At 46.2% G+C, this 115,343-nt stretch carries 104 protein-coding genes, 1 tRNA gene, 2 pseudogenes, 1 riboswitch and 1 other annotated feature (1 of these 109 running past the window's edge); of the genes and pseudogenes, 26 read left to right on the plus strand and 81 right to left on the minus strand.

Features of this window, described 5'->3' with window-relative positions; all coding sequences use genetic code 11:
• Positions 1-1,855: 1,855 nt before the first annotated feature.
• Entirely contained in the window at positions 1,856-2,476 is a 621-nt protein-coding gene (locus tag M3N64_RS05780) for a TetR/AcrR family transcriptional regulator (protein WP_249099484.1), read from the minus strand.
• 147 nt (positions 2,477-2,623) lie between these two features.
• Here M3N64_RS05780 and M3N64_RS05785 point away from each other — a divergent pair, with 147 nt between their 5' ends.
• Positions 2,624-4,609, plus strand: coding sequence for an ABC transporter ATP-binding protein/permease (locus M3N64_RS05785; protein ID WP_249099488.1), 1,986 nt, complete (start codon positions 2,624-2,626; stop codon positions 4,607-4,609).
• A gap of 130 nt (positions 4,610-4,739) precedes the next feature.
• Positions 4,740-6,851, plus strand: a complete 2,112-nt coding sequence (locus M3N64_RS05790; RefSeq protein ID WP_249099491.1) for a family 78 glycoside hydrolase catalytic domain — start codon at positions 4,740-4,742, stop codon at positions 6,849-6,851.
• Between the two features lie 521 nt (positions 6,852-7,372).
• On the opposite strand, the gene lacG is transcribed toward M3N64_RS05790, so the two are convergent.
• The 11 genes and pseudogenes from lacG to pfkB all read right to left on the minus strand — a co-directional run bounded on the left by lacG (position 7,373) and on the right by pfkB (position 20,997).
• A complete protein-coding gene (lacG, locus tag M3N64_RS05795; protein ID WP_249099494.1) occupies positions 7,373-8,782 on the minus strand; it encodes a 6-phospho-beta-galactosidase in 1,410 nt (469 codons plus the stop codon).
• 36 nt (positions 8,783-8,818) lie between these two features.
• Positions 8,819-10,510 carry a PTS lactose transporter subunit IIBC gene (locus M3N64_RS05800; RefSeq protein ID WP_249099497.1) on the minus strand — a complete coding sequence of 564 codons (1,692 nt, stop codon included), beginning with the start codon at positions 10,508-10,510 and terminating at the stop codon, positions 8,819-8,821.
• Between the two features lie 171 nt (positions 10,511-10,681).
• A complete protein-coding gene (locus M3N64_RS05805) occupies positions 10,682-11,014 on the minus strand; it encodes a PTS lactose/cellobiose transporter subunit IIA (RefSeq protein WP_249099501.1) in 333 nt (110 codons plus the stop codon).
• Positions 11,015-11,509: 495 nt separating this feature from the next.
• Positions 11,510-14,152: a sigma 54-interacting transcriptional regulator gene (locus tag M3N64_RS14180; RefSeq protein WP_368389897.1), complete on the minus strand. Its 2,643-nt coding sequence runs from the start codon at positions 14,150-14,152 to the stop codon at positions 11,510-11,512.
• 427 nt (positions 14,153-14,579) lie between these two features.
• Positions 14,580-15,566 (minus strand): mannitol-1-phosphate 5-dehydrogenase, encoded by a 987-nt coding sequence (locus M3N64_RS05815; protein WP_438271006.1) that lies wholly within the window; start codon positions 15,564-15,566, stop codon positions 14,580-14,582.
• A pseudogene (locus M3N64_RS05820) lies at positions 15,529-16,725 on the minus strand (PTS mannitol transporter subunit IIBC); the annotation flags it as partial. The pseudogene M3N64_RS05820 and the gene M3N64_RS05815, both read right to left, overlap by 38 nt.
• Before the next feature lie 320 nt (positions 16,726-17,045).
• Positions 17,046-17,216: a YvrJ family protein gene (locus M3N64_RS05825; RefSeq protein WP_249099507.1), complete on the minus strand. Its 171-nt coding sequence runs from the start codon at positions 17,214-17,216 to the stop codon at positions 17,046-17,048.
• A 62-nt stretch (positions 17,217-17,278) separates the two neighbouring features.
• Positions 17,279-17,497 (minus strand): DUF2922 domain-containing protein, encoded by a 219-nt coding sequence (locus M3N64_RS05830; protein ID WP_249099510.1) that lies wholly within the window; start codon positions 17,495-17,497, stop codon positions 17,279-17,281.
• 36 nt (positions 17,498-17,533) lie between these two features.
• The gene (locus tag M3N64_RS05835; protein WP_249099513.1) at positions 17,534-17,752 is read right to left on the minus strand and encodes a DUF1659 domain-containing protein; all 219 of its coding nucleotides are present in this window, start codon (positions 17,750-17,752) and stop codon (positions 17,534-17,536) included.
• Between the two features lie 405 nt (positions 17,753-18,157).
• Positions 18,158-20,056 (minus strand): fructose-specific PTS transporter subunit EIIC, encoded by a 1,899-nt coding sequence (locus M3N64_RS05840; RefSeq protein ID WP_249099516.1) that lies wholly within the window; start codon positions 20,054-20,056, stop codon positions 18,158-18,160.
• Positions 20,053-20,997, minus strand: a complete 945-nt coding sequence (gene pfkB / locus M3N64_RS05845; RefSeq protein WP_249099521.1) for a 1-phosphofructokinase — start codon at positions 20,995-20,997, stop codon at positions 20,053-20,055. The genes M3N64_RS05840 and pfkB overlap by 4 nt, the downstream gene beginning before the upstream one ends.
• Positions 20,998-21,122: 125 nt before the next feature.
• Here pfkB and M3N64_RS05850 point away from each other — a divergent pair, with 125 nt between their 5' ends.
• The gene (locus M3N64_RS05850) at positions 21,123-21,896 is read left to right on the plus strand and encodes a MurR/RpiR family transcriptional regulator (protein ID WP_249099524.1); all 774 of its coding nucleotides are present in this window, start codon (positions 21,123-21,125) and stop codon (positions 21,894-21,896) included.
• 133 nt (positions 21,897-22,029) lie between these two features.
• Positions 22,030-22,416: a RidA family protein gene (locus M3N64_RS05855; RefSeq protein WP_249099527.1), complete on the plus strand. Its 387-nt coding sequence runs from the start codon at positions 22,030-22,032 to the stop codon at positions 22,414-22,416.
• 179 nt (positions 22,417-22,595) lie between these two features.
• On the opposite strand, the gene M3N64_RS05860 is transcribed toward M3N64_RS05855, so the two are convergent.
• The 6 genes from M3N64_RS05860 to gabT form a co-directional block, all read right to left on the minus strand.
• Entirely contained in the window at positions 22,596-23,177 is a 582-nt protein-coding gene (locus M3N64_RS05860) for a TetR/AcrR family transcriptional regulator (protein WP_249099530.1), read from the minus strand.
• Positions 23,170-24,183, minus strand: coding sequence for an aldo/keto reductase (locus tag M3N64_RS05865; RefSeq protein WP_249099532.1), 1,014 nt, complete (start codon positions 24,181-24,183; stop codon positions 23,170-23,172). Before M3N64_RS05865 ends, M3N64_RS05860 begins: the two co-directional genes overlap by 8 nt.
• A gap of 545 nt (positions 24,184-24,728) precedes the next feature.
• A complete protein-coding gene (locus tag M3N64_RS05870) occupies positions 24,729-25,487 on the minus strand; it encodes an amino acid ABC transporter ATP-binding protein (protein ID WP_249099843.1) in 759 nt (252 codons plus the stop codon).
• 4 nt (positions 25,488-25,491) lie between these two features.
• A complete protein-coding gene (locus tag M3N64_RS05875; RefSeq protein ID WP_249099535.1) occupies positions 25,492-26,199 on the minus strand; it encodes an amino acid ABC transporter permease in 708 nt (235 codons plus the stop codon).
• A gap of 124 nt (positions 26,200-26,323) precedes the next feature.
• A complete protein-coding gene (locus M3N64_RS05880) occupies positions 26,324-27,175 on the minus strand; it encodes a substrate-binding periplasmic protein (protein ID WP_249099538.1) in 852 nt (283 codons plus the stop codon).
• A gap of 193 nt (positions 27,176-27,368) precedes the next feature.
• Complete coding sequence (gene gabT / locus M3N64_RS05885) at positions 27,369-28,676, minus strand: 4-aminobutyrate--2-oxoglutarate transaminase (protein WP_249099846.1); 1,308 nt, start codon at positions 28,674-28,676, stop codon at positions 27,369-27,371.
• 105 nt (positions 28,677-28,781) lie between these two features.
• Here gabT and gabR point away from each other — a divergent pair, with 105 nt between their 5' ends.
• Together gabR and mmuM are read left to right on the plus strand one after the other, a co-directional pair.
• The gene (gabR, locus tag M3N64_RS05890; RefSeq protein WP_249099542.1) at positions 28,782-30,194 is read left to right on the plus strand and encodes a MocR-like transcriptional regulator GabR; all 1,413 of its coding nucleotides are present in this window, start codon (positions 28,782-28,784) and stop codon (positions 30,192-30,194) included.
• Between the two features lie 99 nt (positions 30,195-30,293).
• The gene (gene mmuM, locus M3N64_RS05895; protein WP_249099547.1) at positions 30,294-31,247 is read left to right on the plus strand and encodes a homocysteine S-methyltransferase; all 954 of its coding nucleotides are present in this window, start codon (positions 30,294-30,296) and stop codon (positions 31,245-31,247) included.
• 83 nt (positions 31,248-31,330) lie between these two features.
• Here the strand turns inward: mmuM and M3N64_RS05900 are convergent, their stop codons facing one another.
• A complete protein-coding gene (locus M3N64_RS05900) occupies positions 31,331-33,982 on the minus strand; it encodes a cation-translocating P-type ATPase (protein ID WP_249099549.1) in 2,652 nt (883 codons plus the stop codon).
• Positions 33,983-34,309: 327 nt separating this feature from the next.
• Here M3N64_RS05900 and M3N64_RS05905 point away from each other — a divergent pair, with 327 nt between their 5' ends.
• Positions 34,310-34,519 (plus strand): hypothetical protein, encoded by a 210-nt coding sequence (locus tag M3N64_RS05905; protein WP_249099551.1) that lies wholly within the window; start codon positions 34,310-34,312, stop codon positions 34,517-34,519.
• 13 nt (positions 34,520-34,532) lie between these two features.
• On the opposite strand, the gene M3N64_RS05910 is transcribed toward M3N64_RS05905, so the two are convergent.
• On the minus strand, positions 34,533-35,153 hold the full coding sequence (locus tag M3N64_RS05910) for a LysE/ArgO family amino acid transporter (protein ID WP_249099554.1): 621 nt from the start codon (positions 35,151-35,153) through the stop codon (positions 34,533-34,535).
• A gap of 130 nt (positions 35,154-35,283) precedes the next feature.
• Between M3N64_RS05910 and M3N64_RS05915 the strand changes: the two genes are divergently transcribed.
• Positions 35,284-36,729 carry an aminotransferase-like domain-containing protein gene (locus tag M3N64_RS05915; RefSeq protein ID WP_249099557.1) on the plus strand — a complete coding sequence of 482 codons (1,446 nt, stop codon included), beginning with the start codon at positions 35,284-35,286 and terminating at the stop codon, positions 36,727-36,729.
• Here M3N64_RS05915 and M3N64_RS05920 read toward each other — a convergent pair.
• From M3N64_RS05920 to M3N64_RS05930, 3 genes are all read right to left on the minus strand, one after another.
• Positions 36,721-37,386, minus strand: coding sequence for a tetratricopeptide repeat protein (locus M3N64_RS05920; protein ID WP_249099849.1), 666 nt, complete (start codon positions 37,384-37,386; stop codon positions 36,721-36,723). The two genes, M3N64_RS05915 and M3N64_RS05920, sit on opposite strands and share 9 nt — an antisense overlap.
• A 187-nt stretch (positions 37,387-37,573) precedes the next feature.
• Positions 37,574-38,059, minus strand: coding sequence for a GNAT family N-acetyltransferase (locus M3N64_RS05925; RefSeq protein ID WP_249099560.1), 486 nt, complete (start codon positions 38,057-38,059; stop codon positions 37,574-37,576).
• 50 nt (positions 38,060-38,109) lie between these two features.
• Positions 38,110-38,544 (minus strand): GNAT family N-acetyltransferase, encoded by a 435-nt coding sequence (locus M3N64_RS05930; protein ID WP_249099563.1) that lies wholly within the window; start codon positions 38,542-38,544, stop codon positions 38,110-38,112.
• 389 nt (positions 38,545-38,933) lie between these two features.
• Between M3N64_RS05930 and M3N64_RS05935 the strand changes: the two genes are divergently transcribed.
• Complete coding sequence (locus tag M3N64_RS05935) at positions 38,934-39,359, plus strand: hypothetical protein (RefSeq protein WP_249099566.1); 426 nt, start codon at positions 38,934-38,936, stop codon at positions 39,357-39,359.
• A 220-nt stretch (positions 39,360-39,579) separates the two neighbouring features.
• Here M3N64_RS05935 and M3N64_RS05940 read toward each other — a convergent pair whose 3' ends face one another.
• The 7 genes and pseudogenes from M3N64_RS05940 to M3N64_RS05965 form a co-directional block, all read right to left on the minus strand.
• Positions 39,580-40,644, minus strand: coding sequence for a bifunctional transcriptional activator/DNA repair enzyme AdaA (locus tag M3N64_RS05940; RefSeq protein ID WP_249099569.1), 1,065 nt, complete (start codon positions 40,642-40,644; stop codon positions 39,580-39,582).
• Positions 40,645-41,024: 380 nt separating this feature from the next.
• On the minus strand, positions 41,025-41,165 hold the full coding sequence (locus tag M3N64_RS14185) for a putative holin-like toxin (RefSeq protein ID WP_368389895.1): 141 nt from the start codon (positions 41,163-41,165) through the stop codon (positions 41,025-41,027).
• Positions 41,166-41,242: 77 nt separating this feature from the next.
• Positions 41,243-41,446 (minus strand): annotated as a pseudogene (locus M3N64_RS05945) (VOC family protein); the annotation flags it as partial.
• A gap of 162 nt (positions 41,447-41,608) precedes the next feature.
• Positions 41,609-42,226, minus strand: coding sequence for a GNAT family N-acetyltransferase (locus M3N64_RS05950; protein ID WP_249099572.1), 618 nt, complete (start codon positions 42,224-42,226; stop codon positions 41,609-41,611).
• A 14-nt stretch (positions 42,227-42,240) separates the two neighbouring features.
• Positions 42,241-42,882 carry an alpha/beta family hydrolase gene (locus M3N64_RS05955; RefSeq protein ID WP_249099575.1) on the minus strand — a complete coding sequence of 214 codons (642 nt, stop codon included), beginning with the start codon at positions 42,880-42,882 and terminating at the stop codon, positions 42,241-42,243.
• A gap of 4 nt (positions 42,883-42,886) precedes the next feature.
• Positions 42,887-43,504 (minus strand): hypothetical protein, encoded by a 618-nt coding sequence (locus M3N64_RS05960; RefSeq protein WP_249099577.1) that lies wholly within the window; start codon positions 43,502-43,504, stop codon positions 42,887-42,889.
• Positions 43,505-43,540: 36 nt separating this feature from the next.
• Positions 43,541-44,167: a nucleotidyltransferase family protein gene (locus M3N64_RS05965; protein ID WP_249099580.1), complete on the minus strand. Its 627-nt coding sequence runs from the start codon at positions 44,165-44,167 to the stop codon at positions 43,541-43,543.
• A 208-nt stretch (positions 44,168-44,375) separates the two neighbouring features.
• Positions 44,376-44,483, plus strand: a riboswitch (THF riboswitch).
• Positions 44,484-44,546: 63 nt separating this feature from the next.
• Between M3N64_RS05965 and M3N64_RS05970 the strand changes: the two genes are divergently transcribed.
• Both M3N64_RS05970 and M3N64_RS05975 read left to right on the plus strand, forming a co-directional pair.
• The gene (locus M3N64_RS05970; protein WP_249099583.1) at positions 44,547-45,143 is read left to right on the plus strand and encodes a folate family ECF transporter S component; all 597 of its coding nucleotides are present in this window, start codon (positions 44,547-44,549) and stop codon (positions 45,141-45,143) included.
• Positions 45,144-45,696: 553 nt separating this feature from the next.
• Positions 45,697-46,497, plus strand: coding sequence for an HAD family hydrolase (locus M3N64_RS05975; RefSeq protein ID WP_249099587.1), 801 nt, complete (start codon positions 45,697-45,699; stop codon positions 46,495-46,497).
• 12 nt (positions 46,498-46,509) lie between these two features.
• Here M3N64_RS05975 and M3N64_RS05980 read toward each other — a convergent pair whose 3' ends face one another.
• The 8 genes from M3N64_RS05980 to M3N64_RS06015 all read right to left on the minus strand — a co-directional run bounded on the left by M3N64_RS05980 (position 46,510) and on the right by M3N64_RS06015 (position 55,352).
• On the minus strand, positions 46,510-46,653 hold the full coding sequence (locus M3N64_RS05980; RefSeq protein WP_249099592.1) for a hypothetical protein: 144 nt from the start codon (positions 46,651-46,653) through the stop codon (positions 46,510-46,512).
• A 360-nt stretch (positions 46,654-47,013) separates the two neighbouring features.
• Positions 47,014-48,030, minus strand: coding sequence for an ABC transporter ATP-binding protein (locus M3N64_RS05985; protein WP_249099595.1), 1,017 nt, complete (start codon positions 48,028-48,030; stop codon positions 47,014-47,016).
• Positions 48,031-48,154: 124 nt separating this feature from the next.
• Positions 48,155-49,747: a peptide ABC transporter substrate-binding protein gene (locus M3N64_RS05990; RefSeq protein WP_249099852.1), complete on the minus strand. Its 1,593-nt coding sequence runs from the start codon at positions 49,745-49,747 to the stop codon at positions 48,155-48,157.
• A gap of 44 nt (positions 49,748-49,791) precedes the next feature.
• A complete protein-coding gene (locus M3N64_RS05995; RefSeq protein WP_249099598.1) occupies positions 49,792-50,808 on the minus strand; it encodes an ABC transporter ATP-binding protein in 1,017 nt (338 codons plus the stop codon).
• A 6-nt stretch (positions 50,809-50,814) separates the two neighbouring features.
• Positions 50,815-51,771: an ABC transporter permease gene (locus M3N64_RS06000; protein WP_249099601.1), complete on the minus strand. Its 957-nt coding sequence runs from the start codon at positions 51,769-51,771 to the stop codon at positions 50,815-50,817.
• On the minus strand, positions 51,771-52,706 hold the full coding sequence (locus M3N64_RS06005) for an ABC transporter permease (RefSeq protein WP_249099603.1): 936 nt from the start codon (positions 52,704-52,706) through the stop codon (positions 51,771-51,773). Before M3N64_RS06005 ends, M3N64_RS06000 begins: the two co-directional genes overlap by 1 nt.
• A gap of 1,026 nt (positions 52,707-53,732) precedes the next feature.
• Entirely contained in the window at positions 53,733-54,512 is a 780-nt protein-coding gene (murI, locus tag M3N64_RS06010) for a glutamate racemase (RefSeq protein WP_249099606.1), read from the minus strand.
• 264 nt (positions 54,513-54,776) lie between these two features.
• Positions 54,777-55,352, minus strand: a complete 576-nt coding sequence (locus M3N64_RS06015) for a GNAT family N-acetyltransferase (RefSeq protein ID WP_249099609.1) — start codon at positions 55,350-55,352, stop codon at positions 54,777-54,779.
• A 220-nt stretch (positions 55,353-55,572) separates the two neighbouring features.
• Here M3N64_RS06015 and M3N64_RS06020 point away from each other — a divergent pair, with 220 nt between their 5' ends.
• The gene (locus M3N64_RS06020; protein WP_249099612.1) at positions 55,573-56,340 is read left to right on the plus strand and encodes a hypothetical protein; all 768 of its coding nucleotides are present in this window, start codon (positions 55,573-55,575) and stop codon (positions 56,338-56,340) included.
• Positions 56,341-56,357: 17 nt separating this feature from the next.
• On the opposite strand, the gene M3N64_RS06025 is transcribed toward M3N64_RS06020, so the two are convergent.
• Entirely contained in the window at positions 56,358-56,537 is a 180-nt protein-coding gene (locus M3N64_RS06025) for a DUF2087 domain-containing protein (protein WP_249099616.1), read from the minus strand.
• A 44-nt stretch (positions 56,538-56,581) separates the two neighbouring features.
• Here M3N64_RS06025 and M3N64_RS06030 point away from each other — a divergent pair, with 44 nt between their 5' ends.
• Positions 56,582-57,184, plus strand: a complete 603-nt coding sequence (locus M3N64_RS06030; protein ID WP_368389898.1) for an MFS transporter — start codon at positions 56,582-56,584, stop codon at positions 57,182-57,184.
• 111 nt (positions 57,185-57,295) lie between these two features.
• On the opposite strand, the gene M3N64_RS06035 is transcribed toward M3N64_RS06030, so the two are convergent.
• The gene (locus M3N64_RS06035; RefSeq protein ID WP_249099870.1) at positions 57,296-57,496 is read right to left on the minus strand and encodes a hypothetical protein; all 201 of its coding nucleotides are present in this window, start codon (positions 57,494-57,496) and stop codon (positions 57,296-57,298) included.
• Positions 57,497-57,590: 94 nt separating this feature from the next.
• Positions 57,591-57,832: a binding site (T-box leader), on the minus strand.
• A gap of 118 nt (positions 57,833-57,950) precedes the next feature.
• Between M3N64_RS06035 and M3N64_RS06040 the strand changes: the two genes are divergently transcribed.
• Entirely contained in the window at positions 57,951-58,184 is a 234-nt protein-coding gene (locus tag M3N64_RS06040) for a transcriptional regulator SplA domain-containing protein (RefSeq protein WP_249099621.1), read from the plus strand.
• A gap of 9 nt (positions 58,185-58,193) precedes the next feature.
• On the plus strand, positions 58,194-59,222 hold the full coding sequence (splB, locus tag M3N64_RS06045) for a spore photoproduct lyase (protein WP_249099624.1): 1,029 nt from the start codon (positions 58,194-58,196) through the stop codon (positions 59,220-59,222).
• Between the two features lie 331 nt (positions 59,223-59,553).
• Here splB and M3N64_RS06050 read toward each other — a convergent pair whose 3' ends face one another.
• Complete coding sequence (locus M3N64_RS06050; protein ID WP_249099627.1) at positions 59,554-59,946, minus strand: GNAT family N-acetyltransferase; 393 nt, start codon at positions 59,944-59,946, stop codon at positions 59,554-59,556.
• A gap of 81 nt (positions 59,947-60,027) precedes the next feature.
• Between M3N64_RS06050 and M3N64_RS06055 the strand changes: the two genes are divergently transcribed.
• Complete coding sequence (locus tag M3N64_RS06055) at positions 60,028-60,486, plus strand: hypothetical protein (RefSeq protein ID WP_249099630.1); 459 nt, start codon at positions 60,028-60,030, stop codon at positions 60,484-60,486.
• A 265-nt stretch (positions 60,487-60,751) separates the two neighbouring features.
• Here M3N64_RS06055 and metG read toward each other — a convergent pair whose 3' ends face one another.
• The 7 genes from metG to M3N64_RS06090 all read right to left on the minus strand — a co-directional run bounded on the left by metG (position 60,752) and on the right by M3N64_RS06090 (position 67,087).
• Entirely contained in the window at positions 60,752-62,392 is a 1,641-nt protein-coding gene (gene metG / locus M3N64_RS06060) for a methionine--tRNA ligase (RefSeq protein ID WP_249099633.1), read from the minus strand.
• 779 nt (positions 62,393-63,171) lie between these two features.
• Entirely contained in the window at positions 63,172-64,161 is a 990-nt protein-coding gene (locus tag M3N64_RS06065) for an NERD domain-containing protein (RefSeq protein WP_249099636.1), read from the minus strand.
• 99 nt (positions 64,162-64,260) lie between these two features.
• On the minus strand, positions 64,261-64,599 hold the full coding sequence (gene mazF / locus M3N64_RS06070) for an endoribonuclease MazF (protein WP_249099638.1): 339 nt from the start codon (positions 64,597-64,599) through the stop codon (positions 64,261-64,263).
• Entirely contained in the window at positions 64,599-64,880 is a 282-nt protein-coding gene (locus tag M3N64_RS06075; RefSeq protein WP_249099641.1) for an AbrB/MazE/SpoVT family DNA-binding domain-containing protein, read from the minus strand. Before M3N64_RS06075 ends, mazF begins: the two co-directional genes overlap by 1 nt.
• Positions 64,881-65,182: 302 nt before the next feature.
• Complete coding sequence (locus M3N64_RS06080; protein WP_249099644.1) at positions 65,183-66,055, minus strand: aminoglycoside phosphotransferase family protein; 873 nt, start codon at positions 66,053-66,055, stop codon at positions 65,183-65,185.
• 6 nt (positions 66,056-66,061) lie between these two features.
• Positions 66,062-66,460 carry an NUDIX hydrolase gene (locus M3N64_RS06085; RefSeq protein ID WP_249099647.1) on the minus strand — a complete coding sequence of 133 codons (399 nt, stop codon included), beginning with the start codon at positions 66,458-66,460 and terminating at the stop codon, positions 66,062-66,064.
• 6 nt (positions 66,461-66,466) lie between these two features.
• Positions 66,467-67,087 carry a cation efflux transmembrane domain-containing protein gene (locus M3N64_RS06090; protein ID WP_249099650.1) on the minus strand — a complete coding sequence of 207 codons (621 nt, stop codon included), beginning with the start codon at positions 67,085-67,087 and terminating at the stop codon, positions 66,467-66,469.
• A 164-nt stretch (positions 67,088-67,251) separates the two neighbouring features.
• Here M3N64_RS06090 and M3N64_RS14250 point away from each other — a divergent pair, with 164 nt between their 5' ends.
• A complete protein-coding gene (locus M3N64_RS14250; protein ID WP_438271005.1) occupies positions 67,252-68,694 on the plus strand; it encodes an SAM-dependent methyltransferase in 1,443 nt (480 codons plus the stop codon).
• 91 nt (positions 68,695-68,785) lie between these two features.
• Here the strand turns inward: M3N64_RS14250 and M3N64_RS06105 are convergent, their stop codons facing one another.
• Complete coding sequence (locus M3N64_RS06105; RefSeq protein WP_249099653.1) at positions 68,786-69,256, minus strand: GNAT family N-acetyltransferase; 471 nt, start codon at positions 69,254-69,256, stop codon at positions 68,786-68,788.
• A 140-nt stretch (positions 69,257-69,396) separates the two neighbouring features.
• On the opposite strand from M3N64_RS06105, the gene M3N64_RS06110 reads away from it, so the two are divergent.
• Positions 69,397-69,469 (plus strand) — tRNA-Ala (locus M3N64_RS06110).
• A 101-nt stretch (positions 69,470-69,570) separates the two neighbouring features.
• Entirely contained in the window at positions 69,571-70,500 is a 930-nt protein-coding gene (locus M3N64_RS06115) for a hypothetical protein (RefSeq protein WP_249099656.1), read from the plus strand.
• Positions 70,501-70,881: 381 nt separating this feature from the next.
• Here M3N64_RS06115 and M3N64_RS06120 read toward each other — a convergent pair whose 3' ends face one another.
• Both M3N64_RS06120 and M3N64_RS06125 read right to left on the minus strand, forming a co-directional pair.
• Entirely contained in the window at positions 70,882-71,322 is a 441-nt protein-coding gene (locus tag M3N64_RS06120; protein ID WP_249099658.1) for a DUF2383 domain-containing protein, read from the minus strand.
• 78 nt (positions 71,323-71,400) lie between these two features.
• The gene (locus tag M3N64_RS06125) at positions 71,401-71,829 is read right to left on the minus strand and encodes a disulfide oxidoreductase (RefSeq protein WP_249099661.1); all 429 of its coding nucleotides are present in this window, start codon (positions 71,827-71,829) and stop codon (positions 71,401-71,403) included.
• Positions 71,830-71,943: 114 nt separating this feature from the next.
• On the opposite strand from M3N64_RS06125, the gene M3N64_RS06130 reads away from it, so the two are divergent.
• On the plus strand, positions 71,944-72,549 hold the full coding sequence (locus tag M3N64_RS06130) for a pentapeptide repeat-containing protein (protein WP_249099663.1): 606 nt from the start codon (positions 71,944-71,946) through the stop codon (positions 72,547-72,549).
• 63 nt (positions 72,550-72,612) lie between these two features.
• Here M3N64_RS06130 and M3N64_RS06135 read toward each other — a convergent pair whose 3' ends face one another.
• From M3N64_RS06135 to M3N64_RS06180, 10 genes are all read right to left on the minus strand, one after another.
• The gene (locus tag M3N64_RS06135) at positions 72,613-72,753 is read right to left on the minus strand and encodes an FbpB family small basic protein (RefSeq protein WP_249099668.1); all 141 of its coding nucleotides are present in this window, start codon (positions 72,751-72,753) and stop codon (positions 72,613-72,615) included.
• 109 nt (positions 72,754-72,862) lie between these two features.
• A complete protein-coding gene (locus M3N64_RS06140) occupies positions 72,863-73,960 on the minus strand; it encodes a metallophosphoesterase (protein ID WP_249099671.1) in 1,098 nt (365 codons plus the stop codon).
• A 341-nt stretch (positions 73,961-74,301) separates the two neighbouring features.
• The gene (locus M3N64_RS06145) at positions 74,302-75,720 is read right to left on the minus strand and encodes a M20 family metallopeptidase (RefSeq protein ID WP_249099674.1); all 1,419 of its coding nucleotides are present in this window, start codon (positions 75,718-75,720) and stop codon (positions 74,302-74,304) included.
• A 24-nt stretch (positions 75,721-75,744) separates the two neighbouring features.
• Positions 75,745-77,121: a M20/M25/M40 family metallo-hydrolase gene (locus M3N64_RS06150; RefSeq protein ID WP_249099677.1), complete on the minus strand. Its 1,377-nt coding sequence runs from the start codon at positions 77,119-77,121 to the stop codon at positions 75,745-75,747.
• Between the two features lie 151 nt (positions 77,122-77,272).
• Positions 77,273-78,910, minus strand: a complete 1,638-nt coding sequence (locus M3N64_RS06155; protein WP_249099680.1) for an ABC transporter substrate-binding protein — start codon at positions 78,908-78,910, stop codon at positions 77,273-77,275.
• 29 nt (positions 78,911-78,939) lie between these two features.
• The gene (opp4C, locus tag M3N64_RS06160) at positions 78,940-79,872 is read right to left on the minus strand and encodes an oligopeptide ABC transporter permease (RefSeq protein WP_249099682.1); all 933 of its coding nucleotides are present in this window, start codon (positions 79,870-79,872) and stop codon (positions 78,940-78,942) included.
• A gap of 15 nt (positions 79,873-79,887) precedes the next feature.
• Positions 79,888-80,838 (minus strand): ABC transporter permease, encoded by a 951-nt coding sequence (locus M3N64_RS06165; protein ID WP_249099685.1) that lies wholly within the window; start codon positions 80,836-80,838, stop codon positions 79,888-79,890.
• A gap of 15 nt (positions 80,839-80,853) precedes the next feature.
• Positions 80,854-81,849, minus strand: coding sequence for an ABC transporter ATP-binding protein (locus M3N64_RS06170; protein WP_249099861.1), 996 nt, complete (start codon positions 81,847-81,849; stop codon positions 80,854-80,856).
• Between the two features lie 2 nt (positions 81,850-81,851).
• Positions 81,852-82,874, minus strand: coding sequence for an ABC transporter ATP-binding protein (locus M3N64_RS06175; RefSeq protein ID WP_249099688.1), 1,023 nt, complete (start codon positions 82,872-82,874; stop codon positions 81,852-81,854).
• Positions 82,875-82,892: 18 nt separating this feature from the next.
• Positions 82,893-84,113, minus strand: a complete 1,221-nt coding sequence (locus tag M3N64_RS06180; protein ID WP_249099691.1) for a M20 family metallopeptidase — start codon at positions 84,111-84,113, stop codon at positions 82,893-82,895.
• Positions 84,114-84,466: 353 nt separating this feature from the next.
• Between M3N64_RS06180 and M3N64_RS06185 the strand changes: the two genes are divergently transcribed.
• Positions 84,467-85,696, plus strand: coding sequence for a M20/M25/M40 family metallo-hydrolase (locus tag M3N64_RS06185; protein WP_249099695.1), 1,230 nt, complete (start codon positions 84,467-84,469; stop codon positions 85,694-85,696).
• Between the two features lie 174 nt (positions 85,697-85,870).
• Positions 85,871-87,028, plus strand: a complete 1,158-nt coding sequence (locus M3N64_RS06190; RefSeq protein ID WP_249099700.1) for an amidohydrolase — start codon at positions 85,871-85,873, stop codon at positions 87,026-87,028.
• Between the two features lie 237 nt (positions 87,029-87,265).
• On the opposite strand, the gene M3N64_RS06195 is transcribed toward M3N64_RS06190, so the two are convergent.
• From M3N64_RS06195 to M3N64_RS06280, 18 genes are all read right to left on the minus strand, one after another.
• The gene (locus M3N64_RS06195) at positions 87,266-87,967 is read right to left on the minus strand and encodes a helix-turn-helix transcriptional regulator (RefSeq protein ID WP_249099703.1); all 702 of its coding nucleotides are present in this window, start codon (positions 87,965-87,967) and stop codon (positions 87,266-87,268) included.
• Positions 87,968-88,160: 193 nt separating this feature from the next.
• Positions 88,161-89,093 carry an EamA family transporter RarD gene (rarD, locus tag M3N64_RS06200; RefSeq protein WP_249099705.1) on the minus strand — a complete coding sequence of 311 codons (933 nt, stop codon included), beginning with the start codon at positions 89,091-89,093 and terminating at the stop codon, positions 88,161-88,163.
• 1 nt (position 89,094) lies between these two features.
• Entirely contained in the window at positions 89,095-90,246 is a 1,152-nt protein-coding gene (locus tag M3N64_RS06205; RefSeq protein WP_249099708.1) for an ArgE/DapE family deacylase, read from the minus strand.
• Positions 90,247-90,638: 392 nt separating this feature from the next.
• Entirely contained in the window at positions 90,639-91,775 is a 1,137-nt protein-coding gene (nspC, locus tag M3N64_RS06210; protein ID WP_249099711.1) for a carboxynorspermidine decarboxylase, read from the minus strand.
• A gap of 11 nt (positions 91,776-91,786) precedes the next feature.
• Positions 91,787-92,986, minus strand: a complete 1,200-nt coding sequence (locus tag M3N64_RS06215) for a saccharopine dehydrogenase family protein (protein WP_249099714.1) — start codon at positions 92,984-92,986, stop codon at positions 91,787-91,789.
• 74 nt (positions 92,987-93,060) lie between these two features.
• Entirely contained in the window at positions 93,061-93,912 is an 852-nt protein-coding gene (gene speE, locus M3N64_RS06220) for a polyamine aminopropyltransferase (RefSeq protein ID WP_249099717.1), read from the minus strand.
• 6 nt (positions 93,913-93,918) lie between these two features.
• Positions 93,919-95,367, minus strand: a complete 1,449-nt coding sequence (locus M3N64_RS06225; RefSeq protein ID WP_249099720.1) for an aminotransferase class I/II-fold pyridoxal phosphate-dependent enzyme — start codon at positions 95,365-95,367, stop codon at positions 93,919-93,921.
• A gap of 189 nt (positions 95,368-95,556) precedes the next feature.
• Complete coding sequence (gene speD, locus M3N64_RS06230; RefSeq protein WP_249099724.1) at positions 95,557-96,348, minus strand: adenosylmethionine decarboxylase; 792 nt, start codon at positions 96,346-96,348, stop codon at positions 95,557-95,559.
• 319 nt (positions 96,349-96,667) lie between these two features.
• Positions 96,668-97,831, minus strand: a complete 1,164-nt coding sequence (gene tuaH, locus M3N64_RS06235; protein WP_249099727.1) for a teichuronic acid biosynthesis protein TuaH — start codon at positions 97,829-97,831, stop codon at positions 96,668-96,670.
• A 23-nt stretch (positions 97,832-97,854) separates the two neighbouring features.
• Entirely contained in the window at positions 97,855-98,625 is a 771-nt protein-coding gene (tuaG, locus tag M3N64_RS06240) for a teichuronic acid biosynthesis protein TuaG (protein WP_249099729.1), read from the minus strand.
• Positions 98,626-98,646: 21 nt separating this feature from the next.
• The gene (locus tag M3N64_RS06245) at positions 98,647-99,321 is read right to left on the minus strand and encodes a GumC domain-containing protein (RefSeq protein ID WP_249099731.1); all 675 of its coding nucleotides are present in this window, start codon (positions 99,319-99,321) and stop codon (positions 98,647-98,649) included.
• Positions 99,318-100,808 (minus strand): teichuronic acid biosynthesis protein TuaE, encoded by a 1,491-nt coding sequence (tuaE, locus tag M3N64_RS06250; protein ID WP_249099864.1) that lies wholly within the window; start codon positions 100,806-100,808, stop codon positions 99,318-99,320. Before tuaE ends, M3N64_RS06245 begins: the two co-directional genes overlap by 4 nt.
• A gap of 10 nt (positions 100,809-100,818) precedes the next feature.
• Complete coding sequence (locus M3N64_RS06255; RefSeq protein WP_249099733.1) at positions 100,819-101,754, minus strand: NAD-dependent epimerase/dehydratase family protein; 936 nt, start codon at positions 101,752-101,754, stop codon at positions 100,819-100,821.
• A 35-nt stretch (positions 101,755-101,789) separates the two neighbouring features.
• Positions 101,790-102,407, minus strand: a complete 618-nt coding sequence (locus tag M3N64_RS06260) for a sugar transferase (protein WP_283163336.1) — start codon at positions 102,405-102,407, stop codon at positions 101,790-101,792.
• 265 nt (positions 102,408-102,672) lie between these two features.
• Complete coding sequence (locus M3N64_RS06265) at positions 102,673-104,103, minus strand: lipopolysaccharide biosynthesis protein (RefSeq protein WP_249099737.1); 1,431 nt, start codon at positions 104,101-104,103, stop codon at positions 102,673-102,675.
• Positions 104,104-104,105: 2 nt separating this feature from the next.
• The gene (locus tag M3N64_RS06270; protein WP_249099739.1) at positions 104,106-105,335 is read right to left on the minus strand and encodes a glycosyltransferase; all 1,230 of its coding nucleotides are present in this window, start codon (positions 105,333-105,335) and stop codon (positions 104,106-104,108) included.
• Between the two features lie 35 nt (positions 105,336-105,370).
• Positions 105,371-106,690 (minus strand): UDP-glucose dehydrogenase family protein, encoded by a 1,320-nt coding sequence (locus M3N64_RS06275; protein WP_249099742.1) that lies wholly within the window; start codon positions 106,688-106,690, stop codon positions 105,371-105,373.
• Between the two features lie 191 nt (positions 106,691-106,881).
• Complete coding sequence (locus M3N64_RS06280) at positions 106,882-107,172, minus strand: hypothetical protein (protein ID WP_249099745.1); 291 nt, start codon at positions 107,170-107,172, stop codon at positions 106,882-106,884.
• 327 nt (positions 107,173-107,499) lie between these two features.
• Here M3N64_RS06280 and M3N64_RS06285 point away from each other — a divergent pair, with 327 nt between their 5' ends.
• A complete protein-coding gene (locus M3N64_RS06285) occupies positions 107,500-108,918 on the plus strand; it encodes a lipopolysaccharide biosynthesis protein (protein ID WP_249099748.1) in 1,419 nt (472 codons plus the stop codon).
• 14 nt (positions 108,919-108,932) lie between these two features.
• Positions 108,933-110,114 (plus strand): glycosyltransferase family 4 protein, encoded by a 1,182-nt coding sequence (locus tag M3N64_RS06290; protein ID WP_249099751.1) that lies wholly within the window; start codon positions 108,933-108,935, stop codon positions 110,112-110,114.
• Positions 110,115-110,245: 131 nt separating this feature from the next.
• On the opposite strand, the gene M3N64_RS06295 is transcribed toward M3N64_RS06290, so the two are convergent.
• A complete protein-coding gene (locus M3N64_RS06295; protein ID WP_249099753.1) occupies positions 110,246-111,715 on the minus strand; it encodes an NAD-dependent succinate-semialdehyde dehydrogenase in 1,470 nt (489 codons plus the stop codon).
• Positions 111,716-111,829: 114 nt separating this feature from the next.
• Complete coding sequence (locus tag M3N64_RS06300; RefSeq protein WP_249099756.1) at positions 111,830-112,792, minus strand: phosphoglycerate dehydrogenase; 963 nt, start codon at positions 112,790-112,792, stop codon at positions 111,830-111,832.
• A gap of 237 nt (positions 112,793-113,029) precedes the next feature.
• On the opposite strand from M3N64_RS06300, the gene M3N64_RS06305 reads away from it, so the two are divergent.
• Both M3N64_RS06305 and M3N64_RS06310 read left to right on the plus strand, forming a co-directional pair.
• A complete protein-coding gene (locus M3N64_RS06305; RefSeq protein ID WP_249099759.1) occupies positions 113,030-113,896 on the plus strand; it encodes an ATP-grasp domain-containing protein in 867 nt (288 codons plus the stop codon).
• Positions 113,897-114,313: 417 nt separating this feature from the next.
• Positions 114,314-115,343, plus strand: partial view of a M20 peptidase aminoacylase family protein gene (locus tag M3N64_RS06310; RefSeq protein ID WP_249099762.1) — the 5' portion only. It continues 119 nt past the right edge of the window; only the first 1,030 of its 1,149 coding nucleotides appear in the window; it begins with the start codon at positions 114,314-114,316; its stop codon lies off the right edge, out of view.

Consider the following 115,343-nt stretch of genomic DNA (forward strand, 5'->3'; position numbering starts at 1 on the left):
TTGATAATTCAGACGACATATTATTTAAAACAGTTTTATTATAATTTTTTGAAATTATAAATAAATAGTTTTTTTGGATTTTAACATAATTGCCAAATTACCGATTTATCGCGATTTCAGTAACAAATGTCACATTAATTTTCATAAATAGGTCTAAATAACGATATTGCTATCCATCCATAAGGATGAATTTTATGGAAGTTTTTTTCTATTAATTAATACTGATTATTATTTAGAATTATATCTTAGAGTTAAACGAACACTAATTTATAATTAGTATCATTAGCTAATTGATACCTGACATAAATTATATTGATAACTTTAATTTAATGTAAACGTTTCATTTACCGAAAAATATTTTTAATTTTTTACGATTGTACCTTTATCCAAAATTATGGTAGATTTTTCTTGCTCATTGTCTGATCTCCATCAAAGATAGAATAAACGCTAAATGATAAATTTTATATGAATATTATGAATTTTCAGTTCTATTTAGGTTTTCTTCTCCACCATATAAACTCATCAATATCGATTTTTTTAACAAAATGTTCATATTATTTTGTTAGGTTCTTTTACATCCTACGTCAGGTTGCAAACCATTGGCTGAAACGCTTTAACCTAACTGATGTCGCCAACCGCAGGGTTTCTGCCTATTCGGGCGGTGTGCGCAGGAGTCTGGACATCGCTCGGAATCTGGACTGCTCGCCAACGTTCGTGGAAAATACACTCCGGGTGCAGGATAACTTCATCAATACGGTTTATTAAAAACCCTTAGGATTGCTAAGGCAGAGACAGTAATTGATGGTCAATATTTCTCGACTGTAACACTTAATGATCTAAATACACGTAATAATACTTCTGTTGTTAGGTTTGAGGTGAAGGAAGGCGCGAAACATCAAGGATCACGCGATGATTAACAGTTTAACAATGAACCTTGGAAATCAGCTTTCTTTCTGCTATCTTCAATGATCAGACGCTAGATGAAGGAATTAGAAAAACCGGGCATAGCCTGGTCCTTAATCTCCAGCCATGTGTTATGGGTTCGTGTCTTTGGGTTCTGAATCGTCACTTCGGTTGCTCGCTTGCCGCGGGCGCACCGCGAGCCTCCTCAGACAAGCAAGAACCTGCGGGTCTCGCTGGCACGCTAATCCCGCAGGCGTCTCGCACCTCCGCTTTGATTCTCTGCCAAGACACTGGTTTATTATATAGTTTAAATTCGGTGCAAAATCTTATACTTTCTTTACTTTTTAGAAAAACCGGGCAAAAAACGCCCGGTCCTTACTTCCGCAGGATGCGGTGGCTTCCGCGTTGTGCACAGGACGTACTTTCACAGGATGCCGTTTGACTGCGATTTACCGACCATTCAGCATGATTTACCGGTCATTCCTGCGCTATTTACCGGTCATTCAGTACGATTTACCGGTCACTAATCATCATTTACCGGTCATCGCGTGTTTTCACAGTTTTCTACCGGAGTCTTTGATCTGTTTGTTTTGTTGGCATCAACGCTCCAGCTGCTCGCATCAACTGTGCACGACCGCGGGCAGTCTAGGAGCATCTCCCCAGACAGGCTAAAATCTGCGGGGTCTCACGGCACGCATTAACCAGAGCGATCAGCAAGAACGTTGCACAGGCGCCAGTGCACCTCTGCCTGGATTCTCGGCCAAGTTACTGGACTATTGGTTTGAATACACGGGAACATTCTATACTTTCTTATCGTGGCACAAAAGCACGAGTCTCTTATTGGATGAAGAAGCTTGAACTCTTTCGATGTTACTGATGGATTCACCAGTTCTCAATAATGTTAGCCCTTTCATTTTCTAGCTTTCTGCTTTTTGACCAGCCAGTTTCTTCCTTATTTTGTTCCCTGTTCTATGTCACCGTTGACACCCAGAAGCCCTCGATAAAACATCATATCCAGTTCATGGTCAATTTGCTGTAGCAGTTGCGGTGTCAGTTTGAACTTATCCATATGCTGCGGGTTGCGGAAATACTGAAAAAACATGTCGATATAAATAAACACCGCTGTGTCGCTTAAATTGTCGGCAATATACCCCTCTTTTCGCCCACGTGCAACAAAATGGCGCCAGAAATTACTTTGGCTGCCAAATAACCGATTCACTTCGCTATTGTTCTGATACAGCCGGAAAACGAAATCAATCATTTTTATATGCACACGGCTGAACATGCGCTTTGACAAACGCTGCATACGTTGCGCAACCTCTGGAAATGTCAGACTTTGATCCTTTAAGTAGCTCATTACCATATCATGATACTTGGTGAGCATCCGCATCGCTATCGCCTGAGACAGTTCTTGCTTGCTTGAAAAATATTTGTAAAGCGTCGCTGATGAAATACCGATATTCCGTGCTAACTGGCGCATTTCAATTGTCTCCGGGTCTGCTTTGATATACATATCAGTAGCAACTCTTAGAATGCGCGCCCGCATCATTGCTTTTCGTTCACTTCTTTTCATTAGCTGTCCACGCCACACTTCCCGTTTCTTGTTCATTAACATTATTTTAAGAATTTCTTTGTTTTTTGTCAAAAAACTAAAACATTATTGACATTATGTTTTAGTTTTTGTATATTTGTCTTGTGTAAACAATAAAGGAGGAGACAGATGGCTTTTCTCGAATTACAAAACATTCATAAATCGTACTTTTTAGGCAAAGAAGAATTCCCGGTCCTGAAAGGCATTGATCTCCAGCTCGAACGGGGCGAATTCGTTTCGATCCTGGGAGAATCCGGCGGTGGCAAATCAACCCTGATGAACATCATCGGCGGATTGGACCGTAAATTTACGGGTCAGGTAAAGGTAGAAGGAAAACTGCTGGATCATACCAAGGAAAAGCAGTTGGACAACTACCGCCGCAGTACGATCGGCTATATCTACCAATCGTATAATCTGATCAGCCATTTGAACATTGTTGAAAATGTTCTGGTCTCTTTAGATATGACAACACTGAGCGGCAGCCAGCGAAAAGAACGGGCAATCGAGTTGCTCAAAAAAGTCGGCCTGGGTGAGCATTTAAAGAAACGTCCAAGCCAGCTTTCAGGAGGTCAGAAACAGCGGGTGGCCATTGCAAGAGCACTCGCCAGCGATCCTGACATCATCATCGCTGATGAACCGACAGGTGCGTTGGATTCAAAGAATACTGCGGAAGTGCTCAAGCTTCTGGAACAAATTGCAGTGGAAGGCAAGCTGGTTATCGCCGTCACCCATTCCAAAGAAGTGGCAGGCCATGGTACGCGAATCGTTCATCTGACCGATGGAAAGATTGATGGAGACACGCGACTGAAACCCGCTTATGAACTGCCTGAAAATGTGCAGACAGACTTCCATCAAAAACCACTTTCCGCCGGAGCAAGTTACAAAAATGCTTTTAAACACCTCTCTTTTAACTTCTGGCGCAATTCGATCATTATGCTGGGAACGGCAATCGGACTGTTTGCCGTACTGCTCTTCAGCGGCCTCGGAAACGGAATTAACGCGTTCATCCAGGATCAAATCAATTCAATGATCAATCCCAATTCGATTACAGTGATGAAGAATCCGACCGGTAAGAAAATGACCAGCACCGAGCTGCAGCAGTCGATGCAGCAATTTGCAAGCGACCCGTCTAAGCTGCTGCTTACAGACGATCAGGTTGACCGCCTGAACGACTTAAAACACGTTGATAAGGTAGAGCCTGGTTATCAGCTCAGCACGTACACCCTGTCCTATAATAAGAAGAATTCGAACAGCTCAGGCATCCAGACATGGACGAAGGCATTTGCTGAAGACACTGTCAAAACCGGGCATGCACCTGGAGACAATGAGATTGTGATCAATAAGAACGAAGCAATCGCTCTGTCCAGTGCCAAAACCTACAAAAAACTGCTGGGAAAAGAAATCAACCTGACCTTTCAATGGATCAATAAGAAAAACCAGCCCATCCAGGTGACCGGTAAGCTTAAAGTCGTCGGATTTCTGAATGGCGGACAAGCAAGCATCCCGGCGATCACCAATTACCACACGATGCGTGAACTGATCGAGAAGAAGAACGGTGAAACGAAGGCAAATTTTGTTTCTGTTAACGTTACCGAGATCGACTATGTAAAACAGGTCGCCAAGAAGATCCAGGGATTAAAAGACGACGGCAAATATGTTTATGGATCGATTACCGTCGGCGACATTTTGGATACGGTGAATCAATATGTCCAGATGGCTTCGATTGTCCTTTCAGCAATCGCCGGCATTTCACTTGTTGTCTCCGCGCTTATGATCATCGTGACCATGTATATGTCGGTCTCTGAACGAACGAAGGAAATCGGCATTCTGCGCGCACTGGGGCAACGGAAAAAAGATATTCGCCGTCTGTTTACCGCCGAATCGATTCTGATCGGACTGTTTTCTGCAGCACTCTCCATAATCCTGGCATACGGATTCAGCGCGCTGCTCAATCATCTGCTCTACAGTATCGTTAAATTCAACATTGTCCAGATTACAATTACCAACATCATCACAACGGTGATCATCGCTCTGGTGATCTCATTTATTGCCGCGCTTCTGCCGGCAAGACGCGCGTCACGGCTGAATCCAATTGATGCACTGTCTGCGGACTAATGCTCACATCCTCATTTCTTATGATTTAAGCCTGACCAGGCCACTGGCCTGCAACTCATTTTTGACAAACTCCATGCCTCGCCGCATGGAGTTTGTCGTTCATCCATCATTTTATTCAGAGACACCGAGGTTGCACGTCTTCGCACATACGGAAGCAAGTAAACAGCATGTTTATAATCTTTATCTCAACGGGAAAGCCGTCGGCATCGGTCCGGCACGCAGTAACGGCACAAGCCAGTACTATAATACTTATGATGTGACCGATCTGATCCGAAAGGGAGACAATGTGATCAGCGCGATCAATTACGCGACTGCAGGAAAATCCTTTCTGGTTCAGATGACTGTTTATTATACAGACGGCACCAAGAAAGTCGTTGTAAACTCTGGTCGGGATGCCGGCAATTGGAAAACCCTGGACGGTACGTCCGCATTCGGCGACAACGGAACGAGCGTCGGAACCGGCTATTATAAGCAGGCGGCGGAAAATATTGATGCCACGAAGTATCCGTTCGGATGGAACACGATCGGTTTCAATGACTCAGCCTGGCAGAATGCTTCTGTAACAGGGACAATCATTGATCAGAGCAAAGAAAACTTAACGCCGTATACATCGGAAAATACAACCCTTCACTCTGTCCGTGCACAAAAAGTGACGCATAAATCGGATCGGGAGGTTATTGATCTGGGCAGTGAAATCATTGGCGGATTACAGTTAAGCATCAACAGCCCGGACTCCCGGAAAATAACGGTACGTTACGGGGAACAGCTGGATCGTTCGGGAAATGTAAAATATAAATTAAATGCAGGCAATGATTACGAAGAAACATGGACACTGAAAAAAGGGCATCAGACAATTGAAACGACCGGCATGAAGAATTTCCGTTACGTTGAAATTCTAAATGCTCCTGATGAACTAAACGTCAATCAGGTTCAGGGAAGTGCCATGCGGCAGGATTTTGATGATCACGCCTCTTCATTTACCTCATCAAACCCGTTGCTGAACCGAATTTACAACTTGACCAAATACACGGTCAAAGCCACCAATCAGGATCTGTACACCGACTCACAGGCTCGGGAACGGCGCGCCTACGAGGGTGATGCGCTGATTAACGCCCTTTCCAGCTATGCGTTTGAGGCTGATTATTCTCTGGCCCGCCACTCTCATGAGTATTTGATCGACAATCCGACATGGCCGGCCGAATATAAACTTTTTTCAGTTGAAGTCGCTTGGAACGACTATCTGTATACGGGCAACAAGGCCTCTCTGGTCGCTAATTATAACAAGCTGAAAGAGAAACTGTTCCTGAATAATTATAATCCGGAACTGGGACTGGTTAAGGGAGACTGCCTGGTCGACTGGCCGACCGTTGAACGGGACGGCTATCAATTTTCCGATTACAATACTGTATTTAACTCGATTTCGGCAGGCGCTTATGAAGACATGGCCAAAATTGCTCAGGCCATTGGCAAGCACGAGGATAGTCAGTTATATAGTGACCGGGCGAAGGCGATCAAAGAAGCAATGATAAAGAAGCTTTATGATCCTGAAAAAGGTGCGTTTCATGATTCACTCAGCACTTCCGGAACACTGTCGCAGCATGCGACTGCCTTCGCATTAGCCTATGATGTTTTTGATAATCAATCAATGGCGGACAAACTGGCCGAAACAATTAAAAGTCAGGGCAAATTTAAAACAAGTATCTATGGTGCTTACTTTGTGCTGAGAGGATTATATCATGCGAATGCGGGAGAAGTCGCTGAGCAGCTGTTACTTAATACGGACTCTTCCGATAAGCGGACCTATGCACATGTGCTGAACGATTTAAATGCAACCATCACTCCGGAAGCATGGGATGAAACGCTCAAAGGAAATCTGACTTTTTCACACCCATGGGGATCGGCACCCGCAAGCCAGATTGTTGAGGGGCTGTTCGGCATTCAACCGCTGACTCCAGGCTTTGACACATTCCAGGTGAAACTGCAGCCAGGTAACATCGATCGCGCAGCCATCAAGGTACCTACCATTAAGGGCAACATTACTGCATCCTATCTTTTGAAGAGAAATCGATTGAAAGTGACTGTCCAGATTCCCGAAAACAGCAAAGCCTGGATCTATCTTCCATTGTCCAAGGCACAGAAGAAACAGCTAATTGTCGATGGACACTCAGTTAAAGGAACCCAGGACGGTTCTTATCTTAAAATCGACCTTGGGTCAGGAGGGCATGTCCTTTATCTCAATTAATGTTGATTGGACTTTCCCGGCCGTGATAAATGGTCATATTACTAACAAGCAACAGCGGGTGAATGTTTCACTCGCTGTTTTGTATTTTGCCAGTTAAAAGAGCAAGTGGGTGGTTCACACGTGATCCGTGCTGAATGACCGGTAAATCTTATATTTGGTCATCGCGAGAAGCATTTACCGTTCATGGTTAGAAAGCGGGAAAAAACGCCTGATCCCTTGCCAGTGATCTTGTACCTGGTGGGCTCTTCAGCTACTCGCTTGCCACGGACGAACCGCAAGTCTCCTCGGACAAGCAAGACCTTGTTTTGATGCCTGGATATGAAATTGTTATTGGGCTGGGTGTCAGGCAAAATTTTATACTTTGCCACAAATCCATTAACCATAGAATGTATAAATAATAGAATCCAGGTTCCGGCATGGCTCCTGGATTCTTAGCAGATTTTTGAAAACTGCTGATTGTGATTTTAACCACTTTGAACGGTTTCATTAAATCTCTGTTTATATCACCTGGCTGACGTAAATCAGCTGTCAATTGCGTGCGACAATTCTTTGAACCAATAGGCACTTTTCTTTGGATAGCGTTCCTGCGTTTCGAAATCAACATAGAACAGTCCGTATCGTTTGTTGTACCCATTGGTCCAAGAAAACATGTCTTGGAGTGACCAGACGAAATATCCCTGGACATTGGCGCCATCCTGAATGGCTTCTGCAATTTTTTCAAGATGCTGTTCGATATAATCAATTCTGGGCTGATCATCAATCAGCTGGTCTTTTCCCTCGAACTTATCTTTATGGCCAAGGCCGTTCTCAGTCACATAAATTTTCCTGGTCTTCGGATATTCTTTGGTGATACGCATCAGCATATCATAGATACCCTGTGGATAAATCGGCCAGTCCCAATCGGTCGTCGGAATGCCTTCCTTACGAATCACTTCCCCGATTCCCTGGAGACGGGAAACGGAAGTGCCTTTCGTTCCGGTTCCATTGTGAGTAAACTCGCTCTTTCCTTCAAAATCTTTAACGAACTTACTGAAATAGTAGTTCACACCAACAAAGTCAAGCTGGTCAGCGGCTCTGTCCAGTTCATCACGATCCGAATCGGTAATGACAAGTTCACCGCCGCCATTTTTCTCAAGGATTTCATTCACCAGCTGCAGTGTTGTATCGCTGTATTTTCCTTCCAGCGTTCCGTCGAGATAGAAACGGATTTCCAGCGCATCCTGCAAATCGGCAGCATGACGATCTTTCACATCATCCGATGCCGGATAAACCGTTTGCAGTGCGTGGACAATGCCGATCTCGCCTTCACAGCCCATCTTCTTGAACAGGTTCACCACACGGGCATGAGCAAGGTTAAAGTTATGCTCGCATTGCAGAGCCTTCAGAAACTGAAAATGTTCCTGAGGTGGGAAAGTACCGGTAATATACTGCTGTGTCGATACGGAAACCGGTTCATTAATCGTGATCCATTTTTTTACCTGGCTGCCATATTCCTTAAAACAGAATGCAGCAAAGTCAACAAAATAGTCGATGTTTTCAGGATTCAGCCAATCGCCGGTTCGATAGGTCGCATCGGGAGAATCGAAGTGATGCAGCGTGACATAAGGCTCGATGCCCAGTTCGGCACATTCATCGAATAAACGATGATAGAAAGCAACTCCGCGCGGTTCAATTCGGCCATGCCCTTCCGGAAAAATACGGGACCAGGCGATCGATACGCGAATTGCCTTAATTCCGAACTGCTTACAGAGCACAAGATCTTCAGGATAGCGATGATAAAAATCGCAGGCTGGATCAGGGCTGAAGCGTCCCTGTTCTTTAAGATAATCATCCCACAGCACTTTTCCTTTTCCATCAGCCTGAGTGGCTCCCTCACATTGATAAGCTGCCGTTGCACCGCCAAGTACAAATCCTTTTGGTAATTTCAGCAAAGCGTTCACTCCTTGTTCAAATTTCATAACAGACATTCAAATATTTTCACTGACAAAACGAAGTGCCTTGTCCGCATCCCGCGTTAGCTCAATATACTGTCGGCCACTTGTTGTTACCATTTTCGTGTCATATTTGTCGCAGATATTCTTCAGATTGTCCTTCATGCTTTCCATCTGCGGTGCAAGAATCACCAGATCCATATCCTGAATCAGGTCCATATCCGCTCCATAGGCGCGTGCCGCAGCATTCAGCGGAAGTTTCCTTTCACTTGCGGTCTTGTTCAAAGCATTGGCGAGAATTCCGCTCGTCCCTCCGCCAGCACAGATCACCAGAACATTAGTTTCTTTATCGATCGTTTTCGCTTCGCCTGACTGAGTTTCGTGATTGTCGGCAACCGCAGCATCCTTGTCAGTTGCTGCGACTCTGGATTGGCCACTCGCTGCAGGTGCGGCGTCTGCGGCGGCTTCCTCAGCAATCAGCTGAATGTCATAGGCACGCATAAATGGATAGTAAATCAGCACATCGATAAGCAGCATTACGGCAACCATCAGAAAGGAAAGTACGGCAAAGCGTGTACTCATTACGATACCGATCGGTGCCGGAAGTGTCCATGGCAGATAATAGATAAATCCGCTCATGTGCAAAGTGGAAACGAAGAACTTGAGAATGGCGACGTTAAGCATCGGTGTCAAAATAAACGGAATGAAAAATACCGGATTCATAATGATTGGCGTACCAAAAAGAATCGGCTCATTGACCGAGAAACTGACCGGCACAAAGGTTGCCTTACCGACGGCCTTAAGCTGTCTCGATTTTGCCAGAAGCAGGAACATATAGGCGAGGACAAACGTTGATCCGGTACCGCCCAGATTCATGACATAGTCCATTGTGTTATTCGCAAACACATGCCAAGGATGCTCGCCCGCCTGATAAAGTTTCATATTTGCGTCTGTATTGGCCAGCATGATCGCGATTACCGCCGGCTGAACGATGGATGGTCCCTGAATACCGATGAACCAGAAGAAAGCCATCGCACCTGCAATGATCATCAGGCCGATATACGAGTCCGTACCCGAGAAAAGCGGGGACAGAACCGTAATGATTGACTGTGCAAGATTCTGATTGTGTGAAATGGTACGGAACACAATATCAAACAACCAGAAAGCAAGTACGGAAAGTGCCATAGGAATCAAGTCTTTGAACGTCTGAGAAATATTCTGCGGGACCTGCGGCGGCATCTTAATGGTCACGTTATTCTTAATACATACATAATAAATGTTCGGCACAATTAATCCGATGATGTACGCGCAGATAAGCCCTTTTGTCCCGAGAAATGAAATATCGATGCCTGTTTTGAGTGGATCTGCAGCCACAATAAAGAAACAGATCTCCGAGGCAATAATCACCGATATCGGATTGACCGGATTGGTTTTTGGCAGCGACAGATTCTTATAATCAGTCAACGATTTAGCTGTTGTCGCTGCAATGAAAATGGCCAACAGCCCCATTGAGAAATTATAGGCTTTCAATAAATAGTTTTGTACATTGGCACTCCAGTAAAAACCCCAAATGTTCGGGATAAATGCAACAAGAAGAAACAGACTTGAAAAAAGAATAACCGGCATGACGGCAATAAATCCGTCACGGATCGCGGACAGATACGGATTCGCCGCAATTTTTTCAAAAGTCGGCTTCATTTTAATCAACTGGTTGATTAACCAATTCATAAGTAGCTCCCCTTTATGTGTATATTGGTAATAAAAACGGTTGCCTGATTCCATAGGCAAGAACTGAATTTTTAAGGTTTCATGCGATGGCTTCACTTTTGTCTGAGCTCTGTCGAAGTCATGTTTTCGGGTAATTCCTGACAAATGGACTTGCGTCATCACACAGGACGTTTATTTTTTCTCCAGTCTGTAAACCCTTTCATAAATATCGATAAAGAATTTCGTTTCTTCCATGAGCATCATTGTGGTCATTAAGCTGTCCTGTGCATGAACCATAATAAAAGTAACGCTCATGTCCTGGCCGCCAGCTTCTTCGCTCAGCAGCCTGGTTTGTGACTGATGTGCATCATTGACCGACTTCTGAGCATCCTCAACTAATTGGCGTGCTTCCTCAAAGTTACCCTGGCGTGCCTGATCCAAAGCCTTAATCAGTGCTGATTTTGCATCACCCGCATATGCGACAATTTCAAATCCGATCATTGAGATTTCTTCTTTACTTGCCATAGAAATGATTGCCCCCTTTTATTATCTGCTTCGCACCTTGTCTTGTTCATCAACTCTGGTTCTGCCAATCACCTCGCATTCACCATACAATAAGCAATATTCGTGCCAACTTTTTTTGCACACATAAGAGTTGATGACAGCCCTGGCCCTGAAATTAAGGTGGTCCGTATGTGTCCTTTGCGAGAGTGCCTGGTCCAATCCTGATTCGTTAATCTATTTCTTTAGCCTGCCGCAGGCGCACCTCCGCTTTGATGTGCCAGTAGTTAAGAACCTTTTCATCCAGTTGGCTATTTGGTCATAGTAAAACCCCCAAAAGTTGAATTCTTTTGTCCAACTTCAGAGGGCCGTTAAAAGGAGTCTGTTTTTTTAAGAGTATATAAAATTTAAGGAAAATAGTATAAGTGCCGGCGGCTTCGCCCGTGTCAAAGGCTTGGCGAAACCAGGTTTTCTAATCTGTTTTTTAAACACATGGATTCATCTTTTAAACACATAGCGCTATTCATTGTTCCTTTTGATAAACTGTCTCAGCAGCTCATAAAGAAGTGTGCGTTCATATCCGTTCACATGAATATTATACTTTGCTTCCATATCATGAAAAATTTCTTTCGTCACTGCATTGAATTCCTGTTCCTCATCTGAAGTCGGCAAGTCGAGGTGCTCCTTTGCGTGATTGCTTTTTGTTGTGATCAGACGTTCAACCATCAAGGCAATATGCATATAGAGGTTGAGTTTTCCCTTGCCATCCACTTTCATCTCATAATACTTTTCATATAATGAAATGACATACTCGACTTCATTAATAATGATGCTCGGATTCAGAAAATTAAGCCTGCTCGAAACGCCTTCAATAGTAAGATCCTTTAACAGCTGCTGGATCATGGATTCAAAATGTGCCCGGCTTAAAAATGGCTGAAGTTCCTGCCACAGGTACTCTCTTCCTTTGTTTTCCAGAATTTTGTAGATGTTGACGCTGGGTACGTCAAGCTTAGCCGGAAGTTCGGAAGTTGTAATGATTAACAGCGTCTTTATAAAATAAGTTTCATCATTCCGCAGGACAGCATCACGAAGTTCCTTATAGTCCATCGTCAGCACATCAAGACGATCCTGTGGTATAAAACGCGTCATAATCTCGCGTACACGATTTGAAATCCCTGCTCCGGACATACATGAGATGATGATGTTCTTGCCTTGCGTCAGCCCTTCAAAATAACGTGCTTCAACAGCGTATCCATCCTTTGCCTGTTCTGCAATAACTTTAAATGGAACATTTTGAACCATCTTCATCCCCACATCAAGTGCAACAGCTGTTGTCAGATTATTGATGACAAGAAGATCTCCGGCCAGCTGATTTTTAATCGATGAATAAAGGTGTGTTAAGGAGCCCATATCAACCAGCAGAATTAGCCCATCGCTCGTATCCTGCCTGTGCAGATAATCTTTGACTTTCTCAATAATTTCGTTAATTCCTGTATCAAATGGCATGTCAATAGACTCGAACACGAATGTCTGGCACAGTTGATTCACAACAGTCTGAATGCTGCTTGCCGTGTGAGATCCGTGAGCAACCATCAACCCGTGAAGCTGAATATTTTCTGCAATAAAAGGTTGAATAAAGAAGGTAAATAATTGCGTCAGCAAACCGCTGATATTCTTATCGATCAGATGCTCAAGACGTATCACCAGTTTTTCGGCGACGTAATGCGCTTTTGGAAAAATACGGATGACACAGTCATCGAGGCTGCTGATTATATCAGTCTGCCACCTGCTTCTCAGGCAAATCATATAGGCCTCAAACAACGCATCAATGATATCGGCTGAGCACATGATTCCGTAGCGTTCTTTTATCCGAAACACTTCCGTCTTAAATTCCTCGTAGATTAATGATGATTGATTGATGAACCGCGCATTGTCCTGACTTGCCTGATGCATTTGCTGCGCCAGTTTCTTAAATTGCAGAATCAGAGCTGAACGGTCGAGCGCTTTTCCGTCTTTTCTGTCACGCGAGAGATGAGTAAAGAAATCAATTATTTCGTGCGTCAGTTGATGAGGCGCAGGACTGATTACTGTCTCACCAGCGCTGTCATCCATGGAAATACGAATCGGCGGCAATTTCCTGTATCCGGATGATTCAGCACGTTTTTGCATTACCGCCGGCAAATGATTCAGATCAATTTTGATCCACTCCTGATTTTGCTGAGTTGAAAATGCATGCGCACAGCTTAATTGAATCATGTTGCGGAGCATGCCGACATTGCCTTCAAATTTATGGAAACACAGCTGACTGAACACCTCGCTGCTGATCTCTATATTCCGTTGAATTTTCTTTGATTCTTGAAGATAAAAACAATAGATTAGTTGAAAACGTTCGAAAAACGGGCGTTCACTTAATCCGCAAAGATGAACCTTCGCCGGTATTCTTCTCCGAAACGTGCCGAGAAGTACCTCATCATTTTGCTCAGTCGTTGCAAAGATCAGTCTGACTTTCGATTTTTGCCATTGTTTATTTTCACCGATTGGCCGAAATTGCCCTTTATCCATAAAAATAAATAACTTTTCCTGATTTTCAAAAGACAGGCGATGAATTTCATCAAAAAATAAGTATCCGCCATCCGCCTGCTGAAGAAGTCCCGCTTTATCCTGATCCGCTCCTGTAAACGCACCTTTCCGGTAACCAAATAACGTACTTGAAAGCAGTTCGGGATTATTTGCGTAATCCGCACAATTTAAAATGATGAACGGAGCATGCGGGGCAATCACGCCATTGTCCACCGCATAGTGATAGATCAGACTCGCAAGAAAGCTTTTTCCAACTCCGCTTTCACCATTTATAATGAGCGGCAATCCGTCTGGCGGATAATTAACCGATGCTTTGCATTGCTCAATAACCGCTTCCTGGCTTCCGTCAAAACCAATGAAGGCATGGAATGCATCCGTTTTCCGTTCTTCTGGTTCATGAATTATATTTTGCACGGCCGACCATCGAACGGGCTTTCTTCCTTTTTTCAGAACCAGTCCTTCTTTCAGCAACCCGCTTAAATAATGGCTGACCACCGAGCGGCTCAGATTCAGTTGATTCGCAAGTTCCGTGCGGTTGCATCCATATGCCCCTGATCCGCGCGTTGTGTTAATGCTGCATATATTCGGTCATGTGCTCTCATGAAAGCCCTTTCTCCTGTTTTCTTTTCATTATACCTCATTAATCGCTCATACTGAACGCCAGAAAAAAACTTTCAACGGCAAATCAGCGTACGCAGGCATATGGTGAGCAAAATATGGACAGCTAGCATTTTGTTTTCTTAAACTTCTTTTCTTTATAAATAACGGGATGCTCACGGATGAGAAAAACAGTCATTAATCTCCGTTCACGTGCCGTTGATCTATACCTTTTGTTCATCGCCGCTATGGTTGCTCGCTTATCACAGGCGTCCCGCGCCTCCGTTTTGATGCTTATGCATGTATTGTCACAGAAAAAAACCAGGCCACCCTGACGGGACAGCCTGGTTTGAATACGTACCTTTTTTCGCGCACTGGAGATTTAAAAATGTAGGTGATAACGCCCTGTCTCTCATCCTGGTTTCACCGAATTTTCTTTATAATAACGAATGGCTTCTTTTGTGATCGGGTCTTCCGGGGACAGACCGCTCACCTGGTTCAATACGGCCAGCACGCCCTTTGTTTTCAGCTGTTTCTGCAGTTCTGCTGCTTCAGCATCCTCGGTATAATCAAAACGCAGAGCTGCCGCTATGACTTGAGCAAGATGAGTAAAGGACAGACCGAGCCGCTTCGCTTCACGAGCCGGTTTCACGAGCCGGTCTTCCGGACCAAGCTTGCGAATCGGTGAACGTCCGACACGCGTGACATCATCATTCAATTTCGGATTCTGGAAACGGTGAAGAATCTTTTCAATATACCGTTCATGCGTCTCAGCGGCAAAGCCGTAACGCTTGATCAGGTAGGCACCGGTTTCTTCAATCGTTGCTTTGACATCCCGATAAATATCCGGATCAGCCAATGCTTCATGAATCTTGTTTTTCCCAGCCTGATAACCGAGATAGGCGGTTGTTGCATGACCGGTATTGACGGTAAAGAGTTTGCGTTCAATGTAAGGAGCAAGATCCGGAACGATTTGCATCCCTTTTACTTCAGGTAATTTTTCTTTAGTCGCAACAATCCATTCATGATAGTTCTCAACCAGCACATCAAGCAGTTCTTCATTATGCTGCAAGGGCACGATACGGTCGACAGCCGAATTCAGGAAAAATACCGTTCCCTCCATTTTTTTAACCGTCTCTTCATTAAGCGTTTTCAAAACTTCATTTTTTAAAAGATCCGTTGCATTGATCTGATTTTCGCATGCAATCACATAAAGTTTTTCATGTGTATGTTTTAAGCGTTCCGTCAGTCCTTCTGCAATCAATGGCGCAATGAACGGAAGCACTTTCGGACCGATTGCCGTAGTCAGGAAAGACGCCCGGCCAATCGCTGCCACAACTTGCTCTGGATGCGTTTTACTGTAGCGACGCGCCCATGGCGCTTGAGCCCATCCCCGCATCACAGGCAAAGACGATTTTTTTCACGGCCTGCGGATCGAGCGTTTTTGAATTCATGAGCACACTGGAAACGCGACTCTTCTTGCCTTTCATGCTCTCCATTTTTCGAGTTGCTTCCTCAAGATCTTCATTCCCCGACTTATCGGTTCTCAGAATCAGTGCCGCGATCAGAAAGGAAACGGTCAGCGAAACAAAGACATCGGCGATATTGGCCGCAAAACTGCCAAAAGATTTCGGTGTGACGGCCAGCATTGCAAGAAAGCCGCCTGGAGAAGCCGGTCCGACCAGCCCACCGTTCAAAGCAACAAGCGTGAAAATGCCGCTCATACCGCCGACAATGGTTGCTACAATTAAAAGCGGTTTCATTAAAATGTATGGAAAATAGATTTCGTGAATGCCGCCGAAAAAGTGAATGATCGCTGCACCGGGCGCTGATTTCTTCGCATTGCCCTTGCCAAAGAAGCAGTAAGCCAGAAGAACACCCATACCGGGACCAGGATTGGCTTCAAGGAAAAAGAGCACTGACTTGCCATACTGGCGCGCCTGATCAACGGCGATCGGCGTCAGCACACCATGATTGATTGCATTGTTCAAGAATAGAACTTTGCCTGGTTCGATAAACAAGCTGGCAAGCGGGAGCAGTCCGGCATGAACAAGCCATTCCACACCTGAGGCAAGCCCGCCACTGACCGCGTCGACAACCGGCCCGACGCCAAGAAAAGCAATAATAGCAAGAATCGCTCCAAGAATTCCTGCCGAGAAGTTATCGACAAGCATTTCAAATCCTGTCTTCACTTTTCCTTCAATCGATTGATCAAATTTTTTAATAAGGTAGCCACCGAGCGGTCCCATGATCATGGCACCGAGAAACATCGGAATATCCGTACCGATAATGATTCCTGCGGTAGCAATGGCACCGACAACCCCGCCGCGGTGATCAAAGACAAGTTTACCCCCCGTGTAGCCAATTAAAATCGGCAGCAAATAAGTGACGGTCGGCGTAACCAGTTCAGCAAGTGCCTTGTTCGGAATCCATCCGGTCGGAATGAACAGGGCCGTAATCAGTCCCCAGGCGATGAACGCTCCGATGTTGGGCAGAATCATTGAACTTAGGAAGTTGCCGAACTTCTGGACTTTTACTTTAATCGAACTTCCTGACATAACTTTCTCCTCCTTCATTGTTTATTCCATGCAGTGCCGGAATAAATCGCGGGTCAACGATGAAAACGTTCATAGGTATGATCCATTCGTTAAAACGCTTACATTTTGTGAAAACCCTCTCTCTATCTACACTTTAATTATAAAGAGCGTATGTTCACAAAAACAACACAAACTAAAACCAGTTTTGCCAACCTGCTGATGACAAAACTGGATCTGATTGTGCTCCGAATAATGGTTTACCGGTCATTCTGACGACTTTACCGGTCATGGTGCGGCATTTACCGGCCATCATGGTGATGGGCAGCAGACGGCTCTCTTTTTTATGCCTGTTTCTGAAGCTGATCTTCCGTTCGGCCGGGTTCCTGATCAATCGGAAGCAGGCGAACCGAACGAATCAGCTCATCCAGCTTGCTTTCAATCCTATGCAAGAGGAAAAAAGTGACCACTGCCGGGAATCCGACATCCTTAATCATTGAGAACCACACCTCCATGCGGAAACCTCCTTTCCAAATAAAACAGAAGCCGGGATGTGTGTTCCGGCTTCTGCTCGACATTATGCTTCCAGTTCGATTGGTGTCGTGTTGTTTTCCGAGATGCGTGCTGATTTGATCGCCGTTAAATCGCCGCCTGTGGATTGGAACACATTCTCGGTGATAATTGCGCTCATAGCATCTTTGATCGCAGCTGGATCCGCCGGTTCAACCGGATCGTTCAGCGAAAGCGTGACGCTTTTGCCTTCAGTATTCAGAAATACAAGACTCAATGTTTTCATTGATGCTCCTCCTTTCTACTCATTTTTTCTCACCGTTTAGTCGGTTATTTCCGCTGAATCGTGGCGTTCAACGGTGATCAGCTCGTGCTGCTGGAGCGGCGCCAGCTTGCGCGCGATAGACAGCAGGCTGGCTTCCGCAGCTGCCGGCTTAATATTTCTGAACGATTTTGTGAGTACGATGGTTTCGCCTTTCTCATCCTGACCGCCGTTCAGAGTCATCACAAAAGCTGATTCCGTGATTGTGCTGGTTGCCATATGAATCACCTCCTACATGAAATAGATAGGCGACGCATGCCGGATATGGTGACATGCATCGCCTTATTTTTCTATCCGCAAAAAAAACCGATCTTTACCTTTCGCAGAATGTGATGGTTTTCGCGTTGCATTTTTGCCGTGGCTGCTCGCTTGCCGCGGGCGCACTGCCAGCCTCCTCAGGTAAGCTGCAGGATCTCACTGGCACGCATCGCCGGGACAATCCCGCAGGCGCCAGCGTAGTGCCTCCGTTTTAATGCCCGGCCCAGCCATGGCTTGATTGGATACCTTAACCCCGTTAGAAAATCTGGCTTTGCCAAGCCTCTGGCTGAGGCAAAGACGCCGTCGCACTTATACGATAATTAAAAAACGACTCGCCAAAGCGGCGAATCGTTTCACTGTGCACCATTAGCGGAGCAGGGCAAAAATCTGGTCAGCATGCTCGGCATTTTTCAGCTGATGCACCGTATTCTGGTCAACCAGCTTCTGAGCGGTATCCGACAGATAATGCAGATGTGCTTCACTGCCTTTCGGTGGAATCATAAAGGCAATGATAAAGGTGACCGGGTTGTTGTCAAGCGTTGGCCAGTCAGTGATCGGATCAGCCAGTTTGATCACCAGCATGGATGCCTGGTTGATCGTCTCCGATTGAGCGTGCGGTATCGCAAAGCCGCCTTCCATACCTGTTGAGCTTTGGTTTTCTCGTTTTTGAAAAGCGCGAATCAACTGTTGCTGATCCTGAATGACGCCTTTTTCCTGCATCTTTTCCGCAATGAACCGGAACAGCTCGTCCTTTGTCCTGATGCCCTTCTCAAAGTAGATGTTTTCTTTCTTCAGCAGTCCGGACGTCTCAGACGCAGGAGCATCTTTTTCATGCGTGGATGCTGGCGACTGTGCGGCTGACTCTGCCTGAAGATTCATGTTCTTTTTATAGCGGTGCTTCTGATCCGCAGCAATCAGGTACCCGGAAACAAGTGCTCCTGCGAGTATCGCAAGCACCCAGAGCAGCGGATGAGTCACGATCGGCAGAACAATGAAGCCGCCATGCGGGGCAGGCACCTGAACTTTCAGATAATAGGTCAGAATGGCCGCGATAGAAGAACCGACCATCAGTGACGGAATCACGACCAGCGGATTCTTTGCTGCAAAAGGAATCGCGCCTTCCGTGATGTGTGTCGAACCAAGCAGAAAGTTGACATAGCCGGCATTGCGTTCTTCTTTCTCAAAATACTTTCCGGCAAACAGGACGGCAAACCCTGTGGCAATCGGCGGGGCGATGCAGGCGGCCGAAACACCGGCCATGAAGTAAAAGTTCCCCTGGCCGAGCAGAGCGACCCCTGTAACATAAGCCGCTTTATTCACCGGGCCGCCCATATCGAATGCGCACATCATGCCGACGATCAAACCGAGAACAAGCGGACTTTGATTCTGCATATTGCTCAGAAAATGCATCATTCCTTCATTGATTGCAGTCATCGGTGAGGAAAGCAGAACCATTAAGTAACCACCGATAAAGCCGCCAAGTACCGGAAGAAGGAAGATGGATTTTAAACCGTCAAATTGCCTGGGAAGCCCCTTTAAGACTTGCTCAATCAGAAGAATCAAATATCCGGACATGAAGCCGCTGACGATACCGCCAAGAAAACCTGTACCGTTTGTGTAGGCAATCATTCCGGTAATAAACCCGATGATCAGCCCCGGACGTTTGCCGATCGCCTGAGCGATATAAGCCGAGAGAATCGGAACCATCAGTCCCAGACCGACTTTACCAATTGCGTTCAGATTGGCTGCAAAGACATTGTACTCATGGCTCTTCGGATCCGCTGAATTAATGCCAAACATAAATGAGATCGCAAGTAAAACGCCACCGGCTACAACCACAGGAAGCATATGCGACACACCGTTCATCAAATACACATACAGCTTATGCGCAAAGGATTCTTTTTCCACGCTGCCGCTCGTGTTTGCGGATACCGGTGTTTTTCCGCTTTTGAACAGCGGTACGGAACCGCTTACAATTTCCTCAATTAATTTATCCGGTTCTTTAATCCCTTTGGTAACGGAAACTTTAAGCACACGTTTTCCGGCAAAACGGTCCTCATCAACATCCTTATCGGCTGCGATAATGACGCCATCCGCCTCCGCAATTTCCTGCGGTGTCAGCGCATTTTCAATACCCGCCTGCCCGTGCGTCTCCACTTTGATTTCAATTCCTTTTGCTTTTGCGGCATCTTCCAAAGCTTTTTTAGCCATAAAAGTATGGGCAATGCCTGTCGGGCAGCCTGTTGCTGCAATAATTTTCGTCATGATTTTCGTACCCCCTCTGTATCATTGATCAGTTTAACCTGTTGCATCAATTCCGGAACATCCTTTAAATCGCTTAATCCGGCAGTGAATGCCGTTGATGATCCGGCAGCCGTCGCAAATATCAGTGCATCTTCTATGCTTTTCTGCTGAAGCAGTGAGCCGACAAATGTGCCAAGCAAAGTGTCACCGGCGCATGCTGTATTGACGACTTCTCCCCTTGGCGCCGTTGTCTGCAGAACCCGGTCTCGATCCAGATACATTGTCCCTTTCTCCCCACGTGAGACAAGTACGCGTTCGGCACCTTTATTCAGAAGCTGCACTGCCGCATCAATAAGACGAACGTCATCTTCAAAAACAGTGGGATCCTCATCCAGCCATGCCGCGAGCTCCTCGTCGCTCGGTTTGATCAGAAACGGGTGATCGGACAAGCAGTCAAGCAGCGTTTTTGCGCTCACATCCAGCACCAGCCTGAACCCTTTCTTAACAGAAAGCTCGGAGATTCGTTTCAGAATCGTTCCATTGACACCCCTGGGAAGACTTCCGGAGACAAATAAGAGATCCTCGGGTTCAAGACCGCTGATTTTCGCGATCAATGCATCCTGAGCTTTTTCATCAATCACCGGCCCGCGATTCACGGCTTTGTACTCCTTCTCCCCTGCTTTTATAAAGGTATTGATTCGGGTGATACCGTCAATGTGGACAAAATCTGTATCAATGCCCGCCCGTCTCAGTTCATCTTCAATGTACTTCCCGGTAAAACCGCCAAGAAAACCGGTTGCGCAATTTTCGATGCCCATTTTTTTCAGCATAAATGAGATATTAATGGTTTTCCCGTTTGCCTGATAATCCTCAAAAACACTCCGATTCACCACATGGGGTTCAAAATGTTCAAATTCAGTAAACAGGTCGATTGCAGGATTCATGGTGCATGTATAGATCACAAGCTTTCCCTCACTTTCCTTGCTCCTTTGCTACATCTTCATTGTGCCATACTGGGTCGTGAAAAAGTTTACGAAAAAAGCTATAATCAGTGTAAATATTTTCAATATGAGAGGCGGGCATGGCTTTGAATTTCTTTGAACGTGTCAACAAGTATTTTGACCTGCTGAGCGACAGTGAAAAATTTTTGCTTCGCTATATTCAGGAACATATTAACGAAATGCCGCAGATTTCAATCGTCCGTCTCAGCGAAAAGGCGAATGTCTCAACGGCTACAATTGTCAGGACCATGAAGAAGCTGGGCTATGATGGCTTTACTTCATTCAAGATTCGACTTAAGGATGAACATCGGCGCACTCCTGAGTTCTCCGTTGTGGAAAAAGTGGACAATAAAATCAAAGAAGCGATCCTGAAAAATGAGCGAGAAGTCACAAAAACCATTCAAATGCTTGATCGCGGAACCATTGAGGATGTGCTGCAGAAAATCATTTACGCGCGGAAAATTTTTCTGTTCGCCCGCGGCTTTTCTGAGCTGATCGCAAAAGAAATGTGCATCAAATTCCAGCTTGTCAACAAGTATTGCGAAATGCATGATGATCCGAATATCATTCGTACCATCAGCAGCCGTATTGAAAAACAGGATCTGGTGATTTTCATCTCTTTAAATGGCTCCACCGCCGAGCTCGTCGAAGCTGCGAAGAACTGCAAAGCAAATGGCATCAGTACCGTAACTCTGACCGCCAACCGTGACAGCCCGCTTTATGCCCTGTCAGAGCTTGCACTCGTTGGTTACAAATCGAAAGAATCGTATTTTCCGGATTATGAAGTGCGCTCGCGGCTGCCTTTGCAGATCATGGGCCGCATCATTCTTGATGCTTATGCCATTCGAACACGTGCCTGAAGTTTGAAAAAATAACAGCACGGAATTTTTTCACGCTCCATGCACTGCTGTGATAAACTTAAAAAAAGCGGCTTCAGCATTCAGAACGAAGTAGCCGCTCTCCAATAATTACACAATCGGGAGGTTGATTTCAATGAAGAAACAAGTGGTAACATCTGCTGCGCCAAAAGCAGTCGGTCCTTATTCTCAAGGTGTTCTGGCCGGTGATTTTTTATTCGCGTCAGGACAGATCCCGCTGGATCCGGAGACCGGGGAACTGGTGAAAGGCAGTATTGAAGCGCAGGCTCAGCGCATCTTTCTGAACCTGAAGGCCGTGTTAAACGAAGCGGATCTTGACTTCTCACATGTTGTCAGCGCGACCGTTTATTTAACGGACATCAGCGATTTCGCCACCGTCAATGAAATTTACGCACATTTTTTTAATGGCGAAGTCCTGCCCGCCCGCTGCGCAGTTCAGGTCGCAGCTCTGCCCAAGGGCGCCAGGCTGGAAGTATCCTGCGTAGCTTACAGGGGATATTAGAAAACCTGGCTTTGCCAAGCCTCTGGCGAAGGCAAAGACGTGCTGCACTTATCCTATAATCCGCTGAATTTTAAATTCAAGAGTAGAAAAAGCAAAACGCGCATCAGGATAGACTTCAGAGGGCGCATCAGAGCCTTTCTTATTCAGGCGCTGGCGCTTGCAACTTTCGCCTGATTTGCCTATCTGCCTGCGGAATCTGCTCTTGCCATGCTCAGCACCGCATCGATCAGCGTGTCAATCTCTTCCGGGCGGATTTGCTGCGCGGCTTTCCGTACATACAGTTTGGCAAGCGACGACACCGCGCCAAAACAGAGCGCAATCAGTGATTCCGCAGGCAGTTCCTTGATTTTATGTTCCTGCATGCCCTGCTTAAATGTTTGGACAATCCGCTGCACATGCGGCTGCAGATCCTGCTGTGTCTGCGGACGGATGAGCGGCGAATTTTCGTATTGCTCGATGAAATTAAGCGCCTGGCGATGTTCAAGATAGTAATAGAAGATTTGCGTCAGCATATCTTTTAATTGCTTTTCAATCGGATCATGAGCATGCAAATGTTCAAAAACATGGTTCGCAAAATCGATTTTAATTTTTTTATACAGTTCATTCAGCAGAACTTCTTTATTTTCAAACTGATTATAAATACTGCCAATGCTGATTCCGGTGCACTTCGCAATTTGTGACATCGGTGTTCCATAAAAACCCTGTTCTGAAATGAGCCGAAGCGTTTCCGTGAACAACCGTTCAAGACGTGCATCATTCATTAGCCAATTGTTCCTCCATTTTTGACAATGCGTCATATTCTTTTTGTGTCAACCCAATTGTCGGCAGGCCTGCATTGCTCACTGCCTGTTTTCGGTTCTTCACACCAGGGATCGGAATGATCTGATCACTCGCCTGCATCAGCCAGCTCAGTGCGATTTGCGCAACAGAAGTCTCGCGGGCGGCAGCGGTCTCGCGCAACAATTGAAACAGCGGATCATACTTTTTGATCTTTGCTGCCTCAGGCATTCTCATCAAGCGGCGCCAGAGCGGAAGGCCTTGCGTTCCCTCGTGAAAAAGATCAAGCTGCTGAATCCATAAGTAGACTTTTTGCTGCAACGATAATTTTTTATCCCCGGACTGATACTTGCCGGTGAGCACGCCCTGGGCCATCGGTGACAGGGGAATGATCGAGATCCGTTCCTGCTCACAATAATCAATCAGTCCGCTGCGTTCGATACGTCGTTCTAATAAATGATAATATACTTGATTGGCGCTTAAGAAAAGTCCCCGCTTTTGTAAAAACTGATGAAAGGCTGCCGTACGCTCCAGATTAAAATTGCTGACGCCGATGGCGCGAATCAGCCCATGGGCGTATGCATCGGCCAGCAGTTCCGCGTACTGTTCCAGATCCTGATCCTTGGGCGGATAATGCAGCTGGTAAAGATCAATCGCCTCTGTCTTCAATCGTTCTAAGCTGGCTTCGATCGCTTTTATTATATCCTCGGGGCGTTTGTCAGCCTTAGGATTGTGCTTGGTGGCAATCACGGCCATGCGTCCGTCCTTTTCGCGAAATTCTCCTAACAGCCGCTCCGAATCTCCTCTCGCGTAGCTGTCGGCTGTATCGAAAAAATTGACACCATGATCAAGACTGGCTACATAAGCTTCCCATAAATCCTGTTTCTGATAGAACTTCCCATAGCCCATCAATTTGAATCCCCAGGCAGCTGTGCCCACACCAATTTTCGATACATGTACTTCACTTTTTCCTAAAGCTTTCATTTTCATGACCAGAATTTCCTTCTCTCGATTAGAATGAACGTTCATTCTAATTTTAGATAATTGATCTTCCTTTGTCAAACAAGGTATTCGATTGACGATGCACAGGACGAGACCCGGCAGCAGAACTCATACTGAAATCTGCGGCGCTGGCACGCATCAATTGAAACAATTCCACAGGCGCCAGTGCACCTCCGCTTTGATGCCTAAACATTGTCTTATTTTGCCGGTTGCCTGCGGGTAAAAACATATGCTCTCTTCTAGCACCAGATTAGAAAACTTGACTTCGCCAAGCCTCCGGCGAAGGCGAAGTCCTAGTTGCACTTATACTATTTTCCTTGAATTTTATATACTTTCTTATAGTATTAGAAAACTTGGCTTCGCCATGCCTCCGGCGAAGGCGAAGTTGCCGTCGCACTTATACTATGCTCCTTAAAATTTATATACTTTCTTATAGTATGAAACAAGGATGTCCCACAAAAAGAAGTGGAACATCCTCCATTGAATAAATTATTTGTTTGCAGAATAATGCTTCTCGGCAAATGCCAGCACGATTACACTTTCTCGGATTCAGGATGCAGCACCTGATTAATAAATCGCTTGGTTCTTTCGTGTTTCGGCGCATTGAACATGTCGTCCGGTTTTCCTTCCTCAACAATCACCCCCTGGTCCATGAAAATGATCCGATCGCCGATCTCTTCTGCAAAGCGCATCTCATGCGTAACAAGAATCATAGTCATTCCTTCATCAGCAAGTTTGCGAATCACTTTCAGGACTTCACCGACAAGCTCCGGGTCAAGAGCCGAAGTCGCTTCATCGAACAGCATGATATGTGGCTCCATAGCAAGTGCACGGGCAATAGCGACGCGCTGTTTCTGCCCACCGGAAAGCTGATTCGGATAATGGTGCATACGTTCCGCAAGCCCTACTTTTTTCAAGTATTCTTCAGCAGTGACTTTTGCTTCTTCCGGCGACTTTTTCCTTATTTTTATTTGTGCCGCCATGACATTCTGAATCGCGGTCATCATCGGAAAAAGGTTAAAGCTTTGGAAAACCATCCCAATCTCTGTTCTTAGTTTGGCGACACGCTTCTCATGATAACGTCCGGAAGGATCGGCAAAATTTTGCCCTTCGACTTTGACCGTACCTGACGTTGGCACTTCCAGACAGTTCAGACAGCGGAGCAATGTTGACTTACCCGATCCTGAAGGACCGATAATCACGACGATTTCACCTTGATGTACGGTGAGATCAATGCCCTTCAGAATTTCGTGGATACCGAACGACTTATGCAGTTGATCAACTTTGATCATGGGTTTAGACATGTTTTGACAACCTCTTTTCAAGCAGTCTGACTGCCTGCGACAGCGGCAGACTGAGAATCAGGTAAGCAACCGCCAAAATCGTATAGGACTCAATTGTCAGGAAAGTCTGTGAAGCATATGCCTGCGTGCGCAAAAGCAGCTCATTGACGGTAATAAAAGCGAGCAGCGATGTATCCTTAATCATCATAATCAAATAGTTCCCAAACACCGGAACAGCCTGTCTTGTGGCCTGGGGAATCACTATGGACCAAAGGGCCTGCCGGTGCGTATACCCCAGTGCAAGTGCCGCTTCGGTCTGCCCTTTATCAATAGACAGAATCGCAGCTCGAACAACTTCGGACAAATAACAGCCATAATTGATTCCCAGGCCTAAAATCCCGGCGACAAGTGGATTAAGCTGAAACTGATAGCCTGGAATGAAAAATTGAACGACCAGAGATATAAGCAGCGGAACGACATAGAACATATATACAAGCTGAACAAGCAGCGGAGTCCCGCGAATCACTTCCAGAAAAACCAGCAGAAGGCCTCTGAGTATCTTATAATGCGACAGCCTGCCCACCGCGATCAGAATGCTCAGAATAACCGCCAGAAGGAACCCGCCAAGCGTCGCCTCCAGAGCAATCATCAGCCCCTGCCATAACTCGGGAGCCAGTGCTTTCAGGGCCGTGGCAAAGTCTAAATGATTCAGAATTTCCATTTCTAACACCTCATTTGTCTGTCAATTGTCTTGTTGGCCGGCCCATATTCTCCGTGCGGACAATGACAGAAATCAGAGCTAGTCTATTTTGAACAGAATAACTCCGAATCCATCAAATCTTTATTCATTGCTGAACAGGTACATAATAATTGTCGGGCATACCATATTTCTTTAATACTTTTTTGATAAAGCCATTTTCTTTCAGAATATTGATCTGTTTATTAATTGCGCGAACAAGTTTTGTGTCACTTTTTCGCGCGGCAGCACCGATCATGCCTGATGCCTGAGGAGTATACGGATCAAGAATTTTCAGTTTCAGGGACGGATCCTGTTTCAGGCTGTATGCCGCAACCGCACCGTCCGTGACCAGTGCATCGATTTTCCCGGTATTCGCTGCGAGCAGGAGATCAGATTGGGAACCGAATACGTTTATTTGTTTAATCTTCCCTTCCTTTTTCAGTTTGTTCGCAAAATCAAAGAACGCCGTTCCTTTCTGGGCACCGATCACCTTGTCCTTCAAATCGTCGACACTCTTAATCGACGAATTCTTTGGAATAATAAACGCTTCCCCTTCCGTATACCAGATGGTCGTGAATTTTGCGATCTTCTGACGCTGCGGGTTAATATACATCGCATCAGTGACCAGATCAATGTTCTTATTATTCAGTTCCAGCAGCAGGTTCTCGAACTTGGTCTGCTTCATTTCAACTTTAGGAATACCGAGCCGTCTGGCAACCTCTTTGATAATTTCAGCGTCAATACCGGTGAATTTTTTCGTTTTCTGATCGATAAATGCAAACGGTGCATCATTGGACGAACCGACAACAAGTACACCTTTTTTCTTGGCTGCCGCTAATGTATCGACTGTTTTGCCAGATGAAGATGATCCTCCTGAACCGGAACTGTTTGATCCACAGGCCGAGAGAATACCAACAAGAAGAATAAGTATAAGTGCCGACATAAACCAACGTTTCATTTAAAAATTCCCCCTTTTAATTATAATGGTAAAATTGGTGAAATCATATGACTAAATGAAATTTTCAGTTATTAAAAGCCGAATGTTACTCATCCTGCCATAGTTATGATAAGCAGGCCGGATTTTACAGTGGGCATCCGCCCTGCATTGTGCATGAGGCGCACGCAGCATTGGCGATACGTGCATTTCTGAATCATTTAACCTGTTCAAGCGCTTCTTCAATAATAGCCAATCCGCGATTTAATTGTTCCTCCGTGATCGTAAGCGGAGACAGGAACCGAATACAATTGCCTTTCAGACCCGCATCAAGAAGAAGCAGACCATGCTGATTGCAATAGGCAACCAGTTGCCCGGCTCGATCTTTATCCGGCTCTTTCGTCTCTCTGTTCTTCACAAATTCAACCGCCGCCATTGCACCAAGTCTGCGTATATCACCAACAAATGGATAGACTTTTGCCCACTCTTCAGCGCGCGCCTCAATAACGGCACCGATTTTTTCCGCTCGTGCGGCAAGATGTTCCTCCTTAATGATGTCGAGTACAGCAAGAGCAGCAGCACAGGCAATGGGGTTGCCGCAATACGTTCCGCCAAGTGACCCCTTTAAAGTGCAGGCATCAATGATTTCCGCTTTGCCGACCACACCGCTGAGTGGGAATCCGGCAGCAATGGATTTAGATACGGTCATTAAATCAGGAATCACATCAAAATTTTCGATGGCGAACATCTTGCCGGTACGGGCGAATCCGGCCTGTATCTCATCGGATACGAAAACAATGCCATGCTCCGTGCAGAAATCGCGCACATAAGAGACAAAGCGTTTGGATGGAACGATGAATCCGCCTTCACCCTGAACAGGCTCCATGACGATACAGGCAACCTGTTCCGGAGAAACATGATTCAGGAAGAACTCATTAAATTGGGCAATAATTGCTTCATCATAGGATTGATCGGACATTCCGTCCGGTTTTCGATAAGCGTACGGATATGGCGCCTTATAAGTCTCCGGAGCAAACGGGCCGAAACCGAATTTATACGGTTTTACTTTGCTTGTCATGCCCATCGTCAAATTCGTTCGACCGTGAAATGCACGTTCAAAAGTCACGACTGCCTGTCTGCCTGTATAGGCGCGGGCAATTTTCACCGCATTTTCCACCGCTTCGGCGCCGGAATTAAGCAGAATCGCCTTTTTCGCAAAACTGCCCGGTGCAAGCGCACAGAGGCGCTGACAAAGTTCAATGTACCCGGGATACATGATGACATTAAAACCAGGATGAATAAAATGGTCAAGTGCTTCTTTAACTGCCTGAACGACCTTTGGATGGCAGTGTCCGACATTTTGCACGCCAATGGCCCCGGCAAAATCAATAAACACGTTACCTTCAATATCGGTGATCAGCGCACCTTCTGCCTTCGCAGCAATATGACGGTTCCCGTTTCCCACAGCAGAAGCAACATATCGATCACGTTTATCCTGCCAAATTTTTGTCATATTTCCTTCCATAATTTCATTGGTCACAATGTTCACTCCCTTTATTAGATATTTTGATAATTTTTTGGTATTATGTATAGTATCAAAATTCAAATAATTATGGTGCCAGAGGGAGCTATGATTTCATTAAATATCAGTTCTGATACCAAAAAAGAGTATATATACCGCCAGATCTATAAGCAATTGAAAAAAGAAATTCTACTTCATCATTTTCTTCCGCACGAAAAGCTTCCGTCAAAACGAGAATTAGCCAAAACCTTACATATCAGCGTCAACTCAGTTAACGGAGCTTATCAGCAACTGCTGGAAGAAGGATATATCTATGCGGTCGAACGCAGCGGTTTCTATGTTGAAAAGCTGGACATACTTCCGCCTTCGCAGATTACTTCCCGCGGGCTTGATCCGGTTCTGGCGGAAGAAAAAGAATCGAAGAAAGACTGGATTTCATTTTCACATATGTCGGCAGACCGTTCGATTTTTCCGTTCGAAAGCTGGCTCTCTTGCGAACATAAAGCATTGAAATTAAGCCGTCTTGAATTGAATGATGATTCATCCCGATTTCCCCAGGGACTTTACTCTGTCCGCCAGACGATCGCACGTTTTCTCTCCGTTGCGCGTGGTGTCAACTGCTTTCCGGAGCAGATCGTTCTCGGCGGCAGCACACAGTTCCTTTTTTACATACTCCGCCATTTATTCGGTGAAAACACGAGGTATGCTATGGAGAATCCGGGCTATCGGCGTATGTATGAATCGTTGCGTATGGAACGTGTCCGCTTAGATACTATTCCGCTTGACCGTAAAGGCATTTCAATTGATGTGCTTAAAAGGATCAATCCCAACGTGGTTTACGTCACTCCGTCACACCAGTTTCCAACAGGAGTGGTTATGCCCATTTCACGCCGCATCCAGCTGCTGAACTGGGCTGCTGAAACTAAGGATCGCTATATTATTGAAGATGACTATGACAGTGAGTTCAAATATGAGACGGACACGATTCCTTCGCTTCAGGGCCTGGACAGTTACGGACGCGTCATTTATTTTGGTACTTTTTCAAAATCACTCCTCCCCGGATTGCGGCTGAGTTACATGATTCTGCCACAACCACTGCTGAAAATATATCGAAAACGGTGCGGTTTCATCATGTCCACATGCAATGCAATGGGGCAATTAACTTTGCAGCAGTTTATCGATTCGGGGGAGTACAGAAAGCATATCAGGCATATGAAGCAAGTCTATATTAATCGTCAAAAAAAGCTGATTTACGCACTGACCAGACGCTTCGGTTCTGCCATGACCATGCACGGGGCGAACGCAGGGCTCCATTTCAACGCTGAGTTTGATACAACACGTTCGGTTCAGGAAATCGCAATGCGCGCAAAAGCGGCCAGGCTGGAACTCTATAACCTGCAGCCCTACTGTCTTGATGGCACTGATCTTTTTTCCAGACCAGCGTTCATTCTCGGATTTGCCAATCTGCCCATTGAAAAGATTGAAGAAGGCGTCGAGCGCCTTTATCGTTCCATTTTTTAATCGCCCCCAAAACCTGTATAATAAGGAGAAAATCTGATGCCAGGCCGCAGCTCGGGGCGTGCATGCAGAGAGTTATATTACATAGAAAGAAGCAGGAATATGGAGAAAAGAAAAATAAGTGATCTGCTCGCCCAATGCTCACCGATCATTCTTGACGGCGCAATGGCAACCGAAATTGAAAAGCAAGGTATCTCGATTGACAGCGAATTATGGTCAGCCGCCATAATCAATGAAAAGCCGGAAACCATTAAAAAAGTGCATCTGGATTATTTCAGAGCTGGCGCGGATGTCGCCACAACGAATACCTATCAGGCGACGGTGCAAGGCTTTCAGCAGAGTGGTTATACAGAGCAGGAAGCAGAGCGGTTTATAACGGAAGCCGTTCGGATTGCCATTGATGCTCGTACAGTGTTCTGGTCCGATCTGCCACCTGAGGGGCGATCAGCTCGCCCGTATCCGCTTATTGCCGGGAGCGTCGGTCCTTACGGTGCTTATCTTGCCGACGGCTCCGAATACACAGGCGGCTATGCGCTTAATGCTGCGGGCTACCGTCAATTTCATGTTCCACGGATGCAGCTGCTGAAAAACGCCGGCATCGATCTTTTCGCATTTGAGACGATGCCGAATTTTGACGAGGCAAAAGCACTTACCAATCTTTTGCATGATGCATTTCCCGATGATGAAGCCTGGCTCTCTTTCAGTCTTGCCGATGAAGCGCGTCTTTGCGACGGTACACCGCTTACTGAAGCGGCCGCCTATTTCAACGCCTGCGAACAGATTGCCGCAATCGGTGTCAACTGCATCAAGCCGAAATGGATCGAGCCAGCCATCCGCGAGCTGCGTCAGGTCACCGATAAACCGATCATTGTCTACCCAAATTCGGGTGAACGATACAATCCGATCCGCAAGCAATGGATGATGCCGTCCAAACATCAGCTTGCTTTTAGTACCGCGTCAAAAACATGGTATCAGGCAGGCGCTTCACTGATTGGCGGCTGTTGCCGGACGTCGCCGGATGACATTCGGCAAATTGCCGAATGGGCACGTGGTTAAATCCCTGAAATCGCCTGACTGGTAAACTGAAACAACTAAAAAAACACAGGCAAGTTCCTTATGCCTGCGGCTTTTAATCTCATTTATTTTTGGCCTGACCGTGATTTGATCCATTCATTCACGAGCAGCGGAATTAAAGCGAACACGAGCACGATAAACCAGTCACGCAGCGTGAGCATTTGTACGTGGAATGCCGATGCAAGAAACGGAACTGATATGACGGTGAACTGCAGCACAAGGCCAAGCAGAATGGCACCGATGAGATACTTATTCGAAAAAAGGCCAACACGGAGAATCGAATGAGTGGCGCTGCGCATCGACAGTGAATAAAACAGTTGTGAGACAGCGAGCACGACAAAGGCCATCGTCTCGGCATAAGTGAGCACGTCTTCCGGAATAGACCCGGACCACATCTGATAGCCATGCTCATTAAGCCCGAAATAGAATGCGGCCAGTGTCAGGAGACCGATCAGCAGTCCTCCTGTTAAAGCGCGCCAGGCGGCGCCACCTGCGAAAAAACTTTCTTTAGGATCGCGTGGCTTTTTCTTCATGACGTCTTTATCCCCTAGATCAACGCCGAGCGCAATCGCCGGGAAAGTGTCAGTGATCAGATTGATCCATAAAATCTGCGTTGGCAGCAGCGGAACCGGCCAGAAAAAGAGCACGGAAGTCAAAATGGCAACGATCTCGCCGAGGTTGCAGGAGAGCAGGAAAACTACGGACTTTTTAATATTATTGTAAATATTCCGCCCTTCCCGGATCGCTGAGACGATGGTCGAGAAATTGTCATCAGTCAGGATCATATCGCTCGCGCCCTTGGATACGTCGGTACCAGTAATGCCCATTGCAACACCGATATCTGCGCTTTTCAGCGAAGGAGCATCATTGACACCGTCACCGGTCATCGAAACGATATTGCCATGCGATTGAAAAGCCTTAACAATTTTCACCTTGTGTTCTGGCGATACACGGGAAAAGACGCGATATTGGGTAATCCCGTGATTCAATTCTTCATCGCTGAGTGCGTCAAGGTCGCTGCCGGAGATTGTCTGCGCCAGTGAATCGGCCATGCCAAGCTGCATCGCGATCGCAGCCGCCGTATGCTGATGGTCACCGGTAATCATCACGGGTGTAATCCCGGCTTCCTTAGCCTGACGGATGGAGTCTTTGACTTCAAGTCTCGGTGGATCAATCATCCCGACTAAACCGAGCACCGTGAGGCCCTTTTCCATCTCATCCGGATCGATCAGCTCATCCGAATCTTTGTAGGCAGCACCAAGTACGCGCAGCGCCTGATCGGACATTTCTTCAGCTGCTCTTAAATAATCGGCCTTCAGTTCGTCAGTGAGCGGTACTTTTTCCCCATTTACCAGTGCATGCGTTGCTACTTTTAAAATGCTGTCAAACGCGCCTTTCGTATGCACGCGGTATCGACTGCCTTCTTTGTTCAAAGTTGTCATCAGTTTCCGATCCGAGTCAAATGGCTTTTCCGCGACCCGTTCATGTCCCGCTTCCTGTTCACTCTTTGGCATATGATACTTTTCGCCGAGCACAAGCAAAGCGATTTCTGTCGGATCCCCGGTGCCTTCACCGTCTGCATAAGTTGCGTCCGTACAGAGCACCATCGTCTGGATCAGTTTTTGTTCAGCCGTTTCCTGGGCTGTTGCCGTTCCCTCATCCGGCACGTCAAGAAACTTGCGATGTGTATACACATGCAGTACTGTCATTTTATTTTGTGTCAGCGTTCCGGTTTTATCTGAACAGATAATGTTCACTGAACCCAGTGTTTCAACTGCAGGGAGCCGCTTGACGATAGCGTTGATCCGCGACATCCGTGTCACGCCGAGTGCCAGCACGATCGCGACAATCGCGGGCAACCCTTCCGGAATGGCAGCAACAGCCAGGCTGATTGCAGTCAGGAACATCTCAAACAGATCCCGTCTCTGAATCAGTGCAATGACAAAAATCAGTACGCAAATCCCAATCGCAACGTAGCCCAGTGTCTTGCCGAGCTCGGCCAGACGTCTCTGAAGCGGCGTCAGGTCCGTTTCCGTTTCATCAAGACCTTTGGCAATCTTACCAATCTCCGTATTCATGCCCGTTCCGACGACCACACCTTCCGCGCGACCGTACGTAACGAGAGTCGACATAAATGCCATGTTCGACAGATCACCAAGCGGCGTTTTCGGGTCCTCAAAACGATGCCCGGCATCTTTTTCCGAAGGTACGGATTCCCCGGTCAGCGCTGATTCTTCGATCTGCAGATTGACACTTTCAATTAAACGCAGATCCGCGGGAATATAGCGGCCCGCATCCAGCACGACAAGATCGCCGGGCACAAGATCTTTAGAATCAATTTCGATGACGTCGCCATCCCGGCGAACCAGTGCACGCGGCGTCGTCATTTTTTGAAGTGCTTCAATTGCTTTTCCTGCCTTGAATTCCTGAAAAACGCCAATGATCGCGTTCAAGATAACGACAAGCAGAATAATGATCGAATCTGTATATTCGCCGATCAGCACAGTGATGACTGCCGCACCAAGCAGAACGTAGATCAGCATGTCTTTTAACTGTGCAAAAAATAAAGCAACCAGACTTTTCTTAGGCTTTCCTTTAAGTTTATTTTCTCCGTATTTCTCAAGCCTGGACGCCGCCTCCTGATGAGACAGTCCCTGCTTTCGATCCGTTTGAAGTTCGCGCAATACTTCTTCAGCATCCACAGAGAACCAATTCACGTGCACTTCACCCCTTATCTCGCAACAAAAAACAATCTATTCATTTATCTTTACCCCAATTTCCGATCTCACAACCAGATCATCGAATTTTTTTTAGTGATTTTAACCAGTTGACTGATTACCCTTTTTTAATGCGAATCAAAAATAAGGATTAAAGCCATGTTCAAGCTGCATGAACACAGCTTCCTGTTTCTCATCCAGTAAGGCGGCTCTTTTATGCCGGATAATTCAGAAATCACCAGAAAACACTTGTTAGGTCTTAATTTTCAATGTTACATTTGTATTAGAATGCCTCAGTAAACAACAAACGTTCAGGAGGTGAAAAGTATGACCAGCGCACCGGCATGGATCATTGCCTTACACTATTTTTTTGTCATCGTCACTTTACCAGGCGTATGCACAGCCATTTTTCGAAAACAACGGCTGATCAATCGAACCGGGCACGGATCGCTTCCTGCGCTCTATTCCGTAGCCGGATTCCTGTATTTACTTTTCTGGTGGATACTGATCCTTCCCAAAAAAACAAGAGCAAACTGATGAAACCCATTCTCTACATAACGCCGTGCAGAAATTGAATCAATAAATATCCCCCAATCATCCACACGAGCACTGCAGATAGTTTATTTATGTAGATCATCCATTGTTTCAGCCGTTCTGTTTTACCGAGCAGCTGTCCGGTGATGGCCAGTCCGAAAAACCAGATCCACGAGACACAGATGCAGGCTATGGCGAACGCCCATTTTTCATTACCGTCATAATTCAGTGCGTTCGTGCCGATCACACCGACTGTATCAAGTACCGCGTGCGGGTTCAGCAAGGATACGGATGCAGCAAAAAGCATTTGTCTTTTGGCAGACAGCATGTTACTGGTACCCTCTTCAGTTTCAGACGGGCTGTGCCAGATCGACCAGCCAATGATCAACAGCAGAATACTACCGACAAGTAACAGCATTTCCTTTAAAAAAGGATGGCTTAAAAGAATCAGCGATGCGCCTTCGACTGCCAGAAGAATCAGGAACGTATCGGACACTGCGGCTGTCAATACAGCCGGCAGACACTGCATGGCGCGTTTTGCCTGCGTACCTTGTGTAAAAATAAAAATATTTTGTGCCCCAAGCGGGAGAATCAGGCCAAGAGCAAGGACAAAACCATGAATGAGCGCGAGAAACATAGGACAAAACCCCCTTTTTGCTCCATTTTCATTGATCGCACGCCGCATGTCACCAGCCAAATTTTAAAAAGCCACCCAGCCAAACAATGCTATAATAAAAACCTGAATGACAATTATTAGGAGACTCACCATGTGCTTAAATCGGCAGTCCAGCATCCCGCTCTATGAACAAGTGGTTAACTACGTTAAAGAAAAAATTCGCACGGGTCAATGGCCGGTCGGTAGTCGGCTGCCGGCTCAGCGTAAGCTTGCAGAATGGCTCAAGGTTAACCGAAGTACCATTTCCACTGCCTTTGATGAACTGGCGGCCCAGGGTCTGGTGAAAAGCGCTCACGGAAAAGGAACGGTGGTGATTAACAATACATGGGGGCTGCTGACCGATCGGAAACCAGCGAACTGGCAGCAGTTGATTGAGGCCGGGCACTATAAACCGAATCTGGCAATCATTCAAAAAATCAATGCAGCCGAGTTTTACCCAGGAATTATCCGAATGGGAACAGGCGAGCTTTCTCCCGATCTGCTGCCAAACAGAAAAACTTCGGAGCTGCTCAAAAATCTCAATCTTCGCTCATTCTCGCTTGGCTATTGTGAGCCTAAAGGCAACCGGCAACTGAGAGAAGAAATCGCCCGCTATGTCGCCGGTTTCGGCATCCAAACCGCACCTTCATCGATTCTCATTGTGTCCGGCGCGCTTCAGGCGCTGCAGCTGATTTCCATCGGTTTGCTTGAGCGCGGCACAACTCTGCTGTTGGAGAAGCCCTCCTATCTTTATTCCGTGAACGTTTTCCAATCTTCAGGTATGCGCTTTGCCGGCATGCCAATGGATTCGGAAGGGATGTGCGTCGACAAAATCGAAGCTTATAAGAAAAACACGCCACATTCAATGCTGTATACGATTCCAAATTTCCATAATCCGACCGGTCGTTTAATGAGTGCGGCACGCAGAAAACAGCTGCTCGCTGTATCGGCACGTGCCCGGCTGCCGATTATTGAAGATGATGTCTACCGTGAACTTTGGCTGGGCAGCCCGCCTCCTCTGCCACTGAAGGCCGATGATCATGCAGGCAACGTTCTTTACCTCGGCAGCCTGTCCAAAGCACTGAGCCCCGGTCTGCGTATCGGCTGGGTGATTGGACCTGAGCCGGTCATTGATCGCCTTGCCGATCTGAAAATGCAAAATGACTATGGATCAAGCAATCTTTCACAGGAAATCGCCAGAGCATTTCTACATACCGGCGCATACGCTACGCACACTGCACACACCAGGGCGCAGCTGAAAATCCGAAGAGACTATTTACTTGAACGACTGGACAGCCTGTTTGCCGATCTCGCCGAGTGGCAGGTGCCCACAGGCGGCTTTTACATTTGGCTGAAAGTGATTCCGGATATCCACGCCGCTGCTCTTTTTCAAGAAGCACTGAAACAGAATGTCCTGCTGAACCCAGGCATCCTGTATGACCGCGATGCCGGACAATATTTACGCCTGTCCTACAGCTATGCCTCATTCGATCAAATGGACGAGGCACTGCGGACATTGAGAAGAATCATTTTAGAGCAGAGTCAAAGATCATTCTGAGGGTAGGCGATGAATCTTAAAATCGTCAAACTTATTATGAAGCGCCTGCTCAAATCCGGTAAATTTCTGTGGTGCAGCTTCTTGAAGCAGCAAATGCCCCAACATCCCGACCGCCCGTGCAGACTGGCCGTTGTCCAAAAGGATAAGACTGTAAAAGCATTGAACCACCGCATCGTTTTTGTACTTTTCCACCGCCCGCTCAATCGTCTCTAAAGCCGCATCATGACGCCCCACATTTCGGTACGATGAGGCTAAGCAAATCAGCGCCACACGCACATCTTCTGTGCGCATTCCGAGCTGGAGCGCTTTTTGATAATGGGGGATCGCTTCAACCTCCATACCTTGCTGGTCGAGTGCCAGGGCATAGTGCAGTTGAACCCGGCTGTCTTGGGGGAAACTGGCCATCAACGTATTGAATTTGCGCAGCCCCTGACCAATGCTACCTTGTTCAATTAAAGTACGTGCTTCTTTAATGCGAGATTCCGCGGCAAAATCCATCATCAAATCACCAACCTTCGCAGGATTAATTCTGAAGCTGCTCAGTTTCTCACGTTTGGAAAAGGAGTAATCCAAATAAAAGTATAAGACCAGAAAATAAATGACAAAAATTGATTGTGCAAATGACTCATAGCAGAACTCGTTCGTTTTCTGCCCCACTTTTTCCAAAAATAGACCGTTGCTACAATGATAAACAGAGTCGGTGCTAATTCGGGGATAGTAAGAAAAAGTGACAGGTCGCCCATAAAAAACAATAATTCGGCAATACATACGATCAAAAGCATATAGAGATGACGGCATTTATAGAGACAAATCCTCAGAAAATGAATAAACTTATTCATAATCCTCATCCCTCTTTCTGATTTATCCAGAGTTCAAAGACATGCTGCTTTCCTTTTTTTCCTATAAAAGTTCGTCCGGTGTCACTGTAGCCCATGTGCCGATACAGACCGATGGCTGTCTGGTTCGCGGTGTTCACGGTCAAAACAATAGTCGTTCGATCAGGAAAACGCGTTTGAGCAAAAGAAACGAGTGCGTCCATAATCCGTTTGGCCAGTCCCTGTCCTCTGAATCGTATATCCAGCGAAAAAGCCCGAAACAGGAGCGCATGCTCATAGATTCCATAAATAGACTGTCGCGGAAGCTCTTCAAGAATAAAAAAACCGACAACTTTTTCTTCGTTCAAAACCATGATCGGATGCGCGTATCCATGAGCATTAAGCGACTTAATGGCATGTAACGGTGGTATGGAAAATGGAGAGGTGCCAAATTGATAATCCTGCAGCTGGTGCATAAAAGATTCATTATATAATACTAAATCAATCGGACGCATGGAATTGCCCCCATCTCAGGTTTTCTTTACATCAAAGCTTTCAATCGCTTTTAATAGGCGCCGTATGCATCTTCGCCTTCAAACAGAATGCGTGTAAATCCTTTTTTCGTGTACAGATGCTGAGCAATCGTATTGTCCAGATCCACACCGACACTTAACTCCTGGTATCCGGACCGGCGCGCATAATCAATCAGGAAATCCACCAGTGCGCTACCGATTCCCTGATGCCGTTCCGATTTCTTAACCATTAACCGTGACAGATAAACCCGCCTTCCCTTAATCGTATAATCAGGATCCTGCATGTCAAAAACAAGCGATATTTCCCCGCAGAACGCTCCATCCCTGATGTAAACAAATGTGCGGCGATTTCCGTTTACTAATTGAGCATAAAATCGATCGGCTAACGATTGAGGTATTTTTTGGTCCCAAATGGCAATGCACTGACTGAATTGCTCCGGTCTGATTTGAATTATTGCAGGATTCAATTCTGTAAAATCCACCATTCAAAACAGATTCGGCAATAAAGTTTTCCATCTGTATCCTTTACAAAGCGATGAAGGATGGTTGCCGCTGCGTCCACCCAACGCTTTTCCGGCTGATAAAAAAAATAAATGCCGCCCTCAAAATAATCATTTTGGATCCATGACAATTAATGCTTTTTCATGATGCGTTTTATAATGGTTACTAATAGGATAAAGATTAATGAGCTGAAAAAGAAGCCTTTTTATGAAAAAGATTTTAGACAGCAATTTTCATGGTGAAGGATGCGCTTGGATGGGATCGATCATAAAATCAGCGATAACTGAAAAGGATCGTTGCATTGCATTGAAAAATCCTGGCAACGAGATACATTTGACCGGATGAGGTGACCGATATGACGAAAAAAATCTGCTTTCTCATTACCTGTCTGATCACTTTAGCAGGATGCACCTCCGACTATCCGCAAAAAAATAATATTCATAAGTACAAAGAAGTTAAGGTCATGATTGAAATCAGCGATCCGGCCCACCGTTACCATTACTATGGAATCAGCGTGAATCAGACGCCGCCCGACAAAAACACGATCATGATCGGTCACGTAAAATGGATTAAAAAGAAAACCGAAACGGTTCTGCTCAGGCAAGGTGCGCGATACCGAATTGATGTGATACCCGCAACAATCAGCCCGATAAAAGCACAGGCAAATAAACTGAAACAGGCAAATCATCCTTCAGTAAAAAGCGGTAAAACCGAGCAGCCACTAAGAAAATATATAACCGTTAAAAAAGAGAACCAAAAGGTCCGGTTTGTCGTTCACTGATAGGCCTCGATCGTGTATTCTGAAGAATCGATTGGATCAAACGTTTCGTATCGACCATCCCTGCGTTTTTACCGATCATTACTTTCACAGATTTATCGACCATTCTGCAGATGGGCATCCCCATATCATGCTTCCAAATCAATTTGCTGCCATTTTGTAGGATATCGGCATCGTTTTGCGCAACTTAAATTTTCATTGCAGACTTTGCGTTTACCCTGAACTATTTAAGCAAACGTTGCACTGCGGATTGTTCATGTGCCAGCAACCATCTCTTCCTTTCAACTCCACCGCCGTATCCGCCGAGCGCACCACCCGATTGAATGACCCGATGGCACGTGACAATGATTGCGAGTTGATTGGCACCATTCGCATTCCCGATGGCACGAACCGCTTTCGGATTTCCGATCAGTCCGGCCAGCTCTTTATATGTTGCCGTCTTACCCATCTCTATTGTGATTAATTGTTCCCAAACACTTCTTTGAAAATCGGAACCTAAAAGCATAATGGGCGTTTTAAACGTGCCGAGACCCTTATTAAAATAATCATTAAGCTCGTTTTCTATTTGCTTTGATCGATCAGTCACCCCTGGAATTATTGAGGCATTCAAACGATTCCTCAGTCGTTCAATTTCCCGTTCCAGACCTCGCCTGTCGGCAAATTCGAGCAAATAGAGAAAGTCCTCATCCACAATGCTCACCATGGGACCGAGTGGTGTATCGATCCAATTTGCGTAGAGCATTTTTATCTTCTGAGACCGATTCGGTGTTCTGCCCATAATTTTGGAAAACGCATCATGGAAACCGCTTGAAGACGTATAACCCAAATCAATTTGTGCATTAATAATTTTTTCTCCCGTACGTATTGATTTCATCGCAATCCCCATTCTTCTTGCTCTGGCGTACTGCACAAACGTCATGTTGTAGTTCTTCTTGAATTGTCTTCGTGCGGTTGCAGCATGGATGCCCAGTTCACGGAAATCGGAATCCTTCCATCTCTTTTCGGGATTTTCTTCAACGAGAGCAACCATTCTTTGAACGAGCGGTGATTGCCCCTGGGGAAATGATAAAGGCCTGCATCGTTTACATGGGCGAAAACCTGCAAGAAGTGCTTCCTCCGCCGTCTTGTAAAACAGACAATTTTCATAGTTCGGCTTTCTCGCCGGACACGTCGCATGGCAGAACACACCGGTTGTTTTAATACCCACGAAGAAAATTCCATCATATGCAGAATCCCGCTCGACCAGAGCCTGGTAGTATTCTCTTTTCATCGACTCATCGCTAATCATTGCCAAGCACCCCATTTCGCTTAAGAAAAGTTCTGCTGTTATCATCGTTAGTTAAATTATAGCGACATTCTCTTTATAAAACATACGAAAAATGAACATCTATTTAACGCTCTTTGCATTGGGAAATCGCACGTTCCTTTTGTCATTCGCTAGATCTGCCTTGACTCATTTAGAACTTTGGAATAACCAGGCGAACGTTCCCCTTCCTTCTTGAATGGAATTTGTATATAATGAGTTATAGAAGTCATATAATGAGAAATGACCGCCGGTGCTGTTACACCAAACGGTCAATGGCAACAGTATGATTCCCGCAAGGGGTCAGCGCATATGTTCAGGTGAAAAATAACCTCCCCATTAATGAGCTGTGAACTCAAGGGTGGTTATTTTTTTGGATTTCTATCTGACATAATTGCAACGATTAACGCACCAAATGAGATCATCAGCATTAATGCATCCGCAACTGTCATGGGCAGCACCTCCCTCCATGAGGGACTGTGCGCCGACCACCCCTGAGCAATCATTCTATTGTTCTTCTATTATAGCAATCGAACATTCATTCGTATATATGATAATGGTCTTATTGTCGCCAAGAAAGGGGTTATTCCGGTGCAACAAACTCAACCTTGATTCGGTCAGGATCTTCAAAGTATACGGCATAATGATTTTCGCCGCCCGCATACGGATGCCGATCCTGATAGAGGATCTTTATACCTCTTTTACATAATGCCTCAGTCATTTTATCAACTTCTTCACGTGACTTCGCATGAAAAGCTAAATGGTTTAAACCGGTGCGGCGTCGATGCTACGGATGTGCCAGTAGGTTACGCCTTTCCATGACGTTGCTACCACTTTTGAAGAGTGTGATACGACTTCGTGAATGAGTTACAAGCTTGACTCTCTTGGGTCTTAATCCTTTTCAGATGCACTGTTTTCACCGTTTCCGTTACCATTTTAAACCGTTTCGTTACGATTTTCCTATTTTTCCGTTGCTAACCAAATCTTTCGCGAATCCATCCAGATGCCAGGCTTCCCATTCTTCGCGCAGTACACCGTAACCGATTGAGTCATAGTATTTTCCATTCACGATCCGTGCTTTGCGGAAGCAGGCTTCTTTTATGTAACCGAGCTTTTCCGCCAGTTTCATCATGCCCATGTTGCCTGACCATGTGCGCAGATCAACACGTACAATTTTCGGCATTGCCTGAAACAGATAATCGGTCCACAGGCCAAAGGCTTCGTATCCAAGGCCGCGCCCCCAGAAATCCGAATTGAAAATGGCAATTCCGGCGCACAGCCAATTTGTTTCCTGGCTCTCCCAGTACCATCCAACCTGTCCGATCAGCTTGCCCGTTTGCCGATCGGCAATAGCCAGACTTGTTCTCGGAACTGGCAACATACCGGCGTTCAACTTTTTGTAATAGCCGTTCACGCGGGCTACGATTTCTTCCGCTGTGCTTCGCGGATAATAGGGACCATCGAATTTTTGCCAGTCCTTCCCGGGAGAGGTCCAGAAAATCCAGTCTTCTCTGTCGGCAGGCAACCAATCACGAATAATGATCTGTTTTCCTTCGTTTTTAATCATCATGTTCCCTCACTTCATCCTTGATTGATGACATGTTCTATTGATTTCATCACGTTTGCCAGAGCAGATAGCGAAGCATCTGTATCAAATCCGATATTCAGCGAATGATCCGCCCCCGGAATCACGCATACATTCCATTGTGTCTCCTTGAGCCGGCTGACACGTTCCACATCGTAAAAGCGGTCATGATCACCGATAACCAGCAGTCCCGGATGCTCAGCGTTCAGCAGATGCGTAAACAACCGATCATGCGTGAGTAACGGCGTCAGCAATAGAAAAGTGGCATTCAACCAGGCTTTTCTTCTGATGAGTTCACCGGCAATCGGTATCGTGCCAATGGATTTTCCCAGAAAAACGAAGCGCGTATAGGGATGATCCGCCAGCACAGCATCAATGACCGGCTGAATATCATCCATCATGATTTTCACGCGCGCGTCGAATGGCTGCTTCAGCATTTTCCTGCCGTAATGATAGTGCACCTGAACCACATCGATTTCATGTTGCAGCATCATCATGGTGGCATAATACAAGAGCGGCCTGTCATATGTATAGCCGATACCGGCGAACATGAAGCACACAGCATTTGATTCCGTTTCTACATGTGTATAGGCAATGGCATGCTCCTTGCCCTTCACCTTTTCTTCAATGGTCTTCATTTTCTCACCTCACCAGTGGATTCATCAGCATGAACAGTAAAACAACGAATAGATAAAGAAACAGCCCCAGATTAAGTACAACTGAATTGGGTTTAATCCGCTGAAGCAGTTTGGGCGGATGATTCAGACAGGTACGAAAAAGCAGCACCCCGCAGTACGGCAACTGCAGACTAAGCACGAAAACTGCCGCCGCGAACGCCGAATGATGTGCATTCAGTAGTGAGACACCGACAAACAGCGCACTCAACCAGAAAAAAATACCGGCGAACAGTTCGATGGGATCTGAAAGCATCTGCATCATCCAATCATCTCGGGACGCCCACAAATCCTCGTTCTCCTCCTCATGTTGATTGACATAAGCAATGTGCCCGGTTTGCAGCGCCATCGCCACAATAAAAATGATGAGTGCGACCGTACCAAACAGCGAACCGATTTTTGCGGCCCAATCCCCCAGGAAGAAGGCACATGAAAAAACGACCGGCAGCCATGAAGCAAAGATGAAGATCAGGAAAACATGAATCAGCGCGTACTCATTGTTTCTTGATAAAATCGGGAGAAGAAAGGCGAGCAACAAGAAAAGCAAAATACCCAGTCCGCCAAATAATATTGTTGAAAGAAACATAACAGTCGCTCCAGTCTGTGCGTTACGTTGATCGATTTAATCCAGAACTATGTTCACATCCGGCCAGTACTTTTTCCACTCCTTTTTTAAAATTCGATTTCTGTAGATGTCCATCCTTTTTTTATTTACTCTAGTAAAAGGTGTAGGCCGCACAGTGAGTGTTAATAAATCGCTTACGCCATGAGGAGCTGCCAGTTCGATCCGGTTTGCGGCATTCAGCCGTGCGCCAATGGACGTTACCGTTTCCGGAAACTTGGCAATTGCATCGGTCGATGAAAGGTAAGGCGAGGTATTCGGATTGTGGACATGCATCCGTGCCTCATTTTTCACCTCCCAGTTATAATCAGGTGCCTGATTCCGCAATCGTGCCTGTACCGTTTGCTCAAAAGTGTAATCGATGGTCCGATCATCAAAGTAAACAAGATCAACATCATGAACTGGCGTGGAATGAACAACACCTGTCTGTACATCCCAGATTCGTGTACGCAGGAAGCCTGCACAAATCCAGCAATCCGGAAGATTCTGAGCACGTGCAATATGCAAAAGCGTCATGATCTCCTGGTTTCCAGCAATAAAAGTAACCAGATCCTTTTTACTTTTTAACCAGGCATGCTTCATTACTGATTCACGCCTTCTTTCTGGTAAATTGAGATACACTTTCATCTATTGTACCTCTTTTTTTCAGGTGGCCTGCTAGTCTTGTAAGGCGGCCACAAAATCAAGTCAATGAATCTTTGAAAGTGCGGCAAAGTCATTCATTCGAATGATTCATAGCTGTGTGCCCATGCCTGTTATCTCGGGTCAGGCAGGAGCAAATCTTCCAAACTGGTTGCATCAGTCCCCGCGAGTGACTAAAATAGAATTGATTCATGGCAGAGTAGGTTGTTGCGGGTTACGTGCCCGGGGGACGGGGAGTTGTCCCTGGGACGAAAAACGGTGTTCTGCGCCGTTTGCCGTGCAATGACCGCATCCCGCTGCCACATATCGGAGCGTATTCCTCCCTTATGTGGCAACATCGCCAAAATAAGAGGAGGAATTTCAAATGAATAAGGTGTACTCTGTATTTAACGCGGCCTATTGGAAGGCGGCCGCTGCGGAGCTTCGCAAACTGAATCGTCTGACACTTGCTGCGATTATCGTTTCCCTCAGTGTAGTCATCGGTTACTTCTCCATCCCTGTTGCGCAAAACCTGCATATTTCCTTTGCGTTTCTCGTCGTCGCTTTCGGAGCGACAGTCTACGGTCCGCTGCTTGGCGTCCTTACCGGAGCAATACTGGATATTGCCGGCTATATCACTCATCCATTCGGCGCCTTCTTTCCCGGTTATACTCTCTCGTCCATGCTCGGATGCTTTATCTACGGATTGTTTCTCTACCGCAAGCGCCTTACCGTGCTGCGTATTTTTACTGCCAAGCTGGTCGTTAATCTGGGCGTCAATGTCGGTCTCGGCTGCCTCTGGAGCCAGATGCTTATAGGCAAAGGCTACTGGTTTTTCTTTGTGAACAGTCTGATTAAAAATCTAGTCATGCTGCCGATTGAGACGATCATGCTGACCGTGCTGCTGCAATTATTGCTGCCGATACTGACGCGGGCACATCTGATCCCGATTCAAAACGGCCGACATATTTCACTGATCTGACGATGAATGAAAACAACTCCCTAAAAAATTGATCGCAACACGGCGTCGTTTGCGTGTGATTTACCGGTCATTAATCATAATTTACCGATCATCGCACGCTGTCACAGTCTTTGATCTATTTATTTTGTTGGCATCGGCGCTGCGTGCCCGCCGCGAGCCTCCATGGACAAGCTGAAATCTGCGGGAATCCCGCTGGCGTCTCGTTCCTTCACTTTAGTGCTCAGCTGAGCCGTTGTTTGATTGGCTGAACATGCAGCAATGTCCACATATGTTAGAAAACCTGTCTTTGCCAGGTCTCTGACGAAGGCAAAGATGCCGTCACGCTTATATAATCCGCTGAATTTTAAACTTTCTTATAGTAAAAAATCCCCCTTCGATTCAACAAAAATCATCTGTTGATCCGGAGGGGTTTTGATGTCTGGAGGTTTCACATGGACAGACGGCATACCGCTTCCAAACGATCACCTGTTGACACGTGTCCCGCAGTTTTGTACACTTCATGCAAGCAAGCGCTCCGCAGAGATAAGAAAAATCCGACAGAGGTGAACCGTCAATGAACAGTCTGCAATTGATCCGTGCGCTCGTTTTCGATCTGGACGGCACGCTCCTGAATACGCAGAAAAGGGTATCCGAACGCACACAGCAGACATTGATGCGCTGTTTTCAAAAGGGGTTACACCTGTTCATTGCAACGGCGCGCCCGCCTCGCTCGGTGAAGCACGTAATCCCCTCCCAGATCCTGCAGCATGTCTCCGCCGTTTATTATAACGGTGCCTATTGCCATGATCATCGCAGTGGCGGCACCTTGAATTTCACAATTCCAACGTCAATCGCGACAAAAATAATTGACTACATTTGCCGCAGAAATGAAACGAACACGCTCTCAATCGAGTCCGAAGATATTCTTTATGCGCTTTCGAACGCCATTTATGAACAGAATCGCAAGCATATGTTTGTTCCACCGACACTTGTTTCACAAAATACACTGTCAGCGATACCAGCCAATAAAATCCTTCTGATACGCTGTTCCTCAGAATCCAGACATTATATCATGAGTTTCAAGGATCAATTGAACATCGTCGAAACGGATGCAGGTGAACTGATCCAGGTCATGGCAAAAAATGTCTCCAAAGCCAGTGCAGTCTCAGCCTTATGTAAACGGCAGAACATCTCAATGAATCAGGTCATGGCATTCGGCGATGACTGGAATGACCTAGATCTGTTCAAGGCATGCGGTATTTCGGTCGCAATGGGCAACGCGGTACCAGGATTAGAAAAATACGCCACAACGCGTGCAGGAACAAATGATGAAGAGGGCGTAGCCGCCTTTCTTGAACGCTGGCTGTCTCATTAACGGTAATCCGAATTATTCCTGAGTATTTTTCAGTTCTCTTTTTATTTCCTGGATAGTAAATCGAATTAATCGCTTAATTAACATATAAATGACAGCAATCAAGGCAAACCAGAAAAGAATCATTGTGAAGAACGGTACATACATTGACCAGTTCATAGATTATTTCCCTTCATTCTTTTTTCGACCATATCATTTCAGCACTCCATTGGTATTTTAAAGAGCCTTTTTTCACAAATCTGGCATTCAAATCCAAGACCGCCCCGCGGGATCTCATCTGGCTCGCGATCAACAGAAACGCTCCACGAAAGTCCGGCTACCCGCACGTTTAATATCATTTTAAAGGGTGTCTCATCGTCAATAGACTTTTGAGACACCCTCTTTGTGATTAAAAAATTAGAAAACTTGGCTTCGCCAAGCCTTTGGCAGGGGCGAAGTATTAGTTGCACTTATACTATTTTCCTTAAAATTTCTATACTTTCTTATAGTACAATAATAGACACACGATACAGCCTGTGTTTATCCCGGCTCGTGCGACGGCGCCTTCGCCAGGGGCCTGGCGAGACCAGGTTTGTCAGAGTGAAGGTGGCAGGCTGCAAAATGACCATCCTCCACCTCAACAAAATTCGGACGTTCCTTCGCACAAATTGCCATGACGAAGGGACAACGTGTGCGAAAAACACAGCCGGTCGGTGGATTAATTGGACTTGGCAGCTCTCCTTTTAAAATAATCCGCTCTCTTTTTTCTTCGATATCCGGATCAGGTATTGGAATGGCGGAAAGCAGCGCCTGTGTGTAAGGATGCAGCGGTTTTTCATACAGATTACGGCTCGTCGTCAATTCGACAAGATGGCCAAGATACATGACACCGATTCGACTGCTGATATATTTCACCATTGAAAGATCGTGTGCAATGAACATCATTGTCAGACCTTTTTCTTTTTGAAGGCGTTTCAAAAGATCAACCACCTGCGCCTGAACCGATACATCCAAAGCAGAAATTGGTTCGTCCGCAATGATGAAGTCAGGATCAAGCGCCAGTGCGCGGGCAATGCCAATACGCTGTCTCTGGCCTCCGCTGAATTCATGCGGATATCGATTGAGAAAACCGCGGTTTAACCCGACTTCCTCCAGCAGCCGTTCTACACGAGCCCTGCGTTCTTTATTGTTTTTACAGGTTTTATGAACATCCATCGGCTCAGCAATCAGCTCCAGAACCGTTGATCGCGGGTTCAGGGAAGCATAGGGATCCTGAAAAATCATTTGCATACGGCGGTGCATCTGAAAACGTTCGGAAGTATTCATCTTGTCAATGTCGACTCCATTAAAAGCAATACTCCCTTCCGTCTTCTGATAAAGGCCCATGATCGTGCGGCCAAGTGTTGATTTGCCGCAGCCTGATTCACCGACAATGCCAAGCGTCTCGCCAGAACTTATTGACAGATTAATATCATCAACTGCTTTAAGGATCTGCGTGCGTTCTATCTCAAAATATTTTTTCAGGTGACTTATTTTAAGGAGCGGGGGACTTTCCATCAAATATCATTCCTTCCCTTCCTGCCTGGCTGCTCAACGCCTGCTTTTCTTTTCATCGAAAAGCCGCCCCTCATATCTGGAAAAACGGCCTGATGAACCATGGGCAAACTGCGTCCTTCAATCGTCAGTTGGACTTGGTCGCCCATTTCAGTTCCATGTAACCTACCGGATGCCGGACGATTCCCTTAACCTTACTGCTTTGCAGCACACTTTGATTATAGAAGTAAACTGGGAAAAGCGGCATTTCCTTCATTAACAGTTTTTCCGCCTGATACATCAGTGCATAGCGCTTTGTATCGTTTTTCTCGTTCTTGGCTTCTTTGATCAGCTGATCATATTGCTTGTTGCTCCACTGCATACTGTTCATCGGCATGCCGGTAATGAAGTTTTCAAGGAAGTTGATCGGATCACCGTAATCAGCCAGGAAAGAGCCACGTGAGAATTGAAATTTCCCTTTCTTCTGATCGACACCGTACACATTCCATTCCATATTCGCCAGTTTGACCGACACGCCAAGATTTTTCTTATACATTTCCTGTACAGCTTCGGCAACGGCCTTGTTAATATCGGTTGTATTGTAGGTCAGTGTGATTGGCGGAAGTGTCTTGTAGCCCTCTTCTTTCATTCCTTCAGCAAGCAGCTTCTTGGCCTCCGCGGGGTCATACTGATAAAGATTGCCGTTATGGCTGCGGAAATCTTCTCCGCTCGGATCTTTAAATCCCGGAGAAACAAAGCCATATGCCGGATCATTTTTTTGCTTAACCACATAATTGACAATTTTTTTGTTGTCGACGGCAAGCGCAAAGGCTTTTCTGATTTTGGCATTATTAAAAGGTTTCATTTTCACATTCATGCTGAAGAAATAGGTTCCGGCTTGCGGGCCTACAGTCACCTTTTTATCTTTAAACAGCTGATCAGCAAGATCCGGCGGTACACTGGCCGAATCGAGTTCACCGGTTTTAAACATCTGATATTCCGTATTGGTGTCATTAACCATCGCCCAGTCTACTTCGTCAAGCTTGACGCTTTTTTTATCCCAGTACGTATTGCTCTTCTTAAATACCATATTTGAATCGTGTTTCCATGAAGCCAGCTTAAACGGACCATTGCCTACAAACGTCTTCGCGTTCGCATACCATTTCGGATTCTTTTCAGCGACCTTTTTATTAACCGGGAAAAAAGCCGGATTGGAAATCATGTTCAGAAAATAGGACTGCGGAGCCGTCAGGGTAACTTTTAACGTCTTCGTATCCACCGCCTTTACCTGTACATCGTCAGCAGAACCATTTTTCGTGTTATAGGCCTCTCCGCCTTCAATCAGGTAGCCCAGAAAAGCGGCTGGAGATCCGGTTTTCGGATTTAAGAGCTGTTTCCAGGCATATTCAAAGTCTGCGGCTGTTAAATCATCACCGTTATCCCATTTGGCATCCTTGCGAATATGGAAAGTATAGGTCTTTCCATCTTGAGAAACGTCCCATTTCTCTGCAGATGCCGGATGCGGTTCATTATCTTTCCCGAGGCGCGTTAACCCTTCCAGCAGATTGTTCAGTGCGTTCCAGGACTGAGCGTCGAATCCAATAGGGGGATTAAACGATGTCGGCTCCGCTCCATTATTCAGTTTCAGAACCTGCCTGCCATCTGATTTTTCATTTGATGAGTTCGGCTTTGCCGTACACGCGCTGATCACAAAGATGAGCAAAAGGGCCATAACAAGCATAAATCCGTTTTTTAACAACTTTCTCAATTGAATTCCTCCCACTTTTAATAGTTTTCAACCTTTTGCCGAATCCCATCGGCTCTTTTATCTAAAAGCCAGCAAGCAGCAGTGTGGTGTCCGTCAACTGTTGTCGCAGGCGGTTGAACATGACGGCAGACTTCCATGGCAAAAGGGCATCGTTCACAAAAAGAGCAGCCCTCCGGCGGTGCAAATAAATCAGGTGGCGCCCCTTCAATCGGTTTCAATGTATCTGAAGGAAGGTCGAGACGCACAATGGCATTCAGCAATGCCTGTGTATAAGGGTGGCTGGCATGATAAAAAATATCGCGCTTGCTGCCCATCTCAACAATTTTTCCCGCATACATGACCGCAACACGGTCCGCCGTTTTGGCGACAACCCCCAAGTCATGAGTGATCATAATCATTGAGACACCGGTCTCCTTCTGGATCTGATCAAATAACTCTAATATCTGTGCCTGAATCGTCACATCGAGCGCTGTGGTCGGTTCATCGGCAATGATAAGACTTGGCCTGCAAATTAATGCCATGGCAATGACAATTCTCTGCCTCATCCCGCCGCTGAACTGATGCGGATATTGTTTCATTCGTTGCGCGCCATTGGACAGTCCGACCATCTCAAGCATGTCAATGGCTCGCTGATAAGCCGCCGCCCTTGATATCTTCTTCTGATAGACAATACCTTCAGTAAGCTGGGAGCCGATCGTTAACGTTGGATTAAGCGCAGTCATCGGATCCTGAAAAATCATGGAAAGATCCGTTCCCTGTATACGACGCATCTTCTTAGCTGAAAGAGCGGTGAGCTCAGTTCCCTTGAACCGGATAGAGCCTGCAACTATTTTGCCGTGCGGCCGGGGAATCAGTCCCATCACCGCCAGAGAAGTGACACTCTTTCCGCATCCTGACTCACCGACGATAGCAAGTGTTTCCCCCTGTGCAACATCAAAAGCAACACCGCGAACGGCGTGGACCTCTCCGCCCTGCGCGCGAAAAGAAACATGTAAATTTTCCACTTCCAGCAGCTTGTCCGGTGATCTGCTCAAAGGTGATCATCTCCTTAACTTCGGATCAAGCGCATCCTGCAGGCCGTCACCAAGAATATTAAATGCGAACATGGTCAAAGAAATAAACAGAGCCGGGAAAAATAAACGCCACCAATAGCCAGCCAGTAAAGCAGCCAAGCCGTCATTCGCCATAACGCCCCAGCTCGCAAAGGGCGCCTGTACGCCTAATCCGAGAAAACTTAAAAACGCTTCGGAAAAGATGGCAGACGGAACGGTTAAGGTCATCTGAACAATAATCGGCCCCATTGTATTGGGCACCAGATCTTTCAGAACAATGCGCCATGGCCTGCTCCCAAATGATTTAGATGCCGTAACAAACTCATAATTTTTTAACTGGAGCACCTGCCCTCTGACAATTCTTGCCATACCCGTCCATCCTGTGACCGTCAGGGCAATAATAATGGTAAGCAAGCTCGGTCCCATCACAACCATAAGCAGAATGACTACGAGCAGATAAGGCAGCCCGTATAGAATCTCAATGATTCTCATCATGACCAGATCTGTTTTTCCACCGATATAACCTGAAATGCCGCCGTATGCCACACCGATCAGAAGATCAACGAGTGCGGCGACCACTCCGACAAATAACGAAATGCGCGCCCCATACCAGGTGCGGGTAAAGACATCTCTGCCAAGTTCATCTGTACCGAACCAGTGGCTGGCTGAAGGGGCCAGATTCTGTAAGGTGAGATGCTGCGCCGTAACCGAATATGGCGATACAATCGGACCAACCAGAGCAGCCACACCCAACAGGATTAAAAAGATCATGCCGAGCATTGCCAGCTTATTGCTCTTAAGCTGAATCCATGCGCCCCTCCAATAAGAAATACTGGGCCGGACCAGTGACTGCTGTATAGCTGATTCGCGATTAAGCAGGTGGAACCATTCTTCCGGCACATTCTGAGCAGTCCGTTTCTCCTGTACTCCATTTGAACCGGCCATCATTTTCCCTCCTTATTCAGCTTGATGCGCGGATCAAGCCAGCCATACGCCAGATCAACAAGAAAAAGCATAAAAATCAATAAGGCGCTGTAAAACATAGTCGTTCCCATAATGACCGGATAATCTCTTGAATTAATACTGTCGACAAAATATTTACCCATGCCGGGAATAGCGAAAATTTTCTCGATAACAAAGGTCCCGGTCAAAATACTGGCTGCCAGAGTGCCAAGTACAGTCACGACAGGCAGGAGCGCATTTTTCAATGCGTGCTTCATCACGATTATAAAAGGCGACAGCCCCTTTGCCTGAGCAGTCCGAATGTAATCCTGAGTCAAAACTTCCAGCATACTGGAGCGGATCAGCCGGGCGATAATGGCCATCGGACCGGTAGCAAGCGCAATAATCGGCATGATCATATATGAAACCCCTTGCCATGTACCTGCCGGAAGCACATGCAGGTTGACTGCAAACTCCTGAATCAGCAGTGTCGCCAGAACAAAGTTTGGTATCGATATCCCGAAAACAGCCAGCGTCATGGCCACATAATCAATCAGACCGTTATGTTTTAACGCAGCAAACAGGCCAAGAATAATGCCTGAGAGCACCGCGACGATGAGCGACCATAGGCCAAGTTCAAATGAAACCGGAAAACCTCTTCCAAGCAAGTCGTTCACTGTCTGAGAAGGCTGCTTGATCGATGGGCCGTATGTAAAGGTTGCAATTGACTTAAGATAGATTAAATACTGAATCGGCAGTGGCTGATCTATATGGTAATGCGATTCCAGGTTTTTCACGGCGGCATCACTCAGCACTTTGCCATTTAAATTGTTGAACGGAGACCCTGGAATTGCATGCATAAGCAGAAAAGTCAATGTCGCAATGACCCATAATGTCAGGATCATAGCAAGAAATCTTCTAAGAACAAAGCGCAGCATGAAAAACCCTTCCTTTTGAAAAGTAATTATCCTTTTTAGATTTTATAGAATTTTATAAAAATTATGTTTGAAATTATTTGCTCCCAAACGCATAAAATCCAGCTCTAAAAAAACAGGAGCTGGATTTTGTCTAGGGATCTTAGACAAAGCGGCTTATTTTACAATTCATTGTCTCTTATTCTTTTTTTGTCAACTTAATATAGAAACGATCTGTGCTGACCGCAGAACTCCAAATATCACTTCTATGTGATGACATTCTGATCATCTTTCAGCAAGAACCATGTAAATACACAATCAGCCAGTCATTGCACGTAGAAGTGCAGTAATCACCGCTCAATTCATAAGAGTCTGAGAACAGTGATCATCCAAATCATTCACGGCAACTGGCCATTCTCGTTCTGTATCTTATTCCATCCTCCTATATCTTTCAGATGATTTCAGGGATTTGCCGCCGGTCAGCGGAAGAACCTGATATCGCGAATATATAAAAGGATAAAAATATTATATAAAATATTAATTCATGTGTCAATAAAAAATATTTTTAATTATCAGATTAATAGGCGTTGTCATTGATTTATAATCGCAGACAAACTGGCTATCTTTCCAACCTTTCTTGTTTAGAAAAGCTGAGCCTGGTTCTTACTTCCGCAGGATGCGGTGGCTTCCGCGTTGCATACAGGACGTACTTTCACAGGATGTGATGGCTTTCGCGTTGCATACAGGACGTATGCGCACTTAGCGAAAGTTCCATATAGTTATTAAAAAGCTCCTTACATTAGCGAAAGTTCCTTTTACTCTGTAATCGAACTGGGTTCGTGTCTTTACGGTACTTAATCGGCATTCCAGCTGCTCGCTTGCCGGAGCCTGCTCGGACAAGCTGGAATCTGCGGGCTTTCGTATCTGGCTTACACTTTGACACTAGGCTAAATTCTTATACTTCAAGCTTATTAAAAAAACACAGTTAATCAGAAACAATTAACTGTGCTTACGATATGGTTTTTATCTTCGAGCATTCTTCAAACCGCTTTAAAGCATATGACTCAATCTGTTCATCAGCGTTTCATAATGGGTGAGCGTTTCCCGATCACTGACTTCCACACCAGATTTATAATACGTTACTTTGCCGCTGCCACCGCCGACTTGATGCAAATTCTCCAAAATCCGTTTTAGATTCATCGCCGTGCCCATGCTCCCGTCAATTACATGGGTCTCTTTCGGGAATAGCTGTCTGATCATGTCTTTAAAAATCGGAAAATGAGTACAGCCAAGCACAACTGTCCCATATTGTGCCAGATCAAACGGCTTCAATTGTTCTTTTATATAGGACACTACGTCATCCGGATTGAAATTAAAAGCTTCAGCAAACGTCACGAGACCCGGCATGGGCAGCCCGTCTACAATATCATGCTTGTCAATCCGTTCGACCAGGCGATGATATTTCTCTTCTTTCAGCGTCAGCCGCGTTGCCATCACGAGCACTTTCTTCATCTCAGATTCACTCTCGATAACCGCAGGCTTGACAGCGGGCTCAATGCCGATAATCGGCAACGTATAGGTTTTGCGCAGATCCTCAATTGCTGCGCTGGTCGCTGTATTGCAGGCGATCACAAGCGCTTTAATGTCGCGCGCCATCAGAAATTCAGCAGCCTCGAATATGTAGCTTTTTAATTGCTCCTTTGACTTTTCCCCATATGGCAGATGCGCGGTATCCGCATAATAGAGATAATCTTCATTGGGCATTAACTTTTTAATCTGGTGCAGGACCGTCATCCCGCCGATTCCGGAATCAAATACAGCTATGTTCATCGCAATCACTTTTCTTTATAAAATTTACTTCTGACATCGCTTCATTTTATCATTTTTTTCTCAAGCTTGGAAATGGACTGCCGTACCTAAGCAGAAATCCAGGTTTCAATTTTTTTAAAAGGATTGACTGGTCATCCTTGTCAACCATCAATTAAAGTTCTCCTCATTAACAAGGTATCGTCTTATATACATCCCAATGCCGGATGAACCACTGTTAAAATCTAAACTTGATTTTAAAAGCTTATCTCCAGTCCAGCTGTCCTTTTATTTATTTCTTTTTACTGAAAATAGATAATGGGGCATATCTAGCCCATAGTAGTGCTGTATGAATCTAGTTTTGATGTTCATACCGTTTCTAATCGCTAAATTCATTGAAGGAATATTTGTATCTCTGACAATGGAAACAACTTCTTCCTTGTTTAGTTTTTCAAAGGCATAGTGTTTGCAGGCTTTTGCGGCTTCTATCCCATAACCTTTGTGCCAATGCTTCTTAACAAGATGGTAGCCAATTTCTAAATATGATTGACCTTCAACGGTTTGATTAGTAAGGCCGCATTCACCAACAACTTCGCCTGTATTACGAAGTTCAATAGCCCACAAGCCGTACCCGTTTTTCTGATACGACTTCATATTCCAATCAAGCCATCTTTGGACCTCTTCATCTGAAAAAGCATGCTCATAGGCATGCATCACTTCCATGTCTTGCAAGAACTGTTTAAGACGATTGATATCGCCCATTCTCCAAGTACGTAATCGAAGCCGCTCAGTTTCAAGAATATAATTCATGCGATGTTCACCTTCTTCATCGTTAACGGCACAGAATCTTCCGGATTCGCCCAAATGAAGCTCCGTTCACTGATCAGCAGCACAAAAACAGTCTCTGATCGCATCTACGTAACGCCTTACCGTCAACATCAACCATCACTTCCGATTATTAAAACTGTTTCGTTAATTATAGCAAATTCATGTTCTTATAAACTGAATTTCCGTCTGGAGATTGAGGCTAAAACAAAAGATATGCGCTACACTTTTACAAGATGGTAAATCGGAGGAATGGACAGTGAACATTGATGATACGATCTTTCAAAAATATCTGAACGAAGCGCCTCTAAAAGACTATGTTAACGCCTGGATTTTTCACCAGATCGAAGAGAAGCAATACTTGTTTGACGTTCCGGATAAACGGCTCATTCCAGTGGTCCAAGTCCTTTACAACTGTGTTGAAAAAGCAGTTCTTCATTTTACACCCTGCAAACAAAAGCTGTGGCGTGCGCTCTTTTCTGACTATAATTTACGTTTGCAAGACTACACGATTCACCGTGTTGTTGGCTGCCCTGCACCTTACGAAGCCATGGTTCGACAGAATACCAAACGCCAGGAGGTCATCGTCTTTGACCTGATTCGGCTGAGCCGCTATGGCATTGATCGCGCGCAGAAGATCATTCAAGCAATGATGACACATGAATGTGCCCATATTCTTCTTCATCAGGATTATGTTCCGAGTGCAGCTGAGACCTATAAAGAAAAGCTGCTTTATATGCGTTTTGATGAAGGACTTGCCCATTTTTTAGCGACAAATAAGAAATTGAGCCAAGCTGAATTGGCATGTAACAAGGAAAAGGCAAAGCAATTGTTCCAGCAAGCCTTGCATGAGCGTGAGCCTAAGAAACAAGACATATTACTGCGTCGCGCATGCTCCGGACCGTATTGGAAAAAATTTGCATGTATTACCGGCATGTTTGAGTGGGCCGATCTTTATGCCGCTTCAGGCATAAATGGAATGCTTTCAGCTTACCAAAGGGGATGGCAGCTTTTTGGCAGTCAGTAAGATCAGTATTATTTCTCTCATCCCCACAATTCCGGTGGATTCATCTCATAATTACCGTTCTTTCGATACATAAATTGATAGACAATCAGTTCTCGGCGCAGTGTTGCATAATCCTCATAAAACTTTCTCAGATAGTCGCTGATTTCTTTTTCAGAGTAGATTTTTCCATTTTCCAAACCGCGAACAAGCTGTGCCATAACCACCGGAAGCAACGTTTCACCGAAATGCTCTTTTTCATCAAATTAAGGAGGTATTGAGCCATTCTTTCCTCATTAAGTTTACTATTTTTTACATTATCCTTATTTCCTTAGTCACAGGAATCGATAATATTCTTATCAGTATTTATGCGGTGCAAATTTTTCATCTTGGCAATCTTGGCGTCGGATTTTTCTATGGTGCTTTGGGCATCGGACTTGTCAGTAGTTATTCAATCACCCGCCATTTGAAAAAGAATTTTATTGCAGGCGGCCTTTCATGTCTTATTTTAGAAGGAATAATGCTTATACTGCTCAGTTTCAGCACCCATGCAGCGGTCGCTTTTATCATTTTTGTTTTTACTGCACTTTTTTCCGGAACATGCAATGCCTGCTTCAATACCATTTTAATGCAAGCTGTCCCTCTGGAAACAAGAGGTACTTTTTTCGGAATGATTCAAGCCCTATCCAACTCTTTAATAGCTGCATCGATGCTTGCCGCAGGAGCTTGCGTTGACCTTGTCACACCGAGAATACTCGGCAGATCTGGCGGCCTTTTCTTCATCCTCATCTCAATCGTTCTGGTGATCCTGTTTGGTTTTCATAAAAAGAAAATGAAGGAAAATAAAAGTGAGGATGCGCTGCATTAATTGAGCGTCTACACCGTATGAACCAGCACTGCGCTAATACGACCAAAATGATTTGTGACAATAAAGCTGTTTTCGTTATCCCTAAAAAGGTGGGGTGCACAACAGAGGCGTCTACGCATCAAGTTTCATCATTACTTTTGTTATTGAATTTGTTCCACGAATTCCACTTTTCGCTATTTTCTTCTCGTTCATTACTTTAATGATTAAATTCAGTGCGATGAGATAAATCCAATCGCCGATGTTTGAAATGCCAATCCCAACGAGCAGCAATAGTTGATGCTTCCAGTGAATCCGTGTTTTATTTTTGTTCATAACAACTGCCTCCATTTAACCTGAATTTGATAAGGTTAAGCGGTGCAGCGAACATCGTTTCATCATTTAAAAATCTCGCCTCCAAGACTGCAGTCTTAGGGACGAGATTAGCTTCGCGGTGCCACCCCAGTTTGCAAAACAGGTCACCCTGCTTGCCTCATCAAGTAGCAAGTGCAGCTACCTGTGCCCGATAACAGGGACATCTGTCGCATGATCATCAAGGAATTCCATGCAAAGCTCGGAGGCTTGGTTCAGCATCATATCCTTAATCGTTTTCACCTAGCCGACCTCTCTATCAAGAACATTAATGCCTACTCTTCTCGTCATCGCCTTTAATTGGTTGAAAGTGACTATAGCATAGTTCTTTTTCTTTGTAAATCAATTTGTCCAAAGCATAGACGCTTATTATTTGGAGATAATGAATCGGTAAAAAGCTTGAATGGGGGGAATTTTTTTGAAAAAGAATGAAACGCAACTCGGCGACCATGTGTTTGTTATTTGCCGTAATCCGCATACAGCGACAGCTTCGCTGATCCAAGAGGCGGAAGTGGTTGAAAATCCTGAGAAAAAACAGGATAAAGCACTTTTACTGCATGATATGTATTATGAGTTCGCGGAAGAGGATGCTGTGTTCGCTACAGCTGATGAGGCGGAACGTGTGTACAAGCAAATTTACGGTGAGGACTGAGTAGAAGATATGGTCAAACCTTTTGTTCCACAACTGGTTTACATTGAGCCACGCGCATTAGCCTATCCTTTGGGACAGACACTTAAGCAAAAATTTGAACGCATGGGCATTGAAATTCGTGAGACGACCTCGCACAATCAGATTCGCAATTTTCCCGGCAATAATGACTTTCAAAAATACCGTAACGCCAAATCCACTTTAGTCGTTGGCGTTCGAAAAACACTTGATTTTCAAAGCTCCAAACCGTCCGCTGAGTACGCGCTGCCACTGGCCACCGGTTGCATGGGGCACTGTCACTATTGCTATCTGCAAACAACTATGGGCTCGAAACCGTATATTAGAACCTACGTCAACGTCGATGAAATTCTCGAACGTGCCGATCAGTACATGGCCGAGCGCGCGCCGGAGATTACACGCTTTGAAGCAGCCTGTACCTCGGATATCGTTGGCATTGATCATTTGACCCATTCACTGAAAAAGGCAATCGAATTTTTTGGCGAGCGTGATTTTGGCGAACTGCGCTTTGTGACAAAGTTCGCTCATGTGGATCATTTGCTGGACGCCAGGCATAATGGACGCACCCGGTTTCGGTTCAGCCTCAATGATGAATACGTAATCAAATTTTTCGAAGCAGGAACGTCCCGCCTCATCGAGCGCATTGAAGCGGCGAAAAAAGTATCGGATGCCGGCTATCCACTCGGATTCATCATCGCGCCGATCTATATCCACGATGGCTGGCAGGAAAGCTACCGTCAGCTTTTTGAGACACTGCATGATCAGCTTCCGGCAAAAACGGCTGTTCCGATCACCTTTGAGCTGATCCAGCATCGCTTCACCGTTCCGGCCAAGCGTGTGATTGAAAAAAATTATCCCAATTCAAAACTTGTCATGGATAAAGACGAACGCCGCTATAAGTGGGGCCGCTACGGAATCGGTAAATACATTTATAAAAAAGAGGATGAAGCCCTTCTTCAAGAGACGATTGAAGGTTACATCCATTATTATTTTCCAGATGCTGTGGTGGCATATTTTACATAAGAAACCAAGTGTCGGCAGAGGCTTAGCTACCTGTTATATAAAAAGAAGCTGAATGCTACACAGTCCTCCAAAGGCAGCATAATTATTGAAGAGTTCTAATCAATATGAAGTAAAGATGGTTCTGTTGCGCAGTAAAGACGAAGTGCGCAGTAAAAATGCATGAGTAAAAAAGACCAATTTTGCATCGTTCGGGCAAAAATATCAGCGCTCAGGCAAAAGAATCAGCGTTCAACTTTTCCTCTTTTGGGTTGAACTTTCCAGGGATTGGGTTTAACCTTTCACTCGTTAGGTTGAACTTCTATTCTTCGGTTGAACTTTCCAGTGGTTCGGTTCAACTGCAGTTGGGATTTAATCGTGCCCATTCCATTATGGCTTTCACCGCTTCGGTCATCAAGCCCCTCTTCCGAAAGTTTGGCGACATGCCATAACCAATCTCTGAGTACCCATTGCCATCCGGCTCTCCCTTGAAACCGACTAATCCAATTCCTTTCTTTGTCGCTTTATCAACAATGCTCCAATAGGTGTACCATGGATGCAGCTTTTCGTTGATCCCGTTCATCTTCTGAATCTTCTTGGTGATTGCCGACTGAAAAGAATTTGAGATTATTTCCGAATCAAACGAGATCGCCATCTGATCCCATTCGTCATTATTGATCTGTATGAGTTCGCTGATTGATAATGTTGATAAAAGCAAATGGGTTGACTGCATTTGCGGTACGGTCATTTTAATTTCTCCTCATTCTGTTCTCCGGATATAAATAAAGTCATGCAACAAGGACATACTAGTTGAAAAGGGGATGGCGCGTTGATTGGTCTGCTTCTTGCTGTCGTACTCTTTAATTGTCTTGCCTTTCTCATCAATAAACGGCTCACGAAAAATCAACTCGTACATATTTGGATGTTTACAGTCGCCCTGCAGGTACTCGTAGACGGTTATTTGTGTAAAAAGTATCATGCTTATTGGTATTTTTCAGGGCATGCCGAATGGAAGGCGCTTTTTGCGTTAACCGTATTGATTCCGCCGGTGAACATCATTTTCTTAAATAGTTATCCATTTGGAAAGTCCCTTGTCAAAAAGGCACTTACCATTTTTTGCTGGAATCTGGCAATCACCGCATACGAACTGATCACGCTTCTTCCTGAACCATGGGGTTATTTCCGCTACGGCTGGTGGAAAACGTATTATTCATTTCTCGTTAATCCGTTTTTATTATGGATCGTTGCTGCCTACTATCGATGGATTCGAAAGATTGAACGGGAATAGCGCTTAGTGTCCATGCAACCTTAAAAAGTTCCTCCTTCTCTTTATTAGATGATCCCCAGAGGATTTTCCGCCGTTTTTTTCAATGATTCTTTTTGACGGCTCATTATCTGTTCTGCGGGGCACTACTGCTTTTGTTATCCCACGCTTCTGTATTTCTGCCAGGCTAATTTATGCATTCGAATTTCGTTCATTGACCCCTGATTTTCGTACATAGAATTACTGCAAAAGATGGAACATATGATAAAGGCAAACCGCATTTACATGCTCATTCGACGTTCGCGTTTTTTGCAAGGCGTTCACGCTCCACTTGAATCTGTTCCGGATCAATCCGCGCGAATAAGGGTTCAAGATGCTCTGGAAGTTTTCCCGGGCAATGAATGGGTGTCCATATGAAAGCGCCAAGGTGCAACGCATCGCCAATCTTTCGACTGGATAACGGCAGGAACGGCGCCAGAAGCTGTGCCAGATTGGCAATGCTGAATAAACAAGTGTTCAACGTCGCATAGGCTTCTTCCGGGTCGGTACTTATCGACTGCCAAGGTTTTTGCTCATCAAAGTACTTATTCAAGCGACGAATCCACGTGAAAATCTCAGCGAGCGCAGCCTTCAAATGAGCAGCTTCGATCATTTGTCCGACCTTATGGTAAAGTTCCTGTGTCGTCTGTAAAATTTCCGGATCAACTTGGCTTGTGTCTCCGTTAAAATCAGACAGTTTTTCAATGAATTTGAGCGTTCGATTAACAAAGTTTCCATACGCACCAAGCAGTTCTCCATTATGACTTTCAATAAACGCTTTCCATGAAAAATCAGCATCATGCGTTTCCGGTGCGTTGATCACCAAAAAGTAACGGATGCTGTCCGGGTCATAGTGATCGAGAATGTACGGTGCCCAAACCGCCCAATTGCGGCTTGTCGACAGTTTTTTTCGTTCGAGTGTGACGTATTCATTGGAGACCAGGTGGGTTGGCAATACCTCTTTGCCGATGCCGAGCAAAATGGCCGGCCAAATGATGGTGTGAAAAGGTACATTGTCTTTTCCCTGGACATAGTAAGAAACGGTGTCGTCCCGCCAGAATTCGGAGATGTCTCGCCCGTGTTTTTTGGCCCAGCGCACACTTGCCGAGTAATAGCCGGACACCGCCTCGATCCAGACATACACTTTTTTATCTTCAAAACCTTTGATTGGAACGGTGACACCGATCGGCAAATCACGGGTAACCGCGCGATCCTGAAGACCTTCATCAAGGTATCGCCGCGTGAGATTAAGCGCGTTTTCCCGCCAGTCATGATTCTTTTTTGCACGTTGATATAGCTGTTCAAGCTGTGGCTGAAACCTGCTGAGCGCGAAATAGAGATGCTCGACTTCTCGCAGTTCCGGCGTATGCCCGCAAAGTTTGCAAGTCGGCTCAAGCAAATCAACCGGATCTAAAATGGATGAACACGCGTCGCATTGATCCCCACGGGCAAATGCACCACAGTGCGGACAGATTCCTTCGACGTAACGATCCGGCAAAAACTGTGCGCAGTGATTACAGTACATCTGCTTCGTCTTTTTGTGATAAATGTATCCATTGTCATATAATGTCTTGAAAATATTTTGGACGACTTCATGATGCAGCGGTGTATCCGTCCGCGTGTAGCAATCATAAGTGAACCCAAGTTTCTCAAAACATCGCTGAAATGAATCATGATAGCGGTCAGCAATCGTTTTTGGGGTTACGCCTTCCTGTTTGGCACGAATCGTGATCGGTGTGCCGTTACAATCGCTGCCCGAAACGTAGAGCACCTTTTCTCCTTTTTGCCTGAAATAGCGCGCCAAACAATCACCCGGAATCAGGCTCGATAAATGCCCAAGATGAAGATCTCCATTTGCGTAGGGCCATGCGCCCGCAATCAATACTGCCATTTTGCTCACTCCTTTTTAATTAAAAAGTCCCCGCCCTCATACATTCATCATGTATAAGGACGGGGACTTGTATCCGCATGTTACCACCTTAATTCATCAGCAATTCGCATCGCTGATCTCAGCAAGTACAGAGCGTCTGCTCGATACTCGGTTTTTGTTAACCGAGTTCCGCCCGGTTGCAGCCTGGCCGCGCGTGGTGGCGCGGATCGGTGCAAATGCTCTGAGGCCATTGTTCAGCTTAGAATTCTGCTTCTCTCACCAGTGCGAAGCTCTCTGCGGAGAATCCGGCTGCCTACTTCTTCTCATCATCGCATGTCTTATTCGTTAAGAACATTATATGCAGCTCATCAAAGAGATGCAAGGGCACGAAACAGAGGTTCGCCGCCAATCTCATGTTATTCAGTGCCGGCCATTCGGTCCCGGGATCACTCTTTTCGAGCCCACCTTGCTCTCTTTCGGTGCCAATTTTGTGCTCTTCGGTTCCATGCCGGCCATTCGGTCCCAGGATCACTCTTTTCGGTCCCACCTTGCTCTCTTTCGGTGACAATTTCGTGCTCTTCGGTTCCATGCCGGCCATTCGGTCCCGGGATCATTCTTTTCGGTCCCACCTTGCTCTCTTTCGGTGCCAATTTTGTGCTCTTCGGTTCCATGCCGGCCATTCGGTCCCGGGATCACTCTTTTCGGTCCCACCTCGCTTTCTTTCGGTGACAATTTTGTGCTCTTCGGTTCCATGCGGTTCATTTTGGTGCCATACCATTTGAAAACCAGCTCAAGATTACTTAGTATTTTTTTCTTGAATAATTTCGGACTTTAATACTTGATTTTAATGTTTGATCAAAGATTTCATGCGGAGGAGCAACATAGTATTGCCCTCTTCCCGGGCCGATTCCCTTTCGTTCTATGTTCATTTTTTTGAGTAGCCCAATGACTACTTTTTTGCTTGAAAGCTGCAAGAAATCACGGCATTGTTTATTGGTCATGGCCGCTCCGAAGAGTAAAAAATAATGTAGAATCATGGGTTCGTGAGCAGATTTAGAATCGTGACCGCACCGTGTGCACACCCATTTGGTATAAATACGCTGCATAGTAAAACTTCCACAAGATCCACAGCGAACGCCGCTCAGCAATTCAGAGGGCTTAACGTTAAATCTTTGCAGGACATCTGTAAACGGCTCATGGTGATCATGAAGCAGTTGTTGCTCAATTTTGGGTAAAAATTTAGAGTAGCTTTGACTTTTCTGATATTTTTCAATAATTTTTTGGAGTTTGATCTGTACTTGTTCAGCGTGGAATACATGTTCCTGAACACGGCGCCCTCCACTTGGATTGTCGATAACTGTACTCGGATGTGCAATGACGACATCTGCTTCAATGGGCATTTTAGGTAAACGATGTGCCAAGAACCATTTTTCTAAATGCAGTCGATGGCGGTCGGCCTGTAAGATCGGATTTGCAAATCCTTCACGTCGATCACCGCGATATCGGATCAGTTGTCCATGATCGTTCGCAAAACAAATGGTTCCCGCATAGTTTTTAACTTCCAAGATGGCTATGAACGTTGGAGCTAACAGGAGGGTGTCAATTTGGCAATCGTCAAGGTGTAATCCATAAAAAATATGGATACCATTCTGCTGAAATTCTTCGAGGAAATAGGCAAGCGTCTGTTCTCCGATCCATCCGGCTTGAAATTTGGCGGCATCGTTTTCGACCAACTTTCGTGCCGGATGATTCGCAGGCAAATGACTGAGCAAAGCGTAATCAGAAAGCAAACGCAAGGGACACAATAACTTTTTTGAAATCAGTAGGCATCATCCTCTTCAAATGAACTCACTTTAACAATTCGACACAAACAGCCGCCCATCCTTTTTCTATTCGGAAAACAGAATCGTCTTGATTAATTCGAGGCACCCATCAATAACATGAGCAGGCGCTTTATCCCTATAATGAAAGTGGCGTGCATGCCAATCTAAGCTTTTTAATTGATCCGTTAGAATCACACCCTCGATTGAAAGACTCTGAGGAAGATCTACTTCAAACGGATAGCCTTTCTTTTGTGAAGTAATAGGACATACAAGTGCAAAATGAGTGGCTCTATTAAACGTTTCTGGAGATAAAACAATGGCCGGGCGATGTCCCGCCTGTTCATGGCCGGACTGGGGATTAAAGTTAAGGAAAACAAGATCACCACGTTCAGGAACATAGATCATTACAACAATTCATTCCCCTCTTGGCCAAGATCTAGTTCTTCATGACGATTCTCAGATGTGATTTTGGAAAGCAGTTCATCAAGAGACGGAGCGGGTTTTAATGGTTTTAGAATAATGTCTTTATCCTTGATTGAAAATTCAAGTTCGGTCCCTTTTTTAATACCCGCAGATTCTGCAACTGACCGAGGCAAACGGACGGCAAGACTGTTTCCCCACATTTGAACTTTTGTTGTCACATGAATCCCTCTTTTCTTTGCTGTTTGATGCTTTCTTGTATCCATTATATCATCTCTTCTCTTTCTTTGTATATACAAAGTGTATACAAAGAACTGAAAATTGATACATCAACTTTTTAAAAAAATGCCTGGTTTATGAAATTGTAATTTTCATTGCATTATTCAGTTATGATGAGAGCAATAACTGCTAAGGGATGTGCGAAACGGATGGAATTTGAAGAAGAAAATAGAGAATAAACCGTGTCATTGACCAATGTGATCAACTGATTAAAAAGGCACCTGGTCTTAATTTATAGTCCAAACCGTCCTGCTGCGTTCCAAATATGTGCAATACACACACCTCTTTATCAGAAAATCAACCGTTTTAACTCCATAAACCGTTTAATCTGTACACGATCAATCGGTTCATCATGATTGACAGAATAGAGCAACTCGTGAAACACAGGCTGCAGTCCGTAAAAATTGCTCACTCGCTTAAATAATTCATCCGAGGATTCTTTTGAATGGTAATAGGATAAAACTTTCCTCGTATACGTCACGCCATAATTCCAGTAGATACCGGCAAAATCAAAGGCCGGATCACCCATTTGCGCATCGGTGAAATCAATAATCCCGCTGACTCGATTTTCAGCTCTGTCAAAGAGTATATTGGATGCTGAGAGATCACCATGAATGGGCATCATTTTAAAGCTGAAAGCCAGGTATCCGTTCAAAAAATGGGTGAACACCTCTTCGATTGCCTTTTGTTCTCTGGCATTCAAGAACATAAATACCTTTTTCTTGAGCAATTCAAATAAAGATTGCCAATAGCGAAACGTATGCCGGGTGGGCAGAGAGCAGCCTTGAATTTGATGCAGTCTCATCAGAAAATCACCAAGCAGTCGAGCATTTTCAGGATTCTCACTTAAATCAACAGGGTCTTCAATTAAAGGCTCTCCAATCAAAAATGGATAGGTCACTGCCTTGAGCGCCTCTCCTTCATAGATCTCTTTGTACCTCGGAGTCTGCAGCAGAGGGGGATTTAATGAGAGACGTCGCAACAGATCGCATTCGTCCTTGATCCGTTTCATGGTCTGTTTTGTTCTCGGGAAACGGAATACCTGCTGCTTGTTGATGATCAGAATGTCATTATCCCAGCCATTTGTCTTTACTTCACTCGTAGCAATTGTCAGTTCCGGCATCGTTCGCCTGACAAAATCGATCATTTCTTCCTTTCTCACCAGCACTCATCCTCTTCCCAAAGAATAAACCCGTTCCGCAATTTGCCGCGGCCGAACATCCAGATGCGTCAGCTCGGAAATCTCCGCCCACACCGGATGATAGGTACCTTTTTCAGGATCAGACTGGGTCATTTCTTCGCCTTGTCCTCTGCCAAATTGTCCATTAAGAATGTCAGCCAGAAAAAAATACTGCCTACCGCTGAAAAAGAAGTCATCGATAAAACGATCAATTTTTACGGTTACGCCAAGTTCTTCGAACGCCTCGCGAATCGCTGCCTGATCCGGAGTTTCATCGTTTTTAATCCCACCACCGGGAAAAACGAAATAGTGCTCATCGTTTTTCTGACGTTCGATTAATGCAACTTTTTCATTTTCAATAATCACAACTGATCCGCGGTCTCTCATCGATAATCACTCCTCGTCAGGATGAAGGGCTTCCCATCCTTCACTGACAATAAAATAAACAAGGATCAAGGCCGAAACGGAATCAGCCCACCACCAATTGACTAATGCAGTCAATCCCGCACCAATTAAGACAGTGAACGCCATATAGGCGCAGACTAGGTTGCACATGCCATCTTCAATTAAGGCATCGCTATCAATTGCTTGACCGATCCGCTTCTTGGCAATCATCAGAATCGGCATCAGCACGCAGGAACCGACAACGAGAGCAATCCCTAGAAAACTCGTTTCCGCACTCTGCCGCGTGATTAAACGATAGATGGATGACAGGATCACGTAGAGTGCGAGCAGCATTAAAGCCGCGCCGACCACGTAGGAAGCGATGCGTTCCGCGCGCGCAACTTTCTCCTCACCGGATCGATTCTTTTCCGTTTGCAACCGCCAGAGTAGAAATCCTCCGGAGATCATTTCAATCAAACTGTCCAGTCCCAAAGCAACCAGCAGCAATGAGTGTGCCGCTATTCCCGACCATAGAGCAATCATGAATTCGATTGCCATCCACGCAAGAGACAAAAATTCAATTTGAATTCCTTTGTTAATTAAGATCATATTGTGGTCAGTCACCGTCATTTCACCAACCTTCCAGACAAAGCTTTTATAAGTCTATTATATGGCGAGTCACTATTGTTGTAAAAAAAGTGATTTTATGCTATAATTACACTAATTTAATGTTCTGTTATAATAAGATTCTTCCGGCCGGGGGAATCTTATTTTTTTGTGGGGTGTCTTGTTCTATGAAAGATCCAAGTATCACTGCACTCGTTTCTGCATTCAGTCGTGCTTACCACAGTCGCTACGATCATCCGAAGGTGTTTGATGATTCAGTCGCCGCCCAATTAATCACAACCGAAGAATTTGAAAAGATTAAGCAAAACATGATTCAGGGCATTTCTTTTTTCAACAAAGAAGTTGCCGATCAATTCGCGAATCAACCGAATGAAATTTTAAAATGGATCACTCAAGTTCAACTTTCACCAACACCTCTGGCCCGCGCAGCCTTTTGTGAGCAAATTTTATTCCATGAAATGGACTTAGGAACGGCCCAATACGTTATCCTTGGTGCCGGACTCGATACTTTTTGTTTTCGTCATCCTGTGGTTGGAGACCTGCTTCAACTATTCGAAGTGGATCATCCCGCGACGCAGACGTTTAAAATGAAGCGACTGGCCGATGCTCATTTAGACATTCCCAATCATCTTCATTTTGTTCCGATGGATTTTACACGTGACTTTTCCAAACAAAAGCTCGTTGACAACGGATTTAAAAATAAGCGAACCTTTTTCAGTCTGCTTGGCGTTACCTATTACCCAAAACGGACGCAGTGGATCTTAATTATTTCTACAATGACAAGCTTGCTGCATACAGGCTTGAATTACTTGCTGATCTACGGCCATCTGGGTTTCCCAAAATCAGGCGTTGCGGGTGCCGCGATTTCCAGTATGATTACGATGAGCGTTGATGTACTCGCGTATTGCTGGCTTTTGAGAAAAGATCTTCAGTCAGCGCTTCATGTTCGTCCAGATAAAATTCTCCTGATCATCCGGCAAAGTATTCCTTTGATGGGTCAGGAGCTGCTTCAGGGGAGCCTGTTCGCCATTGTGCTCAACGCGATTCTGGCCCGACTGGGAGCTCTTACTCTTTCGGGATATCTGCTCATCAGGCAACTTCTGCAAATTGGATTCATTCCGGCATTCATGTACAGTTCTGCGTTGCTCACGTTAATTAGTGAAAGCAGCGGCGCGCGGCAGTTTAATGATCTTAAGGCTTATCCGAAAACTGCCTCGATACTGACAATGATCCTCTTTTCATTGACCGGAATTGTTTTTTATCTGCTTAGAACACCCATCGCCGGATTGATCACGAATGACCAGCGTTTGATCGGATTCTCTTCAGGTATCTTTTTGTTGCTGTGGCTGGCCAGACTGTTTAATCCTTTACAGGAAATCTATAAATCAGCAATGCAGTCCATTGGGAAAAGCACGCGCGTACTGCTGATCACATTCATCATTCATACAGCTGCGCTTGTCATCATCATTGCACTGACTTTTCTGCTTCATCTTGGAATCTATGGAATCGCAATCAGTCTTTTTATTGACGAACTGGTGATGTATCTGGTTCTGAAGATGACTTATGATTCAGAGATTCAACGCATGCCGCAAAAACGCACCCATCCATAATGGTTAGAATGCCTCGGAATAATTATGATCCCGGGGCATTTGCCATGCTTTGAAAAATCCTTGTCATTCATCTTCTTAGCATTTCTTCTGCTTAATCAAATGTTTTACTGAAAAGAAACATTTCACCCGCTCTGCCCATCGCCCGTCTACCGGTGTCGCGAAACCCATTTTTAAAATAGACATGCTGGGCGACTGAATTCCTGTGATTGACCGCTAAGATCAGTTCGTTTACCGACGGAAAATGGGTGCGGACGAATGGGTACAGGCGCTGTAGTGCCGCCGTGGCGATACCCCGTCCCTGATCTTTATCATTGATCGAAAAGGCGCGCAGCAATAAAGCATTTTTATTCCCGCTATATTGCTGCGTCGCGTGTAGAACAAAAAATCCGGCGACTTTTCCGTTACTCAGCACTACCACCGGATGACGTTCTTTTTCACGGGCACAATCACGCAAACTGTCAATCGGATGTGCGGTGAACGACAGTTGCTGCTCAGGTAAATGATAATCTTCGAACATATGAGCCGTATCATTGTAAAATGCCAGATCTACTTGATTTTCCACGATGCCACCTCACCTGATTATCGCATTTTCTTTGGTTCCGATTTAGATGATTGCATTTTTCACTTGGCTGATTGACCGACGTGCCAAAAGTAGTGTATCATGTTCATGTCGCTGATTCAAAAGGACGAGCAGAGCAGCACGGGGCATTAGCTCAGCTGGGAGAGCGTTGCGCTGGCAGCGCAAAGGTCAGGGGTTCGAGCCCCCTATGCTCCATAAAACACGTTAGAAAAGGATTTTCAAGCGTATTAGAGGGCAAAAGTACACAGCGGAAACACCTTGACTTACAAATAATAAGATGAGAGTGGGAAACAACTGTGAGTTTGTCAGGGGTTGATTTTTCTGTTATCAGAAATTGGATCTATCGCAATGCTCGCCCTCTGGATTTAGCTAGATGGGCGTATCATTTTGAAGGCGGCTCTCAAGAAAATGTTCTAAATGCTTTATCTGTGTATCAAAATCAAGACGGTGGATTTGGTCATGCTTTAGAGGCTGATTCATGGAATCCTAATTCAACACCAATCCAGACAGCAACAGCCATGGAAATTCTTAGAGAAATTAATTTTGATGGCGAAAATCACCCACTCATTCATGGAATACTAAAGTATTTAGAAAGCGGGGTTGATTTTAGGGGTGGTAAATGGGAAAACACGGTTTCATCGAACAATGACTATCCCCAAGCCCCGTGGTGGCATACCGACTCAGATAGTGCAAACCGCAGGGAATACAATCCAACGGCTATTATAGCAGGATTCATTTTGGAACAGGCTGACAGGAACAGTGAAATTTATTTAAAAGGATTAGCCATTGCTCAGGAACTTTCAAAAGCATTTCTGGAAAATTCACATTTGGAAATGCACCCGCTTTTATGCATGAACTGTATGCTCATGTCCATTGATAAAGCAGATTTACATGACGAGTTTGAATATGATCGTTTAAGTGAACGATTACGTCAGCAGGTAAACGATCTGATAAAAAAAGACTTAAATATCTGGAACGACTATGGGTGCAAACCATCTGCATTTATTCAATCACCCGACAGTCCATTTTATAAGGAAAACAAAGAATTTCTTATTAAAGAGCTTGATTATATCTTAGACACAAGAAATGCAGAAGGCATCTGGAATATAACATGGAGCTGGAATAACTTTATTAAAGAATTCGCAATTAGTGAAAATTGGTGGAAAGCCAACATAGTTATTAAGAACATACGACTGCTTCAATCTTTTGGTAGAATTGAAAGTTAATGATTCATTGATCGCTATTGTTCAAAGAAGTATATTTCACTGAAACAGAGGTTTTCCGCATAGGGAAGCCTTTTTTGTACTATAAGTTAAAGCTGTATAGCCCGGCTCACGGTGAAACTCTATTATGTTTTGGAGCGTGCGGAGCCATTGCGAAGTGCGCGACCTACATGAAATAAAGAAAAAAAACACGAGGTACCCTATTTGGTTGTTGGATGGTTGCACAAAGAAAGTTCAGGAGTTCGAGCCCCCTATGGCTCCACATGGAAAAAACGGAAACAGCAGGATCGGTAATCGCCGATTCTGCTGTTTTCTTTATGTGGTGAATGGGGCACCAAGTAATTTTTAAATCGTTTTCAAAATTGAATGGGTTTCCGAAAATCACTAAGATTGTACCTTTGCCGAACTTATCGATTTTAACTGTTTCACATGTTCTCGGTCTTGATCAAGCACGTGTCGAACCAATTCGAAACTTGCCGAAGATAAGTTTCCCCTCACCACTTTTTCAGCCATTTCAACACCAAGTGTCTCTCCCTTAATGGCCTTCTCCACAATTCCATCAACATCATCAGGTATTTGAAGACTTGAGATATATCCCTGAATCGCACCGATCATTCCTTCACTGTCAACAGGAATACCGTTCAAATCCTGGATTCTTTTCGCGACATCCTGAGCCTGTGATTTGATGCCCTGCTGAATTGTCTGAAACTGCTGTTTTACTGACGCATCTCTTATTTTTACAAGAAAGCGCTCATAGGCATGAATCCCCATGTACAATCCCTTTAAAAGGTCATTCAAAGCCGTTATTTCTTCGCCGTTCACCATGAAAATCCACTCCTTTTCTCGGTATTATTCGTAAAGGCATTCTATAAAATACATACATCTCATATTCTTTTTTGGGGATTAATCACTGTTTTTGTGAATCATGAGCATCCCTAAAGTAATGAGCAAAAATGCCGTTCCTGATAAAAAAGGAATGGTAATGAAGCCAAAGATTGCGAACGTTTTTTCGGAACATGAATTGTCCGGAGAACAGACAGCTATTGCACTGAACGGTGGCAGCATTTGGAGCGCATAATGATAACATGCAAGCACAAATCCTGGTACAGAAATTGAAAGTACATAAATTCGAATGAATCGGTCATTGCGCAGATAGGCAAGCCCGAGAATAATAACGAGCGGATACATCAGAATGCGCTGATACCAGCACAATGTGCAGGGTGTCCAATGCATGACTTCGCTGAAAAATAAGCTGCCGCCCGTTGCAATGATCGCGACAATCCAGGAAAAAAGCAAAAAATAGCTGTTCGGAATCTTGCCCACTTGATTCATCCCCGTACATACTCGTTGGTTATTTAATCGTTTGCATGATACACTCATTGTAATTGAAAAACTTTCTTTTGGAAATGAATGGCACCGGAGTTTTTTATGAAAGGATGGAAATCCATGGATCAAACAGCACCGATTGAAAATCAGACGCTTATGCTTGAAGATCTCGAAGAAGGTGCACTGCTTGAGCATTGCAAAATCGACAGCCGCCAGGAACGAAAGCTGGTTAGCGACATCCGTTTCAGCCATTGCATCTTTCTGTTCGATGATTTTACAAAAACAGAGCTGCTTGACTGCTCTTTTACCCACTGTGAGTTTTCAAACTTTACGTTTGAGAAGGCAATTCTTTATCGAGATACATTTTCCGCATGCAAATTACTCGGGACGAATTTCATCCAGGCAACGTTTAAAGACACCGTTTTTTCGGATTGCCTGATGACTTATGCTAACTTTTCAGAAGCAAAATTCACTGGCGTTACATTCGAGACGGACAAACTGAATGACAGCTCCTTTCAGAATGTCACGATGAAAAAAATGAAGTTCGAGCACTCGGTCATGGACAGTGCCGATTTCAGCGAATCATCACTGAAAGGCATTAATCTGTCCACGTGTGAGTTTTCGACGCTTCGTATCGATGTTGCGCGCGCACAGGGGCTTAAAATCAACCAGTTTCAGGCAGCAAGCCTGATTTCATCGTTCGGCATTCAAGTCGTTGATCCATAATACAGTGTAAAACGAAGCAGCATGGCCCCTCTATTGCCGGACCATGCTGCTTATCTATACTGATTATTTAGTACCCGATACTTTTGCGGCTGCCAGTCGCCGTTCATCCAGAATTCTGTCAATTCTGCTGAGCGCCTGTCCATTTCTTAAAATTTCTTCTTTATTACGCTTTACAAGCTGCATGAACGTCTCTTTTTTTCTCATAAAAATCATCCCTTCCTGATTGTATCTTCATCATAACGTTTGTTTTTGAATAGACGATTAAAGAATGATGTAAATTTTTTGATTTTTATATAATTTATCTGCTTTTAATTCAGTGTGCCATGCGTTTTTTTCTGGATTCCTTGTCAAGATCGAAACTGAATGAAAAGTTGTCCTTATTCTTCTTAAACACATGCGTGCGATGAACCTGCGGCGAAAAAGTGCGCACGTAGACTTTGTCATGCGTCAGGTCAAAGCCGAGCACACGAATATAGCCCTGACCGCCCTTGACAGACTGATAATCCGACAGAATCTGCATCACTTTTCGGTCCGGTTTACCGTCGAGATCATCATCAATTTTATCCACACGGCGGGCTGCGCCGTATCTGTGTCCGTTCATGACCATCCGGACGTTGGGATTTACCCGTACCACGCGCTCAAACAGCATCTGTCCTTCACTGCTTCGCTTTCCGTAACTCCCCAGATAGTCATGAAAAAACAAGATGGCAATTCGGTTACGGTATTGATGCAGAATATGATTCATCCAGGCAATTTCTTCACCGCCGATGTCCCAGCCCATCCCAAGCATGATATATTTTTGCCCGTTTGTGTTAATCAAGTCATAGTGTCCCTTATTATTATCGTAAGAACCACCGTACCACGGATTCCACATATATCGGGATTCACCGAAATAATGGTCAAAGATCCGATAGTTTTTGTGAAAACCGACATCGTGGTTGCCGGTGATAATGCCATACGGTACTCTTGATTCATCGAGAATACGCATGGCCTGGTCCGCGTTCTTCCATTGATAAGGCCGATTATAATTATCGACAATATCGCCAAGATGAAAAATATAGCGAAGCTTCAAGGCATCACGATTGGTAACAAACCAGCGATTCATTCGTTTGAATATATCTGGATGTGATCGGCTGTAATACTGCGTATCCGGCAGGACGCCAAATGTAAAATCTACGGAATCGATGCCCTTAAACAATTTATGTGCGACCTTGGGTTCATCGCGGGGTTTCGGAACCGGCTGCCTGAAAACCGTATGCCGTATATATTGCCTGGCGTTGACTTCGAGCACGGCCGGTTTGCGCTTCTCCCCAGGATAGAGACTGAGAATTCCTGAAATAACGCAGCACAGAAACATAAAAAGAATCATTACTTTGATCGCTATATTATCGGTCCAATGGTGTCGGTGCATAGACATGCTCCCTTCCGTTTCGGAAGACCAGCTCGCCGCATGCGGGCAGGCATTCAATTTCTCTCGGGTACATGCGCCTGATTACGCTCCCGCATGTACATCTTTTCTTAACCTGCTCTGTTTGTCCGGATTGCATGCAATAAAAAAGAACTTTTCTTCATAAAAGGAGAAAAGTTCTTTTTGCAGTATTCGCATTATATGAAATTTAAAAATCAGCTTTTCTAATCAGATGCTGGCAAAGCTTCTAACTTAATTGTTGTTTAACCGCTGAAAGAATCATACGGTTTTCCGCCGCCTGGCCCATTTATAAACATGACTTGCCTGTAAAACAACGATTGTCTTTAGTGTACCGGTGGTTTCACATCCGCCGGAATCAGGCATTCATAGGTTTCTCCGCCGAGCCGTTCTTTAAATTCACGAGTCGCATCGGCAAGAAGATCCGGATCTTCAATCGTTTTTATCGCTGTACATGCCATCGCCTGTCCGGCATATAAAGCAGCATTCAAAGCGTAGTCCTGAGTCCCCTGGGCAACCACCTGCCATGTATGCGGGACCGTTGCAAATGCCCAGGTCGCGGTGAAACATTGTGCAGTCGGAACATTCCAGCTGACATCGGAAACATCGGTTGAACCCGTCATGAACTGGTCTTCAGCGGGACAGGGAATCACCCAATCCGCAATTGGCTTCTCAGCAATCTGATCACGTTGATCCGGTGTCAGAAATTGCTTTGCAAAATTCTTTTCATTATCGCCGATGGAGGTGTAAATGTCTTTAAGGAACGCGAGATCTCGTTCAGATGGTTTCGGGAAACCAATCTTCTCCATAAAGTCGGCCATCACCTGATGCAGTGTTTTGTTGGGAATCAGGTTGCAGCAGCCACCTTCGATCTGATAACTCATCTCTGTCCCAGTCATCAGTGCCGCCCCTTTTGCAATATTGACCACTCTTTCAAAAAGTTTCTTCACCGCACTCGGCTGCGGCGAACGCACAAGAAAGCGTTCCTCGGCTATGGCCTGTACAACATTTGGTGAGACACCGCCAGTATTCGTGACCGCATAATGGATACGCGCGTGTTCTTCCATGTGCTCGCGCAGATAATTGACGCCGATATTCATCAGTTCAAGCGCATCCAAAGCGCTGCGTCCGAGCTCCGGCAATGCGGCAGCATGTGCACTTATGCCTTTGAATGTGAAACGTGCTTCAATAACCGCGTTGGATGAGAGATGCTGAACGGCATTTCTGGAATCCGGATGCCAGGAAAACGCAGCGTCAACATCTTTAAAACAACCTTCACGGGCCATATATGCTTTGCCATTGCCGCTTTCTTCAGCTGGACAGCCGTAATAGCGAACGGTCCCTTTTAACCCGTGCTTGATCAAATATTCTTTAACCGCAAAGGCGGCGGCAAGAGAACCGACACCAAGCAGGTTGTGTCCGCAGCCGTGTCCATTGCCATTAAGCACAATTGGGTCGTGGACGGTTCGATCCCGCTTCTGGCTTAATCCGGCAAGTGCATCAAATTCGCCAAGAAAAGCAATGACCGGCTTTCCATGTCCATAGCTGCCAACAAAACCGGTCTTCAGGCCGGCAATCCCCTGTGCAACGTGAAAGCCTTCATTTTCCAGAGCCTTGCTTAAAAGTGACGCCGATTTAACTTCACCAAAATGGAGTTCTGCAAACGTCCATACCTGCTCGCTCAATGCCTGATACGCTGTTCTCTTCTCATCAATCATCTTCTTGATGTCTTCGATTAAGCCCATGCTTCATTCTCCTCCGTCACGTTTTTATCGATTCGCAAATTCAGTGAGCAAATAAGCCATGTGCAGACTGCCGTCTATATAATCTTTAATCCGGATGGACTCGTTCGGAGCATGAGCCTTTGATTGTGCCCAGCCAACACCGGTGCTGACAATCGGAAGATGCAGATATTCATTAAATACATACATGGGACCGGTACCCGCCGATGTCGGATTCAGCACTGCTTCAGACTGATAAGCCTGCTCTGCTGTTTCTTTCACCAGCTTTAAGAACGGATCATGGATGTCGGAGAAAAAAGCCCGCTGTGACTCAATAAGTTCGATTTTAACATCGGAAAATCCGTGACGCGCCAGGTGACGCTCAAAACATTTGAGCAGATGCTCGCCGGTCTGGCCGGGAACCATTCGGCAGTCAATTTTAGCCATCGCTTCTTTTGGCAGCACGGTTTTCGCTCCTTCTCCCGTATACCCGCTGATCATACCGCAAATGGTCATCGTCGGATGAAGCATCAGCGCGTCCTGCGGTACTTCTCCGCGCGCTTCGGTAATTAACGGCCGTTTCAAACCAAACGTATCCACCAGTGCCTGCTTTTCAAACGGAATGCCGCGTACTGTCTGCAGAAGTTCGGCATCCGCTTCTTCGATTTCATCGAAAAAACCCTCGACCGTAATATCATTATTTTGATTTTTCATGCTGGATAAAGCCTGGACAAGACGCCACGCCGGATTGTCGATGACTGCTGCAAGCGATGAGTGAATATCAATATCCGCGCTTTTCGTCGACATTTCGAAATAAGCGGAGCCTTTGATACCGGCAAACAGTTCGACCCGTTCAGCAGCATCCTTATTGCCGAATTCCCAGATACATGCATCCGCCTGAAAAAGTTCGGCATACTTTTTTAAATAGGCAGGAAGGCCCGGACTGCCGATTTCCTCCTCGCCTTCGATTAAAAACTTTATATTGCAAGGAAGCCCATCCGTTTTCTCCAATGCTTTAATAGCCGCCAGACGCTGCATGAGCGTGCCCTTATTATCCGCGGTACCGCGCGCGTACAATATGCCGTCTTTTACGGTCGGCTCAAACGGATCGGAATGCCACTCATCAAGTGGTTCCGGTGGCTGGACATCATAGTGGTCATAGAAAAGCAGTGTTTTCTCTTTGTTTCCGCGTTCATCTGCCGCAAGGAACCCATAGATCACCGGATTTCCTCCCAGATCATCAAGCACCTTAACCTCTGCCCCGAGACCTTTAAGCAGTTCAGAGACAAATCGTACGGTTTCCGGTATAGTCAGATGCTGCGCGGAAACGGTCTTAAGCCGCAAGTAATCAAACAGGGTGTCCATAGACTTTTTTGCTTGTTTAACTACTTCATCATCGAGCCGTTTTTTCTTGCTCTCATCCATCAGTTCATCGCTTCTTTCATGTTTGCTGTGGGCGCCGTTAAGTGTCGATGCTGATGATCGCAGACGCCGATAAAATTTAAACAGCTGGCCCAAAGTGAGCAGCTGTTTAAATGGTGTTATTGAATGTTTTCAAAGAGGTACGCGTAGCAGCTTATTTCTTAAAAGCCCACTTCTGGAAGTCGGCTACTGTTCCCGGCCAGTATTCAGATGCACCGCCGTAAGCAAGATCTTTGCTCTTCACAACCACTTCATTGTCAGAGTAGAGCGTCACAACAGGAAGATCTTCCTCCCAGATTTTCTGCAACTGGCTGTAGATTTCTTTTCTCTTCGCACTGTCTGGTTCCGACTTGCCTTGATCAATCAGTTTCGTTGCTTTCGAATTTTCATATTTCATAAAGTTGTAGGCACCGTTCGGTCCGTACAGCGAAGAAACATCCGGATCAAGGTTAAACGTAAAGCCGATTAACAGCAGATCGAAATCACCGGCCGCGCCTTTTTGCATAATAGTTGGGAAGTCATAGGTTGTTTCTTTTACCTTAACACCGATGGCCTTGAAGTTCTGAACAATGATGTCAGCGGATTGTTCACGGACTTTGTTACCGATCGGGACGACAAAGTTCAGTGTCTTATTGAAATCCCATCCGGCATCTTTCAACATCTGTTTTGCTTTCTTCGGATCATATTTAATCACATTCGTGCTCTTATCAAGATATGGGCTTTGCGATGTATAAGGCCCGTCCACAATCTCACCGTTGCCTTTCAGAAGCTTATCAACGATTTGCTGACGGTCAATTGCGTAAGCGAGTGCCTGACGGACTTTAGCATTTGGCAATGTCTTTGTATTGTATTGCATTGTCTGGAATCCGATCTGCGGATGAATTTCCGTTGTTACATTCTTCAGTTTCTTTGCAGTCTCAACATCCTGGAATGGCAGGTTGCCGATACCGCCGGACGCATTGGCCTGAATCGTTCCCGACTGCAGTTCGCTCAGAAGGTTCGGTGCCTGCATAATCTTAATGAAGAACTTAGGTGTTTTCGGCTTGCCGAGATAATAGTCATTATTGGCTTTGTATTGAATGTACGTATTTTTGTTATACTTCACGAATTTGTACGGTCCGTTTGTTACATTCGGTGCCTGCGCGTATTTGCTGTTCGCAAAGTCTTTTGGTGCCACATCTTTCAGTACATGCTGCGGCAGTGTAATAATCTTCGTACCGATCATTTCTTTGACATAGTTCGGGTCAACCGGTTTCTTGGTTTTAAAAGATACCGTATGCTCGTCAACCTTCTTCAGGTTAGGAATCGAGGTTTTGCCACCGGTTAATTTACCGTTGGCGTCGACGCCTTCGAGTGTCGAAATATTCGTACCGACGGAAACCGTTGTTTTCGGATTAGCAATCAGGTTGAACGTGAAGATAACATCGTCAGCGGTAACCGGCTTGCCGTCCGTCCATTTTGCTTTCGGATTCAGTTTGATTGTATACGTCTGATTATCGGTGGTGTCAATCGAATTCGCGAGTTTCGGCTGGAACTTCAACGGCGATGTCATGTCCAGGAACGAATCCAGCATGACACGAATGGCAAACTGTCCGGCAATATCACCGGTGTTAATCGGGTTAAAGCCGCCCGGAGGATTGACCATTCCAAGATAGATGGTATCTTTTCCTTTGCTTCCGCCTGATGATGATCCGGAACCGCCACATGCAGCGAGCAAAACAAGCGACAAGGCCATGAAGGAGGTGATCAAATATTTAAAAATGCGTTTTGAAACTGATGTGTGTCTGTTCATACTGTTGTTTGCATCCCCTTTTTATTTGACTATTTTGCATTCTGTGACTCAATAGCGTCACGGAGGCCATCACCGATAAAATTAATCGATAGAACAGCGAGTAAAATCATCAGGCCCGGTGGGATCCACAGCCATGGCTGGGAGGAAAGCACCGTAATCGATTCAGCCTGAGTCAGCATATTCCCCCAGCTTGCCGCCGGCGGCCGGACGCCCATGCCCAGAAAACTGAGTGAGGCTTCCATAATAATTGCCGACGCAACGCCAAAAGTCGCATTCACCAGGATCGGTGCGAGCGCATTGGGAAGGATATGCTGGAATAAGATTTTCGGCGTTGAGTAGCCGAGTGCAACACCTGCCTTTACATAGTCCATTTCTTTTATAGAAAGCACACTGCCCCTGACCAAGCGGGCAATGGCCGGCCAACCAAGAAGACCAATCACAAAAGTAATGTTAAACAGGCTCGGCCCGATAATGCTGACCAACACCAAAATAACCATAAAATACGGAAAGGACATAAATACATCCGTGATACGCATGATGATCATATCCGCCCATTTGCCGAAGTAACCAGCAATCAGTCCGAGCACGATCCCGATCACTACATAGATGGCGACTGCGCCGATACCTACGGATATGGATACTTGAGCACCGTATACAAGGCGGCTCATCACATCACGTCCGACCGGATCCGTGCCTAAAAGATGCGTTGACGATGGTGCGGCTTCGAATTCACCGAAAATTTTATTCGGGTCATGCGGTGAAATCACCGGTGCCAGCGCGGCAACAAGAATGATGAGAGTAAAAACAATAAGTCCGGCAACCGCAAGCTTATGATTGAAAAAACGCCTCATCACCATGTGAAAATAACTTTCTTCATCATTAAGCTGTTTCCGAATGATTGCGGAATTTTTCAGCCCGTCTACTTCCGGAACGTTTTTATTCGGATTTAATTTCATCGCCATGTCATCCGTTCCTCCTTAGTCATACCTGATTCTTGGGTCGGCGACGGCATACAGAATATCTGTCAGCAAATTCGCAAATAGTACGGTCACAGCAGCAAGCAGATTGATCGCCATCAATGTCGAGTAGTCACGCGATGTAATCGATTGAATGGTAAGCAGCCCAAGACCGGGCCACTGAAAAACCTGCTCGGTCACAATCGCACCACCGATCAGCATCGGAATGTCAATACCAATCACGGTGATAATCGGAATCAGAGAGTTTCTCAGCGCATGCTTGTTCGTAACGATAAATTGGGACAATCCTTTTGCCTTTGCTGTGCGCAGATAATCTTTGCCCAGCACATCCAGCATACTGGAGCGCACATAGCGAACCATGTTCCCGGCGATTCCAGTGGCCAGCACTGCGACAGGAAGCACAAGGTGGCTGATCGTATCGATCAGGCCCCCGTCTCCGCCAAGCGTGTTCATGCTCCCGGTCGGAAACAGCAGAAGCTTACTTGCAAACACATAGATGACACCAAGTCCCAGGAAAAAGTGCGGTACCGAAATGCCGAAAAATGAAAAACCGGTTACCAGATAGTCAATCCATGAATTTTGCTTTCGCGCACAGATGATCCCAAGCGGAATCGCAATAAGATATCCGACGATCAATGAAACACCCATTAGCAGCAGTGTTGGACCGATATGTGCCACCAGGATCTGCGTAACAGGCTCACGCGTCGAATATGAGAATCCCAGATTTCCCTGAAAGAGCTGCGTAAGCCAGTGCCAGTACTGCGCCCAGACCGGCTGATCAAGTCCCAGTTCATGCTTCTGCATGGCCAGCTGTTCAGGTGTTGCAGACGGATTAACCATCATATCTACCGGATTCCCCGGTGCAAGATTAATAATGAAAAAGTTCAGTACCGTGACGCCAAAAAGTACCGGAATGGCAATTAATATGCGTCTTACAATATATTGAAGCAATCGATGGACCTCCTTTCAGACATTCACTGTCTCAAGCGGAAAATGACAGGCGACTAGATGATCTTTGCCGGTAAGCTGCGGCACTTTTTCCCGGCAAACATCCTTTGCAAACGGACAGCGTGTATGGAATACGCAACCTTTCGGTGGATTCGCCGGACTGGGCACATCACCTTCAACGACAATCTGCTCGCGGTCACGCTGATGCGGATTTGGAATCGGATAGGCATTAAGTAAAATCTCCGTGTACGGATGTTTCGGATGCTCAAAAATTTCTTTGGTCGTTGCAAGCTCCATCACCTTACCCAGATACATAACGGTAATCCGGTCGCTTATATACTTAACCGCCCCAAGCCCATGAGCGATAAACACATAAGTCAGATTCAGTTCTTTTTGTAAATCCTTAAGCAGATTAAGCACCTGCGCCTGAATGGACACATCAAGTGCGGAAACCGGTTCGTCACAGATGATCAGTTTCGGACGCAGCATCAGTGCGCGCGCGATACCGATTCGCTGCCTTTGCCCGCCGGAGAATTGATGCGGATAACGATTTTTATACTGCTTAGGCAATCCGACAATTTCGAGAATCTCATTAACCTTCTGATCCGCATCCTTTTTTGTCGCGAGTTTATGCGCCAGCAAAGGCTCTGCGAGCAGATCGCCAATCCGTTTTCGTGGATTAAGCGAAGAATACGGATCCTGAAAAATGATCTGCAGATCAGTCCGCAGCTTTCGCATTTCTCTTTGAGAAATATTTGCCAGATTCTTGCCCTGAAACAGAACCTGTCCCTCGGTCGGATCCTCAAGACGCACAAGCGATCGTCCGGTCGTAGATTTTCCACATCCCGACTCTCCGACAAGTCCCATTGTCTCGCCCGGATAAATATCGAAACTGACATCATCCACTGCTTTTACATAGCCAACGGTTCTTGAAATAATGCCTTTTCTAATAGGGTAGTATTTTTTAAGATTTTTCACCTGAAGTAAGGGCTGTCTTTGCTCTGTAACTGGCATGTTCAAGAACTCACTTCCTTTTCCGCATGCTTCTGTTCATAATCCTGTTCTTCCTTTTCATAAAGGAAGCAGCGAATGCTGTGTGGCTGCTTGTCCTCAATCGATTTTAATTCCGGTTTTTCGTTCTGGCACCGCTCCATGGCGAACGGACAGCGATCGTAGAAACGGCAGCCTTTCGGCATGTTGAAAACACTCGGTACTGACCCGGGAATCGAGTCCAGACGCATGTCATCCGGATTCGTGATATGAGGAATCGATTTCATAAGCCCCAGTGTGTAAGGATGCTTCGGATTGTCAAAAAGTGTATAGACATCGGTTTCTTCAACGACTTGTCCAGCGTACATAACGGCAACCTTATCCGCCATTTCCGCCACGACACCAAGATCATGCGTAATCAGTATAATTGCGGTATTCGATTCTTCACGAAGTTCCTTCATTAATTTCAAAATCTGGGCCTGAATCGTTACATCCAGCGCGGTTGTCGGTTCATCGGCAATCAGAAGCTTGGGCCGGCAGCTAAGTGCCATCGCAATCATGACACGCTGCCTCATCCCGCCGGAAAGTTTATGCGGATATTCGTCAACAATCCCTTCTGCACGCGGAATGCCGACTTTCTTCAGCATTTCAATTGCATATTTCCTTGCTTCAGATTTTGAATACTTCATATGCAGCCGAATGCCTTCAGTCAGCTGATCGCCAATGGTCAGGACAGGATTAAGCGACGTCATCGGCTCCTGAAAGATCATCGAAATATCATTGCCGCGAATCTTGCGCATGGCGGCTTCAGAAGCGTGCGCAAGATCTTTTCCTTCAAAAAGTACCGATCCATGTGTGATCGAACCGTTTCGATCCAGAAGGTGCATGATTGAAAGTGAGGTTACTGATTTCCCGCAGCCGGATTCCCCGACCAGGCAGATCGTCTCACCCTCTTTTAAATCAAAACTGACTTCATCGACGGAAGTGACCGGCCCTTTTTCTGTCTGGAATTCGGTTTTCATTCTGTCTACTTTCAAGAGTTCGCCCAATTCGTTGTCCCTCCTCGGTTATTTTGACACGGGCGCCATTTCCGTAACCTGCGGTGCTTCTTTGCTGCAAAGATACTCGCTGACCATTGCCAGAAATGCTTTGCCGGCAACCAGCATGACACGTTCATCAAAATTGAATTTCGGATGATGATGCGGATAACTTGCACCGACTTCCGGATTGCCCGCTCCGGAAAACCAGAATACCCCCGGTTTTTTCAGCAAAAAGCTTGAAAAGTCTTCACCGCCCATCTGCGGCGCGATCTCGACGGCCGTCCCTTCACCGAACGTATCATCCATAACGCTTTTGAAAACATCCGTTTCTTTTTCATGATTGTAGACAGCCGGATAACCGTCCTGATAATCCACATATCCCTGTGCATGATAGGCAGCGCAAACATTCTCAACAATCATTGCCAGTTCTTTTTTAATTTTTTCGCGAACTGCCGGATCAAAGGTCCGCACGGTTCCTTCCAAAGTAGCTGTGTCAGCAATGACATTGGCAGCCACACCTGCATTGAATTTGCCGATCGTCACAACAGCTGCCTTCTGGGGATCCACTTCGCGGCTGACAATCATCTGCAGCTGGCTGACGACTTGCGATGCAACCGCGACGGAATCAACCGACAGATGCGGCGCCGAGCCGTGCCCGCCTTTACCCTGAATGCTTATTTTTATATAATCGGCAGCCGCCATAAAATAACCTTTTCGATAGCCAATCGTGCCAAAAGGCACCGTACTCCACAAATGTGTACCGAATACCAGATCAACATTCTCAAGACATCCGTCTTTGATCATTGCCTGAGCACCGCCGGGCGGATATTCTTCCGCCGGCTGATGCAGCAGCACAACATCACCGGCCAGCTCATGGCGATGATTCTGAAGCACCCTGGCAACGCCAAGCAATGTCGACGTATGTCCGTCATGCCCGCATGCATGCATGACATTCGGTACTTTCGATTTATATGGCACATCAGTTTCCTCATTGATCGGAAGTGCATCAAAATCGGCGCGCAGGGCGACGGTCAGCCCAGGCTTTGCTCCATGAATTCTTGCCACAATCCCATAACCGCCGATATGCGTTTTAATGTCAGTGATTCCAAAGCTTTTCAGTTTTTCCAGAATAAATGCCGATGTTTCAGTCTCATGATATGAAAGTTCCGGATGCTGATGAAGAAATCTGCGCCACGCTACCATTGAATCGTACGATTTTTCCAAATCATCAGACCATGATGTGTCCATTTCTCTGACCTCCCAATCAAAATAAACACTACTGAAAAAATAGAAATAATATTATATTTTCAGAATATCCAAAAACTATAACGCCATTATAAATGAGCAAAAGTTATTAGTCAAAAAAATTATTAAAATAATAAATAGTTTTTAACGTCTCTACGTCATCTCTTCTCACATATTGTTTTTTTCTTAGCAATTTTAATTCTTTTTTTAAAATAAAAACAAATATGATTCAGGATATGATAGAATTTATTACAATAATAATAAATTATCTATGATTTGACAATAAGCAAAAATAAAAATTGTCAAAATTATTTAGCTGCTGATTTGCGAAAATCAGTGATTCAGAGGTGAAATGAATGGATATGCAGCAAAACTGCAAGCAAAGTATTCAGTCGATTCGCAAAGTTCCGAGTGTAAAAAAAGCTTTGGACTATCTATTCGAAGACAACGATTCAACAACAGCGGAACAAATTGAGCTCACCTCGATCCCGGCTCCCCCGTTTATGGAAGCCGAGAAAGCAGCGTGGATCGCCAGACGATTCCGATCGCTTGGTCTGACGAATGTACATAGCGATGAAGAAGGTAATGTGCTCGGATCTATTTCAGGCGCTTCAGACACCAAAAAAATTGTTGTCTCCGCCCATCTGGATACCGTATTTTCCGAAGGGACAAAAATCAACCCCATAGTTAAAGACGGCATTGTCTATGCTCCGGGAATTTCCGATGACGGTCGTGGATTGGCAGTCCTTCTGACGTTGATTCGCGCAATCAGGCGTTCAGGAGTGAAGCCGCAGCACAGTCTGCTCTTCGTCGCAACGGTCGGCGAAGAAGGTCTGGGTGATTTACGCGGTGTCAAAGCCCTCTTTAACACGCGGACAGACATTGGTGCCTTTATTTCGATTGAGCCAGGGAATCCCGAACGGATCACCGCAACCGCAGTTGGCAGTCACCGCTATAAAGTCGTCTTTACTGGTCCCGGCGGTCACAGTTTTGGAGATTTTGGCATTCCAAGCGCCGTTCATGCACTCGGCAGAGCGATTGCAAAAATTAGCGACCTGCACGTACCGGAAGATCCAACCACGACATTCACCGTTGGCACAGTCAGCGGCGGCACGTCGATTAACTCAATCGCGCAGCATGCGGAAATGGGACTCGATATGCGTTCTGTATCCGAGGAAGCGCTGCTGGCGCTCGAAGATCAGGCATTGGCTGCCATTCAGGAAGCTGCGAATGAAGAAAATGCACGCTGGGGCAAAGGTGAATTGATTAAACTCGTGATTCAGCGGGTCGGCAGCCGTCCTGCCGGTGCCCAAAGTGATGATTCTGTTGCCGTGCAGACGGCTTGCGCTGTCATTCGTGAATTTAATCTGGCCCCCACGCTGCTGCCAATGAGTACAGACTCAAACGTGGCGATTCACGCGGGTATTCCCGCATTGACCCTGGGAGGAGGCGGTGAATCCGGCGGCATGCACACACTGGAAGAGTATTACAACCCGGAAAAGGCGTATATCGGTGCTCAGACCGTACTCCTGATTGTGCTTGCCTTCGCAGGCATCGAGAACGTCATACCATCAGTGCTCTTTTGAAACTGTTCATCGCTGAATCCGCTCAGACGAAGTCATACATTATTTACTGAATCTTTAATAAATCAAAAGCAATATTTAGAAAACCTGACTTACCTGTGAGAAATGTGGCCTTTCACATTTTTCCACTTGCTGAAGAATGTGCTGATTTAAAGAATAAAAAGGAGATCCTAAGCCATGACAACCACCATTGAAGACACAAAACTGGAACAGAAGTTGATTGAATGCCGGCACCAGCTGCATGAACATCCCGAACTGGCCTTTGAGGAATATGAAACGACGAAAGCGCTTAGAAAATGGCTCTCTGAAGCGGAAGTGGAACTACTTGATCTTCCGCTTGAAACCGGCGTACTCGCAGTCATTCGCGGTGCGAAACCGGGACCGGTGATCTGCCTTCGTACCGACATTGACGCGCTGCCCATTCAGGAGGAGACAGGGCTGCCTTTTGCCTCTAAAATTCCGGGCAAGATGCATGCATGCGGCCATGATTTTCACACGGTCTCGATTCTCGGCGCCACGCTTCTGCTCGAAGCACGCAAAAGCGAGCTGGAAGGCACGGTTAAAATCATCTTTCAGCCGGCGGAGGAAAACGGCGGCGGCGCGCTGAAAGTTCTGGAGTCCGGCGTTCTTGACGATGTACAGGCGATTTTCGGCATGCATGATATGCCGCATCTGCCGACAGGGACAATTGGCATCAAACCCGGTGCATTGATGGCTGGCGTTGATAAATTCACCATCGATGTTGAAGGTACCGGCACTCACGCAGCGGCACCTGAGAAAGGCATTGACGCAATTCTCGTCGCTGCGCATATTATGACGGCACTGCAATCGATTGTCGCTCGTAATATCTCGCCGCTCAACAATGCCGTCATCAGTGTTACCCGTCTTGAAGCCGGTAACACATGGAATGTGCTGCCTCAGTCTGCGCAAATGGAAGGCACGGTCCGGACGTTTCAGGAACATGTACGCGATCAGATCCCGGCCAAAATGCAGCGCGTTGTTGAAGGTGTGGCCGCCGGACTCGGTGCAAAGGGAACGCTGCATTATACCAAGCTCGGTCCAGCCCTGATCAACAATGAAAAGCTTGCCAACCGGGCTGTTGATATCGCCAAGGCCTCTGGTTTGAATGTCATCACACCAGTTCCTTCATCAGCAGGTGAAGATTTCGCCGAATACATGAAAAAGATTCCCGGAGCTTTTTTCTTTATGGGCGTTTCCGGGAATTCCGGCCTGCACCACCCGGATCTGATTATTGATGAAAAAGCAATACTGCCAAGCGCGAAATTTTTCGCCAACCTGGCAGCTGCTATGCTTAAAAAAGTCAGCGATCTGTAATTGGTGACGCGTGCAGACATGGCAAGTCCTGAATGTGCTCTGAGCACATTCAGGACTTTTTTTACTATTGAAAGTTTAAAATTCAGCAGATTACGGTATAAGCGCGACGGAGACCGGCCTGGCAAAGCCAGGTCTACTAATGATCAAACTTAAAGCAAGCATCAATGTTTCAGAAAATCATTTAATGCAAAAGAACGCCACATTGCCCGGCTTCAATCCTCGAAACTCGTGCCATCGTCATACACTGCCACGGACTTTCTTTACTTTACTGAGATAACGGTAGATTGAAGCTTCTGATGTGCAGAGTTCCTCGGCAACAATGCTGACAATCCCTTTCAAAAGAAAGATACCGTTTTCATTCAACTTTTCGATGATTTCAAGGCGTTCTTCCTGAGACATACGTTCCGGCGGAATATTGACACCACCGACAATTTCTTTGATGCTCGATTTTGCAAGATCTTCAATGGACGGGCTGAGATGTTCCACCGGCTCCTCGATCTTTTTCAATTCCGGTTTCTTGACACCGACAAATTTACTTAGATAATCGATGACTTTCTCCATTTTTCTATAGTCAATATTGATACACAGCATACCAATAATCTCATTTTTATCATTGCGAATAAAGAAGGTCGATGAACGCAATACTGTTCCGTCCTTTGCAATCCCCTCATAATTCGTAATGAACGATTTGTTCCGTGATTTACCTTCTTTGAGCATTTTAAGAATCAAGTTGGTCACCGGCGAGCCAATATCGCGTCCGCTCAAATTTGTCTCGCTGATTGCAACGACCGAGTTTTCAAGATCCGTCACATCATGAAGAATGATCTCGGTATCATCACCAAGCACTTCTCCGAGAAATGCAACAAGATCTTTGTACTTTGCTAATTCCGCGTTGATAAAAATCACCACCCTAATGTTCATCAAGCACCGTTCGTCCATAGCCTCCTTCAGAAGCAATGTTCCGTCATTTGGCACAGTTCAATAGTCCCCCGGATGACATTCACGATCCTGATGCTCTTTTAAAGAAAAAACTGACTCACGAATCCTCTGGCCTGTAAGCCTATCCTTCTTTGGCCGTATTAAGAAAAATTAATTATCACAATAATAAAACAGTTATACTCATTTTCCCTTATCATCTTCTGCTTGTCAACGGATGCGCCGCATGGGTATTCCGGTTTCGCTTATTTGTCACCAGTTCGTTCCCAGTATAGACAATAATAGAAAGCCAGATAAAAAGAAAGGACAGAAGCTGAACAGACGTTACCCGTTCATGAAATACGAACCGTCCAATCAGAAATGCTGCCGTTGGCGTCATATATTGAAAAAAACCGATCATTGTCAGTGAAATACGCTTCGCACCTTCCGCAAACCAGATCAGCGGCAGCGCGGTAAGCACACCGGCCCCAATAAGCAACGGTCCGGCAGGATGCAGAAAAGTTCGAATCGATTCCGGCACTTGAAAACTATAAAATATCAGGAAAAAGACGGCAAACGGAAGCATCAGCATTGTTTCAACAGCCATGCCGACATAAGCCTCGAGAACTGCTTTCTTTTTGCATAGACTGTAAACAGCGGAAGTGACTGCCAAAGACAGCGCAAGCCATGGCACATGCCCATAATGCAGTGTCATCAGGAGCACTCCCGTTCCGGCGAGTCCCATGGAAACTGCCGCCCCCACTCCAGATCGTTCTTTTAGAAAAAGCAGTCCTGTCAGCATACTGAGCAGAGGAATAATGTAGAGTCCCAGACTTGCTTCGATGACATGCGCATGGGCGACTGCCCAGACGTAAATCAGCCAGTTGGCGCTGATGGCTATTGATCCTGCTGTGACAATAAACAGTTCACCGGGGCGATGCCACAGCAATGCCAGCTGCATTTTAAGCGCGGTGAGTTCATGGCGCATAATTAATACGATGACCATGAAAACGAATCCCCACACAATGCGGTGAGCGAGCACAACACCGGAGGGAACCGAGTCCAGCCATTTCCAGTAAAGCGTAAGGAACCCCCATATGGAAAAAGCAGAAAAGGTATAAAGAATGCCTGAGCGCCTCGAAATGGTCATATCAGCTCAGAAATTCTGCTGCGATGCGTTTATAAATTTGAATCGAATCAAAAAAAGGCGCACGCTCAATGTACTCGTTCGGCTGATGGGCGACCTGAGGAGAACCGGGACCGACAACAGTGATCGGAAAAATTCTGCCGGTTTGTGCGAAAAAAGCGCCATCCGTATAACCGGAAAAACCATATGGTTCAATTTTCTTTTTGCGCACATCTTCAATAACTCGGACCAGCTGCTGAACGAATGGATCATCTTTCGGTGTTTTGACTGGCAGCATGTCATTAATGACCTCCACCTTCACCCTCAATTCGGGAATATCCTGCTTCAGTCCATCAATCAGCGACTGAACCGATGCAAGAATTTCCTCATGGTTCTGCGATGGCAAAGTGCGCATGTCAATCTCTACCGTACATTTATCCGGAATGACATTCGTGCCGCTGCCGCCGCGAAGGACATCAATGCTTGATGTCGGTTCACTCAGTAAATCATCCGCTTCATAAACGAAGGAAAAGTCGGACTGAAATCTGGAAAGTAACGCAATCATGTGTTCATTAGCGTTAATGCCACAGTCCGGCGTTGAACCATGACCCGTTTTGCCATATGTAGTCAGGCGAACCCAAAGCGCACCTTTTTCAGCAATTGAAAGTTCATTACCCGTTGGTTCACCGATCACAACCGCATCAAAATCATTTGCATAACCGCTGCCAACCAGCTGTTCTGCCCCAATTGAAGAGGTTTCTTCGCCGACAGTTGCAATGAATTTGAGTGTTCCTTTAAGCGGGACCTTCTCCTCTTTCAGCTGGATCATCGCGGCTATCATCGCCGCCAGTCCGCTTTTCATATCCGAAGCGCCGCGTCCGTAAATTTTCCCGCCGGCTTCCTCAGCACCGAATGGGTCGTGATCCCACGGAAGCTCACCAACTGGAACGACATCCATGTGACCGGTAAACGCAAGTACCTTGCCTGGTTCTGCTCCATGCAGTGTCGCAATCAGCTGATGCCGACGCGTGCTGTAAGGCACAATTTTTGTCTCAATGCCTGTCGAATCAAAAAGGGGTTTTATCAAAGCGGCTGCCTCCGCTTCATTGCCCGGAGGGTTGGTCGTATTCGTTTTCAACAGATTTTTGAGCAATTCAATGGCTTGTTCATTCGTCATGATCATTCCTCTTTTCTCAGGATAAAGCTTGCCTTTATCTTTCAGATAGCCCATTCTTCTGATCAGAAATCGTGCAAATGTTCGGAAAAGTCTGCGTGTTGCTCCCCACGTACAGCGTTTATTCATAATTATAGCAAAATTGTGCCTGTTTCTGTACATCTTCTTCATCAATTTTCGCAAAATGATCTGGCTGCCGTATGTTGCGGCTAAGCCATCAGCTCCAGAGTCCTCGGGTTGCCTGCCGAGGCGCACCAGGAACCCCCGCGGCAGATCCCGCAACCCTGCTGGCGGTGACAAGCGCTCCGCAAATGTCTGCTGCCTGCGCACAAAACATATGTAATTTTAAAGGTGTCCCATTGTCAACAGACTTTTGAGACACCTTCATCCGTTCATTATGAAAGCCTTGTTTTAAAATTCTCATAGCCAAATTGTTTAATGATCCGTGCACCGCTCTCTTCACTGTATGCAACGATCGCGGGCAATGCAATCCCATTGAACGTATTATTCTTGACCATTGAATAGATCGCCATATCACAGAATACGACACGGTCACCGACATGAAGCGGACGATCAAAAGAATAATCACCGATTACGTCACCGGCAAGGCAGGTAGGACCACCAAGTCGATAAGTGATCGCTTTCTCCCGCGGTTTTCCCGCTCCGATGATTTCAGGACGGTAAGGCATCTCCAGTACGTCGGGCATGTGGCAGGTCGCAGATGTATCCAGTATTGCGATCGGCATCCCGTTCTCAAACACGTCAAGAACGGTTGACACGAGATAACCGGTATTCAGGGCAATCGCTTCACCCGGTTCAAGATAGACCTGAACATCATACTTATCCTGTATAGCCGTGATACACCGTTCGAGGCGTCCAAGATCATAATCCGCACGTGTAATATGATGACCACCGCCAAAGTTGATCCACTTCATCCGGTTCAGGTATTTCCCAAACTTGGATTCTACTGCCGCAAGCGTATGTTCAAGGGCATCCGAATTCTGCTCACAGAGAGTATGGAAATGGATGCCATCAAGGCCGTCCAGAGCATCGGGATCAAAATTGGCTTCGGTAACACCCATGCGTGAGTACGGCGCGCATGGATCGTACAGCCCGGTTTCAACCTCCGAGTACTCCGGGTTCACGCGTATGCCGCAGGAAACCGGATGCGGGGCGCGTTTTACTTGATCCTTGAATCGCGCCCACTGGCTGAACGAGTTGAAAACGACATGATCGCTGACTTCAAGAATTTCGGCAAAATCTTTTTCACCATAAGCCGGTGAATAAATATGCACTTCTCTGTCCATCTCTTCACGGCCAAGACGCGCCTCATAGAGCGAGCTCGAGGCTACACCACTTAAATAGCGGCCGATCAGCGGATAAAAGGCATACATAGAGAATGCTTTCTGTGCGAGCAGCACTTTGCAGCCGGTTCGCTCCTGCAGGCGTTTCAGAGTCTCCAGGTTTTTGACGAGCAAGCGTTCATCAACCAGATAACTTGGCGACGGAACAACTGAAAAATCAATAGCCATGTACATACTCCTTAATTGATCAGCGCCGGCGCAAAGCTTTCATGCCAGGGCAGACCGAACTGATTCAGCGCATCCATGAACGGGTCCGGATCGAACTCTTCAATGTTGAACACACCAGGTCCCTTCCACTTACCAGTCATCACCATTGCCGCTCCGATCATTGCCGGCACACCGGTTGTATACGAGATTGCCTGAGAACCGACTTCCCTGTAGCATTCCTGATGATCGCAGACATTGTATACATAATAGGTGCGCGCCTTGCCATCTTTGACACCTTGAAAAATACAGCCGATGTTCGTCTTGCCCTTTGTTCTTGGTCCGAGTGACGCCGGGTCCGGAAGTACTGCTTTCAGGAATTGAAGCGGCACGATCTGCTTGCCTTCAAATTCGATCGGTTCGATTGAGGTCATACCGACATTTTCCAAAACTTTAAGATGGGTCAGATAGCTTTGCCCAAAAGTCATCCAGAAACGGATCTTTTTAATGCCTTTAATATTAAGCGCAAGTGATTCCATCTCTTCATGATGGAGCAGATAAATGTCTTTCGGTCCGATCTGAGGAAAGTCGTATACCCGTTTGATCGACATCGGTTCGGTTTCAATGAATGTTCCGTTTTCAAAATAACTGCCTTTCGCCGTCACTTCACGAATATTGATTTCCGGATTGAAATTCGTCGCGAATGGATAACCGTGATCGCCGGCATTCGCATCCAATATATCGATCGAATGAATTTCATCGAAGTAATGCTTCTGGGCATACGCGGAGAAAACACCGGTAACCCCAGGGTCAAAGCCACTGCCGAGAAGCGCCGTGATCCCCGCTTCCTTGAAGCGGTCGCGGTACGCCCATTGCCACTTGTATTCGAACTTTGCGGTATCTTCCGGTTCATAATTTGCCGTATCGACATAATCGGTCTTTGTCGCGAGGCAAGCGTCCATAATCGTCAGATCCTGATACGGCAGTGCCACATTAATCACAATGTCCGGTTTCACTTTTTCAATCAGTGCAATCAGTTCCGGAACATTATTTGCATCAACCTGCGCGATGCTGACCCTGGTTTTTCCGCCGTCCAGCTTCGCTTTCAGTGCCTCGCACTTGGCGTACGTACGGCTGGCGATACAGATCTCCTCGAATACATTCGAATTCTGGCAGCACTTGTGTGCAACGACACTTGCGACGCCTCCAGCGCCGATAATCAAAGCTTTACCCATATGAAACGCCTCCTCATTAATAAACTGCCCCATCCGGACTTGATCTGATCACGTGTCCGCATTCCATAAGGCTGTTATTCCATTTCTTCCAGCAATTCCTTTACATAGTTCGGCAAAGCAAAGGCACCGACATGAATCTTATCATTATAGTACTTCGTCCTGAATCCACGCGCGCTCCATCCCGCCGCATGATAATCTTCAACCGGATGATATTTCTTCGAAGCAAATCCGAACAACCAGTGTCCGGAAGGATAGGTCGGAATGTGCGCCTGATAGACCCGGCTGATCGGAAATGAATCAATGATTCGCTTATGCGCCCGCTGCATGGCAACCGCATCGACCGGATAGAACGGACTTTCATGCTGGTTGACCATCGCCCCGGTTTCCGTCAGTGCTTTGAAACAGTTACCGTAAAATTCCCGTGTAAACAAACCTTCGCCGGGACCGAACGGGTCGGTCGAATCCACAATGATCAGATCATATTCCTCTTTCCTGGAACGGACGAATTTCAGTCCGTCCGCATAGTGAACGGAAACGCGTGGATCATCGAGTTTTCCCGCTGTCTGTGGTAAATACTTTTTGCATACTTCAACCACCTGTTCATCAATTTCCACCAGGTCGATCCGCTCAATCTCCGGATAACGCACGAGTTCACGGACCGCACCACCGTCACCGCCACCAATGACGAGCACTTTCTTTACATGCGGCAGCACATTCATCGGCACATGGACAATCATTTCATGATAAATGAATTCGTCCTTCTCAGTCAGCATCATATAGCCATCCAATGTCAGAAAACGCCCAAATTCCAGTGAGTCGAAAATATCGATACGCTGAAACTCGCTCTGACCACTGTACACCTGCCGATCAACTTTAATGGAAAAATTTACGTTGTCCGTATGTTTTTCCGTAAACCATAGTTCCAATTCCGATCACTCCTTTACAGTCTGAATATGATTAACCAGACTGTCCTGAGTACCTGTGAGAAAACAGCCCTTTTCTTTTGCATACTGTATGTATTCAAGCGCTTCCTCCGTCACTTTCTCGCCTGGTGCAAGCACGGGAATGCCCGGCGGGTAGCACATGACAAATTCGCTGCAGATGCGCCCGAGGCTTTCTTTAATCGGCGTTGATTCACTCTCCGCGTAAAAGGCCTCCTGAGGGCCGAGGATCACTTGGGGACGGATGTACTCCTGACTGAGCATGCCCGCCTTGTCTTTAGCAAAGCGGCGTTTGATTTCCGATAAAGCGGAAACAAGACGCTCCAGATCAAGGACACGGTCGCCGATCGAGATGTAGGCAAGCACGTTGCCGATATCACCGAACTCGATCTGGATGTCATACTCATCACGAAGCAGGTCATAGACTTCGATGCCCGCGAGTCCAATATCCAGCGTGTGCACCGACAGCTTCGTACGATCAAAATCATAGATGGAATCTCCGTTGATCAGTTCGCGGGAAAAGGCATAATAGCCGCCGATTTCATTGATTTCCGACCGCGCGTACTCAGCCATTTCGGCTACCTTCTGAAAAATCGATTTTCCCCTGAGCGCAAGATTTCTCCGAGAAATATCAAGCGATGAAATCAATAAATACGACCCGCTCGTTGTCTGCGTCAGATTAATAATCTGGCGGACGTAACCTTCACTCAGACCGTTGACAAGCAGCAGCGAACTTTGCGTCAGCGATCCCCCTGATTTATGCATACTGACCGCTGCCATATCAGCTCCGGCAGACATGGCTGATGCGGGCAGGCCGCCGCCAAAGTAAAAATGTGTTCCATGTGCCTCATCAGCAAGTACGAGCATATTGTGTTGATGAGCAAGATCAGTGATTGCTTTAAGATTCGAACATACACCATAATAAGTTGGATTGTTGACGAGCACGGCTTTCGCATCCGGATTTTCAAGAATGGCCTGCTCAACATCGGCTAGTGCCATGCCAAGTGAAATGCCCAATTCGTGATTGACGCCCGGATTGACGTAAACAGGAATGGCCCCGCTCAGGATCAGCGCATTGATCGCGCTTCGATGCACATTACGCGGCATAATGATTTTTTCACCGCGCTTGCACGCACTCAGTACCATCGTCTGAACTGCAGATGTTGTTCCGTTTACCATAAAAAACGCATGTTTCGCATGAAAAGCCTTAGCAGCCAGTGCCTCTGCGTCCTTGATGACGGAAACAGGGTGGCAGAGATTATCAAGCGGTTTCATCGAGTTGACATCCACCGTGAGACACTTTTCACCGAGAAACTCCGTGAGTTCCCGGTTCCCCTTGCCGCGTTTGTGACCGGGCACATCAAAGGGCACAACACGCATTGATTTATAGCGATTCAGCGCCTCAAGTACGGGCGCACGTTCCTGTGATAGGCTTGTCATTGGTTCCGCTCCACTCATTAGAAAACTTAGCTTTGCCATATTTTTAACTGAGGCAAAGCTCTAGTTGCACTTATACTATAATCCTTAATTTTACATGCCTTCTTATAGTATTAGAAAACTTAGCTTTGCCATATCCTTATTCTGGCAAAGCCGCCATCCACTTATCCTGTTTAAAAGTTATATGCCCTATTAAAAAATGTTGGCCCCGCTGAAAATCTCGATCATTTCCTTGCGGAGACTGTTGCTGATCTTCAAACGTTCCTTAGGCGGGATTTCCAGTACATCACGATTGAACAGGTAATTTTGCAGTTCAGGCTCCTTAATGAGCATTTTCGTGTGAAAAAGATTGGCCTGGTAAACATTAATATCTACCGCATCATACTTTTCAAGCGTTTCATCATCAATATAATTCTGGATAGAGGCCATTGGATGATCCATGAACAGTTTTTTCCCGTCTACGTCGCGCGTAAATCCGCGTACACGATAATCTGCCGTAATAATATCCGAGTCAAAGCTGCCGATCAGATAATTTAACGTATTTAATGGAGAAATCTCACCACAAGTGGCTACATCGATGTCGACACGAAAAGTCGCGATCGCTGTACCCGGATGAAATTCCGGATACGTATGCACCGTGACATGGCTTTTATCCAAATGGCCGACGATGGTGTCCGCATAGTGACCGAGATTGCACGAACGATCAATTTTATCTTTTGGGAATTCCTGTTCCGCAATCAATACGGTGACGCTTGCGCCTTGCGGATCATAATCCTGCTTGCTGATATTGAGGACATGGGCACCGATCATTTCCGTAACGCGGCAGAGAATATGGGTCAGTCGTTCTGAATTGTACTGTTCATCAATGTAAGTAATGTAATCGCGCTGTTCACGTTCACTTTTCGCATAGCACACATCGTAAATATTAAAGCTCAGCGACTTCGTGAGGTTGTTAAAGCCGTACAATTTCAGCTTGTTTTCCAACCCTACCCTCACAACCTTTCCCGAATAATGATGATCAATGCCCCTGTATCAGCGTTTGAAAGGAAAAAGAACCTAACTTCAAATTCATTTATAAAAACGAATGAACGGTGTTCAGTGTTCATCCGCTAGTTTCGACAAAAGTCTGCGAAAAATACTATTTTAATTATATAGACAGCCCCACTTAAGTCAAGCGTTTGTGTTGATGCACGAAACCAGTTTCTACTATTGTATAAGTGCTCTGTTCATTCATGGCAATTTTATAATCAGCAGTAAAAATTGGCATGCAAAAGAAAAATGCGGCCAAAGCCGCAGTTTCTTCTCACCCTTCATGTACGTGTTCAAGCATTGCCGAAAAAATATTAGGCCAGTCCTTAGCTTTAGCCAGTGCCTGACGTTTCCGAACCGCTTCAGGTGTGCAGGCAGTCTGCCCAAGCTGGCTGCACACCTGAATCAATGATTCGGGATCCGAATGGTCAAGACAGCAATAGACAGATTCGGCCTCATATTTTTTTGTCGACGGCAGATGAACGCCCACAGCCGCTTTTCCCGATGCAAGAAACTCAAACAATTTGAGTGGGAAAACCGCCTGATTATACGGTGATGATTTATACGGCATCAGACCGACTGTCAGCTGGCGCATATATTGTGGAACCGCTTCGGGCGGAACTGCATCAACCCAACGAACGTTTTCACATTGAAGCAGACGGGTAAAATCCGAATGTCCATGAGTGCCGTCCGGTCCGACCAGCAGCAGCGTCCATTCCGGTTTCCGAATCGCAACTTCGTGCAATAAGCCAAAGTCAAGCTTTGGTTTGATTCCGCCGATATAGCCGAGCACCATTTGCCCCGGTGATTGCCGCACCGCCGACTGGCTGACTGCAGCAAACAACTCATAGTCGACTCCGTTTTCCATGGTGATCACCCGTCCACGTTTTTCCAGGGGAAGCTCACCGTCAGTCACCTGATGCAGATAATCCGAAGTACAAAAAATTAAATCCGCACGCTGAACAATCTTCTGCTCTGCTTCGGCAATCAGTCGTCTTCTCAGTTTTGCGATTAGCGACATTTTCCCGCTGATCGGCGCCGACCAGAGATCACTGCGATCATAAATGACGCGCCTCCACGGCAATAGCGTACTGAGTGCCGGAAAGCCGGGAAACGTATACCATAGATAAAGATGACTGTTTGCTGTATATGGCTGGAGCATACGTACCAGCTCAGATAATTTTTTTTTATGGAAAACAGTCAGATAACGTGCAAAACGAAAAGATTTTTGCGGCAACAGATCGGTAATCGCCCACTGTTGGATGGCACCTGCCGAACCGGCTCTGCGCTCAATCTGCCTGTGCGGTGCCGGACAGACCCAAAACAGATGTGCGGTGTCAGGTCTTGCTGCAAGATATTCAGCGAGCCGGTGCCGGCGATAGCGCAATTCGTCAAGGCGCCACGCACCAGCGCCGACAATGACATGTATCTCCTTCACGAAAAAAGCCAGTCCCTTCTCAATCAGATACTGATCAGCCGTTTAATCAGTGCATGAAACGCGTAGTTGACAAAGTACCAGCAGGACGGAATCAGCGGGATATGCTCAATGTGGCGGTAGACAAACCAGGTCTTCCTGGCCGCTTTCCACTTGTTTCCTGATACCGATTCTTTTCCGCTGATGCGGTACTCTGCCAGCGTCTCGTCCAGGCCATAGGCAACCGTTCCTTTTTTTAACAGGGACAGCCATGTAGCAAGGTCCTGACGGGCACGCAAATCCGGCATCCGAAAATCTCCGGTCTGCTCACGGTCAATCATGACGGTCAGGCAACCGACAATCGTATTCTTCAGCATCCCTTTATAGGTGACATGTGCGGGCGCTGAAATGATTTTATTGAGCAGATTGCCTTCTGAATCAATCAGTTCATAGCCGGTAAACGTAAAAGCATAGTGATGCATCTCCATGAACCGCAGCTGGTTTTCCAATTTTTTTGGCTTCCAGCGATCATCGCTGTCTAAAAAAGCAAGATAACGGCCAGTAGCGCGTTCAAGTGCCGCATTGCGTGCAAAAGCAGCACCCCTGTTTTTTTCCAAAAAAACCGGACGAATCCTGCTGTCTCTGGCCGACTCCTTCTCAAGCAGACTGCGAGTGCCGTCCGTTGAGGCATCATCGACAATAATCATTTCCCAGTGCGGATAGGTCTGTTCACGCACTGAACGAATAGTATCCATAATCGTTTTCTCTGAGCAATAGGCAGGCGTAATAATTGAAATAAGCGCATAGTCAACTGCCATCGTTCCGCAGCCCCCTCTTACTTACGACTTTCTCCGAACAAATTCTGGCAGTACCATGCCGACAACCACGAGCGTGACACCAATCATAAAGCCAAGTGCCGCTCTTTTTTTCGGGGAAAAAGCAGAAACGCTTGTTCCCGTACCCTTTTGAGCCGGTTCAAGGATTTTTGCCTGGCTCAATTCCAGCTTTTCGCTTTGCAGTTTATAGAGGTAGCGAATGCGGCTGACTTCTCCATCTGCCGCACGTGCTGTTTTCATTGACTGTATTGCCTGGTCAAGAATTTTCTTTTTCTGCTCGAAACGCTGCTGGTCAGCTGCCAGAAATGCATCCGCCACTTTATTTACCTGCATGATGGCATCTTCAGCGGATTTGCCTCGATAACTGATTTGGATCAAATGGTTGGACAGATCCGTCACACCAATTCGGCTGAGCAGTTCCTGTTCCTGATCGTTCCACAGATCCGGCAATTGCTGCTCATAGAACGACGCGTTGGTTAAGAGTATCAACACTTGATTCGGGTCATTATAAACAGAATCATCATACGTACCGAGCTGAATAGTCGTCTGCGCTTCATAAGAAGACGGCATTTTTCCGGCTGGAACAAGCCAGCCGATGATTCCAAGGAGAACAGGCAGCGCTACCACAATCCACCAATATTTTTTCATTCTCGCCGCCACCGAATTAAAAATCTTCATTCACTAAGACGCTCCCGACTTTTAGATTGATAAAGAACCGATACGGTGCAAAGCACAAACCCTAAAAAAACCCAGTGAAAATATAAATTGCTGACCGAACTCGGACTGATGCTGGAGACAAGAAACGCCACTTGCGCGGTCATGCAGGTCTCCACAAGCAGCCGGGTTGATCTTCCGATTTTCCCGGAATGAATTTTCAGCAGGGCAGCAAAAAGTGCCAGATACATGGCCAGATAACCTGCACCGAATAAAAAGCCAAAATTACCTGTCAACTCCATCAGCCAGTTGTGCACCTCAAAGATCTGATCCGTATTCCGTACCGGCTGATGTTCAAGATAAACAGGTATATTGCCTGCACCGGTCCCGAATCCAAATGAATCACCCAGATAGTGCCAGGCACTTTTGAGCAGATTCATGCGTACCGTATTGGACGACGGGTTTTCATTGACACTGAACACGGCTGGTCCACCGAGAACATTTTGGAGTTTCTCAAATAGTTTACCCGAAAAAACAACCATCCCGGTTAAAGCGGCCGCCACCCCTGCCCAAAAAACACCTTTTCTGGTTTTTTCGGGTAACATAAGAAACAAATAAAAGGCAATGCCTGCAACTGCACCAAGCAGACTGGCGCGCGATTCAGTCAGTACAATCAGCCAGACAGACAGACCCGCCAATAGAAGGTTAATCAGGCGAATAAGCGGCTGCCTGATATTTCTTGCAGCTGCCAAATAGAAGAAGACTGCAATGGCAAGCAAGGTCGCAAAGTCATTCTGATTTGTAAAGACAGCGGTCGGATAGCCCTGTTTATAATCGGGACCTCCATAAAGGCTTGATGTTGGCAATTGAATGCGTGCAAAGTGATTGATCAGACCGATAAAAATCAGTACCCCGCTCATCACGAGCCAAATCAAATGAAACACAAGCATTTGCCGCACGGTGGTAAACGTAAACACGGCCAGAAAAAGAAACGCGATGCCGATGCCGAGCAGAAGCAAATATTTCATTCCTTCAATAATTGACCAGGACCAGATCAGCGAAACCGCAGCATAGGCAAGCCAGAAAAGTAAAAAGAGAAGCGTTCCTTTAATTGGCGACGCTGCCCATAAATGGCCAAAGCCGCCTGTGCGTGCGGCGTGTACAAGGAATACCGCCATACAGACGAGCAGAAGCAACCGGTAGAGAAATAAAGTAAAAGAACCGGCAGATATGCTGAGCAATGCCTGATTGAGAAAAGTGGATGCAATGAACACATACATGACACTGGTCAGCAGATCTGCGCTTGTGACCCGTTCTTTTAAATAAAGAGCGGCAAGCACCGCGAAGCAGATCCATATCAGGGAAAGCATCATCTGCATCCACGTGTTGCCGATCCAGTAAATCATGATTAATGCGGCGGTCATCACCGAGATCATCGCTGTGGCCTCAATGAAAACCCGATGCCCGGTGAGCCTGTATTTATATTGCGTTAATTTTTTTTCATTCATCATGTGCACGAAATCAAACCGCCGCCCGTTTCCTGTGTTTCAGTGAGCGAAGCGTAAGACGCAGTCCGTCCTTAAGTGAAACTTCAGGTTCCCAGTCGAGAATTTCACGAGTCATCTGGTTTGACAGGACACTGTGTCTGATATCTCCGCTTCGTTTCGGTCCATAATAGGCGTCCAGATCGGATCCTGATACTTCTTTCATCAATTGGAAAAGATCCTTGATACTGATCGCCGTCTGTGAGGATACGTTCACGCACAGGCTCTCTTTGACATTCAGCGCAGCAGCCACAGCTGACGCTATATCCGTAACGAAAATAAAATCACGTGTCTGATCACCGTCTCCATAGATCATCGGCGGTGTCCCTTTTTGGATACGGTCGGAAAATATTGAGATGACTCCGCCTTCCCCCTGAGCATCCTGGCGTGGACCATAGACATTGCTGAATCGTAAAATGCTGTATGGAAGCTGGTAGAACTTTTCATACATCTGCAAATAATGTTCAACCGTTAACTTTGTCAGACCATACGGTGACTCAGGATGAGTTGGATGATCCGTCGTAACGGGAATTTCAATCGGATTCCCATAAACCGCTGCTGATGATGCAAAAACGATTTTCTTCACGTTCGCCGTACGTGCTCCGTTCATGATATTCAGTGATCCGGCAACATTGGTACGCTCATCAAAAAGCGGGTCAGCAACCGAATGGGATACACTGATCTGTGCAGCTAAGTGAACAATATAATCTGGCTGAATGGATTGGATGACGTTTACAACTGCCGGATCGGCAACGTCGCAAATATATAAGTCAACAGGCAGTTCAGCAATATTTTCCCGATGCCCTGTTGAAAAGTTGTCCATGACAGCGACTTCGTACCCTTGTCTCAGCAGAGCTTCAACAACGTGAGAGCCGATAAAACCGGCCCCACCGGTAACTAACACTTTTTCCATGGAATTTCCTCCCAGTATGCAGGTTATTCAAACGATTAACGAGCGCCTTCACCGGTCAGCAGAACCTTGACCGTGCGCAATAGAATACGCAATTCAAGGGTCAGCGATAAATGGCGGACATATTCAAGGTCATAGACGAGTTTTTCTTTTGGCGATAAATCGTAGCCGCCGCTTACCTGTGCAAGTCCGGTCAAACCTGGTTTAACGAGCAGGCGGTTTTTAAATCCCGGAATTTCGCGTTCAAATGCTTCTGTAAACATCGGACGTTCCGGTCTCGGACCGATCAGCGACATATCACCTTTCAACACGGATAGAAATTGAGGAAGCTCGTCTATACGTGTCTTGCGAATAAAATGGCCGACACGTGTGACGCGCGGATCATGGGCTTCTGCCCACTTTGCCCCGCTGCGTTCAGCATCCTTACGCATAGAACGCAGCTTGACCAGCCGGAATATTCTGCCTCCCTTTCCGACACGTTCCTGTACATAGAAAGGCGAACCGGGCGTCTCCATGACGATGAGGAGAGAAAAAATAAGTATGATTGGTGCCGCAAGTACGATGCCGATGGCCCCCGCGATCAGATCAAACCCTCTCTTAAAAACAAGATATGCGCCCGCTCCTTCAGGGAGAACAGCTTTTGGCGGCTGTGTCATTGAATAACCGCTGTATACCTCTATTTCTTTTTCCGCCTTCACATGAAACACCTCTCCAGTTCATCAATTGCTTGCTTCTGAACTTGTTTCAATTATAGAGAACATATGTGTAGTAAATATGGTGGTTTATTTAAGCTTGTGTAAATTCACGCACACGCACGTTTACAAAAGTATGGTGTCAGCAAGGCGCTGAGGCCTTGCCCCTCTTACAAAAAATCCATTTTTCCTTCATAATTTCCTGTTCTTGTAAAATATTTTCTTTACATTAATCATGAAAAGAAACACTTGATTCACGGCCTTTTTTTGCAGCGCGCCATCTGCCAAGCAGGCTGGTCAGCGTGTGAAGCTGAATCAGAATCACTAATAAAAGCATGCCCAGATTTACCAGAAACATGAACGGAAAATGCGCCGCGTTTACGATGCCTGCAAGGAGCAGCACCAGTACTACGGCATGATGTTTCGTAAGTGAGAAGCCCGGCCAGTTTTTTAAAGAGAAGTAGCTTCTGCTCCAGAAAAACAGCACATAGGAGATACCTGTCGCAAGAGCAGCACCAAAAACACCGAAACGGGGAACGGCCAGCGCATTGATGAGCACACAGGGAATCAGTGCACAGATGCTGACCGCAATGTTTAAATAACTTTTTCGCGAAAAAACAATACCAAGCGTTGTCGTTTCACTTATGGTATAGAGCACCGGCTGAAGTGCGAGCAGTCCCAGAATCCCTGCTGCAGGGAGATATTGTGCAGAAAGAATCAGCATAATCTGATCTTTAAAAAGAAGGACCCCAAGGTAGAGAACTGACATGCACAGAAGTACACCGTCGCTGACCGCCTGAAATGCGTGCATGGAACGTCCTTCGCTGTGCCAGCGGTAAGCGGTCGGCACCCAGAAATTCGTAAAACTTGTCTGTACAACACCAAGAACGGCAGCGATTTTCAGGGCCGCCTGAAACATACCTATGTCATAAAAAGAACTCCATGTACGCAGCGCAAGACGACCGGCCGAGTTCAGAAATGTCGATGCAGACGCCGCCACAACAAGCGGCAGTCCAAAGGCCAGCATACGCCGCATCAATGCGCGATCAAAACGGAATCTGCGCAAAGAAAAACAGGTGCGGTAGCGGATCATCAGAAAAAGATCGCCAAGCATCTGACCGGCGGCTGTCGAGTAGACGACAGCAAGAAAGTCTCTGCGAATAAAAAGGACAAAAACTAATGTGGCCACCAGAATGACAAACTTAATGAAAATGTTGAAAAATGAATAAGTGAACGCTTTTTCTTCCATACGAATCGCGAGCAGAATAAACCGTTCGAAAGTGATAAAAATAAGCGACACGCCAAGCAGGAGCGCCGCACCGTACTGATCGCGCACACCGAATAGAAGATGCGAAGCCGTCTCCAGGTTCAGGGCAATCAGCGTAAATAAAAAGAAGGCAAACATCAGGGGAAGCATCAGAGCATGCAGAAAAAGTGACTGCCGATCGCCGACTTCATTAAATTCCCTTGTATACGCCTGATCAATACCTAAATATTGAAAAGTTGAAAGCATTGTCAAAGCGAGCGCAAACATGCCGGCTTTTCCGTATTCTTCCGGCGAGACAAAATGCGTGGTCACGGGTATGGTAATAAAAGCAATGACCGCCCCTCCGGCAGGTCCAAGCGAAAAAGCGAGCAATCGTTTAATAAATGCGTTCATTTTTACCCCTTTTCAGCAAAGAGCCGAAGCAGATCTGCATTCAGCTTTTGAATATTAAATCGTTCCTTAACCGTCCGCCGTGCGTTCTGCGTGATCCGATTCCACTTTTCCGGAGACTGGAGAATGCGTGCCAATAGATCCGCAAGCGCGTCAGCATCCTTTTCTGCAAAGAGAAATCCGTTCTCTCCATCCTGAATCAGTTCCGGAATACCGCTGTGCACGGTTGAAACAACGATTTTTCTCATCGCCATCGCTTCCATCAATTGCACCGGTATTCCTTCCATATCGCCATCACTTGCAGTGACACTCGGAGCGAGCACGACCTGGGCGCTCTTCATCAGATCGATCCATTCATCCTGCGTCTTCCATCCAACAAGCCGGATCTGTTTCGTAAGCCGCTTCGTTTCAATCTGCTGTTGCAGCTTTTCCCGCAACGGTCCGTCTCCGGCAATTAAATAGCGGACGGAATGCCCTTTTTTAATTAGCCGGCCAACTGCTTCTATGCCGTAAGCCAGTCCTTTTTTCTCAACAAGCCGGGCAGCAGAAACAATGATCAGCGGTTTTGCCGGCTGAGAAGGATGCGCATCAAAGCGCAGCAGATCAATGCCCATATGATGGACAACGATTCTCGATGGATCCGCGCCAAGTTCAATGCAGCGTCTTTTCCAGAAATCACTGATCGGCAGAATGAAAGAAGGCGAGCGAAACAGATCCTGATAGGCATTGACGCCCTTTTGTTTCACGTAGCGGAGCATATCATATCCGTGAAAAGCAGTGAACAGCCTTCCCCTAAGCAGGCCCAGATCAATACACTTTTGTGCCAGCAGCCCATTGGGTCCAAAATGCGCCAAAACCGTTGTTCGATCCGTCAGGTCAATCTGATTTAATTTGCGAATGAGCAGAATCAGATTCGGCATTTTGAGCAAGTCACGAAATGATATGGTACCGATATAATTTTTCTTATAAAAACGTGCAGCCAGATGCGCACAAAAAGCGCGGATGAACACCGCCGCCTTTGCAAAGCGTGTATCTGACTGTCTCGAATCGCCATAATAGACGACTTGGTTCATCAGCTCATAATTTAAAACATCCGGATGAACTTTTGCATCCGATGCGCTTTTCTTTGCCAGAATGGTCACATCATGCCCTGCATCCATCATTCCGGTCATTTGATTTAAAATAAACGTTTGCGAAAGTTTCGGAAACTCCCCAACCAAAAAAAGAATTTTCACTGAACCGTCACCATTCGTTTAAGACTTGCGCTGCCTTATTTGCTGATTTCGGGGACGACATCCGGCCGGCCGATAGAATAGTATTCCATGCGTGCTGCACGAGCCTGCGGAATGCTGTAGCAATTTCTTCCGTCAAAGACAATGGCCTGACGCATGAGACGACCATATGTCTTCGGATCCATGCGTTTGATATCCGGCCAGTCCGTAATGATTAATGCACAATCCGCATCTTTCAAAGCATCAGCCACATTTTCCGTATATTGGGCAGATACATTGATCCACTTTGTCCCCTGATCGGCAGCAATTGGATCATAGCAGACGATCTCTGCTCCAAGCCTGGCGAGCTCGGGAATCAGTACAAGCGCCGGTGATTCACGTAAATCGTCTGTATTCGGTTTGAAGGCCAGTCCGAGCACGGCCACTTTTTTCCCGGTCAGCGAGCCGAAACGTCCCAGCATTTTCTCAATCAAAAGCCGTCGCTGATGATTATTGACTTCAATGACGGATTTCAGCAAATTGAAATCATGGTGGTGGTTGCCGGCCAGCTGCACCAAAGCATTGGTATCCTTAGGGAAACAGGAACCGCCATAACCGATGCCCGCACGCAGGAATGAGCTGCCAATGCGATGATCCAGCCCCATCCCTTTTGCCACTTCTTCCACATTTGCCCCTAATTTTTCGCAGAGATTGGCAATTTCATTGATAAAGCTTATTTTAGTCGCCAGAAATGCATTCGAAGCGTATTTAATCATTTCACTGCTGGCAATATCGGTCTTTATTACCGGAATGCCAAATGGTTTGTTCATGGATTCAAGCACGCTCGCCGTATCCTTATCTTCCGTACCGATGATGATCCGATCACCATGAAACGTGTCATGAATGGCAGAACCTTCACGAAGAAATTCAGGATTTGAAGCAATGCGGATCGTTACGCCGGGATGCAGATGATCAAGCATCAACTGTTTGATACGCAAATTAGTACCGACAGGAACCGTGCTTTTTATGACAATAATAGCCGATCGACGGATATGTCCGGCCACATCCAGCGCCGCCTGCTCGATATATTGCAAATCCGCAGAACCATCCGCTCGCTGAGGTGTGCCAACAGCAAGATAAACAACATCCGCATCAGCAAGTCCGACGCGGTGCTGATCAGTAAAATGCAGCCGTCCTCGCTGCTGGTTGTTCAGCATCATTTCGCTGAGGCCCGGTTCATATATCGTGGGAATGCCTTGATTCAGCTTGGCAATTTTTTTGGGATCTACATCAATGCATGTAACCGTATGCCCGATTTCGGAAAGTGCGACACCAGTCACCAATCCAACATACCCTGTGCCTATTACTGCAATGTTCATTGCTGTCCCCTCACATTCTTCCTGTTTATTAAAATATCCTCGGAAGCCTGATTTCATGCATTGGGTTCAATTATAAAGTGCTTACGTAAAGAAAGTGTTAAGAAAACACATGAATTTAGTTAATTTTGATCACGCTGAATGAACAAGCGCTTGTCCTCGTGCTACCTGCTGATCCCGTCCTGATCTGCGGGTTAATCATGGGCAGGATCTTTTTCCTCCAATAATTCACCGTACTTCAGCATTCGAAAATAATAACCAAAGTCGCTGCTCTCTCCAAACAGATCTGTCCGGCGAAACAGAACGCGGACATCGTCTTCCGGAAGTTCCGTATAGTCAACGATATCCAGATTTCGGATGAGTGAGAACGCATTGACAGCATCGCGAATGGATGCCGCTTCAACGATCTTTTTCGGCAGTCTTATATTGAATGGTATGCGCCGTCTGCCATCAAATACTTCATAGATCGCATATCGGTTGCTCATAAGCTTCCTCCCGTAAACCTTCTTTTTCCTTATCTTACCCTCAAAATCATGACTTATCGCATCAGGCCTGGCACCGATGCCTTGCTTCAACTATACAGGATTATTTAAATGATGAAAGAAACAGGCCCTGTTAAAAAGCAATATTGTGCCTCAGTCATGGCTTGCTCTGTGCCTGATCTGCTGAAACCGGATTTTCCTCTGGTATTTCAGTTAATCGGAAAAACAGGCCGGGCACGCAGCAGTAAAGTTGACCAATGCCCTGTATGAAAATATCAGCAAATGGAAATCTATAAAAAAAGATACTTTTTTAGCGAATGAAGGGTGCAGATGAAGCGACCTGAGAAAACAATGAATGTTTTGTTCAAAAAGCTGGTTGGCTTTTCATTGGGGCCGATCATCGGTGCGCTGATTTCCTTTATCACCATTCCGATCACGACCTATTACATTAATCCTGCCGAATACGGAAAAGCAAGTATGTTCCTGCTCTTTCAGAACATCGTCGGTACCTTCCTCTTTCTCGGTATCGATCAGGCATATACGCGCGAATACCACGGAACAGCGGACAAAACGCGGCTTCTGCAGAATGCGCTGCTGCTGCCTCTGCTTCTTGCCTTGCTCGTGTTGCTGATGACTCTGATTTTTCCTGCTCCGCTCGCGCACCTCCTGTTCGGGCATCGAAATGCGGTGATCCCGACACGGCTCTTCGGCGTCATGACTGTTTTCATTGTTCTTGAACGCTTTCTGATGCTGTCTGTACGCATGCGCGAAAGAGCATTCGAATATTCACTTCTGGCAATACTTACCAAGTTTTTCGTTCTGCTTTTTACCGTGGTCTTCATCATTTTCATTAGACGTGATTTCCTGACTGTCGTCTACTCAACAGTATTCGGACAAATCATCGGCGATTTGTGGCTGTTCTGGCGCTATCGCCGCCTACTGAATCCTAAAGCCTTTCGCGCTGATCGCCGATTGCTGAAAACACTGATTGTCTTCGGCCTGCCAATCGTTGTAGCGACCTCGCTCTCAAGCCTGCTCGGCGGGCTGGACCGAATCGCTCTGCGGCTTTGGAGCGACTTCAATCAAATCGGCATTTTCTCAGCAACACTGAAAATTGCCGCCGTACTTTCTGTCTTTCAATCCGGATTTACCGGTTTCTGGGTTCCGATCGCTTATCGCTGGTATGCAGAAGCACGGCCTGTTTCTTATTTTGAAAGAGTCAGCGAAACCGTTTTACTGGCAATGTCATTGCTGGCAGTCAGCATTTTTATTTTTAAAGAGGCCATTGTCTTTCTGCTTTCATCCAATTATAACGGGGCACAGTATCTGGTTGGTCTGCTCTGCCTGCAGCCATTAATTTATACGATCAGTGAGACCACATGCCTCGGTATTGTTTTTTCCAAAAGAAGTTATCTGAACATCTGGGTTGGCCTGTGTGCGCTTACGCCTGCCGTCCTGCTTGACGTCCTGCTTGTTCCTTCTTTTGGTGCTGCCGGTGCAGCCATTGCTTCCGCGATTGCTTATCTTTTCTTTTTTGCAGCACGCACCTTTTTATCCGCAAAATACTGGACAGCTTTTCCAGTGGGCAGGCATTACCTTGTGTTCATGATTCTGCTCGCGGCGGCCTTCATCAATCTGCTTCCTCGAAGCTGGATTTTATTCATCAATCTTATCGTTCTCTTTCTCATACTCGCTGTGCAGCAGAAAACGATTCGCATGCTGTGGCGGTTTTGGAAAAACGGAAATTAACAGGAGGTTCATTTATGAAAATTGCGATTGTCTGTACAGAAAAGCGGCCGGTTCCGGCTGTTCGCGGCGGGGCAGTGGAGACACTGGTCGATTTGCTCATCAGGGACAACGAACAGCATCCGTATGCCAATCTGGATATTTACTCAATCGATGACAGTGAGGCCAAAGCACGCAGCACGCAGTTCCGGCACGCGCATTTTTATTATATGCGCACCACTGATCCGTTCAGACCGGCACGCCGCATGATGAATCGCGTATGCCACAAATTCCGGCTGGCTTATTTCTCGGATGTTTTTCTCGTGCGTACCGTCCGTGCACTGAAAAAACATAACTATGACTGGATTATCGTTGAGAATCGGCCGAAATTTATCAAACGGCTGCGCAGGAAGCTGGGGGAAGAAGCGCGTATCGCGCTCCATCTGCACAATGATGTACTGAATCGGACCTGCTACGATGCACGCGCCGTTCTTCAGCAATGTGACCGTGTGCTCTCTGTAAGCAAATTCATTCACGCGCGTGTCGTTGAAACAACGGCGGAAGCCAGGCGAAAGGCCCGCATACTGTACAATCGGATCGACACCGCACTTTTCTCGCCTGAAACAAAAGGACGCACGATCCATCGCATGCGTGAACAGTCTGGCATTCCGGAAAATCGACCGGTTGTCCTCTACTACGGCAGACTATGCGCAGGAAAGGGTGTACCTAATCTGATCCGCGCCTTTGCTCGTGCCCGTACAGTGAACCCTTCGTTTTTTCTTGTCCTTATCGGCCGTTTTCCATGCCGAAAAGAGTTGAAACAGATCCGGGCAGCGCTTAAAACCCTGCCTGAACATTCATACACACTGATTGATTATTTACCGCATGATGAACTGCCCAAACTTGTTTCCACCGCGGATATCATCGCCCTGCCTTCACTTTGCCATGAAGCATTCGGACTGACCATTGCTGAGGCCATGGCACTCGGAAAGGCAGTGATTACAACGGACGCAGGGGCAATTCCCGAATTGGTCGAGAACCGTGCCGCTTTAGTTGTCCGAACCGGTCGCCGCTTCAACGAACGCCTTGCCGATGCCCTGCTCCGCTGTGCCGCGAACCCGAAGTTGCGGGCACGGCTCGGAGCGAAGGCACAGGCAGAAGCACTGCGCCGTTTTCGAGCAGAGGGATACATGGAAGAGCTGCTCGAAAGATTGAACTGACCGCCAGCACCTTGACGGATCTATTTACAGGCAGAAAAAATCCGAGCCGCAAGTGAACGGTCCCCCGGATTGGACGGCACAATCCAACGTTCGGGAGTCCTGTCAACGGGGCCCGGATGTTTCGCATTCATTCAGATTCCATAATTCAGGTTGATAAACTTCACATTAACATAATCGTCAATGCCTTGATGGCCGTTTTCTCTGCCAAAGCCGGAATGCTTGACGCCGCCGAACGGTGTCTGCGTATAAGCAACGGTATTGCTGTTAACACCAACCATGCCGTACTGCAAACCCTGACTTACTTTGGCGATCCGCTTTAAATCAAGGGTATAGAAGTAGCTGGCCAGCCCGTAATTCGTATCATTCGCCATCTGGATCACTTCGTCCGTATCCGCGAAGGCAATGACGGGAATAACCGGGCCAAATGTTTCCTGATAGAATATGTCCATTGCACGAGTCACACCGGTCAACACGGTCGGAGCAAAAAAGTAGCCGTCCGCATAGCTTCCGTCGGTAAGGCGCTGACCGCCGAGCTCAAGCGTCGCGCCTTTTTTAACAGCATCATTGACCTGCCGCTGTATCTTGCCAATCGCGTCTTCACGGATCAGCGGGCCTGCATCCACGCCATCCGCCAGTCCGTTGCCAACCCTGACATTTTTGACTGCGGCAATCAGCTTTTCCGTAAATTCATCGAGTATTGACTCATGAACAAAAATTCGATTTGGCGAGGTGCAGACCTGCCCGTTGTTCCGGAATTTTGCCGTCACCAGATCGCTGACCACCTTATCTACCGGCGCATCGTCAAAAACAATAAACGGAGCATGTCCGCCAAGTTCAAGCGATACTTTTTTCAAAGTGTCCGCCGACTGGCCAAACAGTAGTTTGCCGACTGCCGTTGAACCAGTAAATGTAATCTTACGCACGGCATTGCTTGACGTCAGCGTTTTCCCGATTGCCGGTGCATCGCCCATAACGAGGTTAACAGTTCCGTCCGGAATACCCGCCTCCTGAAAGATGCTCATTAACGAAGCTGCAGAAAGCGGTGTTTCCGGCGAAGGCTTAAGAACAACTGAATTTCCTCCTGCAAGCGCCGGAGATATTTTCCGCGTAATCATGGATGAAGGAAAATTCCAGGGAGTGATTGCACCGACTACACCAAGCGGCTCTTTTTGAACAAGAAACAAGTGTCCGTTCGGTCCCGGAACCGTTTCTCCGTAAATGCGCCGCATTTCCTCGGCATACCAGCGGACACTTTCCGCACCGCCGAGCACCTCGCCCTTCGCCTGAGCGAGCGGTTTGCCCTGTTCCAGAGTCATGATGGCTGCCAGTTCATCTGCTTTCTCAGTGATCAGATCGGCAGCACGGCGCATGATTTTTGCACGCTCATCGACAGGTACGGATGCCCACACCGGATATGCAGCCTCGGCGGCCGCAATCGCTCTTTCTGTATCAATCGCACCGCCGCGGGCAACGTGCGCGATCACTTCCCCGGTCGCCGGATTGACTACGTCATCAACTTCTCTGCTGTCGGCATCTACCCACTTCCCGCCAATATAGAGCTGTTTGGGTGCGTGCTGTAAGTACAAATCGTATTCTGTCATTCCTTGCTCACCTCGTTTATCTATTGAATCTAGCATACCTGATCTAAGCGGTGACTGCCACTGAAAAATAGAACCTGTGCGCTTTTGAATCACCGCATCTTTATCGTCATTTGTTCACTGGTTCAGCACTTCTCTGTTGACCACAAAATCCGGCCGCTCATGATGCATGAATTTACGTACATTTTCAACGGTCACATCGGCAACGCGTGCAATGCTTTCTTTCGTCGTTCCCGCCACATGCGGTGACACAATAAGATTGTCAAGAACCGGCAAGGCTTCGGGTGGCTCTTTTTCAAACACATCCAGAGCGGCGCCGGCAATTCGCCTGTTTCGCAAAGCTTCAAATAACACCGGCTCGTCAATAAGCGCTCCTCTGGAAATATTAACGAGAAAGGCAGTCGTTTTCATTTTATCAAGTGCGGTTTCATTGATAAGATGATAATTGGCAGCACTTAAAGACGTGCAGATGACTACATAGTCTGCTTCACTCAGAAGCATATCCAGATCAACGAAAGTTGCATTCAGCCGCCGGGCCGCCTCGTGATCCTGATAGTTGCCAAACGCCAATACATGCATATTGAATGCCCTGGCGTAATGAGCTACTTTCTGGCCGATCGATCCGAACCCAATGATCCCGACAGTCTTTCCGTTCAACTCATAAGCATCACCACTTGGCCATTCCCCATTTTTCGTCCCGCGATCAAGCATCGGAACCATGCGCGAGAGACTGATCATCTGCCCGAATGCGAGTTCGGCGACTGACGTTGCATTCACGCCAGGTGCGTTGCTGACCATGATGCCCCGCTCAGTCGCGGCATCAACCGCCACATTGTCGAGACCCGTTCCCGTCTTTAATATATAACGGAGGTTCGGTGCCGCTTCAATTATTTCCCGATCACAAGGTGCAACCGCAGTAATACATACCTCTACATTACTTATTTTTTGTTTAATCAATTGACGGCTCAGCGACTGATCAAATGTCAGGCAGTGCACATGGGCACCAAACGTTTCCAGCTGATTCGTCATCTCTCTGTATACCGGCATATACGACTTGCCAACACAAAAAAGCACCTGCATGCTGGCTCCCCCCCTTTTTTTATTCCACTGATTTCCGTTACGCATATCAATTATTAATATACCAAAATCTACGTGGTGATTCACAGACGGATGCCTGGGATTTTGCCATCTTCTGAAATGACTGACCGGGATGCACATCATCCTCTTGCACATGCTCGGTCCCTGTGCTACAATGCCGCTGATCATATTGATTTACATCCAGTGATGATTATAAAAAAGTGAATGCGCGGTGATTGCATGGCCTACGGTTGGATGATTTATTCCAAATCGGTACTGCACAATAAATATGGAAACAATGCTTTTGAATGGATGGTTGACACTGCCGCAGCACACGACATTCATCTGGCGATTATTTTTGCGGAAGATCTGGCTGTCTGTATGGATTTATCAATAACTTTTATCTATAAAAATAAATCTCTTAATCTGCCCGATTTTGTACTGATGCGCTGCTACAACCGAATCCTGGGCATGCAGCTGGAGGCGCTGGGCATCCGTGTCATCAATACGACCGAAGCCATGTTCCGTTCACGGAATAAAGTGATTACATCGCAAATGTTGAATAAAGCCGGAATTCGGACACCGAAAACCCTGTACACGGGGCAACATGACTATCATCTGATCAGTACCGCTTTTGACCGGCGTCCGTTCGTGATGAAAGCCGTGGAGGGTTCACAGGGAACGAATGTCTGCTTAATAAAAAATGAATCTGATTTTGATAAAGCCTTCAGACAGACGAATGGCTTCTTTCTCTGCCAGGAATATATAGAAGAAAGCAGTGGAAGAGATCTTCGTATTTACGTACTCGGCGGACGTGTACTCGGCAGCGTGCTGCGGACAGCCAAAACAGGATTCCGGGCAAATTATGCATTGGGCGGGCGCGCAGAAAGCTATGAAACAACGAAAGCCATTGAAGCGATTTCCATTCAGGCTGCTCAGGCACTCCAACTAGAGTTTTGCGGCGTCGATCTCCTCTTCGGTAAAGACGGCCTGACTGTCTGCGAAATGAATGGAAACGCCGGTTTTCGGACACTGTCAAAAGTTTCAGATGTGGATATTGCCGAAGAGCTGTTCAACTATGTTGATGCACAGATCTATGCTAATTAGCATGTGACTCACAAAGAATCACGTCGTAGCCCATTTCGCTTGTCATGCGGAGTGGGTTTCTGCGTTTTTTACAAACTTAAGAAACATTGATAACCTACTTGAAGTGCGCGTAACACGGCTTGAATGAAAAAGCCATGCGATAAAAACCAGTATTTACAATATAAGATTCTGCTCCGTTGGTATGACGATCAGCGGTATTTCAACGTGAAGTCTGTCCAAGGCACGTAAGCGCACTCCGTGGAGGCTTGCGGTGTGCCCAGCAGGCGCAGCGACAATGCATCTTAAAGGCATCAATCAGCAAGTCATATTGGAGATCGCTGGCCGGGTAATAGCCTGTTTTTCTCATGCATTGAAAAAGCTGTCTCGTCATGCTAAGTTAAGAAATGAATAAATATTTAGAAATCGGAGGCATGCTGCATGGAACTCGAATTAAATAACACTATCAAAGAAAATGTAATGGTACTCTTCAACTATTTACATACGCATGCAGAAATCAGCATGAAGGAGACACAAACCACTGCCTTCATCAAAAAAAAGCTTGAGGAAATAGGGTACCGGACACAGACTTTCGATGATTGCCCAGGGGTAATCGGGGAGATCGGAAGCGGAAAACCGGTTGTCTCCCTGCGCGCGGATATGGACGCACTCTGGCAGAAAGTGCACGGGAAACTTCAGGCCAATCACTCATGCGGCCACGATGCGCATATGTCCATGGTGCTTGGCGCTGCAATGCTTTTGAAGGAGCAGTCGGAATCATTGGACGGCACGGTCCGGCTCGTCTTCCAGCCGGCGGAAGAAATTGGCCGTGGTGCGCTTGAGTTGAGCAGGCGCGGTGTTCTTGACGATGCTGATTATTTCTATGGCGTGCATGTGCGCCCGATTGAAGAAACACAGGACGGTCATGCCCGGCCGGCGATTCTTCATGGTGCGTGCGGAACCATTCGCGGCGTGATCGACGGTGAGGATGCTCACGGGGCACGCCCGCACCTCGGTACCAACGCTATTGAGGTGGCTGCGTCAATCGTGCACGCGCTTGGCCATCTGCATGTCAATCCCATGATTCCAAGTTCAGTCAAAATGACGAACCTCCATGCCGGATCAGCAACCAACATTATTCCCGGCCACGCCGAGTTCAGTCTGGATGTCCGTGCGCAGAACAATGAAGTCATGAGTGAACTGAAGAAAAAAATCAGACAGGTCGTTCAGGGCATCGCTAGCAGCTACGGTGTCAGCATTCACTTGGACGATGCGCACGGAAGTCCGGCTGCTGTCTCCGATCCAAAGGCGATTGCACTCATGAGTGAGGCAATTAAAGCTGTTCTTGGCGAAGAAAACTGCGATCCGGCAAGCCAGTCAAGCGGCGGGGACGATTTTCATCAATACGCCATCCGCACACCGGAACTGAAGTCGACTATGCTGGGTCTCGGATGCGACCTTAAGCCAGGTC

Source organism: Sporolactobacillus mangiferae (assembly GCF_023336505.1).
GTDB lineage: Bacteria > Bacillota > Bacilli > Bacillales > Sporolactobacillaceae > Sporolactobacillus > Sporolactobacillus mangiferae.

Coding starts and splice junctions, on each gene's coding strand:
- M3N64_RS05780 (WP_249099484.1), bottom strand. CDS start 2,476: ATGAAAAGAAGTGAACGAAAAGCAATGATGCGGGCGCGCATTCTAAGA.
- M3N64_RS05785 (WP_249099488.1), top strand. CDS start 2,624: ATGGCTTTTCTCGAATTACAAAACATTCATAAATCGTACTTTTTAGGC.
- M3N64_RS05800 (WP_249099497.1), bottom strand. CDS start 10,510: ATGAATTGGTTAATCAACCAGTTGATTAAAATGAAGCCGACTTTTGAA.
- M3N64_RS05805 (WP_249099501.1), bottom strand. CDS start 11,014: ATGGCAAGTAAAGAAGAAATCTCAATGATCGGATTTGAAATTGTCGCA.
- M3N64_RS05815 (WP_438271006.1), bottom strand. CDS start 15,566: ATGCGGGGATGGGCTCAAGCGCCATGGGCGCGTCGCTACAGTAAAACG.
- M3N64_RS05825 (WP_249099507.1), bottom strand. CDS start 17,216: ATGGAGGTGTGGTTCTCAATGATTAAGGATGTCGGATTCCCGGCAGTG.
- M3N64_RS05830 (WP_249099510.1), bottom strand. CDS start 17,497: ATGAAAACATTGAGTCTTGTATTTCTGAATACTGAAGGCAAAAGCGTC.
- M3N64_RS05835 (WP_249099513.1), bottom strand. CDS start 17,752: ATGGCAACCAGCACAATCACGGAATCAGCTTTTGTGATGACTCTGAAC.
- M3N64_RS05840 (WP_249099516.1), bottom strand. CDS start 20,056: ATGACGAAAATTATTGCAGCAACAGGCTGCCCGACAGGCATTGCCCAT.
- M3N64_RS05855 (WP_249099527.1), top strand. CDS start 22,030: ATGAAGAAACAAGTGGTAACATCTGCTGCGCCAAAAGCAGTCGGTCCT.
- M3N64_RS05860 (WP_249099530.1), bottom strand. CDS start 23,177: ATGAATGATGCACGTCTTGAACGGTTGTTCACGGAAACGCTTCGGCTC.
- M3N64_RS05865 (WP_249099532.1), bottom strand. CDS start 24,183: ATGAAAATGAAAGCTTTAGGAAAAAGTGAAGTACATGTATCGAAAATT.
- M3N64_RS05870 (WP_249099843.1), bottom strand. CDS start 25,487: ATGATCAAAGTTGATCAACTGCATAAGTCGTTCGGTATCCACGAAATT.
- M3N64_RS05875 (WP_249099535.1), bottom strand. CDS start 26,199: ATGGAAATTCTGAATCATTTAGACTTTGCCACGGCCCTGAAAGCACTG.
- M3N64_RS05880 (WP_249099538.1), bottom strand. CDS start 27,175: ATGAAACGTTGGTTTATGTCGGCACTTATACTTATTCTTCTTGTTGGT.
- gabT (WP_249099846.1), bottom strand. CDS start 28,676: ATGGAAGGAAATATGACAAAAATTTGGCAGGATAAACGTGATCGATAT.
- gabR (WP_249099542.1), top strand. CDS start 28,782: ATGATTTCATTAAATATCAGTTCTGATACCAAAAAAGAGTATATATAC.
- mmuM (WP_249099547.1), top strand. CDS start 30,294: ATGGAGAAAAGAAAAATAAGTGATCTGCTCGCCCAATGCTCACCGATC.
- M3N64_RS05905 (WP_249099551.1), top strand. CDS start 34,310: ATGACCAGCGCACCGGCATGGATCATTGCCTTACACTATTTTTTTGTC.
- M3N64_RS05910 (WP_249099554.1), bottom strand. CDS start 35,153: ATGTTTCTCGCGCTCATTCATGGTTTTGTCCTTGCTCTTGGCCTGATT.
- M3N64_RS05915 (WP_249099557.1), top strand. CDS start 35,284: ATGTGCTTAAATCGGCAGTCCAGCATCCCGCTCTATGAACAAGTGGTT.
- M3N64_RS05925 (WP_249099560.1), bottom strand. CDS start 38,059: ATGCGTCCGATTGATTTAGTATTATATAATGAATCTTTTATGCACCAG.
- M3N64_RS05935 (WP_249099566.1), top strand. CDS start 38,934: ATGACGAAAAAAATCTGCTTTCTCATTACCTGTCTGATCACTTTAGCA.
- M3N64_RS05940 (WP_249099569.1), bottom strand. CDS start 40,644: ATGATTAGCGATGAGTCGATGAAAAGAGAATACTACCAGGCTCTGGTC.
- M3N64_RS14185 (WP_368389895.1), bottom strand. CDS start 41,165: ATGATTGCTCAGGGGTGGTCGGCGCACAGTCCCTCATGGAGGGAGGTG.
- M3N64_RS05950 (WP_249099572.1), bottom strand. CDS start 42,226: ATGATTAAAAACGAAGGAAAACAGATCATTATTCGTGATTGGTTGCCT.
- M3N64_RS05955 (WP_249099575.1), bottom strand. CDS start 42,882: ATGAAGACCATTGAAGAAAAGGTGAAGGGCAAGGAGCATGCCATTGCC.
- M3N64_RS05960 (WP_249099577.1), bottom strand. CDS start 43,504: ATGTTTCTTTCAACAATATTATTTGGCGGACTGGGTATTTTGCTTTTC.
- M3N64_RS05965 (WP_249099580.1), bottom strand. CDS start 44,167: ATGAAAGTGTATCTCAATTTACCAGAAAGAAGGCGTGAATCAGTAATG.
- M3N64_RS05970 (WP_249099583.1), top strand. CDS start 44,547: ATGAATAAGGTGTACTCTGTATTTAACGCGGCCTATTGGAAGGCGGCC.
- M3N64_RS05975 (WP_249099587.1), top strand. CDS start 45,697: ATGAACAGTCTGCAATTGATCCGTGCGCTCGTTTTCGATCTGGACGGC.
- M3N64_RS05980 (WP_249099592.1), bottom strand. CDS start 46,653: ATGAACTGGTCAATGTATGTACCGTTCTTCACAATGATTCTTTTCTGG.
- M3N64_RS05985 (WP_249099595.1), bottom strand. CDS start 48,030: ATGGAAAGTCCCCCGCTCCTTAAAATAAGTCACCTGAAAAAATATTTT.
- M3N64_RS05990 (WP_249099852.1), bottom strand. CDS start 49,747: ATGCTTGTTATGGCCCTTTTGCTCATCTTTGTGATCAGCGCGTGTACG.
- M3N64_RS06000 (WP_249099601.1), bottom strand. CDS start 51,771: ATGGCCGGTTCAAATGGAGTACAGGAGAAACGGACTGCTCAGAATGTG.
- M3N64_RS06005 (WP_249099603.1), bottom strand. CDS start 52,706: ATGCTGCGCTTTGTTCTTAGAAGATTTCTTGCTATGATCCTGACATTA.
- murI (WP_249099606.1), bottom strand. CDS start 54,512: ATGAACATAGCTGTATTTGATTCCGGAATCGGCGGGATGACGGTCCTG.
- M3N64_RS06025 (WP_249099616.1), bottom strand. CDS start 56,537: ATGGCACAGCTTGTTCGCGGTTTGGAAAATGGAAAAATCTACTCTGAA.
- M3N64_RS06035 (WP_249099870.1), bottom strand. CDS start 57,496: ATGAACAAAAATAAAACACGGATTCACTGGAAGCATCAACTATTGCTG.
- splB (WP_249099624.1), top strand. CDS start 58,194: ATGGTCAAACCTTTTGTTCCACAACTGGTTTACATTGAGCCACGCGCA.
- M3N64_RS06050 (WP_249099627.1), bottom strand. CDS start 59,946: ATGACCGTACCGCAAATGCAGTCAACCCATTTGCTTTTATCAACATTA.
- metG (WP_249099633.1), bottom strand. CDS start 62,392: ATGGCAGTATTGATTGCGGGCGCATGGCCCTACGCAAATGGAGATCTT.
- mazF (WP_249099638.1), bottom strand. CDS start 64,599: ATGATCTATGTTCCTGAACGTGGTGATCTTGTTTTCCTTAACTTTAAT.
- M3N64_RS06075 (WP_249099641.1), bottom strand. CDS start 64,880: ATGGATACAAGAAAGCATCAAACAGCAAAGAAAAGAGGGATTCATGTG.
- M3N64_RS06085 (WP_249099647.1), bottom strand. CDS start 66,460: ATGAGAGACCGCGGATCAGTTGTGATTATTGAAAATGAAAAAGTTGCA.
- M3N64_RS06090 (WP_249099650.1), bottom strand. CDS start 67,087: ATGACGGTGACTGACCACAATATGATCTTAATTAACAAAGGAATTCAA.
- M3N64_RS14250 (WP_438271005.1), top strand. CDS start 67,252: ATGAAAGATCCAAGTATCACTGCACTCGTTTCTGCATTCAGTCGTGCT.
- M3N64_RS06120 (WP_249099658.1), bottom strand. CDS start 71,322: ATGGTGAACGGCGAAGAAATAACGGCTTTGAATGACCTTTTAAAGGGA.
- M3N64_RS06125 (WP_249099661.1), bottom strand. CDS start 71,829: ATGAATCAAGTGGGCAAGATTCCGAACAGCTATTTTTTGCTTTTTTCC.
- M3N64_RS06130 (WP_249099663.1), top strand. CDS start 71,944: ATGGATCAAACAGCACCGATTGAAAATCAGACGCTTATGCTTGAAGAT.
- M3N64_RS06135 (WP_249099668.1), bottom strand. CDS start 72,753: ATGAGAAAAAAAGAGACGTTCATGCAGCTTGTAAAGCGTAATAAAGAA.
- M3N64_RS06140 (WP_249099671.1), bottom strand. CDS start 73,960: ATGCACCGACACCATTGGACCGATAATATAGCGATCAAAGTAATGATT.
- M3N64_RS06145 (WP_249099674.1), bottom strand. CDS start 75,720: ATGGGCTTAATCGAAGACATCAAGAAGATGATTGATGAGAAGAGAACA.
- M3N64_RS06150 (WP_249099677.1), bottom strand. CDS start 77,121: ATGGATGAGAGCAAGAAAAAACGGCTCGATGATGAAGTAGTTAAACAA.
- M3N64_RS06155 (WP_249099680.1), bottom strand. CDS start 78,910: ATGAACAGACACACATCAGTTTCAAAACGCATTTTTAAATATTTGATC.
- opp4C (WP_249099682.1), bottom strand. CDS start 79,872: ATGGCGATGAAATTAAATCCGAATAAAAACGTTCCGGAAGTAGACGGG.
- M3N64_RS06170 (WP_249099861.1), bottom strand. CDS start 81,849: ATGCCAGTTACAGAGCAAAGACAGCCCTTACTTCAGGTGAAAAATCTT.
- M3N64_RS06180 (WP_249099691.1), bottom strand. CDS start 84,113: ATGGACACATCATGGTCTGATGATTTGGAAAAATCGTACGATTCAATG.
- M3N64_RS06185 (WP_249099695.1), top strand. CDS start 84,467: ATGGATATGCAGCAAAACTGCAAGCAAAGTATTCAGTCGATTCGCAAA.
- M3N64_RS06190 (WP_249099700.1), top strand. CDS start 85,871: ATGACAACCACCATTGAAGACACAAAACTGGAACAGAAGTTGATTGAA.
- M3N64_RS06195 (WP_249099703.1), bottom strand. CDS start 87,967: ATGGACGAACGGTGCTTGATGAACATTAGGGTGGTGATTTTTATCAAC.
- rarD (WP_249099705.1), bottom strand. CDS start 89,093: ATGACCATTTCGAGGCGCTCAGGCATTCTTTATACCTTTTCTGCTTTT.
- M3N64_RS06205 (WP_249099708.1), bottom strand. CDS start 90,246: ATGACGAATGAACAAGCCATTGAATTGCTCAAAAATCTGTTGAAAACG.
- nspC (WP_249099711.1), bottom strand. CDS start 91,775: ATGGCTATTGATTTTTCAGTTGTTCCGTCGCCAAGTTATCTGGTTGAT.
- M3N64_RS06215 (WP_249099714.1), bottom strand. CDS start 92,986: ATGGGTAAAGCTTTGATTATCGGCGCTGGAGGCGTCGCAAGTGTCGTT.
- M3N64_RS06225 (WP_249099720.1), bottom strand. CDS start 95,367: ATGACAAGCCTATCACAGGAACGTGCGCCCGTACTTGAGGCGCTGAAT.
- tuaG (WP_249099729.1), bottom strand. CDS start 98,625: ATGGCAGTTGACTATGCGCTTATTTCAATTATTACGCCTGCCTATTGC.
- M3N64_RS06245 (WP_249099731.1), bottom strand. CDS start 99,321: ATGAAGATTTTTAATTCGGTGGCGGCGAGAATGAAAAAATATTGGTGG.
- tuaE (WP_249099864.1), bottom strand. CDS start 100,808: ATGATGAATGAAAAAAAATTAACGCAATATAAATACAGGCTCACCGGG.
- M3N64_RS06255 (WP_249099733.1), bottom strand. CDS start 101,754: ATGGAAAAAGTGTTAGTTACCGGTGGGGCCGGTTTTATCGGCTCTCAC.
- M3N64_RS06260 (WP_283163336.1), bottom strand. CDS start 102,407: ATGACACAGCCGCCAAAAGCTGTTCTCCCTGAAGGAGCGGGCGCATAT.
- M3N64_RS06265 (WP_249099737.1), bottom strand. CDS start 104,103: ATGAACGCATTTATTAAACGATTGCTCGCTTTTTCGCTTGGACCTGCC.
- M3N64_RS06275 (WP_249099742.1), bottom strand. CDS start 106,690: ATGAACATTGCAGTAATAGGCACAGGGTATGTTGGATTGGTGACTGGT.
- M3N64_RS06280 (WP_249099745.1), bottom strand. CDS start 107,172: ATGAGCAACCGATATGCGATCTATGAAGTATTTGATGGCAGACGGCGC.
- M3N64_RS06285 (WP_249099748.1), top strand. CDS start 107,500: ATGAAGCGACCTGAGAAAACAATGAATGTTTTGTTCAAAAAGCTGGTT.
- M3N64_RS06290 (WP_249099751.1), top strand. CDS start 108,933: ATGAAAATTGCGATTGTCTGTACAGAAAAGCGGCCGGTTCCGGCTGTT.
- M3N64_RS06295 (WP_249099753.1), bottom strand. CDS start 111,715: ATGACAGAATACGATTTGTACTTACAGCACGCACCCAAACAGCTCTAT.
- M3N64_RS06300 (WP_249099756.1), bottom strand. CDS start 112,792: ATGCAGGTGCTTTTTTGTGTTGGCAAGTCGTATATGCCGGTATACAGA.
- M3N64_RS06305 (WP_249099759.1), top strand. CDS start 113,030: ATGGCCTACGGTTGGATGATTTATTCCAAATCGGTACTGCACAATAAA.